At 63.9% G+C, this 113,007-nt stretch carries 114 protein-coding genes and 1 pseudogene (2 of these 115 running past the window's edge); 69 read left to right on the plus strand and 46 right to left on the minus strand.

All coding sequences use genetic code 11. The features are described from left to right. Positions 1-1,589 carry the 5' portion of a phosphoenolpyruvate carboxykinase gene (locus EB230_RS02065; protein ID WP_172371173.1) on the minus strand. 22 nt of this gene lie to the left of the window's left edge, so only the first 1,589 of its 1,611 coding nucleotides appear in the window; the start codon lies at positions 1,587-1,589; its stop codon lies beyond the left edge, outside the window. Positions 1,590-1,932: 343 nt separating this feature from the next. On the opposite strand from EB230_RS02065, the gene EB230_RS02070 reads away from it, so the two are divergent. From EB230_RS02070 to EB230_RS02130, 13 genes are all read left to right on the plus strand, one after another. Then, entirely contained in the window at positions 1,933-2,634 is a 702-nt protein-coding gene (locus tag EB230_RS02070; protein WP_010912942.1) for a response regulator transcription factor, read from the plus strand. An 83-nt stretch (positions 2,635-2,717) separates the two neighbouring features. Beyond that, on the plus strand, positions 2,718-4,502 hold the full coding sequence (locus tag EB230_RS02075) for a sensor histidine kinase (RefSeq protein ID WP_056569049.1): 1,785 nt from the start codon (positions 2,718-2,720) through the stop codon (positions 4,500-4,502). Between the two features lie 50 nt (positions 4,503-4,552). After that, a complete protein-coding gene (locus EB230_RS02080; protein WP_172371175.1) occupies positions 4,553-4,999 on the plus strand; it encodes an HPr kinase/phosphorylase in 447 nt (148 codons plus the stop codon). Between the two features lie 164 nt (positions 5,000-5,163). Further along, positions 5,164-5,565, plus strand: coding sequence for a PTS sugar transporter subunit IIA (locus EB230_RS02085; RefSeq protein WP_010912939.1), 402 nt, complete (start codon positions 5,164-5,166; stop codon positions 5,563-5,565). Further along, positions 5,562-5,858 carry an HPr family phosphocarrier protein gene (locus EB230_RS02090; RefSeq protein WP_056569043.1) on the plus strand — a complete coding sequence of 99 codons (297 nt, stop codon included), beginning with the start codon at positions 5,562-5,564 and terminating at the stop codon, positions 5,856-5,858. Before EB230_RS02085 ends, EB230_RS02090 begins: the two co-directional genes overlap by 4 nt. Before the next feature lie 181 nt (positions 5,859-6,039). Continuing rightward, positions 6,040-7,440, plus strand: coding sequence for an adenosylhomocysteinase (gene ahcY / locus EB230_RS02095; RefSeq protein WP_010912937.1), 1,401 nt, complete (start codon positions 6,040-6,042; stop codon positions 7,438-7,440). Between the two features lie 199 nt (positions 7,441-7,639). Next, the gene (locus EB230_RS02100) at positions 7,640-10,195 is read left to right on the plus strand and encodes a PAS domain-containing sensor histidine kinase (RefSeq protein ID WP_056569040.1); all 2,556 of its coding nucleotides are present in this window, start codon (positions 7,640-7,642) and stop codon (positions 10,193-10,195) included. 8 nt (positions 10,196-10,203) lie between these two features. Beyond that, complete coding sequence (gene tsaE, locus EB230_RS02105; RefSeq protein ID WP_056569036.1) at positions 10,204-11,715, plus strand: tRNA (adenosine(37)-N6)-threonylcarbamoyltransferase complex ATPase subunit type 1 TsaE; 1,512 nt, start codon at positions 10,204-10,206, stop codon at positions 11,713-11,715. Next, positions 11,712-12,437 carry a nucleotidyltransferase family protein gene (locus tag EB230_RS02110; RefSeq protein WP_081294950.1) on the plus strand — a complete coding sequence of 242 codons (726 nt, stop codon included), beginning with the start codon at positions 11,712-11,714 and terminating at the stop codon, positions 12,435-12,437. Before tsaE ends, EB230_RS02110 begins: the two co-directional genes overlap by 4 nt. Next, entirely contained in the window at positions 12,434-15,568 is a 3,135-nt protein-coding gene (addB, locus tag EB230_RS02115; protein ID WP_172371177.1) for a double-strand break repair protein AddB, read from the plus strand. Before EB230_RS02110 ends, addB begins: the two co-directional genes overlap by 4 nt. Continuing rightward, positions 15,565-19,071, plus strand: a complete 3,507-nt coding sequence (gene addA, locus EB230_RS02120) for a double-strand break repair helicase AddA (protein WP_056569029.1) — start codon at positions 15,565-15,567, stop codon at positions 19,069-19,071. Before addB ends, addA begins: the two co-directional genes overlap by 4 nt. A gap of 77 nt (positions 19,072-19,148) precedes the next feature. Beyond that, positions 19,149-19,475: a thioredoxin gene (gene trxA, locus EB230_RS02125; protein WP_056569026.1), complete on the plus strand. Its 327-nt coding sequence runs from the start codon at positions 19,149-19,151 to the stop codon at positions 19,473-19,475. Between the two features lie 137 nt (positions 19,476-19,612). Continuing rightward, complete coding sequence (locus tag EB230_RS02130; RefSeq protein ID WP_056569023.1) at positions 19,613-19,894, plus strand: cupin domain-containing protein; 282 nt, start codon at positions 19,613-19,615, stop codon at positions 19,892-19,894. A 132-nt stretch (positions 19,895-20,026) separates the two neighbouring features. Here the strand turns inward: EB230_RS02130 and EB230_RS02135 are convergent, their stop codons facing one another. From EB230_RS02135 to EB230_RS02155, 5 genes are all read right to left on the minus strand, one after another. Beyond that, positions 20,027-21,352 (minus strand): folylpolyglutamate synthase/dihydrofolate synthase family protein, encoded by a 1,326-nt coding sequence (locus EB230_RS02135; RefSeq protein WP_056570314.1) that lies wholly within the window; start codon positions 21,350-21,352, stop codon positions 20,027-20,029. 183 nt (positions 21,353-21,535) lie between these two features. Then, on the minus strand, positions 21,536-22,462 hold the full coding sequence (accD, locus tag EB230_RS02140; protein WP_056569020.1) for an acetyl-CoA carboxylase, carboxyltransferase subunit beta: 927 nt from the start codon (positions 22,460-22,462) through the stop codon (positions 21,536-21,538). A 96-nt stretch (positions 22,463-22,558) separates the two neighbouring features. Further along, entirely contained in the window at positions 22,559-23,398 is an 840-nt protein-coding gene (gene trpA / locus EB230_RS02145) for a tryptophan synthase subunit alpha (protein WP_056569017.1), read from the minus strand. A gap of 1 nt (position 23,399) precedes the next feature. After that, positions 23,400-24,620, minus strand: a complete 1,221-nt coding sequence (gene trpB, locus EB230_RS02150) for a tryptophan synthase subunit beta (protein WP_056569014.1) — start codon at positions 24,618-24,620, stop codon at positions 23,400-23,402. A gap of 90 nt (positions 24,621-24,710) precedes the next feature. Further along, on the minus strand, positions 24,711-25,370 hold the full coding sequence (locus EB230_RS02155; RefSeq protein ID WP_056569011.1) for a phosphoribosylanthranilate isomerase: 660 nt from the start codon (positions 25,368-25,370) through the stop codon (positions 24,711-24,713). Positions 25,371-25,489: 119 nt separating this feature from the next. Here EB230_RS02155 and EB230_RS02160 point away from each other — a divergent pair, with 119 nt between their 5' ends. Then, complete coding sequence (locus EB230_RS02160) at positions 25,490-25,708, plus strand: hypothetical protein (protein ID WP_056569008.1); 219 nt, start codon at positions 25,490-25,492, stop codon at positions 25,706-25,708. Here EB230_RS02160 and EB230_RS02165 read toward each other — a convergent pair whose 3' ends face one another. The 4 genes from EB230_RS02165 to EB230_RS02180 form a co-directional block, all read right to left on the minus strand. Further along, positions 25,709-26,467 (minus strand): M48 family metallopeptidase, encoded by a 759-nt coding sequence (locus EB230_RS02165; RefSeq protein WP_056569005.1) that lies wholly within the window; start codon positions 26,465-26,467, stop codon positions 25,709-25,711. A gap of 101 nt (positions 26,468-26,568) precedes the next feature. Next, positions 26,569-27,051, minus strand: a complete 483-nt coding sequence (locus tag EB230_RS02170; protein ID WP_172371179.1) for a DUF2852 domain-containing protein — start codon at positions 27,049-27,051, stop codon at positions 26,569-26,571. 117 nt (positions 27,052-27,168) lie between these two features. Then, a complete protein-coding gene (locus EB230_RS02175) occupies positions 27,169-28,311 on the minus strand; it encodes a benzoate/H(+) symporter BenE family transporter (RefSeq protein ID WP_081294951.1) in 1,143 nt (380 codons plus the stop codon). Positions 28,312-28,313: 2 nt separating this feature from the next. Further along, a complete protein-coding gene (locus tag EB230_RS02180; RefSeq protein ID WP_172371181.1) occupies positions 28,314-29,102 on the minus strand; it encodes an alpha/beta hydrolase in 789 nt (262 codons plus the stop codon). 220 nt (positions 29,103-29,322) lie between these two features. Between EB230_RS02180 and infC the strand changes: the two genes are divergently transcribed. The 8 genes from infC (at position 29,323) to EB230_RS02220 (ending at position 36,348) form a co-directional block, all read left to right on the plus strand. Continuing rightward, complete coding sequence (gene infC / locus EB230_RS02185; RefSeq protein WP_010912915.1) at positions 29,323-29,859, plus strand: translation initiation factor IF-3; 537 nt, start codon at positions 29,323-29,325, stop codon at positions 29,857-29,859. Positions 29,860-30,083: 224 nt separating this feature from the next. Continuing rightward, complete coding sequence (locus EB230_RS02190) at positions 30,084-30,710, plus strand: isoprenylcysteine carboxylmethyltransferase family protein (protein ID WP_056568993.1); 627 nt, start codon at positions 30,084-30,086, stop codon at positions 30,708-30,710. A 182-nt stretch (positions 30,711-30,892) separates the two neighbouring features. Further along, on the plus strand, positions 30,893-31,096 hold the full coding sequence (gene rpmI, locus EB230_RS02195; RefSeq protein ID WP_006201248.1) for a 50S ribosomal protein L35: 204 nt from the start codon (positions 30,893-30,895) through the stop codon (positions 31,094-31,096). A 92-nt stretch (positions 31,097-31,188) separates the two neighbouring features. Then, positions 31,189-31,590, plus strand: coding sequence for a 50S ribosomal protein L20 (gene rplT / locus EB230_RS02200; RefSeq protein WP_006201247.1), 402 nt, complete (start codon positions 31,189-31,191; stop codon positions 31,588-31,590). Positions 31,591-31,765: 175 nt separating this feature from the next. Beyond that, positions 31,766-32,818 carry a phenylalanine--tRNA ligase subunit alpha gene (gene pheS, locus EB230_RS02205; RefSeq protein WP_056570312.1) on the plus strand — a complete coding sequence of 351 codons (1,053 nt, stop codon included), beginning with the start codon at positions 31,766-31,768 and terminating at the stop codon, positions 32,816-32,818. Beyond that, complete coding sequence (locus tag EB230_RS02210; RefSeq protein ID WP_172371183.1) at positions 32,815-33,237, plus strand: GFA family protein; 423 nt, start codon at positions 32,815-32,817, stop codon at positions 33,235-33,237. The genes pheS and EB230_RS02210 overlap by 4 nt, the downstream gene beginning before the upstream one ends. Next, positions 33,234-35,642 carry a phenylalanine--tRNA ligase subunit beta gene (gene pheT / locus EB230_RS02215; RefSeq protein WP_172371185.1) on the plus strand — a complete coding sequence of 803 codons (2,409 nt, stop codon included), beginning with the start codon at positions 33,234-33,236 and terminating at the stop codon, positions 35,640-35,642. The genes EB230_RS02210 and pheT overlap by 4 nt, the downstream gene beginning before the upstream one ends. 103 nt (positions 35,643-35,745) lie before the next feature. Further along, the gene (locus EB230_RS02220; protein ID WP_172371187.1) at positions 35,746-36,348 is read left to right on the plus strand and encodes a nucleotidyltransferase family protein; all 603 of its coding nucleotides are present in this window, start codon (positions 35,746-35,748) and stop codon (positions 36,346-36,348) included. Positions 36,349-36,445: 97 nt separating this feature from the next. Here the strand turns inward: EB230_RS02220 and EB230_RS02225 are convergent. After that, positions 36,446-37,441 (minus strand): annotated as a pseudogene (locus tag EB230_RS02225) (aldo/keto reductase). Between the two features lie 97 nt (positions 37,442-37,538). On the opposite strand from EB230_RS02225, the gene EB230_RS02230 reads away from it, so the two are divergent. The 9 genes from EB230_RS02230 (at position 37,539) to dapA (ending at position 44,946) form a co-directional block, all read left to right on the plus strand. Then, a complete protein-coding gene (locus EB230_RS02230) occupies positions 37,539-38,429 on the plus strand; it encodes a LysR family transcriptional regulator (protein WP_172371189.1) in 891 nt (296 codons plus the stop codon). A 266-nt stretch (positions 38,430-38,695) separates the two neighbouring features. After that, the gene (locus EB230_RS02235) at positions 38,696-39,268 is read left to right on the plus strand and encodes a cytochrome b (RefSeq protein WP_056568975.1); all 573 of its coding nucleotides are present in this window, start codon (positions 38,696-38,698) and stop codon (positions 39,266-39,268) included. A gap of 68 nt (positions 39,269-39,336) precedes the next feature. Next, positions 39,337-39,912 (plus strand): YceI family protein, encoded by a 576-nt coding sequence (locus tag EB230_RS02240; protein WP_056568972.1) that lies wholly within the window; start codon positions 39,337-39,339, stop codon positions 39,910-39,912. Between the two features lie 270 nt (positions 39,913-40,182). Continuing rightward, positions 40,183-41,169, plus strand: coding sequence for a Gfo/Idh/MocA family oxidoreductase (locus EB230_RS02245; protein ID WP_056568968.1), 987 nt, complete (start codon positions 40,183-40,185; stop codon positions 41,167-41,169). A 77-nt stretch (positions 41,170-41,246) separates the two neighbouring features. After that, positions 41,247-42,905: an FAD-binding dehydrogenase gene (locus EB230_RS02250; RefSeq protein ID WP_056568965.1), complete on the plus strand. Its 1,659-nt coding sequence runs from the start codon at positions 41,247-41,249 to the stop codon at positions 42,903-42,905. A gap of 202 nt (positions 42,906-43,107) precedes the next feature. After that, the gene (locus EB230_RS02255) at positions 43,108-43,299 is read left to right on the plus strand and encodes a hypothetical protein (RefSeq protein WP_056568963.1); all 192 of its coding nucleotides are present in this window, start codon (positions 43,108-43,110) and stop codon (positions 43,297-43,299) included. Between the two features lie 16 nt (positions 43,300-43,315). Further along, a complete protein-coding gene (locus tag EB230_RS02260) occupies positions 43,316-43,537 on the plus strand; it encodes a hypothetical protein (protein WP_244494015.1) in 222 nt (73 codons plus the stop codon). Positions 43,538-43,574: 37 nt separating this feature from the next. Then, positions 43,575-44,153 (plus strand): hypothetical protein, encoded by a 579-nt coding sequence (locus tag EB230_RS32525; protein ID WP_246738898.1) that lies wholly within the window; start codon positions 43,575-43,577, stop codon positions 44,151-44,153. After that, positions 44,041-44,946 (plus strand): 4-hydroxy-tetrahydrodipicolinate synthase, encoded by a 906-nt coding sequence (gene dapA / locus EB230_RS02265; protein WP_246738973.1) that lies wholly within the window; start codon positions 44,041-44,043, stop codon positions 44,944-44,946. Before EB230_RS32525 ends, dapA begins: the two co-directional genes overlap by 113 nt. Here the strand turns inward: dapA and EB230_RS02270 are convergent. The 8 genes from EB230_RS02270 to EB230_RS02305 form a co-directional block, all read right to left on the minus strand. Beyond that, a complete protein-coding gene (locus EB230_RS02270; RefSeq protein WP_056568953.1) occupies positions 44,905-45,225 on the minus strand; it encodes a hypothetical protein in 321 nt (106 codons plus the stop codon). The two genes, dapA and EB230_RS02270, sit on opposite strands and share 42 nt — an antisense overlap. A 139-nt stretch (positions 45,226-45,364) precedes the next feature. Next, positions 45,365-46,294, minus strand: coding sequence for an alpha/beta hydrolase (locus tag EB230_RS02275; RefSeq protein WP_172371193.1), 930 nt, complete (start codon positions 46,292-46,294; stop codon positions 45,365-45,367). A gap of 108 nt (positions 46,295-46,402) precedes the next feature. Continuing rightward, the gene (locus tag EB230_RS02280) at positions 46,403-47,185 is read right to left on the minus strand and encodes a carnitinyl-CoA dehydratase (protein ID WP_172371195.1); all 783 of its coding nucleotides are present in this window, start codon (positions 47,183-47,185) and stop codon (positions 46,403-46,405) included. Then, entirely contained in the window at positions 47,178-49,256 is a 2,079-nt protein-coding gene (locus tag EB230_RS02285) for an acetate--CoA ligase family protein (protein ID WP_172371197.1), read from the minus strand. The genes EB230_RS02280 and EB230_RS02285 overlap by 8 nt, the downstream gene beginning before the upstream one ends. A gap of 85 nt (positions 49,257-49,341) precedes the next feature. Further along, positions 49,342-50,505, minus strand: a complete 1,164-nt coding sequence (locus EB230_RS02290; RefSeq protein WP_172371199.1) for an acyl-CoA dehydrogenase — start codon at positions 50,503-50,505, stop codon at positions 49,342-49,344. Between the two features lie 4 nt (positions 50,506-50,509). Beyond that, positions 50,510-51,604, minus strand: coding sequence for a carnitine 3-dehydrogenase (locus EB230_RS02295; RefSeq protein WP_056568943.1), 1,095 nt, complete (start codon positions 51,602-51,604; stop codon positions 50,510-50,512). After that, complete coding sequence (locus EB230_RS02300; protein WP_056568940.1) at positions 51,601-52,230, minus strand: HD domain-containing protein; 630 nt, start codon at positions 52,228-52,230, stop codon at positions 51,601-51,603. The genes EB230_RS02295 and EB230_RS02300 overlap by 4 nt, the downstream gene beginning before the upstream one ends. A 17-nt stretch (positions 52,231-52,247) precedes the next feature. Then, the gene (locus tag EB230_RS02305) at positions 52,248-53,165 is read right to left on the minus strand and encodes a 3-keto-5-aminohexanoate cleavage protein (RefSeq protein ID WP_056570308.1); all 918 of its coding nucleotides are present in this window, start codon (positions 53,163-53,165) and stop codon (positions 52,248-52,250) included. 136 nt (positions 53,166-53,301) lie between these two features. Here EB230_RS02305 and EB230_RS02310 point away from each other — a divergent pair, with 136 nt between their 5' ends. Next, positions 53,302-54,282, plus strand: a complete 981-nt coding sequence (locus tag EB230_RS02310; protein ID WP_056570306.1) for a GlxA family transcriptional regulator — start codon at positions 53,302-53,304, stop codon at positions 54,280-54,282. On the opposite strand, the gene EB230_RS02315 is transcribed toward EB230_RS02310, so the two are convergent. The 3 genes from EB230_RS02315 to xylA all read right to left on the minus strand — a co-directional run bounded on the left by EB230_RS02315 (position 54,279) and on the right by xylA (position 56,553). Next, a complete protein-coding gene (locus EB230_RS02315) occupies positions 54,279-54,482 on the minus strand; it encodes a hypothetical protein (protein ID WP_056568937.1) in 204 nt (67 codons plus the stop codon). The genes EB230_RS02310 and EB230_RS02315 overlap by 4 nt on opposite strands. Before the next feature lie 175 nt (positions 54,483-54,657). After that, the gene (locus EB230_RS02320; RefSeq protein WP_056570304.1) at positions 54,658-55,137 is read right to left on the minus strand and encodes a GNAT family N-acetyltransferase; all 480 of its coding nucleotides are present in this window, start codon (positions 55,135-55,137) and stop codon (positions 54,658-54,660) included. Positions 55,138-55,227: 90 nt separating this feature from the next. After that, positions 55,228-56,553: a xylose isomerase gene (gene xylA / locus EB230_RS02325; RefSeq protein WP_056568935.1), complete on the minus strand. Its 1,326-nt coding sequence runs from the start codon at positions 56,551-56,553 to the stop codon at positions 55,228-55,230. Positions 56,554-56,660: 107 nt separating this feature from the next. On the opposite strand from xylA, the gene EB230_RS02330 reads away from it, so the two are divergent. Continuing rightward, positions 56,661-57,023, plus strand: coding sequence for a nuclear transport factor 2 family protein (locus tag EB230_RS02330; protein ID WP_056568930.1), 363 nt, complete (start codon positions 56,661-56,663; stop codon positions 57,021-57,023). 32 nt (positions 57,024-57,055) lie between these two features. Here EB230_RS02330 and xylB read toward each other — a convergent pair whose 3' ends face one another. Beyond that, on the minus strand, positions 57,056-58,510 hold the full coding sequence (gene xylB / locus EB230_RS02335; protein ID WP_065005533.1) for a xylulokinase: 1,455 nt from the start codon (positions 58,508-58,510) through the stop codon (positions 57,056-57,058). Positions 58,511-58,591: 81 nt separating this feature from the next. Continuing rightward, on the minus strand, positions 58,592-59,914 hold the full coding sequence (locus EB230_RS02340) for a tetratricopeptide repeat protein (RefSeq protein WP_056568928.1): 1,323 nt from the start codon (positions 59,912-59,914) through the stop codon (positions 58,592-58,594). A 225-nt stretch (positions 59,915-60,139) separates the two neighbouring features. Between EB230_RS02340 and EB230_RS02345 the strand changes: the two genes are divergently transcribed. Further along, on the plus strand, positions 60,140-62,929 hold the full coding sequence (locus EB230_RS02345) for an autotransporter outer membrane beta-barrel domain-containing protein (RefSeq protein WP_081294953.1): 2,790 nt from the start codon (positions 60,140-60,142) through the stop codon (positions 62,927-62,929). Positions 62,930-62,960: 31 nt separating this feature from the next. On the opposite strand, the gene EB230_RS02350 is transcribed toward EB230_RS02345, so the two are convergent. Further along, positions 62,961-63,584, minus strand: coding sequence for a LysE family translocator (locus EB230_RS02350; protein WP_056568925.1), 624 nt, complete (start codon positions 63,582-63,584; stop codon positions 62,961-62,963). Between the two features lie 157 nt (positions 63,585-63,741). Then, positions 63,742-63,864: a hypothetical protein gene (locus EB230_RS32920; protein WP_080680899.1), complete on the minus strand. Its 123-nt coding sequence runs from the start codon at positions 63,862-63,864 to the stop codon at positions 63,742-63,744. Positions 63,865-64,102: 238 nt separating this feature from the next. On the opposite strand from EB230_RS32920, the gene EB230_RS02355 reads away from it, so the two are divergent. The 4 genes from EB230_RS02355 to EB230_RS02370 all read left to right on the plus strand — a co-directional run bounded on the left by EB230_RS02355 (position 64,103) and on the right by EB230_RS02370 (position 68,743). After that, positions 64,103-64,870: a L,D-transpeptidase gene (locus tag EB230_RS02355; RefSeq protein WP_056568922.1), complete on the plus strand. Its 768-nt coding sequence runs from the start codon at positions 64,103-64,105 to the stop codon at positions 64,868-64,870. Between the two features lie 184 nt (positions 64,871-65,054). Further along, positions 65,055-66,221, plus strand: coding sequence for a diphosphate--fructose-6-phosphate 1-phosphotransferase (locus tag EB230_RS02360; RefSeq protein ID WP_056568919.1), 1,167 nt, complete (start codon positions 65,055-65,057; stop codon positions 66,219-66,221). Positions 66,222-66,238: 17 nt separating this feature from the next. Continuing rightward, positions 66,239-66,958: an MBL fold metallo-hydrolase gene (locus tag EB230_RS02365; RefSeq protein ID WP_056570296.1), complete on the plus strand. Its 720-nt coding sequence runs from the start codon at positions 66,239-66,241 to the stop codon at positions 66,956-66,958. 243 nt (positions 66,959-67,201) lie between these two features. Beyond that, positions 67,202-68,743, plus strand: coding sequence for a DegQ family serine endoprotease (locus EB230_RS02370; RefSeq protein ID WP_056568916.1), 1,542 nt, complete (start codon positions 67,202-67,204; stop codon positions 68,741-68,743). Positions 68,744-68,802: 59 nt separating this feature from the next. Here the strand turns inward: EB230_RS02370 and coaA are convergent, their stop codons facing one another. The 9 genes from coaA to hisB form a co-directional block, all read right to left on the minus strand. After that, positions 68,803-69,762 carry a type I pantothenate kinase gene (coaA, locus tag EB230_RS02375; protein ID WP_056568914.1) on the minus strand — a complete coding sequence of 320 codons (960 nt, stop codon included), beginning with the start codon at positions 69,760-69,762 and terminating at the stop codon, positions 68,803-68,805. Positions 69,763-69,786: 24 nt separating this feature from the next. After that, entirely contained in the window at positions 69,787-70,110 is a 324-nt protein-coding gene (locus EB230_RS02380) for a phosphoribosyl-ATP diphosphatase (protein WP_172347407.1), read from the minus strand. A gap of 31 nt (positions 70,111-70,141) precedes the next feature. After that, positions 70,142-70,936, minus strand: a complete 795-nt coding sequence (hisF, locus tag EB230_RS02385) for an imidazole glycerol phosphate synthase subunit HisF (RefSeq protein WP_056568909.1) — start codon at positions 70,934-70,936, stop codon at positions 70,142-70,144. Continuing rightward, a complete protein-coding gene (locus EB230_RS02390; RefSeq protein ID WP_172371201.1) occupies positions 70,933-71,769 on the minus strand; it encodes an arginase family protein in 837 nt (278 codons plus the stop codon). Before EB230_RS02390 ends, hisF begins: the two co-directional genes overlap by 4 nt. Then, positions 71,766-72,515 (minus strand): 1-(5-phosphoribosyl)-5-[(5-phosphoribosylamino)methylideneamino]imidazole-4-carboxamide isomerase, encoded by a 750-nt coding sequence (hisA, locus tag EB230_RS02395; RefSeq protein WP_172371203.1) that lies wholly within the window; start codon positions 72,513-72,515, stop codon positions 71,766-71,768. Before hisA ends, EB230_RS02390 begins: the two co-directional genes overlap by 4 nt. Positions 72,516-72,518: 3 nt before the next feature. After that, positions 72,519-72,809, minus strand: coding sequence for a DUF1330 domain-containing protein (locus EB230_RS02400; protein ID WP_056568899.1), 291 nt, complete (start codon positions 72,807-72,809; stop codon positions 72,519-72,521). Between the two features lie 87 nt (positions 72,810-72,896). Then, complete coding sequence (hisH, locus tag EB230_RS02405; RefSeq protein ID WP_172371205.1) at positions 72,897-73,547, minus strand: imidazole glycerol phosphate synthase subunit HisH; 651 nt, start codon at positions 73,545-73,547, stop codon at positions 72,897-72,899. Position 73,548: 1 nt separating this feature from the next. Then, positions 73,549-74,025 carry a DUF2628 domain-containing protein gene (locus EB230_RS02410; protein WP_172371207.1) on the minus strand — a complete coding sequence of 159 codons (477 nt, stop codon included), beginning with the start codon at positions 74,023-74,025 and terminating at the stop codon, positions 73,549-73,551. A 5-nt stretch (positions 74,026-74,030) separates the two neighbouring features. Then, positions 74,031-74,630 (minus strand): imidazoleglycerol-phosphate dehydratase HisB, encoded by a 600-nt coding sequence (gene hisB, locus EB230_RS02415; protein ID WP_056568890.1) that lies wholly within the window; start codon positions 74,628-74,630, stop codon positions 74,031-74,033. Between the two features lie 242 nt (positions 74,631-74,872). Between hisB and hslV the strand changes: the two genes are divergently transcribed. The 5 genes from hslV to EB230_RS02440 all read left to right on the plus strand — a co-directional run bounded on the left by hslV (position 74,873) and on the right by EB230_RS02440 (position 79,014). Next, entirely contained in the window at positions 74,873-75,424 is a 552-nt protein-coding gene (gene hslV / locus EB230_RS02420; protein WP_056568887.1) for an ATP-dependent protease subunit HslV, read from the plus strand. Further along, positions 75,414-75,965 (plus strand): GNAT family N-acetyltransferase, encoded by a 552-nt coding sequence (locus tag EB230_RS02425; protein WP_056568884.1) that lies wholly within the window; start codon positions 75,414-75,416, stop codon positions 75,963-75,965. Before hslV ends, EB230_RS02425 begins: the two co-directional genes overlap by 11 nt. 3 nt (positions 75,966-75,968) lie before the next feature. After that, positions 75,969-76,568, plus strand: a complete 600-nt coding sequence (locus EB230_RS02430; RefSeq protein WP_056568881.1) for a DUF2585 domain-containing protein — start codon at positions 75,969-75,971, stop codon at positions 76,566-76,568. Positions 76,569-76,572: 4 nt separating this feature from the next. Next, positions 76,573-77,883 (plus strand): ATP-dependent protease ATPase subunit HslU, encoded by a 1,311-nt coding sequence (hslU, locus tag EB230_RS02435; protein WP_172371209.1) that lies wholly within the window; start codon positions 76,573-76,575, stop codon positions 77,881-77,883. A gap of 171 nt (positions 77,884-78,054) precedes the next feature. Then, the gene (locus tag EB230_RS02440; RefSeq protein ID WP_172371211.1) at positions 78,055-79,014 is read left to right on the plus strand and encodes a DUF1402 family protein; all 960 of its coding nucleotides are present in this window, start codon (positions 78,055-78,057) and stop codon (positions 79,012-79,014) included. Between the two features lie 25 nt (positions 79,015-79,039). On the opposite strand, the gene EB230_RS02445 is transcribed toward EB230_RS02440, so the two are convergent. The 4 genes from EB230_RS02445 to EB230_RS02460 form a co-directional block, all read right to left on the minus strand. Then, positions 79,040-79,243 carry a hypothetical protein gene (locus EB230_RS02445; RefSeq protein ID WP_172371213.1) on the minus strand — a complete coding sequence of 68 codons (204 nt, stop codon included), beginning with the start codon at positions 79,241-79,243 and terminating at the stop codon, positions 79,040-79,042. Between the two features lie 40 nt (positions 79,244-79,283). Further along, on the minus strand, positions 79,284-80,513 hold the full coding sequence (locus tag EB230_RS02450; protein WP_246738899.1) for an FAD-dependent oxidoreductase: 1,230 nt from the start codon (positions 80,511-80,513) through the stop codon (positions 79,284-79,286). Positions 80,514-80,518: 5 nt separating this feature from the next. Then, positions 80,519-80,833 carry a MocE family 2Fe-2S type ferredoxin gene (locus tag EB230_RS02455; RefSeq protein ID WP_056568867.1) on the minus strand — a complete coding sequence of 105 codons (315 nt, stop codon included), beginning with the start codon at positions 80,831-80,833 and terminating at the stop codon, positions 80,519-80,521. Positions 80,834-80,949: 116 nt separating this feature from the next. Further along, a complete protein-coding gene (locus EB230_RS02460; RefSeq protein WP_172371215.1) occupies positions 80,950-82,041 on the minus strand; it encodes a fatty acid desaturase family protein in 1,092 nt (363 codons plus the stop codon). A gap of 167 nt (positions 82,042-82,208) precedes the next feature. Between EB230_RS02460 and EB230_RS02465 the strand changes: the two genes are divergently transcribed. Beyond that, complete coding sequence (locus EB230_RS02465; RefSeq protein ID WP_056568860.1) at positions 82,209-83,240, plus strand: LacI family DNA-binding transcriptional regulator; 1,032 nt, start codon at positions 82,209-82,211, stop codon at positions 83,238-83,240. A gap of 69 nt (positions 83,241-83,309) precedes the next feature. Next, complete coding sequence (locus tag EB230_RS02470) at positions 83,310-84,104, plus strand: hypothetical protein (RefSeq protein WP_056568857.1); 795 nt, start codon at positions 83,310-83,312, stop codon at positions 84,102-84,104. Positions 84,105-84,221: 117 nt separating this feature from the next. On the opposite strand, the gene EB230_RS02475 is transcribed toward EB230_RS02470, so the two are convergent. Next, on the minus strand, positions 84,222-85,016 hold the full coding sequence (locus EB230_RS02475; RefSeq protein WP_056568854.1) for an FkbM family methyltransferase: 795 nt from the start codon (positions 85,014-85,016) through the stop codon (positions 84,222-84,224). Positions 85,017-85,190: 174 nt separating this feature from the next. Between EB230_RS02475 and EB230_RS02480 the strand changes: the two genes are divergently transcribed. The 9 genes from EB230_RS02480 (at position 85,191) to EB230_RS02520 (ending at position 92,759) form a co-directional block, all read left to right on the plus strand. Then, the gene (locus EB230_RS02480) at positions 85,191-85,427 is read left to right on the plus strand and encodes a hypothetical protein (RefSeq protein WP_155772469.1); all 237 of its coding nucleotides are present in this window, start codon (positions 85,191-85,193) and stop codon (positions 85,425-85,427) included. A gap of 190 nt (positions 85,428-85,617) precedes the next feature. Continuing rightward, entirely contained in the window at positions 85,618-86,559 is a 942-nt protein-coding gene (locus EB230_RS02485) for a sugar ABC transporter substrate-binding protein (RefSeq protein ID WP_056568850.1), read from the plus strand. A 109-nt stretch (positions 86,560-86,668) separates the two neighbouring features. Further along, on the plus strand, positions 86,669-87,745 hold the full coding sequence (locus EB230_RS02490; RefSeq protein ID WP_056568846.1) for an ABC transporter permease: 1,077 nt from the start codon (positions 86,669-86,671) through the stop codon (positions 87,743-87,745). A gap of 2 nt (positions 87,746-87,747) precedes the next feature. After that, entirely contained in the window at positions 87,748-88,515 is a 768-nt protein-coding gene (locus EB230_RS02495; RefSeq protein ID WP_027040720.1) for an ATP-binding cassette domain-containing protein, read from the plus strand. A gap of 119 nt (positions 88,516-88,634) precedes the next feature. Then, the gene (gene iolG / locus EB230_RS02500) at positions 88,635-89,630 is read left to right on the plus strand and encodes an inositol 2-dehydrogenase (protein WP_172371217.1); all 996 of its coding nucleotides are present in this window, start codon (positions 88,635-88,637) and stop codon (positions 89,628-89,630) included. 26 nt (positions 89,631-89,656) lie between these two features. After that, on the plus strand, positions 89,657-90,451 hold the full coding sequence (locus EB230_RS02505; protein WP_056568841.1) for an SDR family oxidoreductase: 795 nt from the start codon (positions 89,657-89,659) through the stop codon (positions 90,449-90,451). An 84-nt stretch (positions 90,452-90,535) separates the two neighbouring features. Beyond that, on the plus strand, positions 90,536-90,799 hold the full coding sequence (locus tag EB230_RS02510) for a type II toxin-antitoxin system Phd/YefM family antitoxin (protein ID WP_056570294.1): 264 nt from the start codon (positions 90,536-90,538) through the stop codon (positions 90,797-90,799). Next, positions 90,796-91,218, plus strand: coding sequence for a type II toxin-antitoxin system VapC family toxin (locus tag EB230_RS02515; RefSeq protein WP_172371218.1), 423 nt, complete (start codon positions 90,796-90,798; stop codon positions 91,216-91,218). The genes EB230_RS02510 and EB230_RS02515 overlap by 4 nt, the downstream gene beginning before the upstream one ends. Before the next feature lie 449 nt (positions 91,219-91,667). Next, positions 91,668-92,759 (plus strand): 3-deoxy-7-phosphoheptulonate synthase, encoded by a 1,092-nt coding sequence (locus EB230_RS02520; protein ID WP_172371219.1) that lies wholly within the window; start codon positions 91,668-91,670, stop codon positions 92,757-92,759. Between the two features lie 47 nt (positions 92,760-92,806). Here the strand turns inward: EB230_RS02520 and EB230_RS02525 are convergent, their stop codons facing one another. Next, entirely contained in the window at positions 92,807-93,442 is a 636-nt protein-coding gene (locus tag EB230_RS02525) for a LysE family translocator (protein ID WP_172371220.1), read from the minus strand. Positions 93,443-93,571: 129 nt separating this feature from the next. Between EB230_RS02525 and EB230_RS02530 the strand changes: the two genes are divergently transcribed. After that, complete coding sequence (locus EB230_RS02530; RefSeq protein ID WP_172371221.1) at positions 93,572-94,267, plus strand: YafY family protein; 696 nt, start codon at positions 93,572-93,574, stop codon at positions 94,265-94,267. A gap of 12 nt (positions 94,268-94,279) precedes the next feature. Here the strand turns inward: EB230_RS02530 and EB230_RS02535 are convergent, their stop codons facing one another. Then, positions 94,280-95,389, minus strand: coding sequence for a Gfo/Idh/MocA family oxidoreductase (locus EB230_RS02535; RefSeq protein ID WP_056568828.1), 1,110 nt, complete (start codon positions 95,387-95,389; stop codon positions 94,280-94,282). A 238-nt stretch (positions 95,390-95,627) separates the two neighbouring features. On the opposite strand from EB230_RS02535, the gene EB230_RS02540 reads away from it, so the two are divergent. The 14 genes from EB230_RS02540 to EB230_RS02605 all read left to right on the plus strand — a co-directional run bounded on the left by EB230_RS02540 (position 95,628) and on the right by EB230_RS02605 (position 109,318). Beyond that, on the plus strand, positions 95,628-96,473 hold the full coding sequence (locus EB230_RS02540) for a MurR/RpiR family transcriptional regulator (RefSeq protein WP_056568825.1): 846 nt from the start codon (positions 95,628-95,630) through the stop codon (positions 96,471-96,473). Between the two features lie 225 nt (positions 96,474-96,698). After that, entirely contained in the window at positions 96,699-98,633 is a 1,935-nt protein-coding gene (iolC, locus tag EB230_RS02545) for a 5-dehydro-2-deoxygluconokinase (protein WP_172371222.1), read from the plus strand. 34 nt (positions 98,634-98,667) lie between these two features. Beyond that, the gene (gene iolD / locus EB230_RS02550; RefSeq protein ID WP_056568820.1) at positions 98,668-100,518 is read left to right on the plus strand and encodes a 3D-(3,5/4)-trihydroxycyclohexane-1,2-dione acylhydrolase (decyclizing); all 1,851 of its coding nucleotides are present in this window, start codon (positions 98,668-98,670) and stop codon (positions 100,516-100,518) included. 101 nt (positions 100,519-100,619) lie between these two features. Beyond that, positions 100,620-101,537: a myo-inosose-2 dehydratase gene (gene iolE / locus EB230_RS02555; RefSeq protein ID WP_056568816.1), complete on the plus strand. Its 918-nt coding sequence runs from the start codon at positions 100,620-100,622 to the stop codon at positions 101,535-101,537. A gap of 43 nt (positions 101,538-101,580) precedes the next feature. Then, on the plus strand, positions 101,581-101,790 hold the full coding sequence (locus tag EB230_RS02560; protein ID WP_172371223.1) for a DUF3329 domain-containing protein: 210 nt from the start codon (positions 101,581-101,583) through the stop codon (positions 101,788-101,790). 322 nt (positions 101,791-102,112) lie between these two features. Continuing rightward, positions 102,113-102,925 (plus strand): 5-deoxy-glucuronate isomerase, encoded by an 813-nt coding sequence (gene iolB, locus EB230_RS02565; protein WP_056568809.1) that lies wholly within the window; start codon positions 102,113-102,115, stop codon positions 102,923-102,925. Between the two features lie 153 nt (positions 102,926-103,078). Continuing rightward, positions 103,079-103,786, plus strand: coding sequence for a DUF1045 domain-containing protein (locus EB230_RS02570; protein WP_172371224.1), 708 nt, complete (start codon positions 103,079-103,081; stop codon positions 103,784-103,786). Positions 103,787-103,822: 36 nt separating this feature from the next. After that, positions 103,823-104,962 carry an alpha-D-ribose 1-methylphosphonate 5-triphosphate diphosphatase gene (locus tag EB230_RS02575; protein WP_056568804.1) on the plus strand — a complete coding sequence of 380 codons (1,140 nt, stop codon included), beginning with the start codon at positions 103,823-103,825 and terminating at the stop codon, positions 104,960-104,962. After that, positions 104,959-105,588 (plus strand): phosphonate metabolism protein/1,5-bisphosphokinase (PRPP-forming) PhnN, encoded by a 630-nt coding sequence (gene phnN / locus EB230_RS02580; protein WP_172371225.1) that lies wholly within the window; start codon positions 104,959-104,961, stop codon positions 105,586-105,588. Before EB230_RS02575 ends, phnN begins: the two co-directional genes overlap by 4 nt. Positions 105,589-105,778: 190 nt before the next feature. Further along, positions 105,779-106,534 (plus strand): COG4280 domain-containing protein, encoded by a 756-nt coding sequence (locus tag EB230_RS02585; protein WP_172371227.1) that lies wholly within the window; start codon positions 105,779-105,781, stop codon positions 106,532-106,534. Continuing rightward, positions 106,531-106,746 (plus strand): hypothetical protein, encoded by a 216-nt coding sequence (locus tag EB230_RS02590; protein WP_056568795.1) that lies wholly within the window; start codon positions 106,531-106,533, stop codon positions 106,744-106,746. The genes EB230_RS02585 and EB230_RS02590 overlap by 4 nt, the downstream gene beginning before the upstream one ends. Positions 106,747-107,081: 335 nt before the next feature. Next, positions 107,082-107,891 carry a transporter substrate-binding domain-containing protein gene (locus tag EB230_RS02595; RefSeq protein WP_056568793.1) on the plus strand — a complete coding sequence of 270 codons (810 nt, stop codon included), beginning with the start codon at positions 107,082-107,084 and terminating at the stop codon, positions 107,889-107,891. A 65-nt stretch (positions 107,892-107,956) separates the two neighbouring features. Next, positions 107,957-108,622, plus strand: coding sequence for an amino acid ABC transporter permease (locus tag EB230_RS02600; RefSeq protein ID WP_056568790.1), 666 nt, complete (start codon positions 107,957-107,959; stop codon positions 108,620-108,622). Positions 108,623-108,625: 3 nt separating this feature from the next. Then, positions 108,626-109,318 carry an amino acid ABC transporter permease gene (locus EB230_RS02605; RefSeq protein ID WP_056568786.1) on the plus strand — a complete coding sequence of 231 codons (693 nt, stop codon included), beginning with the start codon at positions 108,626-108,628 and terminating at the stop codon, positions 109,316-109,318. Positions 109,319-109,327: 9 nt separating this feature from the next. Here the strand turns inward: EB230_RS02605 and EB230_RS02610 are convergent, their stop codons facing one another. The 4 genes in view from EB230_RS02610 to EB230_RS02625 are tightly spaced (at most 3 nt apart) and all read right to left on the minus strand, a layout consistent with a single transcriptional unit that may run on beyond the window. Then, complete coding sequence (locus tag EB230_RS02610; protein WP_056568783.1) at positions 109,328-110,209, minus strand: SMP-30/gluconolactonase/LRE family protein; 882 nt, start codon at positions 110,207-110,209, stop codon at positions 109,328-109,330. Between the two features lie 2 nt (positions 110,210-110,211). After that, a complete protein-coding gene (locus EB230_RS02615) occupies positions 110,212-111,180 on the minus strand; it encodes an ABC transporter permease (RefSeq protein ID WP_172371229.1) in 969 nt (322 codons plus the stop codon). Continuing rightward, a complete protein-coding gene (locus EB230_RS02620; RefSeq protein ID WP_172371231.1) occupies positions 111,177-112,205 on the minus strand; it encodes an ABC transporter permease in 1,029 nt (342 codons plus the stop codon). Before EB230_RS02620 ends, EB230_RS02615 begins: the two co-directional genes overlap by 4 nt. Before the next feature lie 3 nt (positions 112,206-112,208). After that, positions 112,209-113,007: the 3' portion of a sugar ABC transporter ATP-binding protein gene (locus EB230_RS02625; protein WP_246738900.1), read on the minus strand. Its footprint extends 704 nt past the window's final position; 799 of the gene's 1,503 nt are visible here — the last part of the coding sequence; the start codon falls outside the window, past its right edge — the gene reads right to left on this strand; the stop codon is at positions 112,209-112,211.

The following is a 113,007-nucleotide window of genomic DNA, read 5'->3' on the forward strand; positions in this document are numbered from 1 at the left end:
CGGGGCGCCGCACCCATGACGGTCGCATCGACATGCGGCTCGAATTTCTCGAAGTTGACCGCGAACATCCCGACCAGTCTTGCCGCCTGCCGGTCATAGGCGGCCTTGTCGGCCCAAGTCGAGCGCGGATCGAGAATTGTGCTGTCAACACCAGGCACGGCCACCGGCACCTCGAAGCCGAAATTGGCGTCGGTGCGGAATGCGCCGGTCTTCAGCGAGCCGTCGAGCGCGGCGGCCAGCAGAGCGCGCGTCGCCTTGATCGGCATGCGCTTGCCGGTGCCATAGGCGCCGCCGGTCCAGCCAGTGTTGACCAGCCAGCAGTCGGCGCCATGGCTGGCGATGAGCGCGCGCAGCAGGTTGCCGTATTCCGACGGATGGCGCGGCATGAACGGCGCGCCGAAACAGGTCGAGAACGTCGCCTCGGGCTCGGTGACGCCCTTTTCGGTTCCGGCCACCTTGGCCGTGTAACCGGAGAGGAAATGATACATCGCCTGCGCCGGGGTCAGCCGCGCGATCGGCGGCATCACGCCGAAGGCATCGGCGGTCAGCATGATGATGTTTCTGGGATGATTGGCGCGCCCGGTCTTCGAAGCGTTGGGGATGAAGTCGAGGGGATAGGCGCAGCGGGTGTTTTCGGTGAGGCGGCCGTCATTGAAGTCGGGCACGCCGTCGGCGTCGAGCACGACATTTTCCAGCACGGTGCCGAAGCGCTGCGTGGTGGCGAAGATCTCCGGTTCGGCTTCCGCCGACAGCTTGATGGTCTTGGCGTAGCAGCCGCCCTCGAAATTGAAGATGCCATGCGGACCCCAGCCATGCTCGTCGTCGCCGATCAGCGTGCGCGACGGATCGGCCGAGAGCGTCGTCTTGCCGGTTCCGGAGAGCCCGAAGAATATGGCGGCGTCGCCGGCCGGCCCCTCATTGGCCGAGCAGTGCATCGGCATCACGCCCTTCTGCGGCAACAGGTAGTTGAGCATGGTGAACACCGACTTCTTCATCTCGCCGGCATAGGAGGTGCCGCCGATCAGCACGATCTTGCGGCTGAGGTCGACGGCGATCACCGTCTCGGTGCGGCTGCCGTGACGGGCGGGATCGGCACGGAAGGACGGCAGGTCGATGATCGTCATCTCAGGCACGAACTGTTCGAGTTCGGCGCTATCCGGACGGATGAGCAGATTGCGGATGAACAGCGAGTGCCAGGCAAATTCGGTGATCACCCTGGTGGGGAGCTTCAGCTCCGCGTCGGCGCCGCCGACCAGGTCCTGCACGTAAAGATCCTTGTCCGCGGCATGCGCCTGGAAATCGGCAAGCAGCGTCTCGAACTGGGCCGGAGAGATCGCCTTGTTGTTGTCCCACCAGACATGCGGCTCGGTGGCGGCGTCGCGGACGACGAATTTGTCCTTGGGCGAACGGCCTGTGTGCTGGCCGGTCTCGGCGACCAGCGCGCCACGCGCGGTCAGCCGGGCCTCGCCGCGCCGGATCGAGTCCTCATAAAGGGCGGCCGCCCCGAAATTGTAGCGCACCACGCCGGTGGTTTTCAGGCCGATACGATCGATCGCGCAAGCAGGATTGCGTTTGCCGACTTCCGACATTGGTGTCCCTTCTTCGATTTACTGCGTCTTTGCCGGCGTATTTCCGGCACGCCCGCTGTACGGGCTGAGATGGTCAGAACCAGAAAAGCCAAATGATATCAAATCATTAATCGATTTAAATATTTTGAAAGTTGTTTAAATCGTTTATATATGCAAAAAGTTTCACGGTTGCCCAAAGGATTGGCCGCGTTCGTTCGTCCAATCCATGTCGAGGTAGGATTGTGGCCTGCGGCACCCCGCGCGTGACAGCGGACAAGGCCTATGCCACATTTTGTACCTAATTTGTCCTGCAAAAGCCCCTTCTCTACGAAAGAAGGGACAGCTCATGAGGGAGCCGCTTGAAATGGCAACAATCGCGCTTGTCGATGACGACCGCAACATTCTGACGTCGGTGTCGATCGCCCTTGAATCCGAGGGATATCGTGTCGAGACCTACACGGATGGTGCGTCCGCGCTGGAAGGCCTGGCGGCGCGTCCGCCGAATCTCGCCATCCTCGACATCAAGATGCCGCGCATGGATGGCATGGAGCTTTTGCGCCGGATGCGCCAGAAGTCCGACCTGCCGGTGATCTTCCTGACCTCCAAGGACGACGAGATCGATGAGTTGTTCGGCCTCAAGATGGGCGCCGACGATTTCATCCGCAAACCGTTCTCGCAGCGCCTGCTTGTCGAGCGGGTGCGCGCCGTGCTGCGCCGTGCCAGCGCCCGCGAGGCCGCGGCAAAGGCGCCCAGCCAGCAGGCCCGCTCGCTCGAACGCGGCCAGCTCGTCATGGACCAGGAACGCCACACCTGCACCTGGAAGGGTGAACCGGTAACGCTTACCGTAACCGAATTCCTGATCCTGCATTCGCTGGCGCAGCGCCCCGGTGTCGTAAAAAGTCGTGATGCGCTGATGGATTCGGCTTATGATGAGCAGGTCTATGTCGATGACCGCACGATCGACAGCCACATCAAGCGGCTGCGCAAGAAGTTCAAGGCTGTCGACGACGACTTCGAAATGATCGAAACCCTTTACGGAGTCGGATACCGGTTCCGCGAAGCCTGAGCTGATGCATGTCGCCCAAAAGTGATCCCGTATGGGAATAGCGACATGCACCGAACCGAAGACTAAGCAGGGCCTGCTATTCGATGGCAGTGGAAGCACAGCGAACAAGACCGGCGGGCGCTGCCAGGCGGCCGTCGCGCATCATGCCGTCCTTCGTGTCGAAGATCACCGTGCCGATGCGCCGCTTCCTCGGCCATCACATCTTTTCCAGCCTGACGCGACGCATTCTGTTTCTCAACCTTGCCGGCCTGGCCGTCCTGGTCACCGGTATCCTCTATCTCAACACCTTCCGCGACGGGCTGATCGATGCCCGCGTCGAAAGTCTGATGACGCAGGGCGAAATCATCGCCGGCGCGATCGCGGCATCGGCGACGGTCGAGACCGATTCGATCAGCATCGACCCGGAAAAGCTGCTTGAGCTGCAGGCCGGCGAAAGCCTGGGGCCGGGCTCCGACCAGCTCGACAATCTGGATTTTCCGATCAATCCCGAACGCGTCGCCCCGGTGCTGCGGCGATTGATCTCGCCGACCCGGACGCGGGCACGCATCTATGATCGCGACGCCAATCTGCTGCTTGATTCGCGCCATCTCTATTCGCGCGGCCAGATCCTGCGCTACGACCTGCCGCCGGTCGACGAGGAAGAGCCCGACCTTGTCGAGCGCATCCAGAAATTCATCTTCGACTTCTTCCGCAACACCGACCTGCCGGTCTATCACGAACAGCCGGGCGGCAATGGCGCGGCCTTCCCGGAGGTGGTCAAGGCGCTGACCGGCAGCCCGTCGACCATCGTGCGCGTCTCGGAACAGGGCGAGCAGATCGTTTCGGTGGCGGTGCCGATCCAGCGCTTCCGCGCCGTTCTCGGCGTGCTGATGCTGTCGACCGAGGGCGGCGACATCGACAAGATCGTCGCCGCCGAGCGCAAGGCGATCCTGCGCGTCTTCGGCATCGCGGCGCTCGTCACCGCTATCCTGTCGATGCTTTTGGCCTCGACAATCGCCAACCCGCTGCGCCGGCTGTCGGCGGCGGCCGTGCGGGTCAGGCGCGGCGTCAAGAGCCGCGAGGAGATCCCGGACTTTTCCGACCGGCAGGACGAGATCGGCAATCTGTCGGTCGCGGTGCGCGACATGACCAACGCGCTCTATGCCCGCATCGAAGCGATCGAAAGCTTCGCCGCCGACGTTTCGCATGAATTGAAGAACCCACTGACGTCACTGCGAAGCGCGGTTGAAACCCTGCCGCTGGCCAAGAACGACAATTCGCGCAGCCGGCTGATGGAGATCATCCAGCATGACGTCCGGCGGCTGGACCGGCTCATCACCGATATTTCCGACGCCTCCCGCCTCGATGCCGAACTCGCGCGCGAAGACGCGGGAACCGTGGACCTGAAGAAATTCGTCACCGATCTGGTGGCCGTGTCGCGCGAGACCACCCGCAACAAGAAAGCGGTCGAGATCGAACTCAAGGTCGCCAAGTTGCCGCAGGGCGTCAAAGGCTATTTCGTCGTCGGCCACGATCTGCGTATCGGCCAGGTCATCACCAATTTGATCGAGAATGCGCGCTCCTTCGTTCCCGAGGACCACGGCCATATCAGCCTTTCGCTGGCGCGCGCCGGAAAGTTCAACATCCTCACCGTCGACGACAACGGCCCCGGCATCCGCGCCGACAACATCGACCGCATCTTCGAGCGTTTCTACACCGACCGGCCGGCCGGCGAGGCGTTCGGCCAGAATTCGGGCCTTGGCCTGTCGATCTCCAGGCAGATCGTCGAGGCCCATGGCGGCACGCTGACCGCCGAGAACATTCCCGGCACCAAGCCCGGCGAGATCAAGGGCGCGCGCTTCGTCGTGACGCTGCCGGCCGAAGCATGATCCCGAGCCGAAGGGCAGCGGGATCATGGCCGTTGCAAAAGACGTGATCCGTGCGGCCTGAAAACATTCACGCGACGGCGGTGCTGATCGGCGAACGTGGCATTCTGGTCAGCGGAGCATCCGGCTCGGGCAAGACGACGCTGGCCCTGGCGCTCATCGGCCATTGTCGTCAGCGCGGATTGTTCTCACGGCTGGTCGGCGACGACCAGCTTTTCATCGAGGCGCATGCGGGGCGGCTGGTATGCCGCGCACCCGCTGCCATCGCCGGCCTCGCCGAAGTCCCGGGACTTGGTCCTCGGCCGCTGCCATTCGAACCCGCCTGCATCGTCGACCTGCATCTACGCCTGCTGCCGGCCGGCGAAATCGCGCGCTTCCAGGAGGACGCCAGCGACGAGATCGCCGGCTGCGTGGTGCCGCGGATCGATCTGGCCGAACGCAACGTCCAGGCTGCCCTGCCCGCCGTGATGGCGCGGCTGTCCATCATGCCTTTTCTATGATCCGCCCGGGATTTTTTGCTGCAATGCGTCAAAATGGCATGGGCAGGCGCAATTTTGGGCTTGTCAACGGGCCGCGCGTCGACAAGATAGCGCTCCCGCCGCCTGGAATGGCTGGCGAGCATAAAATGCGCCTGTGAAGCGGCGATGACGGGAGCCACCAAAGAATGATCGGACTCGTGCTTGTAACGCACGGTCAACTGGCCACCGAGTTCCGACATGCCGTCGAACATGTCGTCGGGCCACAAGACAATTTCGAAACCGTGGCGATCGGTGCCGACGACGATATGGAGCAGCGTCGCCGCGACATCGTCGACGCCGTCGCCCGTGTCGATACCGGAGCCGGCGTCATCGTGCTGACCGACATGTTCGGCGGCACGCCGTCGAACCTTGCCATCTCGGTGATGGAGTCCGGCCGCACCGAGGTGATCGCCGGCATGAACCTGCCGATGCTGATCAAGCTGTCGTCGATCCGCAAGGGCGACAACATGGCGGCCGCGCTCGATGAGGCGCAGGCCGCCGGCCGCAAATACATCAATGTCGCCAGCCAGCTTCTGAGCAGCAAATGAACGCGCTATCCTCGGAAAAAGACCAGATTGTCCGGGAGTTTCCGATCGTCAACCAGCGCGGTCTGCATGCACGCGCCTCGGCGAAATTCGTCCAGCTCGCCAGCGGCTTCAATGCCGCGGTCCATGTCGAGAAGGACGGCGTCAAGGTCGGCGGCACGTCGATCATGGGCCTGATGATGCTGGCCGCCAGCCCGGGATACTCGATCCGCGTCACCGCCAGCGGACCCGAGGCGCTCGAGGTCATGGACGCGCTGGAGCAGCTTGTCGCCTCCCGCTTCGGCGAGGAATGCTGATCCCCTGCATCGCCAGGGCGTGCTTGCGAGACATGCAGGGATAAAGATTTCTTTATATCCCATTGTCGTTTCGACATCGATCTGCTAGTCAGGCCGGCAATTCGCGCCCTTCGACGCGCCGACTGGCGCGGGCGCATCCGCAACCAATTCGCAGCATAACAATTCGCATCGGAGCACTGCCATGACGGGTAGCAAAGATTATGTGGTCGCCGACATCTCGCTTGCCGGCTGGGGCCGCAAGGAACTCGATATCGCCGAGACCGAAATGCCGGGCCTGATGGCCTGCCGCGAGGAGTTCGGCGCCAAGAAGCCGCTGAAGGGCGCGCGCATCACGGGCTCGCTGCACATGACCATCCAGACCGCGGTGCTGATCGAGACGCTGAAGGCGCTCGGCGCCGATATACGCTGGGCGTCCTGCAACATCTTCTCGACCCAGGACCATGCCGCCGCGGCGATCGCCGAAGCCGGCATTCCCGTCTTCGCCGTCAAGGGCGAGAGCCTCGAACAGTACTGGGACTACACCGACCGGATCTTCCAGTGGGCGGACGGCGGCCTTTCCAACATGATCCTCGACGACGGCGGCGACGCCACCATGTACATCCTGATCGGCGCCCGCGCCGAGGCCGGGGAGGACGTGCTGTCCAACCCGCAGAGCGAGGAAGAGGAATATTTCTACGCCCAGGTCAAGAAGCGCCTGAAGGCTTCGCCCGGCTTCTTCACCAAGCAGAAGGCGGCGATCCGCGGCGTCACAGAAGAGACGACCACCGGCGTCAACCGGCTTTACCAGCTGCAGAAGAAGGGCCTGCTGCCCTTCCCGGCCATCAACGTCAACGACTCGGTCACCAAGTCGAAGTTCGACAACAAGTACGGCTGCAAGGAATCGCTGGTCGACGGCATCCGCCGCGGCACCGACACGATGATGGCCGGCAAGGTCGCGGTCGTCTGCGGTTATGGCGACGTCGGCAAGGGCTCGTCCGCCTCGCTCAAGGGTGCCGGCGCCCGCGTCAAGGTCACCGAGGTCGATCCGATCTGCGCCCTGCAGGCGGCGATGGACGGCTTTGAAGTCGTCACGCTGGAAGACGCGGCTCCGACCGCCGACATCGTCATCACCACCACTGGCAACAAGGACGTCGTCACCCTCGACCACATGCGGTCGATGAAGGACATGGTGATCGTCGGCAATATCGGCCACTTCGACAACGAGATCCAGGTCGCGTCGCTGCGCAATCTGAAGTGGACCAACGTCAAGCCGCAGGTCGACATGATCACCTTCCCGGACGGCAAGCGGATGATCCTTCTGTCGGAAGGCCGCCTGCTCAATCTCGGCAATGCCACCGGCCATCCGAGCTTCGTCATGTCGGCCTCCTTCACCAACCAGGTTCTGGCCCAGATCGAGCTGTTCACCAAGGGCGAACAGTACCAGAACCAGGTCTATGTCCTGCCCAAGCATCTCGACGAGAAGGTCGCGCGCCTGCACCTCGACAAGCTCGGCGCCCGCCTGACCGAACTGTCGGGTGAGCAGGCCGCCTATATCGGCGTCACGCCGCAGGGTCCGTTCAAGCCGGAACACTACCGCTATTAACCAAAGCTAAATTTACTACCATATATTGAGGCCGGGCGATTGACTTTTCGCCCGGCTTTATTTTTGCGCGCGATCAGCCTTCACGGCGATTCGGCGAGGGTTTATTGTCAGGTGATTCGCGACGCTTCCGGCCCGAGAGGGGATCAGAGAGGCGCGTTTCAGGGCGGTCTTGCATTCAGGCGGCGGAGAGGACCAAGACATGCCGGGGCAAAACCCGCACGGAGCGGGATCGGCCGTTTCCGGCGGCCATGACGATTCGGGGACCTTAGGCTCGGCCATCCCGGGCCGACGCCTTTCATGGCGTGCCCGCGCGGGACTGTTGCTGGCCGGTTCAGCACTGGCCTGGCCGTTGGCCGGTGCCGTGGCGCATGCCGAGACCGCCGCCGTGGCGACCGCCGGCCTGTCGATCAGCACGGTCGAAGTCATGCAGCTCGCGGTGTTCGTCGGCGTGACGGGCGCGGCGCTGCTGTCGGCCATCGTTCTCATCCGGGAGCGGGCCCGCACCTCGGCGGAGAATGTCGAACTGAGAAGCCGCGTCGCCGACGTCAACGCTGCATTGCGCCGGTCGGAAGCGTTGCTCAATCTGCGCGACCAGCGCGTCGTCGTCTGGGCGTCGGAGAACAAGAAACCCGAACTCGTCGGCACATTGCCGGTCGAAAGCGGCGCCCCGGAAGAGCGGGCGGCTTTCCTCGCCTTCGGCCGCTGGCTGATGCCGCGCTCGGCGGCGGCACTGGAACATGCGATCGCGGGCTTGCGCGAAAAGGCGAGGCCTTTCGACCTGGTCATCGAATCGCAGGCCGGCGCACCGCTCGAAGTGCACGGCCGCAAGAGTGCCGCGCATATATTGGTGCGGTTCGTCTCGCTTTCCGAGACGCAGCGCAGCCAGGCCCGGCTGAAGATCGAGAACCAGCGGCTGGCCGCCGACCATGACACCATGATCGGCCTGCTCGAGGCGCTGAAGATGCCGGCATGGCTGCGTGACGAGCACGGACGCCTGAAATGGGTCAACCGGGCCTATGCCGACGCGGTCGAAGCCGAAAGCGCGGAAGCCGCCGTCCGCGACGCCAAGGAGTTTCTTGGCGGCCAGGCGCGCGAGGCGATTGCCACCCAACACAAATCGCATCCGGTCTTCGAGCAGTCGCTTTCCACCGTGATCGAAGGCGACCGCCGCGTGTTCGCGGTGACCGACGTCGCCGGCGGCGACGGTTCGGCCGGCCTTGCCTGCGACACCAGCGCGATCGAGACCATCCGCGGCGAATATGAGCGGACGGTCCGCAGCCACGCCGACACACTCGACCAGCTCAACACCGCGGTCGCCATCTTCGACACCGACGAGAAGCTGCGCTTCTTCAACCAGGCGTTCCAGAAGCTGTGGGGGCTTGACAGCGGCTTCCTGCACAGCGCTCCAGACAATGCGCTTTTGCTCGACCGGCTGCGCAGCGAAGGCAAGATCGCCGAACAACCCGAATGGCGCCGCTGGAAGGAAGGCCTGCTCGGCGCCTACCGCGCGGTCGAATCGCAGGAGCATTGGTGGCATCTGCCGGACGGCAAGACCATTCGCGTCGTTGCCAACCCGCAGCCCAAGGGCGGCGTCACCTGGGTGTTCGAGAACCTGACCGAGAAGATGGACCTGGAAAGCCGCTACCGGACCGCGGTGCGGGTCCAGGGCGAAACGCTCGACAATCTCGCCGAGGGCGTGGCGGTGTTCGGCCCCGATGGCCGGCTGCGGCTGTCGAACCCGGCCTTTGCCACGCTGTGGGGGCTGAGCGCAGACGCCGCCAAGCCCAACGTGCACGTGTCGACGATCCGTGATCTTTGCGACCGGCAGGCGGTCGACAGTCCCTGGCCTGGCTTCGTCGCCGCCATCACCGGCTTCGACGATGAGCGCCGCGACCGTCATGGCCAGAGCGAGCTCCACAACGGCACCGTGCTGCGTTACGCCGTGATTCCACTGCCCAACGGGCAAGTGATGATGACATTCGTCGACGTCACCGACAGCGTGCGTGTCGAACGCGCGCTGAAGGACAAGAACGAGGCGCTGGAAAAGTCAGATCAGCTCAAGAACGACTTCGTCCAGCACGTGTCCTACGAGCTGCGCTCGCCGCTGACCAACATCATCGGCTTCACCGAACTGCTTTCACTGCCCACGACCGGGCCGCTGAACCAAAAGCAGCGCGAATATGTCGAGCATGTCAGCTCGTCCTCCTCGGTCCTGCTGACCATCGTCAACGACATACTGGACCTCGCGACCGTCGACGCCGGCATCATGCAGCTCGACATTTCAGAGGTTCATGTCGACCGCACGATCGCGGCGGCGGCGGAACTGGTTGCCGACCGGCTGCAGGAGCATTCGATCCGACTCGAGGTCGATGCCACCGCCGCGCCGAAGACGTTCCACGGCGATGAAACCCGCATCCGCCAGATCCTCTACAATCTGCTCAGCAATGCCGCCAATTACGCGCCGGAAGCCAGCAGCATCCGGCTGGCCTGCCGCCAGTTGGCGGACGGGGTGGAATTCTCGGTTCATGACGACGGCCCCGGCATGCCGCCGGATGTGCTGGATTCGGTGTTCCGCCGCTTCGAACCGCGTACCAACGGCGGCCGCAGGCGCGGCGCCGGCCTCGGCCTGTCGATCGTCAAGAGCTTCGTTGAACTGCATGGCGGCGGCGTTCGCATCGAAACCGGCAAGGACAAGGGCACGACCGTCATCTGCACCTTCCCCGACATGCCCGGCATCCGCGCCGCGGCCGAGTAGCGCGCTCGATGACGGGGCTTGTGCTGGAGCGTTTGCTTCCTGACGAGACACAGACCGCGCGGCTGGGCGAGGATCTGGCGCTGGCGCTGCGTGCCGGCGATGTGCTGGCGCTCAAAGGCGATCTTGGCGCCGGCAAGTCGACACTGGCGCGGGCGCTGATCCGGACGCTTGCGGACAATGCCGGGCTCGACGTGCCAAGCCCGACCTTCACTTTGGTGCAGAGCTACGACACGCGCATTCCGGTGCATCATTTCGACCTCTACCGCCTGTCGTCGTCGAGCGAGCTCGACGAACTCGGCTTCGATGAAGCGCTGGCGCAAGGGGCAGCCCTGGTCGAATGGCCCGAACGGGCGGAGGGCTATCTGCCGAAGACAGCCCTGTCGATCGAACTCGTCCAGCATGGCGAAGGGCGGCTGGCGCGGTTGTCCGGGCAAGGGGCGGCCTTCGACCGGGCGGCGCGGTCCCTGGCCATGCGCGATTTTCTCGACGGCGCCGGTTGGGGGACAGCGCGGCGCCGCCATTTCGTCGGCGATGCCTCGGCCCGTTCCTATGAGATCGTGACGCATGCTGGCCAAGAACCGCGCGTGCTGATGAACTCGCCGCGGCTGGTGCTCGGCCCGCCGGTGCGCGACGGCAAGCCCTATGCCGTGATCGCGCACACCGCCCGGTCGGTCTCCGCCTTCGTCGCCATCGACCGCGCCTTGAAGGCCGGCGGCGTCAGCGTTCCGCAAATCCATGCCGAGGACCAGGACCAGGGGTTTCTGCTGCTCGAACATCTCGGTTCGGAAGGGTTTCTCGGCAAGGACGGCGAGCCGGTGGCCGAGCGTTATGCGGCGGCCGCCGAACTGCTGGCCATGATGCATGGCAGGACCTGGCCGCGGCGCCTGCAAGCCGGACCGGGCAGCTTCCACGAGGTGCCCCCTTTCGACCGCGATGCGATGATGATCGAAGCCGATCTTCTGGTCGACTGGTATGTGCCGGCGATATCGGGTGCCCCGGCCAGCGAAGATTTGCGCACGGGCTACGCCAGGCAGTGGAACGCGCTTTTCGATCGGCTCCAGGGAAGCGAATACACGCTGATGCTGCGCGACTTCCATTCGCCCAATATCATCTGGCGCGGCGACCGCTCCGGGCATGACCGGCTGGGCATCGTGGACTTCCAGGACGCGCTTATCGGCCCGTCGGCCTATGACGTCGCCTCGCTCGCCATGGATGCCCGTGTCACCCTGTCGCCCGGAATCGAAAAGCGGACACTGGATGCCTATGCTGCGGCGCGACATGCAGCGGGCGCTTTCAACGAAGCGAGCTTCCTGGAGGCCTATGCAATCATGGCCGCGCAGCGCAATTCGAAGATCCTCGGCATTTTCGTGCGCCTCGAAAAACGCGACGGCAAACCCTATTATCTCAGACACCTGCCGCGCATCCGTGACTATCTGCGCCGGGCGCTGTCTCATCCGGCGCTCGCCAGCTTGAAGGATTTCTACGACACGCACGGGCTGCTTGAGGAACGAACGCTGTGACAAGACCGGATACCGCAATCGTACTCGCCGCCGGGCTTGGCAAGCGCATGCGGCCGATCACCGACGCCATCCCCAAGCCGCTGGTCAGGGTCGCCGGCAAGACCTTGCTCGACTGGGGCCTCGACAGCCTCGCCGCCGCCGGCGTCGCCAAGGCCGTCGTCAACGTCCACTATCTTCCCGAGCAGATCGTTGCCCATGTCGCGGCGCGCCATGAGCCCCGCATCATCATTTCCGACGAGAGCGACCGGCTGCTCGACTCGGCAGGCGGCATCGTCAAGGCGCTGCAGGAACTGGGCGACCAACCCTTCTACATCCTCAACGCCGACACGTTCTGGATCGACCACGGCCCGCTCAATCTCGGCCGCCTCGCCCTTGCATGGGACGGCGCGAAAATGGATATTCTGCTGATGCTGGCGGATCTCCATCAAGCGACCGGACACTGCGGCTCAACCGACTTCCTGGTGGCGCCGGATGGCACCCTGCGGCGTTCAAAAGGGGATCCGGCGGGCCTGATCTATGCCGGCGCGGCGATCGTCCATCCGCGCCTGTTCGCGGCCGCATCCGCCGAACCGCACTCGCTCAACGCCTATTTCGACAAAGCCATCGCCACTGGTCGCCTGTTCGGCATGCCGATGCACGGCCACTGGATCACTGTCGGCACGCCCGATGCCATTCCGCTCGCTGAAGCGGCAGTCGCCGGCGCGCTGACCGAGTCGCAATGAGCGGCCCGGGCCGCGTTTTCTCTATCCCCCCCGGAGCGCCGTTTCTGCCGACGCTAGCCGAGGCGCTGCTTGCCGGTCGACTGGTTCCCGGATTTCGCTTCGACGGCGATCCGCTCGCTCTGGCCGATGTCACCATCTATGTGCCGACGCGTCGTGCCGCGCGCGCCTTGCGCGGTGTCTTCGTCGACAGTCTCGCGGCGCGCGGCGGCGGCGGTTCAGCGATCCTGCCGGTCATCCGCCCGCTCGGCGAGTTCGACGAGGACGAAGCGGCATTCGATGCCGAGCCATCGGCGGCGATCGATCTCGCGCCGCCGATCTCGGCGACCGAACGCCTGTTGCTGCTGACGCCGCTGGTACGCGCCTGGAAACGCCGGCTGCCGGAGCATGTGGCGAAGCTTTTCGCGGAAGAGATCGTCATCCCCGCCTCCACCGCGGACGCGATCTGGCTGGCGCGCGATCTCGCGGCGCTGATGGACGAGATCGAGACGGAAGGTACCGACTGGGCAAAGCTTGAAGGCCTGGTAACCGGCAACCTCGCCGGCTGGTGGCAGGTAACGCTCGAATTCCTCGGCATCGTCACCGATGCCTGGCCGAAATTCCTCAGCGAGAGCGACCGCTCCAACCCGGCCGCGCATCGCAGCGCGCTGATCCGCTCCGAGGCGGCGCGGCTGCGGCGCAATCCGCCGGCCGGACCGGTCATCGCCGCCGGCTCCACCGGCTCGATACCGGCCACGGCGGAGCTGCTTGCCGCGATCGCCCGCCTGCCCGGCGGCGCCATCGTGCTGCCCGGGCTCGACCGTACGCTGGACGAAGCGTCCTTCCAGGCGCTGATCGCTCCCGGAGCGCGGCCCGCGGTGCTTGGCCACCCGCAATATGGCCTCGCCAGGCTGATCGGCAAGATCGGCGTGCCGCGCTCGGATGTCGAGGAAGTCAGCGCGGCCGAACCGCAACTCGCGCTTCGGGCCGCGCTTGTCGGCGAAGCGCTGCGGCCTGCCGAGACCACCGAATTATGGGCCGAAACGCGCAATGGATTTTCGGCTCCCGATATTGCAGGCGCCTTCGCCGGCGTGACCCTGCTTGAAGCAGCCAGCGAACGCGACGAAGCCGTCGCCATCGCTGTCGCCCTGAAGCAGTCGGTGGAGGAGCCGGGCCAAAGAGCTGCCTTGGTCACCGGCGACCGCGCGCTGGCGCGGCGAGTCTCGGTCGAACTCAAGCGCTTCGGCGTTGTCGCCGACGATTCCGGCGGCACGCCGCTCGCCAACACGCCCGCGGCCAGCCTGCTTCGGTTGATGCTCGAAGCGGTGTTCCGGCCTGGCGATCCGATTGGCCTGCTGTCGTTGCTCAAGCATCCTCTGCTCGGCCTCGGTCTCGAACGCGCCGATGTGCGCCATGCGGCGGAACTGGTCGAACTGGTGGCGCTGCGCGGTGGCACCGGCCGCCCCGACATCGCATCGCTGCCGGAACTGTTCGAAACCCGCCTCATTGGGCTCGGTGATGACAGCCGGCCGCCCTTCTGGTTCTCCCGGCTGACCGTGCGCGCCATCGAAGGCGCGCGGAATTTGCTCGAAGGTCTGAAGCAAGCTCTGGCACCACTGATGGCCTTTCGCGGCCAGGCGGATGCAGATCTTGCCGCCTTGGTCAAAGCCAGCGTTGTGGTCCTGGAAAACCTCGGCCGCGCCGCGGATGGCGGCCTAGCCGGCCTCTATGCCGGTGACGCCGGCGAAAAGCTTGCCGAACTGCTGCGCGGGCTGGTCGCAGCTTCGGCCCCGCTGTCGTTCGCGGCGAGCGAATGGCCCGATGTGATGGACGCGCTGATCGCGCCCGAAACGGTCAAGCCGGCGCAAGGCACCGACCGGAACATCGCCATCTGGGGCGCGCTGGAAGCGCGGCTGCAGGACGTCGACACGCTGGTCATTGGCGGGCTCAACGAAGGCGTCTGGCCGCGCAAGCCTGAGAGCGACCGCTTCATGTCGCGGCTGATGAAGACCGGCATCGATCTCGAACCGCCGGAACGGCGCATCGGCCTTGCCGCGCATGATTTCCAGATGGCCATGGGCGCGAAGAAGGTTTTGCTGGCCCGCTCGGCGCGTTCGGGCGACGCACCCGCCGTGCCATCGCGCTGGCTGCAGCGGCTGCTCACATTCATCGGCAACGAGCAGGCGGCAACCCTGCGCGGGCGCGGCGACGAGCTGCTCGCCTGGGCCCGTGCGCTCGATACCGGACCAAAGCAGGATTTCGCGCCCCGCCCGCAGCCAAAGCCGCCCCTATCAGTGCGCCCGACGCATTTCTCGGTCACCGAGATCGAGACCTTGCGCCGGGATCCCTACGCCGTCTACGCAAGACGGATCCTCGGCCTGATGCCCCTCGATCCCGTGATCCGCGACCCCGGCGCGGCCGAGCGCGGCACGCTGTTCCATGCCATCCTGCATCTGTTCTCGTCCGAGGTGGCCGATCCGCGCGCGCCCGAGGCGCTTGCCGGCCTCATTGCCGCCGGCCGCGCCTGCTTTGCCGAGGCTGCCCTTCCAGCCGATGTCGAGGCGGTGTGGTGGCCGCGCTTCGAGAAGCTCGCCGCCAACATCATCGAATGGGAGCGCACACGCGCGGATGCGGTGGTCCAACGGCATGCGGAGGAGAGGGCGGGAAAGACCGTCGTCGGCCAGTCCGGCGTGACGCTGTCCGGCTACGCCGACCGCGTCGACCTGCTGGCCGGCGGAATGGCCGATATTCTGGACTACAAGACAGGCTCCTCGCCCTCCAAGGCGCAGGCGCACACGCTGCTGGCGCCGCAACTGGCGCTGGAGGGCGCTCTGCTGAGGCGCGGCGCCTTCAAGGATCTGGGCGCGCGTGAACCGTCGCAACTGGCCTTCATCAGGCTGAAGCCGAATGGCGAGGTGTTCGAGGAGTCCATCCTCGAACACAACCGCCAGCCTCGAACCGCGGCCGATCTTGCCGAAGAGGCCTGGGCACGGCTGGAAAAGCTGCTGGTCCACTACGCAGATCCGCAAACCGGATATCTGTCGCGCGCGCTGCCGTTTCGCGAAGGCGAGACCGACGGCGACTACGACCACCTTGCCCGCGTGCTCGAATGGTCGGCCGGCGGCGATGCCGGCGACGAGGGAGGGGAGGCATGAAGAAGGCCTATCCCATCCCGAGCGACACCGCGACCAGCCAGGCCCGCGCCGCCGATCCCATGAATTCCGCCTGGGTGTCTGCCAATGCCGGCTCAGGCAAGACCCATGTGCTGGCCCAGCGCGTCATCCGGTTGCTGCTCAACGGCACCGACCCGTCGAAGATCCTGTGCCTGACCTATACGCGCGCCGCCGCCGCCAACATGTCGAACCGGGTCTTTTCCACGCTGTCGGACTGGACCGTGCTCGGTGATGCCGAGCTGGCCGTGAAGATCGAAGCCCTGGAAGGGCGCCGGCCGGATCGCGACACCATGCGCCGGGCGCGGCGCCTGTTCGCCGAGGCACTGGAAACGCCGGGCGGGCTGAAGATCCAGACCATCCACGCTTTCTGCGAGTCCGTCCTCCACCAGTTCCCGCTGGAAGCCAACATTCCCGCCCATTTCGAGATGCTCGACAGCCAGATGGAGGCGTCGCTTTTCGCCGCTGCGCGCCGCGAAATGATTTCAGCCGCCGGCGACGCGGATTTGACCGAGGCCTTCGCCACTGTGCTGGAGCGCGGCGGTGAAGCCGGCCTCGATGCGTTGCTCGGCGAGATCGTGCGCAAGCGCGATGGCTTGCGCGAGTTCCTTGATGCGGTCGGGCGTGACGGTTTCCAACCTTTGTTCGACGAATTCCATTTCCGCCCCGGCCAGACCGCCGAGGGCCTGGCCGCATCGCTGTGGCCATTGCCGGGCTTCGTGCCGGACTATTTCGCCGGCTTTGCCCAGGCCGCCGAATCCACAGACGCCAGGTCGGTGCTGAACAACATCCTGCCCTATGCGCGTCAGGCCTTCGCAGAGAGCGATCCCACTCGCCGCCTGCAATTGCTCGCCAGAGCATTCCTCAAGGCCGATGGCGATCCCTATGATCCGGCAAAGGCCTTCAAGAAGGCTCTGACCGACCGCCTGCCGGATCTGGGCGAACGCTACCTCTCGGCGGCGAACGCCATCATCGAAACCGTCGACCGCCTGGCGCTGTTCCGGATGCTGGAAGGCACTCGTGCGGCGCTGACCATCGCCGACTGGCTGATCGCCCGCTACGAGGTACTGAAGCGCAGTCGCGGCTTTCTCGACTTCAACGATCTGATCACCCGCACGGTCAACCTCCTGGCACGGCCCGATGCCGGCCCATGGGTGCAATACAAGCTCGACCAAGGCATCGATCACATCCTGCTCGATGAAGCGCAGGACACCAGCCCGGATCAATGGGAGGTGGTGAAGCGGCTGGCGGAGGAATTTTTTGCCGGTCTCGGCGCGCGCGACAGGGTCCACCGCACGGTCTTTGCCGTCGGCGACGAAAAGCAGTCGATCTATTCCTTCCAGGGCGCTGCGCCCGACTCCTTCGCCGACAGCCGGCTGTTGTTCGCCGGCAGGGTGCGCGATGCCGAGGCGTCGTTCGCCGACCTCAAGCTGACCTGGTCGTTCCGCTCGACCGACGATGTGCTCGCCGCCGTCGACCGCGTCTTTGCCGATCCTGTCGTGCGGCGCGGCATCAGCCACGATCCCGATCCGCTGAGCCACAAGGCGATCCGCACCGATGCGCCAGGCTATGTCGAGGTCTGGCCGTCGCTCGGCACTGAAGCCGTCGACGAGCCCGACGACTGGACGCAGGCGATCGACCATGCCCATGCACCGGCGGTGCGCGTCGCCGAGAATGTGGCGGCCACCATTGCCGGCTGGATCGGCAAGGGCGAAATCATCGAGGGCCGCGGCAAGCGGCTTCGGCCCGGCGACGTGCTGGTTCTGGTGCGCAAGCGCGACAGCTTCGTCCATGCACTGACCCGCGCCTTGAAACGCCGCGACATTCCAGTTGCCGGCGCCGACCGGCTGAGCCTGCCCGGCCATATCGCGGTCAAGGACCTGATCGCGGTCGGCCATCTGCTGATCCAGCCGCAGGACGATCTGTCGCTCGCCGCCGTGCTGCGCAGCCCGATCTTCGACTTGCCGGAGGAGACGCTGTTCACACTCGCCGCGCAGAGGGCGCCCGGCCTGTCGCTGGCCGCGTCACTGCGCCAGCATGCCGGAGAAAACGAGCGCCTGGCGAAGATTGTCGCGCAACTTGACCTCTGGGCTGACGAGGCCGCCTTCAAGCCGGTGTTCGAATTCTATGCCAGCCTGCTGGCCCGTGACCACGTGCGTAAAAGGATGATCGCGCGGCTCGGACCGGAGGCCGGCGATATTCTCGACGAATTCCTGAGTTTCTGCCTTGCCGAGGAGCGGACCGGCCTGCCCGGGCTGGAGGCCTTCCTGTCGACGCTGGAGAATGCCGGTCCCGAGATCAAGCGCGAGATGGACCAGACCCGTGACGAGGTCCGCGTCATGACCGTGCACGCGGCCAAGGGCTTGGAGGCGCCGGTCGTTTTTCTGGTCGATGGCGGCTCCGCCCCGTTCAGCGACCAGCATCTGCCGCGCCTGATGCCTTTCATGGGCTCGGGCACATACTGGGACGGCAAGGGCTATCTCTGGCGCTCGGCAAGCGATGTCGCCAACGGCTTCTCCAGGGCCGCGGCGGTGCGGGCACGGGAACTCGCCGACGACGAATACCGCCGCTTGCTCTATGTCGGCATGACCCGTGCCGAGGACCGGCTGATCGTCTGCGGTTACCATGGCAAGCGGGCGCCGAATGCCGGCACCTGGCATTCGATCGTGAGCCGCGCCTTGATCGGTGCGCCCGAGAGCGAACAGCGTCCGCATCCCGCCGGGGGCGACCCTGTGCATCGTTTCCGCGTGACCAACCTGCCGCCCGTCGCGGCGGGCGCCAGTGAACAGGCGCGGCAGGCCAGTGCTTTTGACCCGTTGCCGGCGACCCTGTTCCGGCCCTTGCCACCCTTCGAGGACCTGCCGCGGCCGCTGTCGCCATCCGGCGCCTCGGCGCTGATCGACGAAGGCAAGGAAGCGGTGATCGACAGGGCTTCGCCAGTGCTGGACGCCGATGCCGAGCCCGGCTTTGCCGTGCTGCGCGGGCTCGCCTTGCACAAGCTGCTGCAGATGTTGCCCGGCATTTCCGAGGCTGAGCGCCAGGGCGCGGCCGAGCGTTATCTCGCGCGAACAGGTGCCGCATGGCCGCCGTCAGAGCGGGAAAAGGCCCTTGCGTCGGTCATCGCCATCCTCGACGACCCACGCCTCGGCCAATTGTTCGCGCCCTCGTCGCGCGCCGAGGTGGCGATCATGGGCAAGTTGGACGTGAGGGGGAAAAAGCGTTCCATTTCCGGCAAGATCGACCGCTTGGCGGTGACCGCCGACACGGTTTCGATCGTCGACTACAAGACCAACCGGCCGGCGCCTGCCTCGCTGGCTGAAGTCCCGCCGGCCTATCTGCTACAGCTCGCGCTCTATCGTGCCCTGCTGCAGCCGCTTTATCCCGGGCGCGAGGTGAAGGCGGCCCTTTTGTTCACCGAAGCGCCAAGGCTGATCGAACTGCCGGCCCAGGCCATGGATGACGCCCTTGCCCGACTCACGGGAGCGTGACACAAGACCTGCTTGAAGAAGGGCGCGACAACCACCACATTTGGTGGGACAAAAAACTCTCGAAAGGAATTTTCCGCATGGGTGCCACCGTCAAGGTCGACAAGAACAATTTCCAGGCCGACGTGCTCAACGCCAAGGAGCCGGTCGTGGTGGATTTCTGGGCTGAATGGTGCGGCCCGTGCAAGATGATCGCGCCGGCGCTTGAGGACATCGCCCTCGAACTCGGCAGCAAGGTCAAGATCGCCAAGCTCAACATCGACGAGAATCCCGAGCTTGCCGCGCAATTCGGCGTGCGCTCGATCCCGACGCTGATGATCTTCAAGGGCGGCGAAGTCGCCGACATGAAGGTTGGCGCCGCTCCGAAGACCGCGCTGTCGCACTGGATCAACGGCAGCCTCGCCTGATCCAACTGAAATTCCTGACAGCAAAAGCCCGGCCATCGTGCCGGGCTTTTTGTTGGCGTCATCGCTGGGTTGCTCTGGCCCTCACATCAGGTCACGCCATGTCTTCTGTTGGCAGCAACAGAAGCAGGGAGAACGTCATGACCGGATCCGCCAAGGCCACCGTCTTCATCGACAATGAGCGTGTCATCGTCACCGAGTACCGCTTCCAGCCGGGCGACAACACCGGCTGGCATCGACATGGGCACGACTATGTCGTGGTGCCGCTGATGGACGGCAAACTCAAGCTGGAAACCAAGGACGGTGAAACCTTCGCCGAGATGAAGAAAGGCGTGCCTTATTTCCGCAAGGAGGGCGTCGAACACGACGTCATCAGCGCCAATGAGGGCGAATATGCTTTCATCGAGATCGAGCTGAAGTAAGCGGCCGCATTGACTAGAGCATTTCACCGTTTCACGGAAACGGCAAACTGCTCTAACTCATTGTTTTAACGCAACTCCGGACGGAAAACCGTTTCACACTTTTCCTGGAATTGCTCTGGGCGATGGACGGCCTCACGTCGGCGGTGTGCCGTTCTCGGCCAGTACTGCACCAGCCAGATAGAGCGATCCCCCGATCAGGATGCGGGGCGCTGGGCCGTCCCAGGTGTCGCGCAGCAGCATCAGCGCGCTGGCGACGGAACTGACCGGCTCGGCGGAAAGCCCGGCTTCCGTGGCGCGGATCGCCAGCTCGTCGTTGGGCACGCCGGCATCGCTCATGCTCACCGGCACGGTATAGACATGCCGGGCCAAGCCCTTGAAGGCGCGGAAATAGCCGCTCTGGTCCTTGGTGTTGATCATGCCCGAAATGAGGAACAGCGGGCGCGGGTTCTTTTCTTCCTGCTCGGCCAGCGCTTCGGCGACGACCACGCCGGCGCCCGGGTTGTGGCCACCGTCGAGCCAGATGTCGGCACCCTTCGGCGCCAGCTCCGCCAGACGGCCCTGCACCAGCTTCTGCATGCGACCGGGCCAGGCGACATTGGTCATCGCCTTTTCGGCGGCGCGGTGGCTGACCTCGAAGCCCGCCGCCTTGACCGCGGCGATCGCAGCCGCCGCATTGGCGAATTGGTGGCGCCCTGGCAGCCGCGGCATCGGCAGGTCCATCAGGCCATCCTCGTCCTGGTAGACCATGCGGCCGTTCTCCTCGAAGGCCAGGAAGTCCTGGCCATAGACGAAGGTCGGGCACTCCAGCCGCTCGGCGGTCTCGATCAGCACCTGCAGCGCCGTCTCGCTTTCCTGGGCGCCGATCACCACGGGGCAGCCGCGCTTCATGATGCCAGCCTTTTCAGCAGCGATCAGTTCGACCCGGTCGCCAAGATAGGCCTCATGATCCATCGACACAGGCATGATCACCGACACGGCCGGCCTGGCGACGACATTGGTGGCGTCGAAGCGGCCGCCGAGGCCGACCTCGATGATGGCGGCATCGGCCGGATGTTCCGAAAACAGGATGAAGGTGACGGCGGTGAGGATCTCGAAGACGGTGATCTTCTGGCCGTCATTGGCCTTGGCGACGCGGGCAATGGCCTCGGCGAAGGTCTCATCGTCGACGAGTTTGCCACCCCCCTCGGCGGCGAGCCTATAGCGCTCGGCCCAGTTCACCAGATGCGGCGAGGTGTGGACATGCACGAGACGGCCGGCGGCTTCAAGCAGCGCGCGCGAAAAGGCGGCGCAGGAGCCCTTGCCGTTGGTGCCGGCGATGTGGATGACCGGCGGCAGCAAGTCCTGCGGATTGCCAAGCCGCTCCAGGAGCCGCGTGATGCGGTCGAGCGAAAGGTCGAAACCTTTCGGGTGAAGCGCCATCAGGGCTTCGATTTCGCGGTCGGCGGCAAGCGTTGTCATGACAAAATCCCGGCGCATGGCCCGAGCACCAGAATCAACCCGGAATGGCCATGGCAATCAAAAGGCTACAGCGCGCCATGGACATGGCGCAATCGCTGTTCGCGGCGGCCCAAGTCGTGTCTTGTGCACGTCGTCCTCCCAAAACCGAGGCCACTTTTGGACGACATGCACAGTGTCGCGTCCTCAGGCTTGCGGCCGGGCTTCGGTCGCAACCATCGCCGGCGGCAGGATTTCCGGCTCAAGCGGCTTTTGCTCCTCCGGCATCTTGAGCAGCATCTTCAACAGCCGCGCGATGGTCTGGCGCAGTTCGAGCCGCGACACCACCATGTCGACCATGCCGTGCTCCATCAGATATTCGGAGCGCTGGAAGCCATCGGGCAGTTTCTCGCGGATGGTCTGCTCGATGACACGCGGTCCGGCAAAGCCGATCAGCGCGCCCGGCTCGGCGATATGCACGTCGCCCAGCATGGCATAGGAGGCGGTGACGCCGCCTGTGGTCGGGTTGGTCAGCACGACGATGTAGGGCAGGCCGGCTTCCTTAAGCCGGTCGACGCCGACCGTCGTGCGCGGCAGCTGCATGAGGGACAAGATGCCTTCCTGCATGCGCGCGCCGCCGGACGCGGCGAACAGGATCAGCGGCCGCTTGCGCTGCAGGGCGACCTCGAATGCGTGTACGATGGCGTCGCCGGCGGCCATGCCGAGCGAGCCCCCCATGAAGGCGAAATCCTGCACCGTCACCACCACCGGCAGGCCTTCGATGGTGCCCAGCGCGTTGACGATCGCGTCCTCCAGCCCGGTCTTGGCCTTGGCGTCCTTCAACCGGTCGGTGTAACGCTTCTCATCGCGGAACTTCAGCGGATCCTGCACCACCTTCGGGTTTTCGAGCTGTTCGTATTTCCCGTCGTCGAGGAAGTACTTCAGCCGCTCCTTGGCCGAAATCTTCATGTGATGGCCGGAAGACGGGATGACGAACTGGTTGGATTCCAGATCCTTGTGGAACACCATCTCGCCGGTCTCGGGATCCTTGATCCAGAGATTCTCGGGCATGTCGGTGCGCCGGCCGAGCATCGAATTGATCTTCGGGCGAACGTAGTTGGTGATCCAGTTCATCGCTTCGGCTCCTGTCCTGACGAAGAGTTGCTAATGCATGTCGCCCAAAAATGGGAACCGGTTTTGGGCGACATGCACAAACTTGAGGTAGGAGAACTATTCGGCGGCAGCAAGGCGGGCCGAGCGCACGCCTTGCGCAAGGCCGCTGACCAGCGTGGCGACGGCCTCGGCCGGGTCGGCGGTCTTTTCGCCCTTCGGCCCCAGCACATTGGCGACCGCATTGACGATCGCGGTGCCGACGACGACGCCATCGGCATTGGCGCCAATGACACGCGCCTGTTCGGCGGTCTTGACACCGAAGCCGACGCAGACCGGCAGGTTGGTATGGCCCTTGATGCGCTTGACCGCCGCCGCCACCTTGCCGGTGTCGGCAAGTGCGGCACCGGTGATGCCGGTCATTGACACGTAGTAGACGAAGCCAGACGTGTTCTGCAAAACCTTGGGCAGCCGCTTGTCATCCGTGGTCGGCGTCGCCAGCCGGATGAAGTTGATGCCAGCCTTGAGCGCCGGTATGCAGAGTTCCTCGTCCATTTCCGGCGGCAGATCGACGACGATCAGCCCGTCTATGCCGCTGGCCAGCGCATCCCTGAGGAAGCGGTCGACGCCGTAGACGTAGATCGGGTTGTAATAGCCCATCAGCACGATCGGGGTTTCATTGTCGCCGGTGCGGAAATCCGACGCCATCTTCAGTGTCTTCACAAGGGTCTGGCCAGCTTTCAGCGCACGCAGGCCCGCTGCCTGGATCGCCGGTCCATCGGCCATGGGATCGGAAAACGGCATGCCGAGTTCGATAACATCGCTGCCGGCGCCCGGCAGGGCTTTCATGATCGACAGCGAGGTTTCGTAGTCCGGGTCGCCGGCCATGAAATAGGTGACGAGCGCCGGCCTGCCTTCGGCCTTGAGTTTCGCCATGCGGCGATCGATTCGGGTGGTCATTCTAAAGCTCCATCCCCAGAATTTTGCCCACAGTGAAAATGTCCTTGTCGCCGCGGCCGCACAAATTCATGACGATGATCTGGTCCTTGCCCATCTTCGGCGCGCGCTTGATCACCTCGGCCAGCGCATGCGCCGGTTCCAGCGCCGGGATGATGCCCTCCAGCCGGGTCAGCAGCTGGAACGCCTCTAGCGCCTCTGAATCCATGATCGGCACGTATTCGACACGGTTGGATTCCTTCAGCCACGAATGTTCCGGGCCGATGCCCGGATAGTCGAGGCCGGCCGAGATCGAATGGCCTTCCATGATCTGGCCGTCGGAGTTCTGCAGCAGGTAGGTACGGTTGCCGTGCAGAACGCCTGGCGAACCGGCGGTAAGCGAGGCACAGTGCTCTTCGCCATCAAGGCCCTTGCCACCGGCTTCGACGCCGACAATCTTCACATCCGTGTCGTCGAGGAACGGGTGGAACAGGCCGATTGCGTTTGAGCCGCCGCCCACCGCTGCGACAAGCAGGTCCGGCAGCCGGCCTTCCGCCTCCAGCATCTGTTCCCTGGCCTCGCGGCCGATGACCGACTGCAGCTCCCGCACGATTTCGGGATAGGGGTGCGGACCCGCGGCGGTGCCAATCATGTAGTAGGTGTCATCGACATTCGTCACCCAATCGCGAAGCGCCTCGTTCATGGCATCCTTCAATGTGCCGTGACCGGAGGTGACCGGCACAACCTCGGCGCCGAGCAGCTTCATGCGGAAAACGTTGGGCGCCTGACGCTGCACGTCGGTCGCACCCATGTAAACCACGCAAGGCAAGCCGAAGCGCGCGGCAACCGTCGCCGACGCAACGCCGTGCTGGCCAGCGCCTGTCTCGGCGATGATGCGCGTCTTGCCCATGCGCTTGGCCAGCAGAATCTGGCCGAGGCAGTTGTTGATCTTGTGTGAGCCGGTGTGGTTGAGCTCGTCGCGCTTGAAATAGATTTTCGCGCCGCCGAGATGCTGGGTCAGCCTTTCGGCGAAATAGAGCGGACTGGGCCGGCCGGTATAGTGCTTGTTGAGATGCTCGACCTCGGCCTTGAAGGCCGGGTCGGTCTTGGCGAAGGTCCAGTGCTTTTCGAGGTCCAGGATCAGCGGCATCAAGGTTTCGGCGACGAAACGGCCGCCAAACATGCCGAACATGCCTTGCTCGTCAGGTCCGGTGCGAAAGGAATTGGGTGTCGCCGGCTTGTTCATCGCCGATCTCCTAACTGCTATGTTTTGAGCATATCCTCATCGGAAAACCGGATACCACTTTTCCGGGACATGCTCTCATTGGAAACACTTTCAGGCGGCGCGGTCGTCGCGTGCTGCCCGGACGGCCCGGAAAAACTGTTCGATCAGCGCCGGATCCTTGACGCCCGGCGCGCTTTCCACGCCCGACGAAATGTCTATTCCGGGCGGGTTGGCAAGCCGAAGGGCATCGCCGATGTTGGCGGCGTTGAGCCCACCGGAAAGCATGTAATCGACGCCGGCGTCAAGGCCGGCAAGGATGCGCCAGTCGAAGGCCACGCCATTGCCGCCCGGCAGCACGGAGCCCTTTGGCGGCTTGGCGTCGAACAGGAAGCGGTCGGCAACGCCGATGAACGGCTCGATCCGGTCGAGATCGGCGGCCTCGCTGAGCGGCAGCGCCTTCATCACCGGCAGCCCATAGCGGACCTTCAGTTCGGCCACCTGCTCAGGTGTTTCCGACCCGTGCAGCTGCAACATATCGGGCTGCATGGCTGTGACGATCTGGTCCAGGAAGGCGTCACTGGCGTCGACCGTGACGGCAACCGCCAAGGCCTTGCCGCGCGCCGCTTCGCGCAGACGGCAGGCGTGCGCCGGCTCGACATAGCGAGGGCTCTTGGCGAAAAAAATGAAGCCGACATGGGTGGCGCCGCCGGCCAGGGCCGCGGCCATTGCGTGGTCGGTCTTCAAGCCGCAGATTTTTATATCGAGCGCCATGGCGCGGGAATTGGCACGAAATCGCGACAGAGTCGAGAAAAAGCATGCTGTTTGCCGGCAGCGCCAAAGGCGCTACCTATTGATGGACGGATAGACAGCATGCCGGGTGGGAGAAGATCATGGCTGACACAACCATTACCGAACTGAAGCAGAAGATCGCGCAGGCACACCAGGTCATCGCGCATCTGATGGACAAGGCCGCCTTCAACGGCGCCGAAGCGCATCGGGCGCTGGACTATTTCGGTGGCGATACGTTTGACCGGAATTTCCTGCCTTGGCCGCATCACGGCGATGAGGGGCTGCGGCCGGATGAACTCAATGCCGCCAACGACGATTGACTACTCGAACACAATCGCCTGCAGCGCGCCGCCATTGCGCTTCAGCCAGTCCTTGCAGCGGTCGGTGTCGGGGCAGAGTTTTTCGCACAGTTTCCAGAATTTCGGGCCGTGGTTCATCTCCTTGAGATGTGCCACCTCATGCGCCACGAGGTAGTTTATCACGGGCTGCGGCGCCATCATGATGCGCCAGGAGAAGGAGAGATTGCCCTCCGAGGTGCAGGAGCCCCAGCGGCTGGACGTGTCCTTGTAACGGATCGCCTTGGCGCGCTTGCCGAGCGCCTCGGTGTGCCTGACCACCAGCTTCTCGATCTCCTTCTTGGCCTCGCGCTTGAGAAAATCGGCGATGCGGCGCGGCAGATGTATCCGGTCGCCATGCACGATCAGCAGCGGCCCGCGCTCGTCGCGCGATACCGTGACGGTACCGCGCTTTGACGGCTCATGGACGATACGGTGCGGCACGCCCCGGATCGGGATCCTGATGCCCGGCCGCACCTGTGGCCGCGTCGGCACTTTGGCGAGCCGCTGCTCCAGCCAGTCCTGGTGGCGCTCGAGGAACCTGTCCACCTCGCCGCGGCGCAGGCCCGGCGGCACGGTGATGCGCAGGCCCTGGCCGCCGGAATCGATGCGCAGCGTCAGCCGCCGCGCTCTGGCGCTCTCGACGATCTTGAGCGGCAGCGTGCGGCCGGCGACGCAATATTCGCGCTCCACGACTGGCGTGGCCTTGGGCTTCGTCAGATTGCGGAAGAATCCGATGGTCATGGCGGGACGATACGCGATTCGAGAAAAACGACTAGAACAAAAAAGAAACGGCGCCGCTCGCGCGACGCCGTTTTTTTCACGATCAGGCTTGTCGCAAAGCCTCAGTCGTCAAGCAGGTTCGAGCCCTTGCCGCGCTTGGTCGAGGTCGTGCCGGTGCTCGGATCGGTCTTCGCCGGAGCGGTCGACTTGTTGCGCTTCGCCATGAAGCGGTCGAACTCGTCCTGATCCTTGGCGCGACGCAATTCGCGGGCATAGTCGTCGAACTCGGTCAGCATGTCGTCGAGCTTGCGACGTTCCTCGGCGAGACGCTCAAGCTCCTTTTCGCGCCAGTCGTCGAAAGCGACGTTGCCGGTGCGGGCGGAGCCGTTGCCCCAGCGCGCGGCCTTGTCGGAACCACGGCGGCAGCCGGCGAAGATGCCGTCGGTCGCGCGGTTGACGTCACGCTTGAAGCCGTCGAGCCGGTCGCCCCAGATGATGTAGGCGAGCATGGCGAAGCCGAGCGGCCAGAACACCATGAAGCCGATCACCATCAACGCGATGGTTGCCGGCGTCCAGGCCGGGCGGATCAATGCAGATGTGTTCATTTTCTCCCATTCCTTCGGTTGGAGACAGCCAGAACCGGCTGCGTGGAATCGAAATGGGAAGGCAAAAACGGCGATTCAAGACAAGGTCCGCCAAAACCGGACAAGCTTCTGAAATGATTATCGCTTTTTGAGCATGTCGAGGAAAAGTACGCCCAAGCCGGCAATCAGCCCCCAGAACGCGGCGCCGACGCCGAACAGTGTCAGTCCCGAGGCGGTGACGACAAACGTGACGGTGGCGGCCATCCGGTGGGCCTCGTCCTTGAGCGCGATCGCCAGCGCGTTGGCGAGCGAGGCCATCAACGCAAGCCCGGCCACCAGCACGATCAGGCTCTGCGGCAGGACGGCGAAGATCGCCACCAGCGAGGCACCGAAGATCGCGAAGACGAGATAGGCGAGCGCATAGAACGGCCCGGTCTTCCAGCGCTCGGCGGGGTCGGGATGAACGTCCGGCCCGGTGCAGATTGCCGCCGAGATTGCCGCCAGATTGGTGGTCGAGCCGCCGAACGGCGCCGACAGCAGAGAAAACAGGCCGGTGACGCCGATCAGCGGGCCGGGCTCCGGGTGGTAGCCGGCGGCGCGCAACACGGCGAGGCCAGACAGGTTCTGCGACGCCATGGTGACGAGATAGAGCGGTAGCGCCAGGCCAATCATCGCCTTGGCGGTGAAGTCAGGTGCAATCAGCGCCAGTGTCGACAGCTCGGGTGTCGGCAGGCCGCCGACACGGCCGGAGAGAAACGCGGCGAGACCGCCGCCGATCAGCACCGCCAGTACCGACAGCGCCGGATTGAACAGCCGGATGATGAAGAACGCCGCGATCAGGGGCAGGATCAGCCAGGGGTCGACGGGAACGGTCTTGACCGCATTGATGGCGAAGGTGACGACGATGCCCGCCAGCATGCCTGAGGCGACCGAGGGCGGTATCCTGGAGATCAATTGCGTCAACGGCCGAAACAGGCCAGTGGCGATCAACAGGATGGCGGTGACGACGAAGGCGGCGACGGCCTCGCCGATCGAAAAGCCGGTCGAGGCAGCCATCAGCGCCAGGCCCGGCGTCGACCAGGCGGTGATGACAGGCATCTTCGTGCGCCAGGACAGCCACAGGCTTTCGACCGCCATGGCCAGGCAAATCGTCGTCACCCAACTCGCCGTCTGGATTTGCGTCGCACCGACCGCGTGGGCGGCGGCAATGACGATGGCCAGCGTGCCGCCGAAGCCGACGATGGCCGCGACAAAGGCCGAGATCGGGATGGAAAGGCGCATTCTCACTTGCCCCGCCCGGCCATGTCACCGACCGCCCGCACCAGCATGTCGAGATCCTGCGGCCGCGACAGGCGATGATCGCCGTCGGGAATGAGCGACAGCGTGACATCGTCGGCCGGCAGCAGGCTGACCAGCTTCAGCGCATGGCTCGACGGCACGTCCGCATCGGCCAGGCCCTGCAGGATGTGAACCGGGCAATGGGTGTCGATCGGACCGGTCATCACCCGGTTGGCGCGCCCATCCTCGATCAATGCGCGCGTGTAGATATAGGGCTCCGTGGAATAGTCGGAGGGCTCGGCGAAGAAACCCTTTTCGGCGAGGTCGTGCTTCTGCGCGGGGGTCAGCACCGGTTCGACCAGCTCGGCGGTAAAATCCGGCGCCGGCGCCAGCAGCACCAGGCCGACGACGTTTGCGTCACCCGCCTTGCGCAATTCCTGCACCATGCGCAGCGCGATCCAGGCGCCCATGGACGAGCCGACCAGGATCTGGCTGCCGCTGGCGAAATGCCGGAACACGGCGAGGCTTTGCGAAAGCCATTTCGAAATCGTGCCGTCGGCAAAGGCGCCGTCGGATTCACCGTGGCCTGAATAGTCATGGCGCAGGAAGGCGCGGCCTTCCCTTGCCGCCCAGTCCGACAGCGTCTGCGCCTTGGTGCCCAGCATGTCCGACTTGTAGCCGCCCAGCCAGACAATGCCGGGCGTCGAACCCGCCATATGGCGCACCGCGATGCGCGATCCCCCAACATCCGGAAAGATAGGGACATCGAGAAAGGTCGGAGGCGTGACGGTCATGGCTTTTCCTCGGGCCCCTCTTTTGGCACGGCGTTCTTGTGGCACGGCCACGGGCGTGGCGAAAAGTGCTCGCACCGTTTCTTTGTTTGGTGCAGGCCAGCGATCAGGGTGATTTTCTGTCAATGCTGTGCTATTGACTCCGCCCGCGCGCTCACCACATTGGCGCGTCCACGCATCAGACTGACAAATCCTGAACGAAACGGCCAAGGAGACCACGACCATTCGCAGACCTTTCAAAGCAGCGGCGCCGACCAAGGATGGGCCGCGCTCCAACCGTGACATCCGGGTTCCCCGGGTCCAGCTTATCGACGCCGAAGGCCAGAACCGCGGCGATGTCTCCATAAACGACGCATTGCTGCTCGCCGAAGAGGCTGGGCTCGATCTCGTCGAGATATCGCCCAATGCGGTGCCGCCCGTCGTAAAAATTCTCGATCTCGGCAAGTTGAAATACGCCAACCAGAAGAAGGCGGCCGAGGCGCGCAAGAACCAGAAGGTCATCGAGATCAAGGAGATCAAGATGCGCCCCAACATCGACAGCCATGACTACGAGACCAAGATGAAGGCGGTTCGCCGCTTCTTCGAGGAAGGCGACAAGGTCAAGCTGACGCTGCGCTTCCGTGGCCGCGAAATGGCGCATATGGAGCTCGGCATGCAGCTCCTGAACAAGGTTCGCGAGGAAGTGGCTACCATCGCCAAGGTCGAGGCGGAGCCGAAACTCGAAGGCCGCCAGATGATGATGGTGCTGGCGCCGCGCTAGGCGGATATTTCGCGGAACCCGCCTGGATCACGATAAGGTTAGGCGCCGTCATCACGCTCTAAATCCGCCTGAATTGTGCTACAGGGCGTCCCGACGATCGGCGGGACGCCTGTTTCTTGGCGAAAGCCGCGATCGCCGGCTTTGTTTTTATGCATGTCGTCCTCCCAAAACCGGGGCCATTTTTGGACGACATGCCATAGGCTCCTCGACGATCGGATATCCCCTTGGACAATGAAGTGAAATACGGGCTGGGCAACTACCAGCAGATGCGCCGGCTGGTACTTGCCGTGCTTGTGGTGGTGCTGTTTCTGGCGCTGCTGTTCGGCCAGTCGACCTTCCCGCCCGACACGCCGGTGCATGAAACGATCGAGATGTTCGGCGTGCTCTTGATTTTCCTCGGCATCGTCGGGCGCCTTTGGGCGACGCTGTATATAGGCGGGCGCAAGTCGTCCGAAGTCGTGACGGGCGGGCCTTATTCGATCACCCGCAATCCGCTCTACGTATTCTCGACCGTGGCCGCGGCTGGTGTCGGCGCCCAGATCGGCTCGTTCTCCGGCATTATCCTCTTTGCGCTGCTCTGCGCCGGGGCCTTCCACATCGTCATCCTGCGCGAGGAGAAGTTCCTCAAGGAAGCGCTTGGCGCGCCGTATGCGGCCTATCTGGCGCGGGTACCGCGCTTCTTCCCGAAGCTTTCCCTATACCAGGAGGGCGATACGGGCAGCTTCAAGCCGCGCCTGCTGTTGACCACGCTGCTCGACGGCCTGGTGTTCCTGATCGCGCTGCCGGCCTTCGAACTGATCGATGGCGCCCAGCAGTCGGGCATGCTGCCGGTGTGGTTCACGCTCCCCTGACAAAAGACAGAGCGTCGCACGGCGTCGGGTGTTGCGTACAAGTCGTGTTTGACGTATAGGACCGCCGTTCAAGAAAACCGCCCGGCAGGGCATGCCGTGGCGGTTTCATTTGCTTTTCGGGCTTTGGTCGGCCCGGAGCGAACAAGAAGCGCGATAGTGCGCCAACAATACGGAGTAGCAAAATGCCCAAGATGAAGACCAAGTCGGCCGCCAAGAAGCGGTTCAAGATCACAGGTACGGGTAAAGTCCTGTCGGCTGCGGCCGGCAAGCGTCACGGCATGATCAAGCGTTCCAACAAGTTCATTCGAAATGCCCGCGGCACGATGGTTCTGGCTGAACCGGATGGCAAGAAGGTCATCAAGAATTTTCTGCCGAACGGCCTCTAAGGCATTCGGTCCGGACACGCAGTAGTTTTACGCAATTCCGAACGGAAAACCGCAAGACACTTTCCTGGAATTGCTTTTAAGGAGATCATGACATGGCACGCGTAAAAAGAGGCGTCACCTCGCACGCCAAGCACAAGAAGGTCCTGAAAGCCGCGAAAGGCTTCTACGGCCGCCGCAAGAACACCATCCGCATCGCCAAGCAGGCGGTGGAAAAGTCGCTGCAGTACGCCTACCGCGACCGCAAGAACCGCAAGCGCTCGTTCCGCGCGCTGTGGATCCAGCGCATCAACGCCGCGACCCACGAGCATGGCCTGACCTATGGCCGCTTCATCGACGGCCTCAACAAGGCCGGCATCGAGATCGATCGCAAGATCCTGTCCGACATGGCCATCCATGAGCCGCAGGCTTTCGCCGCGCTCGTAGCCAAGGCCAAGGTCGCGCTCGAATATCTGAAGAACACCACGCCGAACGCTTTTGAAAGCGCTGTCGCCTAAGACCAGCGCTTCCCAAGCATTCGCAATTCTGATTTTGGGGAACCCGCGCTGGCACGGCTGGCGCGGGTTCTTTGTTTCTGCCTGAACTTTCAACTTAAAAGTGACGACTTCCAACGTAGCGAGTTTGACCGTGAACGACGCAACCAGTGGCCTGGATACGCTCGAAAATTCCCTGATGGCCGATATCGCATCGGCCGCCGACGAGCCGGCCATCGAGGCCGTGCGCATCGCTGCCTTCGGCAAGAAGGGCACCGTGTCCGAGATGCTGAAGACGCTTGGCGCGATGACCGCCGAGGAGCGCCAGATCAAGGGCCCTGTCATCAACGGCCTCAAGAACCGGGTCACCGAGGCGCTGACGGCCCGCAAGGCCGAATTGAAGGACGTGGCGATCGCCGCCCGGCTGGCCGCCGAAAAGGTCGATGTGACGCTGCCGGTGCGGCAGTCGCCGGCCGAGCGCGGCCGTATCCATCCGATCAGCCAGGTGATCGACGAGATCGCCGCGATCTTCGGCGATCTCGGCTTCGCGATCGCCGAAGGTCCCGATATCGAGACCGACTATTACAATTTCACCGCGCTGAATTTCCCGGAAGGCCATCCGGCGCGCGAGATGCACGACACCTTCTTCTTCCAGCCGGACGAGAGGGGCGAGCGCAAACTTTTGCGCACCCACACCTCGCCGGTGCAGATCCGCACCATGGAGAAGCAGAAGCCGCCGATCCGCATCGTCATTCCGGGCAAGACCTATCGCCAGGATTCCGACGCCACCCACTCGCCGATGTTCCACCAGGTCGAGGGGCTGGTGATCGACAAGACGGCCAACGTCGCCAACATGAAGTGGGTTCTCGAAGAGTTCTGCAAGGCGTTCTTCGAGGTGCCTTCGGTCAAGATGCGCTTCCGCCCGTCCTTCTTCCCGTTCACCGAGCCCAGCCTCGAGGTCGACATCCAGTGCGACCGGTCGCGGCCCGGCGAAGTGCGCTTCGGCGAAGGCTCCGACTGGATGGAGATCCTCGGCTGCGGCATGGTGCACCCCAATGTGCTGCGCGCCGGCGGGCTCGATCCCGACGAGTATCAGGGCTTTGCCTGGGGCATGGGCATCGACCGCATCGCCATGCTGAAATACGGCATGCCGGACCTGCGCGCCTTCTTCGACGCGGACGTGCGCTGGCTGTCGCATTACGGCTTCCGGCCGCTCGACATGCCGACGCTGTTCGGCGGCTTGAGCGCATGACAGCGCTCCACATCGGCGGCTGCCGCTGCGGCGCCGTGCGGTTCGAGGCTTCGGTCGAGCCGCACCACGTCAGCTATTGCCATTGCGGCGATTGCCGGCGGGCCAGCGGCGCGCCGGTATCGGCCTTTGTCGGCTTCCTGGTCGACCAGGTGGCGTTTACCGGCAAGGCGCTGAAGATGTACGAGAACGGCCCGGTGACGCGCTCCTTCTGCGGCGTCTGCGGCTCGCCCATCGCCTATGTCGACGAGCGGCTGGAAGACGACATCTACTTCATGCTTGGCGCCATGGACATGCCGGCCGATTTCAGGCCGACGCTGCATGCCTATGTCAGCGAGCAGCTTCCCTTCCTGCATATGTCCGACGACTTGCCCAGACATCTGAAAACAAGCGTCAAAAGACCAGACGGAACAGTCCCATGAAATTCACCCTCTCCTGGCTCAAGGATCATCTCGAGACCGATGCCTCGCTCAACGAGATCGTCGAGCGGCTGACCTCGATCGGCCTCGAAGTCGAGCATGTCGACGACAAGTCGAGCCTGAAACCCTTCGTCATCGCCAAGGTGCTGACGGCGGTGCAGCACCCCGATGCCGACCGGCTGCGCGTGCTGACCGTCGATACGGGCGACGGCAAGGCACCTGTCCAGGTGGTGTGCGGCGCGCCCAATGCCCGCGCGGGCCTGATCGGCGCCTTCGCGGCGCCCGGCACCTATGTGCCCGGCATCGATGTGACGCTGACGGTCGGCAAGATCCGTGGCGTCGAAAGCCATGGCATGATGTGTTCCGAGCGCGAGCTGGAACTGTCCGACGAGCACAACGGCATCATCGACCTGCCCGAAGATGCGCCTGTCGGCACCAGCTTTGCGTCCTATGCGCATCTCGACGATCCGGTGATCGAGATCAATCTGACGCCGAACCGGCCCGATGCCACCAGCGTCCATGGCATCGCCAGGGACCTGGCGGCGAGCGGGCTCGGCACACTGAAAAGCGCTGCGGTCGAAGCGATCCCCGGCAAGGGCGAGACGCCGGTCAAGGTGGTGATCGAGGCGCCGGAGCTTTGCCCGGGCTTCGCCTTGCGCCTCGTGCGCGGTGTCAAGAATGGCCCGTCACCGAAATGGCTGCAGCAAAGGCTGATCGCCATCGGTCTCAGGCCGATCAGCGCGCTGGTCGACATCACCAATTACGTCACCTTCGATCGCGGCCGGCCGCTGCATGTGTTCGATGCCAGGAAGGTCGCCGGCAACCTCGTCGTGCGCCGCGCGCGCGACGGCGAGAAGGTGATGGCGCTCGATGGCCGCGAATACACGCTGACATCAGAAATGTGCGTCATCGCTGACGACAACGGCGTCGAATCGATCGCCGGCGTGATGGGCGGCGAACATTCCGGCTGCGACGAGAGCACGACCGACGTGCTCATCGAATCGGCGCTCTGGGATCCGATCACCACCGCGCGCACCGGCCGCACGCTCGGCATCATCACCGATGCCCGCTATCGTTTCGAGCGCGGTGTCGACCCGGAATTCATGGTGCCCGGCGTGGAGCTGGCGACCAGGCTGGTGCTCGATTTCTGCGGCGGAGAGCCGGCCGAGACGGAGGTCGTCGGCTATGCCGGCCACAAGCCCAAGATCGTCTGCTTCCCGTTGTCGGAAGTGACGCGGTTGACCGGTATCGAAGTGCCCAAGGCGGAAAGCCTCGACATCCTGTCGCGCCTCGGCTTCAAGCCGCAGGGCTCGGGCGATGTCGTCGATGTGGCGGTGCCGTCCTGGCGCCCCGATGTCGATGGCAAGGCGGACCTGGTCGAAGAGGTGATGCGCATCCACGGCGTCGACAACATCGCGCCGCAGCCGCTCGGCGCGCATGACGCGGTCAATTCGAAGATCCTGACCACCCTGCAAGTCCGCACCCGCACCGCCAAGCGGGCGCTTGCCGTGCGCGGCATGATGGAAGCCGTCACCTGGTCGTTCATCCCGGCCAAGCATGCCGAGTTGTTCGGCGGCGGCCAGACGGCGCTGAAACTCGCCAACCCGATCGCCGCCGACATGTCCGACATGCGGCCGTCGCTGCTGCCGGGGCTGATCGCAGCCGCGCAGCGCAATGCCGACAAGGGTATTGGCGACGTGGCGCTGTTCGAGGTGTCGGGCACCTATGAGGGCGACGGCGCCGACCAGCAGCGGCGCGTGGCCGCCGGCGTGCGCCGCGGCACCGCCAAGCTCGACGGCTCAGGCCGCAACTGGGCCGGCAATTCAGGCCCGGTCGGCGTGTTCGACGCCAAGGCGGATGCGATCGCGGCACTGGAAGCCTGCGGCGCGCCGGTCGAGCGGCTGCAGATCGAGGCGGGCGGACCGTCATGGTACCATCCCGGCCGCTCCGGCACGATCAAGCTCGGGCCAAAGACCGTGCTCGGCACGTTCGGCGAGTTCCATCCCAAGACGATGGAAGGGCTCGACGTTTCCGGGCCGCTATGCGGCTTCGAAGTGTTCGTCGATGCCGTGCCGGAGCCAAAGGCCAAGCCAACGAAAACCAAGCCGAAGCTGGAACTCTCCGCGTTCCAGGCGGTGAAGCGCGACTTCGCCTTTGTCGTCGACAAAGCGATCGAGGCCGGTACTCTGGTGCGCGCAGCGCTTGCCGCCGACAAGAAGCTGATCACTGGCGTTTCGGTCTTCGACATCTTCGAAGGCGCGTCGCTCGGCGAGGGCAAGAAGTCCATCGCCATCGAGGTGGCGATCCAGCCGGTCGAGAAGACGCTGACCGACGAGGATTTCGAGGCGCTGGCCAAGCGCATCGTCGAGAATGTCGGCAAGCAGACGGGTGGCGTGCTGCGCGGGTAGAACTCTCTGTCTTGACGCAATTCCGGACGGAAAACCGTCTTGCACTTTTCCTGGAATTGCTCCGAAACTTGCGGGCAGATGGCGAATCGTCCTCCAAAGGGCGATGGACCATCTGCGCTATTCCGGGCTGCCGTTCGAAGCACAACGCGAGGCGTTTCTCGAAATCGTGTCGGGGGACCCGCTGGTCGGCGACGCGCTGGCGCGGGCTCGCGCGCTGGCTCTGCCGGACTGGCTGATCGTCTCCGGCGCGCTCTACAATAGCGTCTGGAACCATCTGACGGGCAAGCCGTCGGGCTACGGCATCAGGGATATCGACCTCTTTTATTTCGACGACAGCGACCTGTCCTATGAGGCCGAGGATGCTGTCATCCGCCGAGCGGCGCGGCATTTCGAGGGGCTGGCGTTGCCGGTCGAAGTGCGCAACCAGGCGCGGGTGCATCTGTGGTATCCGCAGAAATTCGGCCAGCCCTGCCCGCGCTATACGAGCGCAAGCGAACCCATCAGCCATTTTGCCTCGAGGACGCATGCGGTCGGCGTGCGCTACGATGCCGGCGGGCAGCTTGAGCTGGTGGCGCCGTTCGGGCTCGACGATGTCTTTTCGTTCCGTATCACGCCGAACCGGGTGATGGACAATCAGCGGACGCATGAGGCGAAGGGGGCGCGGGCGAGGGAATGCTGGCCGGAGATTGGTGTGGTGGCTTGGTAGGAGTTGCCGGAATGTCGGCGCGAGGCGCCCCCCTCTGCCCTGCAGGACAGAGGGGGCGCTGTCCCGCCAGCATCTCAAAACAAGCTGATGCTGAAGGTCACCCATTCACCAGCGCCAACAACTCCTCCGTATAGCGCTTGCCCATCACCTTATCCGGCGACAGCGCGTCACCAATCGCCGCCACCTCAGCCGCACTCAGTTCGATGTTCGCCGCCGCCGTGTTCTGCTCGAGATGGCGGATCTTTCGCGCGCCGGGGATCGGGACGATGAAATCGCCTTGGTGCAGCACCCAGGCGAGCGCCAGCTACGCCGGGGTGACGCCCTTTTCAGTCGCCATCCCTTCCAGCGTGGCGACAACCTTGGCGTTGGCTTCCATGGCCTCGGCCTGGAAGCGCGGCAAGATGCGGCGCCAGTCGCCATCGTCAAGCGTTTCGGGCTTGGCGATGGTGCCGGTCAAAAGGCCACGGCCGAGCGGGCTGTAGGGGACGAAGCCGATGCCGAGTTCGCGGCAGACGGCGAACACCTCCTGTTCCGGGTCGCGGCTCCACAGCGAATATTCGCTCTGCACGGCCGCGATCGGATGAACGGCATGCGCCCGGCGGATGGTCGCGGCACTTGCCTCCGACAGGCCGAGCGCGCGCACCTTGCCCTCGCGCACCAGCTCGGCCATGGCGCCGACCGTGTCCTCGATCGGCACGTTGGGGTCGACACGGTGCTGGTAGTAGAGGTCGATGACATCGGTGCCGAGCCGCTTTAGCGAGGCCTCGGCGACCGCCTTGACGTGCTCGGGACGGCTGTCGACGCCGGCCATGCGGTCGGTGCCGGTGCCTTCCTCCAGGATCTTGAAGCCGAATTTGGTGGCGATGGTCACCTTCTCGCGCACCGACTTCAGCGCCTTGCCGAGCAGGATCTCATTCTCGTAGGGGCCATAGACTTCGGCAGTGTCGAAGAAGTTGACGCCGATCTCGACGGCGCGCCGCAAGGTGGCGATCGCCTCGGCCTCCGGCTGACCGCCATAACCAAAACTCATGCCCATGCAGCCGAGACCGACGGGGAAGACTTCGAGTTCAGTTCCCAATTTGCGGGTTTGCATCACGAGATCTCCTTGTTGTGATGCCGCCGATGTAGCGTCTTGCGCCATGCTCGATAATCGGTTCATCTATGCACGGGTCGTTCTAAGAAATAGATCAATGAACCGAGCGCATCTTTCACAGCTGGCGGTGCTGGCAACCGTCGCCCAATGCGGCAGTTTTCGCGGCGCGGCCAGGGAATTGGCTATCGCGCCGTCGGCGGTCAGCCATGCGGTGTCCAGCCTGGAAGCGCGACTTGGCGTGCGGCTGCTGGCGCGCAGCACGCGCAGCGTGGCGCCGACCGAAGAGGGGGCGCAATTGCTGGAGCGTTTGCGCCCGGCCCTTTCCGAGATCGACCTGGCGCTGGAGACGGCGGTCGAGGCGCGCGACCGGCCGGCCGGGAATCTGAGGCTCAGCGTGCCGCGCACGGCAGCGCATCTGGTGCTGACGCCCAAGCTGGGCGCCTTTGCATCGGCCTATCCCGACATCGTGCTGGAGATCGTCATCGAGGATCGCTTCACCGATGTTGTCGAAGGTGGCTTCGACGCCGGTGTGCGGCTCGGCGAGAGCCTGCAGCGCGACATGATCGCGGTGCGCATCGGGCCGCACATGCGCGGCGCGGTGGTCGGCGCGCCATCCTATTTCGCGGCCATGCCGAGACCGCATCACCCGCACGACCTTGCCGACCATCGCTGCATCCGCTTCCGCTTCTCCAGCGGCATCCTCTACCGCTGGGAATTCGAAAAGGGCGGCGAGGGAATCGAGATTGCCGCGCAAGGGCCGCTGATCCTCGACGAGGACCATCTGATCGCGCAAGCCGCAGTCGACGGCGCCGGCCTCGCCTTCGTCTTCGAGGACTATGTTCGCGCCCCGCTCGCCGATGGCAGGCTGATCCGCGTACTGGACGACTGGTGTCCACCTTTCGACGGGTTCTTCGTCTATTATCCCAGCCGCCGGCAGACGCGCCCGGCGCTGCGGGCTTTCGTTGATTTCTTCAAGGTGAGTGGGTAGAACGACGGTGCAGAGCAATCGCTGCAATCGGGTGCATTCCTTATCAAGGCTAGTGCTGCCCCTCACCTGCCCGTCGGCATCCTCTCTCCGTAAACGGGGCGAGGGACGCTCTCATCGATGATTTCGCCAATCACCAAGGTTGGGGAAAGAGCACTGCGGGCGCCACTGCCCCCTTTCGCCCCGTTTACAGGGAGAAATGCCCGGCGGGCAATGAGGGGCAGCGCTGCCGTCGGGAAGAAAGCGTAGTTCGACGGCGTTCGCCTTCCATGCAAACCTCCATCACCAACACGCCAACCCGCTACGGCTGGGCGACGATCCTTCTTCACTGGCTGATCGGGATCATCTTCATCGGCCAGTTCGTGCTCGGTTTCATCATGGTGCGGCTGACCAGCCAACGCACCGCCTTCGAGCTGATCCAGTTGCACAAGTCCCTCGGCTTTCTGCTGCTTGGCCTCATCATACTGCGCATCGCCTGGCGGCTCGGCAACGCGGCGCCACCCTTGCCGCCATCGGTTGGCGCGCTGGAGCGGCGTACGGCCCCGCTCGCGCATCTGGCGCTCTATGCCTTCCAGCTCGCCTTGCCCTTGTCAGGCTGGGCGCTGGTTTCGGTGTCGACACTGGAAATTCCTACCATGCCGTTCAACCTGTTCGTAATGCCCAACCTGCCTTTGGCGGAATCCGATAGCGCGGAAAGCTTCTGGGCGGCGGCGCACTGGTATCTCGCCTATGCCGGCATCGCGCTTGTCGCGCTGCATGCCGCCGCCGCCTTGCGCCACCACTTCCTGCTGCGCGACAGCGTGCTCACGCGCATGATCACGCCTTCGTCAGGCAGGGAATAGAGCGGGCGGTTCGCTCGTTTGTGGGGTGAGGACGCTAAACGCGTTGCCTCCAGGAAAGGATCGATCCCATGCATGCGCGCATCCTTGGATTCGCGGCTCTTGCCGCATGCCTGGCCGTGCCCGCCACTGCTGCGGTGGCGCTGAGTGACGCCGCCGGCAGCTACACGATCAGCCCGGCAGGCTCCAGCATCCGTTTCACCATAGGCAAGGCCGGCGGCGGCGGCTTCGATGGCGCCTTCGCCCGCTTCAAAGGCACGATCCGCATCGACAACGGAGATATCGGCCATTCGAAAGTCGATCTGACCATCTATCCGGAAAGCGTCGGTACCGGCCAGAGCCGTATCGATGCCTTCCTGCGCTCCGACGCGGTGTTCGACGCGGCCAACAGCCCGGAGATCCAGTTCCGCTCGACCAGCGTGACCCGTACCGGTGATACATCAGCCCTGGTCACCGGCAGGCTGACGGCACGCGGCAAGACGTTTCCGGAAAAATTCACTGCCGAACTCGCTGGGTTGAAGGCTGGCACGATAAAATTCCATGTCACCGGCAAGGTGCTGAGGTCACGCTACGGTATGGATGTCGGTACGCCGCTCTATTCCAACATCGTCGATTTCAACATGACGCTGACGGGGAAGCGGAGCTGAGTCTCCACTTCGCGCATCCCTGGAGGTTCGTCATCCAGGGCGAAGCAGGGGCGAAGCTCCGTCGCGGAGACTCTGGAATCCATGCCGTGGCGAGCAAGCGTTGCAACGCTCCAGAATTCTGCACCATTGCATCCTTCGGCCGAGGTCACGGCATGGATCCTCGGGTCAAGTCCGAGGATGACGAAGGCGCTTTGTGATCCGCGTCCGCGATTGGCTTTTCTCCGAAATTGGGGCACACCTCCATCGATATAGTCGAGATGGAGAAGCGTCATGTTCCGATGGGGTGTGTTGTCGACGGCCAAGATCGGCCGCGAGCAGTTGTTGCCGGCAATCGTCGAGGCGGAGAACGGCGTGCTTTCGGCGATTGCCAGCCGCGACCTGTCGAAGGCCAAGGCCCTGGCCGAGCGTTTCGGCGCCCGCCATGCCTTCGGCTCCTATGAGGAACTGCTCGCCTCCAAGGATGTTGACGGCGTCTACATTCCGCTGCCGACATCGCAGCATGTCGAATGGACGGCCAAGGCGATCGAGGCGGGAAAACATGTGCTGGTCGAAAAGCCGCTGGCGCTCGACGCCAAGGACATCCTCCCACTGATCAAGCTGCGCGACCAAAAGAAGGTGCTGGTCTGCGAGGCCTTCATGGTCATCTATCACCCGCAATGGATCAAGGTGCGCGACCTTATCGCCAGCGGCGCCATCGGCCGGCTGCGCCATGTGCAGGGCGCGTTCTCCTACTACAATGTCGACCCCCACAACATGCGCAACCAGCTTGATCTCGGCGGCGGCGCGCTGCCCGATATCGGCGTTTACCCGACAGTGTCGACGCGGTTTTCGACCGGCAAGGAGCCTAGCCGTGTCCAGGCGACGATCGAGCGCGACAAGACATTCGGCACCGACATCTATTCCTCGATCCGCGCAGATTTCGGCGATTTCGAGCTGTCCTTCTATTTGTCGACGCAGATGGCGGCGCGCCAGGTAATGGTGTTCCACGGCGAGAAGGGTTTCATCGAGGTCTTTTCCCCGTTCAATGCCGGGCTCTATGACCATCACCGCGTCGAATTGCACAACCAGAACCACACCGAAGCGCAAGTGTTCCGCTTCCCCGGCACGCAGCAGTACCGGCTGGAGGTCGAAACATTCGCGCGGGCGGCGCAGGGCGGCAAGGAACGTGTTTTCACGCTGGAGGAGTCCGTGCTCAACCAGAAGGTCATCGATGCCATCTTCCGCGCCGGCGGCAAGGACGGCTGGGAGGCCGTCTAGCTCTTGCTTGACGCAATTCCGGACGGAAAACCCCTTGCGCCTGGAATTGCGTTGACCGGCTAATTCCTGGAGGAGAGATGGCTGACGACGCGGACGTGATCATTGTCGGCGCCGGCCTTGCCGGGCTGGTTGCCGCCGCCGAGCTTGCCGAGGCCGGCAAGAAGATCATCATCGTCGACCAGGAGCCGGAGCAGTCGCTCGGCGGCCAGGCGTTCTGGTCGTTCGGTGGCCTTTTCCTCGTCGATTCACCCGAGCAACGGCGCATGCGCATCCGCGATTCGCATGATCTGGCGCTCGAGGACTGGATGGGCACCGCCGCCTTCGACCGGCCGGAGGATGTCTGGCCGCGCAAATGGGCGGAGGCCTATGTCGGTTTCGCCGCCGGCGAGAAACGTTCCTGGCTGATCGAGCGCGGCCTGAAGTTCTTTCCTGTCGTCGGCTGGGCCGAGCGCGGCGGCGGCAACGCGATCGGCCACGGCAATTCGGTGCCGCGCTTCCACATCACCTGGGGCACCGGTCCCGGCGTGCTCGAACCTTTTGTACTGCGCGTGCGCGAGGCGCAAAAGCGTGGATTGGTCAGCTTCAGGTTCCGCCACCGCGTCAATGAACTTACACGGACGGGCGGCGTCGTGACCGGTGTGCGCGGCGACATCCTTGAGCCGAGCACGGTCGAACGCGGCCACAAGAGCTCGCGCCAGGTATCAGGCGAATTCGAGCTGCATGCGCAAGCGGTGATCGTCGCCTCCGGCGGCATCGGCGGCAACCATCAGCTGGTGCGCGAAAACTGGCCCAAGCGGTTGGGTGCCGCGCCGAAGCGCATGATCGCTGGCGTGCCCGACCATGTCGACGGCCGCATGCTGGCGATCACCGAAGCTGCCGGCGGTTCGATCATCAACCGCGACCGTATGTGGCACTATGTCGAAGGCATCAGGAACTGGGCGCCGATCTGGACCGAGCATGCGATCCGCATCCTGCCCGGTCCGTCCTCGCTATGGCTCGATGCCAGGGGAAAACGCCTGCCGGTGCCGCTCTATCCCGGTTTCGACACGCTGGGCACGCTCAGCCATATCATGAGCACCGGCTTCGACTATTCCTGGTTCATCCTGACCAGGAAAATCATCCAGAAGGAGTTCGCGCTGTCGGGCTCCGAGCAGAACCCGGACCTGACCGGCAAGAGCTGGCGCCAGGTGCTCGGCCGCGCGACATCGGGAATACCGGGTCCGGTGAAAGCCTTCATGGAGAAGGGCGAAGACTTCATCGTCGAAGCCGACCTTTCGAAACTGGTCGCGCGCATGAACGCGCTGGCCGGCGGCGAGCCGCTGCTCCAGCTTGCCCAGGTCGAGCGCGAGATCCGCGCCCGCGACCGGCAACTCGACAATTCGTTCTCCAAGGACATGCAGATTACCGCATTGCGCGGCGCCCGCGCCTATCTCGGCGACAAGCTCATCCGCACGGCCAAGCCGCACAAGATGCTCGACCCGGCGAACGGCCCGCTGATCGCGGTGCGGCTCAACATCCTGACCCGCAAGACGCTGGGCGGCCTGCAGACCGATCTTGACAGCCGCGTGCTGGGCGCCGATGGCCAACCGGTCGCCGGTCTCTATGCCGTTGGCGAGGCCGCCGGCTTCGGCGGCGGCGGCGTGCATGGCTATGCCGCGCTTGAAGGCACATTCCTCGGCGGCTGCATCTTCTCCGGCCGCAGCGCCGGCCGGGCGGCGGCCGCCTCGCTGGCGTGAACGGCGCCAACGTGGCCTTTTTTTCCAGCTTGGGCTTCTTATACGCCCGAGTGATAAACATATGACTTTTTTATATTTTTCAGATTTCGTCCGCCTCGAATACAAATGCCGATGCTTTTATCTTTCCGAGTGCAGCCGGTGCTGAGCCGCTGCAGGCGGCCGTCACCTTGTGGCGGCGGTACCAGAAAGAAGGAAGTCTTCGATGTTCCTCTCAGACGGGCTCTATCTGCCCACTCATCGTCCGCTGCCGGCGTCGCAGGTCGAACAGATCAGGCGTGTGGCGAACACCAATCGCCGGCCGGTCAGCCTGATCGCGCCGTTCACACCGACATGGTGGCTCCTGGTCGTCGGCGCCTTGCTGGCCGCCGCCGCGATCGCTGCCCAGCTTTCCTGAAAGGCAGGAGATGACCATGCAAAGCTCCCCTATTCCCCCCGACGGAAACGCCCTTCACCGCTTCATCGTCGGGCGCGATGGCGAAGGCCACTGGATCGCGCGTGACGAAGAAGGCCAGACCGGCGGCGTTTTTGCCGACAAGAATTCCGCTGTCCGTTTCGCCACCATGGAAAGCGGCCATCGGGCCGGCGCGATACGCTTCGCACCGGCGAGTGTGCGGCTTTCCCTGTTCAACTGAGCCGCGCCCGTTCCGAGCTGATCGGAACGATCTGGCCATGGACAATTCCAACACCATTGCTGGCCCCAACAGCGCCGATCTCGCCGGATTGCTCGATCGCCTGCCGCATGTCGGCCGGCTGCTCGAACACCAGCTTTGGGAGGCGGCACGCGCCTTGTCGCTCGACAGATCGTCCCGGCAAGGCCGGCGATTCGCCGGTCTGATGGAGGCCGGCGCCATCCTAGACGCCGTCCTCCTGCTGGTCGCGTCGTCGAAGCCGGAGCGTTCGGTATCGGCCATCAGCAAGATCGGCGAGCGCTGGTTTTGCTCCATTGAAATCACATCCGCAGGGCCACCGACCAAGGCCGGCAGGGCAGAAGCGGACCACACCGATCTGGCTGCCGCGCTGCTGTCGGCCCTGCTTTCCTCGCACCTCGAAAAGACGGTGTATCCAAAAATTCATCCAGGAGAATCCCATGACACCCGAACAAGCCCGAATGCGCCTGACCGGAGCGATGACCGCGCTGGTAACGCCGTTCACCGACGGCGAGGTCGATCTGAAGCAACTGACCGCGCTGTTGCGCTGGCAGATCGAACAAGGGATCAACGGGCTGGTCCCATGCGGCACCACAGGTGAGGCCCCCACCCTGTCGTGGGAGGAGCGCCTCGACATCATTGCGCTGTGCGTGAAGATCGCCGCCGGCAGAGTGCCTGTTATCGCCGGAACCGGCACGAACAGCACCGAGACGACAATCGCCTTTTCGACAGCCGCCGAGGCCTTTGGCGCCGATGCCGCTCTCATCGTGACGCCCTACTACAACAGGCCGAGCCAGGAAGGGATCTTTCGCCATTTCGAGGCGGTCGCTGCCAAGGTCAGGATACCGATCATCATCTACAATGTGCCGGCGCGAACCGGCTTAGACCTGTCCGAGGAGACGCTCGGACGCTTGGCGCAGATCCCAACCATCATCGGCATCAAGGACGCAACCGGGGATGTGAGCCGGCTATCCATGCTTCCGGCTGTGCTCAGGCGCCGCTTCATCTGCCTCTCCGGCCACGACGCGACGTCGTTCGGCTTCAACACGATGGGCGGCCGTGGAACGATCTCGGTGATCTCCAATATCGCGCCGCGACTGTGCGTCGAGATGCATGATGCGTGCAGGCAGGGTGACCATCACACCGCGCGCGCCATCCATCATCGCCTGCGGCCGCTGATCGCGGCATTGGAGCTTGAGAGCAATCCGGTGCCGGTCAAATACGCAATGAGCCTGGCGCTGGGCATGAGCGCCGATGTGCGTTTGCCGCTGACTCCGGTTCGTCCTGAAACCGAGACCGCGATACGCGAGGCCATGCTGGGCCTGAACGGGAGCATCGCCGGCGCCGTGCAATCAAGACCGGTGCCGGCCTCGCCCGTGCCGTGGCGGCCTTGACGAAGGCGCCTTGCTGTCAACGGCATAGACCAGCCCCGGCTGGACGATCCATTCCCCGGTGCGGAGCGCCTCGACATCGAAGCGCCCGCTGCGGTCGCGAGGTGCAACGCCGACAAAACGGTATTGCAGTCCACTCGCATCGACGACGATATCGGCGATCGGATGATCTGCGAGCCGCCCGATGATCTTCCCCTTTTCCCTGAGATTTGCCAGGACGAAATACTCCGTCGGCACCCTTTGGCTGGCCCCGGAGGTCAGCCAGGCTGAATGTGATTTCATGGTCGTCTGAAGCCAGTTTGTTGATCGGGCCTCAGTCAGGCAGCGGCCCGGAACTACATAATCGCTGGCCGCATAGGAATTCGAGAGGAGGTTTTGGCCTGAATTATATACGCCGCATATGTCCTGGCAGTCCGTGAGGTCAGGCGCCCCGTCCGAGCGCAGCGACCGCGTCGACGATCCGCGTGAAACTTTCGCGAGCGCGACCGACCGTGTGCCGGGCCCTGAGGTAGCCATGCACCAGACCCGGCTCCTCGAACCAGGTGGCCCGCCCGCCCGCCGCGATGATCCGGTCGCGATAGGTCTCGCCGTCGGACGACAGCGGATCGCACTCGGCGGTGATCAGTACCGTCGGCGGCAGGTTGGCGAAGTCGGTGTCGGCCAGCGGCGAGAGTGTTATGTCGCCGGCCCGGTCCGCGCCACCGGTGCGGATATGCTTGTAGAATTCGAGATCGCGCATGGTCAGCATCGGCGCTTCGGCATGCGTGACATAGGAACCCTTCGAGCGGTCGCCGCCAAGGCCGGGATAGATCAGCACCTGGCCCACCGGCCGTTTCGCGCGGCCGCGTGTGGCGTGCGCAACGGCGGCGCAGAGATTGCCGCCGGCACTGTCGCCACAGAGCAGGATGGGCCTGTCGCGGGTGGATGCAACCCACGCGAAGGCGCTCATCGCGTCGTCGAAGGCGGCCGGATGCAGATGCTCCGGCGCAAGCCGGTAATCGACCGAGACAACCTCATGGCCGGTGCGGGCGCAGAGCTCGGCGCAGACATCGTCATGGCTGTCCAGCCCGCCAAGAATGAAGCCGCCGCCATGGATGTAGAGCACTGTCGCCGTCGGTTGCGGAGCGCTTCGGTAGATGCGGATCGGGATTTCGTGCGTGGTCGTTGCAATGGTTGAGGTTTCGACCGCCACGCCCTCGGGATAGCCGGCAAAGAATTCGCGGCACATGCGGTCATAGATCTCGCGCTGCTGCGCGATTGTGTAGTCGATCGTATCGGGCGGATAGTAGGAATTGGTCCGCTCTATGAAGGCCGAGGTCTCGGCGTCAATGAGTTTCGTGTAGTCGGTCATGGAACTCCTTCCCCCCCCTTGATGGAGGAGGTCACCGCGGTGGGGGTGACGGCGCTTCACCCACCCCGGACCTTCGATCCGACCCTCCCATAACGGGGGTAAGGTGGCTCACTTCCCCTTCCACACCGGATCACGCTTTTCGGCGAAGGCGCGGAAACCTTCCATATTGTCTTCGGAGCCGTAGAGCGCATCAACCGTCGCCAACTGGCGGCGCGTCACCTTGTTCATGGCGTCCTGGAAGGTCAGCGCTTCGGCCACGCGTGCCGTCTCCTTGATCGCCGCAAACACCAGCGGCGGACCGCTGGCCAGCAGGCGGGCGATCTCCCAGACGCGATCCTCGAGCTTTTCCCTGGGTAGCACCTCGTTGACCAGACCCCAGCGGTGCGCCTCGGCGACATCCATCCAGCGTCCGGTAAGCAGGAGATCCATGGCGACATGGTAGGGGATGCGCTTGGGCAGCTTGATCGTCGCCGCATCGGCCAGCGTGCCGGCGCGAATCTCCGGCAGCGCGAAGGAAGAGTGATCGGAGGCGTAGATGAGGTCGCAGGACAGCGCCAGTTCGAAGCCACCGCCGACCGCCATGCCGTTGACGCAAGCGATGACCGGCTTGTTCAAGTCGCGCAATTCCTGCAGCCCGGCAAAGCCGCCGACACCGTAGTCGCCGTCGACCGCGTCGCCGCCGGCGGCCGCCTTCAGGTCCCAGCCGGCACAGAAGAACTTGTCGCCCGCGGTCTTGACAATGGCGACGCGCAGTTCCGGATCGTCGCGGAACGCCTTGAAGGTTTCGCCCATCAACCGCGACGTCTTCAGGTCGATGGCGTTGGCCTTGGGCCGGTCGAGCGTGACCTCGAGGATCGAGCCTTCGCGGCGGGTCGAAATGACGTCAGACATTCTTGTTCTCTCCCAGCACCAGCAGCGCGTCGGCGATCCAGGCACCCTTGCCTTCGACGCAGACGATCAGCGGGTTGATGTCGAGTTCCTCGATCTCGCCGGCATTCTTCTGCACGAAGCCGGCAATGCCCGCGATGGCGTCGATGGCCGCCGCGACGTCGGCCTTCGGCCGGCCGCGATAGCCCTCGAGCAGCGGGAACAGCTTCAGGCCGCGCAGTGCCGCCTCGATGTCGTCGCGGGTCGCCGGGAGCATCAAGGTGACGCTGTCACGCAGCAATTCGACCAGGACGCCGCCGGTGCCGAGCGTCATGACCGCGCCGAACATCGGATCACGGGTGAAGCCGACAATCAGTTCGGCGACGCCGTCGCGCACCATGCGTTCGACATAGAGGCCGGTGCCGAGCGGCAGCAGATCATGTGCCGCCGTGCTGACGGATTCCGCGTCCTTGAGGTTGAGCCTGACGGCGCCGACCTCGGATTTGTGAGTGACGCCCAGCGCCTTCAGGGCGACGGGAAAGCCGAGCGCCATCGAGGAGATCACCGCTTCGACCGCATTGCCGGCACGCTCGCCCTTCGGCACGGGAAGCCCGGCCTTGATCAGCCGCGCCTTGGCTTCGGCCTCGTCAGGCGTGACATGCTCGCCGCCGGCGGCACCGGCGGCGGAGGTGTCGACCGGCTGCGCCTGCGGTTCAGCCCATGCCCAGCCGATGAAGGCCGCCGCGCCGGCGGCATCCATCGCCTCGGAAATGCCGAACAACGGCACCATGCCGCGCGCCATCAGTTCGGCGGTGTATTCCTCGGGCAGGTTCTCCGGTAGCGAGGAGACGATGGCGCCATGCGCCTTGTTGGTCTTCAGCGCCGATTCGAAGGCGCGCAGCGTCGCCCACCAGTCAGTGACCGAGCAGCGGTCCGGGCGCGGAAAGTCGAGCACCAGCATGTTGAGGTCGAAACCGCCCGACACCATGGCGGTGAAGGTGGCGGTCATCGCCGGCTCGTTGTTCCAGATGAAGGTGTGATAATCCAATGGGTTGGCGACCGCGACCAGTGGCCCGAGCGTCGATTTGACATGAGCGCGGTGCTGTTCCGTCAGGACCGGGAAGTTGACCCAGCGCCCTTCGGCGCTGTCTGCCATGACGGAGGCTTCGCCGCCCGAACAGCTCATCGACGACAGGCGATAGCCGGGCAGCGGACCGGTGATGTGCAGCAGCTTCAGCGCCTCGATAAAGGCCGGGATGGAATCGACGCGGGCAATGCCAAGCCGCCTCAGAAAGGCGCCCGAGGCCGCGTCCGAGCCGGCGAGCGAGGCTGTGTGCGAGACGGTCGCCTGCCGTGCCTGCTCGGAACGCCCGACCTTCATGGCAATGATCGGCTTCTTCAGTTCGCGCGCGCGTGCCGCCAACCGTTCGAAGCCGGCTACGGAGTCAAAAGCCTCGATGTGCAGGCCGAGCGAGGTCACCCGTTCATCCTCGATCAGGCCGAGCGCCATCTCGGACAGGCCGGTCTGCGCCTGGTTGCCGGCGGTCATCAGGAAGGCGATCGGCAGGCCACGCTTCTGCATCGTCATGTTGATGGCGATGTTGGAGGACTGGGTGATGATGGCGACGCCCTTGCCGCCTTCCTCCAGCCTGATGCCGCCATGCTGGTCGGGCCACAGAAGCGCGCCGTCCGCATAGTTGATCAGGCCATAGCAGTTCGGGCCGATGATCGGCATCTGGCCGGCGGCCGCGACCAGTTCGGCCTGCAACCGTTCGCCATCGTCGTCATAGGCCTCGGTTTCGAGGAAACCGGCGGCAAAGCAGACGGCGCCACCGGCGCCGCGCTCGGCCAGCGCCTTGACGACCTCGATGGTCAGATGGCGGTTGACGCCGACAAAGGCGGCATCCGGCGCGCCTGGAAGATCGGCAACCGAGCGATAGGCCTTGCGGCCGGCAACCTCGTCCTTGGTCGGATGCACAGGCCAGATTTCGCCGGCAAAGCCCATCTTGATCGATTGCGCGACGACGGCGGCGGCCTGCACGCCGCCGAAGACGGCGATGGATTTCGGGCGCAGGAGACGTTCGAGTTTATGCATGGTCATCTTTTCGTTTGAGCGCGATCCCAGGACAGACGATCTCGTTTGCCCGACAAAACCGAATCCCGGCTTGGGCGATCATGCTCTAAGCTCCGAACGGGCGCAGCAGCGCCCGCGAAATAATATGTCGCTGAATCTCCGACGTGCCTTCCCAGATGCGCTCGACGCGGGCGTCGCGCCAGATGCGCTCCAGCGGCAGGTCGTCCATCAGCCCCATGCCGCCATGGATCTGGATCGCTTCGTCGGCGACGTAGGCCAGCATTTCGGTGGCCTTCAGCTTGGCCATGGCCATGTCCTGGTCGGTGACCGTGCCCTGATCGTATTTCCAGCCGGCTTCGAACACCATCAGGTCGGCCGCTTTCAGTTCCGTGGCCATGTCGGCAAGCTTGAACGAGACACCCTGGAACTTGCCGATCTGCTGGCCGAACTGCTGGCGCTGCGCGGAATACTCGATGGCGTGGCCGAGCGCCCGCTCGGCCCGGCCGAGACAGGTGGCGCCGACCTGCAGGCGGGTGGCGCCGAGCCAGGAATTGGCGACGTCGAAGCCCTTGTGCACTTCGCCGAGCACCTGGCTTGCCGGCAGCCGGCAATCGTCGAATTCGAGGATGGCGTTGGTGTAGCCACGATGCGAGACATTGCGGTAGCCGTCGCGTACCGCGAATCCCTTGGTGCCCTTGTCGACGAAGAAGGCGGTGATCTTCTTGCGTTTTCCCCGGGCGGTTTCTTCCTCTCCCGAGGCCATGAAGCAAATCGCGAAATCCGCGAGGTCGGCGTGGGAGATAAAGTGCTTGGTGCCGTTCAGCACCCAGTCGTCGCCATCCTGCACCGCGGTCGCCTTCATGCCGCGCAGGTCCGAGCCGGCGCCCGGCTCGGTCATCGCCAGGCAATCCCACTTCTCGCCGCGAATGCACGGGAACAGGTATTTTTCGCGCTGCTCCGGCGTGCCGGCCAACAGGATGTTGGAGGGACGCGCGACACAGGTCCAATGCAGCGCGTAATTGGCGCGGCCGAGTTCCTTTTCGTAGAGCAGCCAGGTCACCGTATCGAGGCCGGCACCGCCAACGTCCGCCGGCATGTTGGCGGCATAGAGACCGGCTTCGATCGCCTTGGCCTTGAGCTCCTCGATCAGGTCGCGGCGCAGCACGCCTGTGCGCTCGACCTCGCGTTCATGCGGGTAAAGCTCGTTCTCGACGAAGGCGCGCGTCGTCTCGACAATGAGCTTCTGTTCCTCCGACAGCCCGAAATCCATGGTCTCAGCCTTTCTTCTTTTTCTTCGGCTTTTCCGCCTTCTTCACCGGCTTGGAGGCCTTGGCCTTTTCGGCAGCCTTTGAGGCCGCCGGCTTCTTCGCCGCCAGCTTGGCCAACTGCCTGGTGTAGTCCTTGTGCAAGGCGCCCGCACCCCAGCCCTTGCCCTTGTTCTGCTTCGACAGCGCATCCATGATCGCGACCAGATTGTCGTCGCGGATCTTTTCCAGTTCGCGGATCGACAGGCCGTGCGCCTGGTCGTCCGACTGGGTGGCGATCAGGTCGACCAGCTCGTCGTTGAATTCGGGCACGTCCATGAGCTTGGTCCACGGCCATTTCAGGCATGGGCCGAACTGGGCCATGAAGTGGCGCATGCCGGCCTCGCCGCCGGCGACGCGATAGACCTGGAACATGCCCATCTGCGCCCAGCGCAGGCCGAAGCCGTAGCGCATGATGTCGTCGAGTTCCTCGACCGTGCAGATGCCGTCCTTGATCAGCCACAGCGCTTCGCGCCAGGCCGCTTCGAGCAGGCGATCGCCGACGAAGGCTTCGATCTCCTTGCGGATGACGACCGGCTTCATGCCGATCGAGGCATAGATCTCCTTGGCGACCTCGATGGCCTCGGGGAAGGTCTGATCGCCGCCGACGATTTCGACCAGCGGCAGGAGGTAGACCGGGTTGAACGGATGGCCGACGACCAGCCGCTCCGGGTGCTTCTTCATCGCCACCTGCATATCGGTCGGTTTGATGCCGGAGGTCGACGAGCCGACAATGGCGTTTGCCGGCGCATGGGCGTCGATCTCGGCCAGCACCTTGTGCTTGAGGTCGAGCCGTTCCGGCACGCTTTCCTGGATGAAGTCGGCGTCGGCAACGGCCTCCGCGATCGTCTTGGCGAAGGTCAGCTTGCCTTCCTTCGGCAGGCCGCCGGGCACCATCTGTTTGTAGGCGCGGCGCGCGCCCTTCATCACTTCCGAGACCTTGCGCGAGGCTTCCGGGTCCGGATCGAAGATCGACACGTCGATGCCGTTCAAGAGCAGCCGCGCCACCCAGCCGGCGCCGATGACACCGCCGCCAATGGCGGCCGCCTTGTTGATGATGCTCATGCGGAAGCTCCGGTTCTTGTCCTGGCTGTTTCGGGATCGATGAGAGGCACGCGCTCGCCGGCGCGGATCACCGCGGGGTCGTAGGCCTTGCGGGCGAAGACCTCGAGCACGAAGGGCCGGAAGAAGTCGATCGGCAGCGTCTCGTAATCGGGGTCAAAGCTCGACTGGTCCCAGCGTTCGCAAAACTGGTCGCAGTCGTCGAAATAGGCATGGCCGGCAAAGCGGTCGCGCGCATGGCGATTGCCGCCGAGATGGTGGGCGTAATAGAGCCGCTGGAAGTCACCGTGCTTTTCCACCACCCAGGTGCATTGCTCGCGCACGAAGGGTTTCAGGATCGAAGCGGCGTATTCGTCGTGATTGTAGGGCGCGTAGATGTCGCCGATGTCGTGCAGCAGCGCGCAGGCGATCCAGTCGGTGTCGGCGCCGTCGCGCCAGGCGCGCGTCGCCGCCTGCAGCGAATGGCCGAGCCGGGTGATCTTGTAGCCCGACAGGCCTTCGTCGAGTTGCACCAAAGCGTCGAGCAGACGATCGCCGGTCTTGGCGGCGTAGTCGATTTCATGGGCGGTCAGGAACTCGTAATCGTCCCTGTCACCATCCTTCATCGCGGTGAATTTGACGGTTGTCATTCTCGATGCCCTCCAAACTATGCCGCGATCGGCGCCCGCTTGGTCAGGTTGAGCTTCTTGCGCACTTCCTCTGGCCCCAGGATCCGAGCGCCGAGATTGGTGACGATGCTGGCGGCGCGCTCGACCAGCTGCGCATTGGTCGCCAGCACGCCCTTGTCCAGCCAGAGGTTGTCTTCCAGCCCGACGCGGACATTGCCGCCGGCGAGCACCGCGGCCGCGGCATAGGCCATCTGGTTGCGGCCGATGGAAAAAGCCGACCAGTTCCAGGTCGACGGCACGTTGTTGACCATGGCCATGAAGGTGTTGAGATCGTCAGGCGCGCCCCACGGCACGCCCATGCAGAGCTGCACCAGCGCGTCGGGGTTGAGCACCTTTTCCTCGACCAGCTGCTTGGCGAACCATAGATGGCCGGTGTCGAAGGCCTCGATCTCGGGCTTGACGCCGAGCGCCGTCATCATGCCGCCCATGGCACGCAGCATGCCGGGCGTGTTGGTCATGACATAGTCGGCTTCGGCGAAATTCATGGTGCCGCAGTCGAGCGTGCAGATTTCCGGCAGGCACTGGCGCACATGTTCCATGCGGTTGGTGGCGCCGCCCATGTCGGTGCCCTTCTCGTTAAGCGGCAGCGGCGCTTCCGGCGAGCCGAACACCATGTCGCCGCCCATGCCGGCGGTGAGGTTCAGGATGACGTCGACATCCGCCGCGCGGATGCGCTCGGTCACCTCGCGGTAGAGATGCACGTCGCGGCGCGGCTTGCCGGTCTCTGGGTCGCGGACATGGCAATGGACGATCGCGGCACCGGCCTTGGCCGCGTCAATGGCCGAATCGGCGATCTGCTTGGGCGAACGCGGCACATGCGGGCTACGATCCTGCGAGCCGCCGGATCCGGTCACGGCACAGGTAATGAAGACCTCACGGTTCATCGCAAGCGGCATGGAATTCTCCTCCCAATCGAAACAGCCATGCATGTCGCCCAAAAGTGGGAACCGGTTTTGGGGCAACGACATGCACAGGAACCCGCATAACATTGCGCGACTTGCAGGGGACTGCTTTGCGCTTTACGAAGGCTGCGTGACAAAAAACGAAAAACCGACAATCTTTCGCGCCGAACAGTCGCCGCTCAAGGTGACGCTGCTGGTGTTTTCCGGCGCATCCATCATGTGCGTGGCGTGCACCGTCGACCCGCTGCGTGCCGCCAACCGTATTGCCGGCGAAACCCTGTTCGACTTCAAACTGGTTTCGGTGACCGGGGAAGCGCCGGTCACCACATGCGGCCTGCCCGTGGCGGTCAGCGGCCGGTTCGATGCGACGGAGCCAACCGATGTCCTGGTCGTGGTCGCGGGCTTCGGCACACAGAACTATGCCACGTCGGCCTTGCTCGCCGGCCTGCGCCGCGCGGCGCGGGCGGCTCGCGCCTGCGGCGGCGTCGAGGCGGGCACATGGCTGGTGGCGCGCGCCGGCCTGCTGGAGGGGCGCAGCGCCACGACGCATTGGGAGGACATGGAGGATTTTTCGTCGGCCTTTCCCGGGGTCGACGTGCGCCCCGACCGGTACATCATCGATGGGCCGGTATTCACCACCGGCGGCGCCTCGCCGACGCTGGACCTGATGCTGCACCTGATCCGCACCCGGCTCGGCATGGCCGTGGCGCTCGATGTGGCAAGCGCGTTCATCTACGACCAGGCACGGGTAGCGACCGACGCGCAGCCGCTGGTCTCGCTTGGCCGGCTCGACGGCTACGATCCACGCCTGGCGCAGGCGATCCGGCTGATGGAAGCGCATGTCGACCAGCCGCTGACCATAGAAGCCATAGCAAAGCGCGCCGGCGTGACGGCCCGGACCCTGGAAAGTATTTTTCGCAAGTCGATCGGCGAGACGCCTGGCGCCTATTATCTGAGGCTTCGCCTGGGCGCGGCGCGCCGGCTGGTGGTCGACACCAGGGTGGCGATGGCGGATATTGCCGGGCGGACGGGATTCTCATCCGCCGCGGCGTTTTCCAGAGCGTTTTCAAGAGCATTTGGCGAAGCCCCGGTCAGGCTTCGTCGGGGTTAAGCGGCGTTCCGGCGATCGGTGCCAGCGTCGATCTGCGAGCGCATCTGCCTCGCAAGACGGATTTCGAAACGGCTGCTGACGGCGCGATCCCATTCGTTTTTCACGTCGTCGGTCGGCCGCGGCAGCGCCATCAGCCGGTCAATGATCGATCCGGTCTCACCGGATGAGAGCAGGGCGTCGATTTCGCGTTCGTGCTGCATATCGGTTCGCCTCCTTCCTTTTCACCCGCCACAGGTCCCTTTTATACGAGATACGTGACGGCAGTTTGAAGGCAAGAGCGAGGTCATTGAGGGGCACCCAGGGGCAAAACCTTGTCGCCGAATGAGCGCTTTGGCGCAAAGCCGTTACGCACGCCAAAATCCGGATCAGGGGACGTCAGCCCAGCCGCTTCTCGAACAGAACGGTTGTGAAACCGCTGTCCCATTCGTCATCCGGATAGCGATCTTTTTCGACGTAGCCGAGCGCCTTGTAGACGCTCTGGGCGCGCTCGTTGAACGTATCGGTCTCGAGCCGAGCCTGGCGGAATCCGTCAGCGCGGATAGCCTGTTCGGCGTGCGCCAGCAGACTGCCGCCTACGCCCTGGCCCTGACGGCTGGCCCTGACATGCAAAGCCTCGATGAAATCGCCGCGCCAGTGGATCAGGCCGGCAATCTCGCCGCCGATCTCGGCAATGGTGAATTCCGGCCAGCTCTCCTGGACATAGCGCCCGCCAAGATCGGTCTCGACATAGCGCCGCGCCGATGCCTGGGTAATGTGCGGCAGCCAGGTGCCCTCGAACGTCTCCCGCAGCACCTTTTTGAGAGCCACGAGATCGCTCAGCCGCGCCTTGCGCACCGTGATCTGTCCGTTTGCCATTTTCATCTCCCTTCGGGAGAGCGAACTAGCAAAAGGCGATCACGGCGGCTTTCAGCCACATCGGGCAGATGTCTGTCCAGAAGTCAGGCGTCAGACGTAACGGTTGACGATGTTCTCCAGCAGTTCCTGGCGGCCGGAGCGCGGCTGCGGCTCGATCTTCTTCTTCACCACGCGCTCGGCGATCTCCTCCAGCGTGCGCTTGCCCGCCAGCATCGCCTTGGCCTCGGCGCTGTTCCAGCCGGCGTAGCGCTCGGCCAACGGCGCGGACAACGCCTTGTCCTCGATCATGCGGGCGGCTGCCTTGAGTCCGCGCGCGCAGGAATCCATACCGCCGATGTGGCCGATCAGCAGATCCTGCGGGTCGAGCGACTGGCGGCGCAGCTTGGCGTCGAAATTGGTGCCGCCGGTCTTGAAGCCGCCGGCCTGCAGGACCTGGTAATAGGCCAGCGCCATCTCCGGCACGTTGTTGGGGAACTGATCGGTGTCCCAACCCGACTGGTAGTCGTTGCGGTTCATATCGATGGAGCCGAAGACACCGAGCGCGTTGGCCAGCGCCAGCTCGTGCTCGAACGAATGGCCGGCCAGGATGGCATGGCCCTGCTCGATGTTGAGCTTGACCTCCTTCTCCAGGCCGAAGCGCTTGAGGAAGCCGTAGACGGTGGCGACGTCGTAATCGTATTGGTGCTTGGTCGGCTCCTGCGGTTTCGGCTCGATCAGGATGGTGCCCTTGAAGCCGATCTTGTGCTTGTAGTCGACGACGAGGCTGAGGAAGCGGCCGGCCTGTTCCTGCTCGCGGGCGAGGTCGGTGTTGAGCAGCGTCTCGTAGCCCTCGCGGCCGCCCCACAGCACATAGTTCTCGCCCTTCAACCGCTTGGTGACGTCGATGCAGCTCTTCACCGTCGCCGCCGCATAGGCGAACACGTCCGGATCGGGATTGGTGGCGGCACCCGACATGAAGCGGCGGTTGGAGAACAGGTTCGCCGTGCCCCACAGGAGCTTGACACCGGTCTGCTTCATCTTGGTGGCGAAATAGTCGGCGATCTCGTCGAGGCGGGCGGCACTCTCGGAAAAATCCTTGCCCTCGGGCCGGACATCGGCGTCATGGAAGCAGAAATAGGGCGCGCCGAGCAGAGAGAACATCTCGAAGGCGACATCGGCCTTGAGTTTCGCCAGTTCCATCGTGTCGACGCCGCCGGCCTTGGGGAACCAGGGACGGTCGAAGGTCTGGCCACCGAACGGATCGCCGCCCGGCCAGGCGAAGGAATGCCAGTAGGCGACAGCGAAACGAAGATGGTCTTCCAGCCGCTTGCCGGCGACGACCTCGTCGGGGTTATAGAAGCGATAGGCCAGCGGATTGGTCGAATCCGGCCCCTCATATTTGATCTTCTGGATGTCGCCGAAAAATCCGCTGCTCATGATTTCTGTCCTCTCTCGAATAGTTCGCCCTGATTACCTCAGGCGTAATTGGTTTCGGTCCTGCACCGGTCGAAAAGGCTGATGTCAACAAACAAAGGAGACAGACCATGACCGACCTCAACGCAATCGCCGAGGGCTACATCACCGCCTGGAACGAAAGCGATGCCAGCCGCCGCGCCGAATTGCTCAAGGCGACCTTCACCGAAGACGTCAGCTATCGCGATCCGCTCATGCAGGGCGACGGCCATGACGGCGTCGCGGCGCTGATCGACGGCGTGCATCAGCGCTTTGCCGGCTTCCGGTTCTCGCTGAAGGGCGCGCCGGACGGGTTTGCCGACAAGATCCGCTTCTCCTGGAATCTCGGCCCGGAAGGCACACCTTCCATGATCGAAGGCACCGACATCGGTGTCATCGAGAACGGCCGCCTGAAGAGCGTCACCGGCTTCCTCGACAAGGTGCCGGCGCAGTGAGTTGCCGAGCTGTGGCGTGGGCGAGAAACCGCTCACGCCGTGGCGCCCCTGATTGCCGGATACAGCGCCCGGTAACGGTGATACGCATCGGCATAGGCACCGCCGAGCCTGGCATCCGGTTCGATCGTGGCATCTGTCCTGGGCGCGGAGCAGACGGCCAGCGGATCGGCACCGGTCGCCGCGATCAGGCCAAGCCTGGCGGCGCCAAAGGCGGCGCCGAAATCGCCGTCGGCTGGAATATCCACCGGCACCTGCAGCGCGGTGGCGATCGATTTCAGCCAGTAGCGCGAGCGCGAGCCGCCACCGATCGCCGTCACCCGCGTCAGTGTGGTGCCGGCTTTCTTCAGGGCTTCGAGGCTGTCGCGAAAGGCGAAGGCGACGCCTTCCAGAACCGCCTGCGTCAGCACCGCGCGGCTCGATTCATGCGCCAGGCCGGTGAAGGAACCGCGAATGGCGGAATCATTGTGCGGCGTACGCTCGCCGGAGAGATAGGGCAGGAAGGACACGCCGCTCGGCGCCATCAGCGCGTCACCCAGTTCAGCGGTCAGTTCGCCCGCGCCTTTGCCCGTGATCTCCGACAGCCAATTGAGCGAATCGGTCGCCGACAGGATGACGCCCATCTGATGCCAGGTGTTGGGCAGCGCATGGCAGAAGGTGTGGACCGCGCTTGCCGGGTTGGGCAGATAGGACGCGTTGGCGGCAAACAGCACGCCCGACGTGCCGAGCGAGACAAAGGCATGGCCGGCGCCGACCGTGCCCATGCCGCAGGCGGAAGCCGCATTGTCGCCGGCGCCGCCGGCAACCGGGATGCCGGCCTCGACGCCCCATTTCGACGCCAATTCGGCACGCAACCCGCCGGCCTTCTGTGTGCCCTCGACCAGGGACGGCATCTGCTTCTCGTCAAGCGCGGTGGCGGCGAGCAGTTCGGCCGACCAGCGGCGCTTGCCGACATCGAGCCAGGACGTGCCGGCCGAATCCGACATCTCCGAAATGTGTTCGCCGGCGAGCCAGAGCCGCAGGAAATCCTTCGGCAGCAGCACCTTGGCAACCTTGGCGAAGACGGCGGGCTCGTTGTTCTTCACCCAGGCAAGCTTGGGTGCGGTGAAGCCAGGGAAAACGATGTTGCCGGTCAGCGCGCGGAAGCGCGGGTCGGCGTCGAGTGCCGACGCCTCGACATGGCTGCGCGTATCGTTCCACAGGATGCAGGGACGCAGCACGTGATCGGCCGCGTCGAGCAAGGTGGCGCCGTGCATCTGGCCCGACAGGCCGATGCCTTTGACCGCCGCGAACTGCTTGGGATGGGAAGCCTTCAGTTCACCGATCGCGTCTTCGCAGGCGCGTATCCAGTGCGACGGATCCTGTTCGGACCAGCCGGGATGCGGCCGCGAAACGTCAAGCGAGCCGTGGCCGGAGCCGACGACATTCTGTCCGGCATCCATCAGCAGCGCCTTGACGCCCGACGTGCCCAGGTCGAGGCCGAGATACATGTTTTCCTCCCATGCCATTATTTTTTTCGGATCTCGAAAAAATCTGGCCGAGCCAGTTTTTAAGGCAAGATCCGCTCCGGGTCAATTCTCTGACAAATCGGCGGCGCGTCGTGAAAACAGTAGCGACAGCGGGCTGTCCGGTCGCGCCATCGCCCGCTCGGCCGCGAGCGCCCTGGCGAGCACGCGGTCCCCGCCTCGCAGCGCGGCTTCGATCAGCGTCAGGTCGATGACGTCGCGCTGCGCATGGCTTCCACCGAAACGGTGGGCGATCGCGCGGATCGGCCGGATCAGGCGTATGGCCTCGGCGTAGTTGCCCTCGCCGAACGCCTTGATCGCCAGCGTCAGGGGATAGCCGACATCGCGGGTGAAGGCGGCGTTGTCGTCGCTGCCACGCATGGCCTCGCGCTGTGCCTCGAGCAAGGTCCGGGCCTGTGCATCGAGCCCGGCGCCCACAAACGCCATCATCGCATGGGCATCGTTGAAGGCATAGTCGCCGGCGCCGGCCCCCGGCCAATTGGCGGCCAGCGCTGCCCAGCGGTCGCCGATATCGACGCCGCCGAGATAGAGCCGCCACAGCAGCGCCGACGCATCGACCATATTGAGCGCCATTGTTGATGGTGTGCCGTAGATCGGCCCGTCGTAGAGCGCCAGCACCTGGTCGGTCTCGCCGAGATCGTAGTGAAACAGCGCCAGATGCCACCAATTGTGCACCTGCAGGAAGCTATCCTTCGTCCAGGCTTCGGGGTTGGCGCGCATCCAGGCAATGCCGTCTCTTTGCCGGCTTTGCATTTCCATCACATGGGCGACGGCGTGTTGCGCCCAGCCGTCGCGCGGTTCGATCTCGACCGCCATGCGACCGAGTTTTTCAGCCTTGGTATAGTCACCCATCTCCTCCAGCCCGAAGGCCTGCATGCCAAGCATGGCATGGTAACCGGGCATGCCGCTCTGCCAGGACGGCAAGGCGCGCGCGATGCGGTCGCGCAGCATGCGGGCATTGCCGGTGAAAAAGTCGATCTGGTGCCCGACCTGCAGCGCCACGGCGTCGAGTGGGGTCTCGATGGTGATGTCCTCAAGGATCCTGGCGGCATCATGCCAGCGCCCGTTGGCGAGGTGGCCGAGGGCTGAGACATGGGCCTTTTCGCGCGTTGTCGCGGCAAGCGGCAGCGCCGCCTCGTGGCAGGCCCTGGCCACGGCCGTCGCCTCACGCTCGGTGGCAAGCCCGAAGAGATAGCCCTTGAAGACATGCGCCATGACAAAACCTGGGTCCTGCGCGATGGCGCGATCGACGGAAGCCACGGGATCGCCGATGAAGCACTGCAATTGGCTCACCGCTTGGCTGTAGGGCACGAATCCCGCTTGCGTCGCACCCGAAAGTGCCAGGTCGAATGCATCCTTGATCGCCATGCAACCCCCCTTGACCGGCGCGTTGCGGGCACGATGCCCCTCGGTCCAACGCGATCTTAAAGCATCGGCCGCGGACGCGCCAACCATGCACCGCGCACACTGATCTCAGTAGATTTCGCAATTCATCAACCATGGCGAGCAGATTAGGCTTTGTAAAATCGAACGGATTGTGGCTTCATTGCGGCGCGGCGAAGGGCTTGTAATCGCGATCTGAGAGGGGACGCGATGCGGCATTTTGAAATACAGCTTCCGAATGGTCGTTCGGAGCACGTTGATGGGGTGATTTCTTTGTCGCGGCAAAGGCCGCAGCAAATTCGACCATGGTTTATTAGCTTGCTTGCAACTACAGCGTTTGTGTTGCTGCCCGGTTCCGCGGCTTTCGCGGCCTGCGTGCTGGTTCCATCGGCGGGAAATACCACCTTCACCTGCGATAGCGGCGATTCAGGCGGCAGCCTCACCGACACCAGCGGCGACAATACGCTCACCTTTCCCGCCGGCGGCACCGGCCAGGTGAGTGGCAACGTCACTTTCGGTCCCGGCATGGACCGCATCAACATGCAGTCCGGCATCATTACCGGCACGGTCGACCAGGGCGACGGCACGGATTTCCTCACCATCGGCGGCGGCACTGTCACAGGCAACGTCCAGCAGGGCGCCGGCATCGACGACTTCAACATGAGCGGTGGCCAGATCGGGTCGCTCAACCAGGGCGACGGGCTCGACACCTTCACCATGACGGGAGGGCGCATCGTCGATTTCTTCGACGATGGCGACCGTGCCGTGATGACCGGCGGCCGCATCGGCCGCGTCAACATGAAGCTCGACAAGAACTATTTCAACATGTCCGGAGGCACCATCGACCGCAACCTCGTCACCGGCTTCGACCAGGACACCATCATCCTCTCGGGAGGCACGATCGGCGGCAACATCAGCGTCAGCGGCGGCAATGACAGCGTGACAATCACCGGCGGCACCGTCGGTGGCGACGTGCTGATGAGCTTCGGCTCCGACAATTTCGTCTGGAATGGCGGCGGCATCATCTATGGCGCGGTCGATCTCGGCGCCGACAACGATACCGCCAAGCTCAGCAACCTTACCAACGCCAATCTCGGCGGCACGGATGCCATAAATGGCGGCCTTGGCACCGACACGCTGACCTTCGACAACGTCAAACTGGAGGGGATCGCCCGGGTCCAGAACTGGGAGAGCATCGACGCCAGCAACGACACGCAATTGATGCTCGACGGCAATCTTGTGCTCGGCGACAGCGGCACCGGTACAGGCTCGCTCAGCGTCGATGCTGCGAGCACGCTCTATGGCGGCGGCTTCAACTCGACGATCCAAGCCTTCACGGCGGGCCAGTTGGCTGAGGTCACCAATGCCGGGCGCATCGACCTGACCAACGGCACCACCGGAGCGACCGACCGGCTGACGATTTCGGGCAATTATGTCGGCGCCGGCGGCGTGCTGCTTGTCCAGACCGAACTCGGCGACGACTCTTCCGCGTCCGACAGGCTGGTCCTGTCAGGCGGGACAGCTTCCGGCTCGACCGGCATTTCCGTGGTCAATGTCGGCGGCGCGGGTGCCGCGACCACGCAGGACGGCATCATGCTCGTCCAGGCCATCAACGGCGCCACCTCGGGCGCCTCGACCTTCGCACTTGACGGGCCGGTCGCCGCCGGCGCCTTCGAATACTATCTTTTCAAGGGTGGCGTCAGCGCCGGCAGCGACGAGAACTGGTATCTGCGCTCGACACTGATAACACCGACGTCGCCGGCCGCGGCGCCACCGACGCTCGAGCCCTCGCCACCGGTGGAACCGGTGCCCCCGGCGGCCGAGCCGCCGCCTCCGCCGCCCTCCGAACTGCCGCCGACGCCACCGCCGAGCGAGGGCGACATCAACAATCCGCCGGTCGACCCGACGCCGCCGGTGCAAACCAGCGACCCGCAACCCGAACCACCACCGCCGCCACCACCGGCGCCTCCGGCGGATCCGCCACCGCCGCCACCGGTGGTGCCGACTGCCGTGCCCGACCTGCCGGTGCCGGCGGTCGGTCAGGAAATCGTGCTCTACCGCATCGAGGTGCCGGTCTATTCGGCCTTGCCGCCCGTGGCCGAGCACCTGGCGATGACGACGCTCGGCACTTTCCATGAACGGCGCGGCGAGCAAAGCCTGTTGTCGGACACGGAGTTGTCGCCGGTCTGGGGCCGCATCCATGGCCAGGACGCCAAGATGGGCTGGTCGGGAACAGTGTCGCCATCCTTCGATGGCACCCTGTTCGGCCTGCAGGCGGGCTTCGACGTGTTCGGCCGCGACACCGCCTCGGGCGGAATCGATCGCGCCGGCCTGTTCGTCGCCTATGCCAGCATGAAGGGTGATGTGCGCGGCCAGGCGCTGGGATGGAACGACCTGTCCGTCGGCAGCCTCGACGTCACCGGCACCAGTGTCGGCGGCTACTGGACCCGCATCGGCCAGGGCGGCTGGTATCTGGACGGCGTCCTGATGGCCACCTTCTTCGGGGGCAACGCGACGTCGTCGCGCGACATTGGCATCGATATCGGTGGGACAGGCGTCACAGCTTCACTTGAAGGCGGCTATCCCATTGCGCTGGCGCAGGGCTGGACGCTCGAGCCGCAAGCGCAACTGGTCTGGCAGCATCTGTCGCTGGACGATACCAACGACCGCTTCTCGTCGGTTTCCTTCGGCACCGACGAGAGCGTCAGCGGCCGGCTGGGCGCGCGGCTGCAGGGCGAGACCACGATCAACGGCATGGCGCTGCAGCCTTATCTCAAGGCCAACATCTGGCACGATTTCGGCGGCACCGACCGTGTCAGCTTCGACACCACCGACATCACGACCGAGGGCAGGTCGACCTCGCTCGAGTTCGGCGGCGGCGTCGTTGCCAAGGTGACGGACAAGGTCAGCATCTTCGCCACCGGCGACTACACGACCAATCTCGGCGGCGCCAAGCGCCGCATCCTCGATGGCAATCTGGGAATCAGCGTCAAATGGTGAGACCCTCCGGGCCTCACCATGCGTCAGGAGATCAATTGCCCGAACGCATCGCCACCGTGGCGATGCCGGCACCAACCAGCAATGTGCCGCCGGTGCGGTTGAAGACGCGGATCGCCTTGGGATTGCGCACGACGTTTCGCGCGCGTGCCGCGATCAGCGCATAGCCAAACGCATTGGCAAAGGCGAGCGCCAGGAAGGTGGTCTCGAAGACCAGCATCTGCGTCCAGAAGTCGGCATGCCGATCGAGGAACTGCGGCAGGAAAGCAACGAAGAAGGTGATGCTTTTCGGGTTGAGCGCGGTGACCAGCCAGGCGTGCGCCATCATTTTTGCCGACGATACGGCATCGGTCCGGGGTTCGGCCTTCAGCGCTCCGCCAGCGCGGAACAGTTTCACGCCGAGATAGACCAGATAGAAGGCACCGATCAGCTTCAGGATGGTGAAGACACCAGCCGATGCGGCGAGCAGCGCGCCGATGCCCAGCATCGACAAGGTCATGGCGGTGAAGTCGCCGAGCGCCACGCCGACGGCCATCGGCAGAGCGGTGCGCCAGCCCTGGCCCAGCGCATAAGACACGACCAGCAGAATGGTCGGTCCCGGAATGATGAGAAGGATCGTCGACGCGGCGGCGAAAGCGGCCCAGTTTTCGAAGGACATGTCTGTCTCCCTTGGGTTAAGGAAAAGGATAAATCCTCAGCCCCGGGAGAATGTAAAGGGGCATGATCCTTGTTTCTTGCGCAATTGCGGACGCAAGACCAAAACGCATTCTTCCTGAAATTGCCGCGCCATCAATTGCGCGAACGGCAGGTTGGCGTCAGTTCGCGCCGCCCAGCGTGCTCACGATATCGGCCAGGCTGACATTGGCGCCGAGGACCAGTGCGGCCGCGACAATGGCAGCGGCAAAAAGCTTGATGTCGGTCTTTAACGTCTTGCACATGGAGGCCCCTCGCTGATCGCTTGCTGCGTAGGAGCCTCCGACGCCGGGATTATGACATGAACCGGGTCTTTTTGTGCAGGAGCTCTCGGTTGGCGGTGACCCGGGAGGGCCGAACCGCGCCAGGCGACGCGCAAATGCAGGCGATGCAAGGCATTCACGCTTTATCAACCATGAATGATGAAAATGCCTGCCATCCGGCCGGACCGTGCTTCCCGCCGACAGCGTAAGGTTTGGGTATATGCGTGAGTTGCCGCAAGGTCTGACGCCGCCACGAAACGGCGACGCAATCGAAACCGATCATCATCTTTCCCGCCGCGCCGTCCTTTCGGGGGCAGGCGCGCTGGCGCTGCTCAGCGCCGCCGGTTGCTCGACTTCCGGCGGCGGCATGCCGGCGCTTGAACTCGACAATACGGTCACCGGTTCCGTACCGCCGATGCGGCCGGCGATCAGCGTCGACAAGAACATCACCAGCCCCGACCTGATGTATGCCGCGTTGACGGACAACGGTTTCAACGTGCCCGAGGTGCCGTATCTGAAGGTCAAGCCGGAATTCCGCCGTCAGATCGTCGTGGACACGACCGGCGAAGCGCCCGGCACCATCGTCGTCCATCTCAAGGAGCGCATGCTCTATCTCGTCCAGCCGGATGGCGACGCGATCCGCTATGGGGTCGGCATCGGCAAGGACGGCTTCCGCTGGTCCGGCCGCGCCAACATCCAGTATGGCCGAGAATGGCCGACCTGGACACCGCCACCCGAAATGATCCAGCGTAAGCCCGAACTGGTGAAGTGGCAGGGCGGCCAACCCGGCGGCCTCACCAACCCGCTTGGGGCGCGCGCGCTCTACATCTACCAGGACGGCAAGGATACTGGCTACCGCATCCACGGCTCGCCCGAATGGTGGAGCATCGGCCAGGCGATGTCGTCGGGCTGCGTGCGCCTGATCAACCAGGACATCATCGACCTCTACAGCCGCGTTTCGAAGAAAAACCCGGTCGTCGTCATGTGATCTTTCGAGCGGCCAACGCGGCCGCTTTATCGTCTCGTTCGAGCATGATCCCTGGCCAAACGGAAACCGTTTGTCCGAGAAACCGGTTTCCATTTTTCGGGATCGTGCCCGCGACTCCCCGTTGCGCGATGCCGCGAGACAGGCGAAGGTGCCTTGAAACCCATCGCCTCGGGAGACGTCAGGAATGGCCGGAACTTTTGTTATCGCGCAAGGCGGCGGCCCGACCGCCGTCATCAACCAGACGGTTGTCGGCGCCACGCTGGAGATCCGCAAGCGGCATCCCGGCGCCAGGGTGCTGGGCTCCCTCCATGGCGTGCGCGGCATTCGTGACGGCAATTATGTCGACCTTTCGGCCATCCCCGAGGATAGGCTGCGGCTGATTGCCGGGACACCGAGCGCGGCGCTTGGCTCGACGCGCGACAAACCGGACGCGGCCTACTGCGATGTCATCCTCAAGGGCTTGCAGAAGGCCGGGGCCGACGCCTTCATCTATATAGGCGGCAACGACACGTCGGGCACACAGCAGATCCTGACCGACGCCGCCGGCGGTTCCATTGCTTTCGTCCATGCACCCAAGACCATCGACAATGATCTCGAGGAGAACGACCATACACCGGGCTTCATTTCGGCGGCGGAGTTCGTCGCCGGCGCCTTTCTGTCCGTCGACCTCGATTTTCGCGCCTTGCCCGGCATCTATGTCGGCATCGTCATGGGCCGGCACGCCGGCTTCCTGACTGCCGCCGCCGCGGCCTGGCAGCTCGATCCCAACAGCGGCCCACATCTCGTCTACGTGCCCGAGCGGCCGTTCTCCGCGGCCGGTTTCATCGACGACGTGCGTGCCATGCTCGACCGCCACAAGCGCTGCATCGTCGCGGTGTCGGAAGGGGTCAGCACCGCCGACGGCAAGGCACTGGTCGAGAGCCTGGTGCCGCCGGAGAAACTGGAACGCGACCAGCACGGCAACGTCAAATTGTCGGGCAGCGACCTGCCGGCCGCGCTGGAACGGGCATTGGCCGACGGGCTTCCGGGCAAGCGGGCCCGCGTCGACGCACTCGGCTACATGCCGCGCGGCTATGTCGGCGCCATCAGCGCCGTCGACGCGCAGGAGGCATTCGATGCCGGCGCCTTCGCGGTCTCTGTCGCCGAACAGGGCGGCGGCTCGGTGGCGCTGCAATATGATGGCACAAAGACCGTGCTGAAGAAGGTGCCGCTGAAGAATGTCGCCGGCAAGACCCGCCACATGCCTGACAATTTCATGAAGCCCGACGTCAGCCAGCTGTCCGACGCCGGCATGGCCTATCTCAAGCGGCTGGTGCCGGAAAAGTACAAGGTCGGGAAGCCGTTCGTCTAATGTCAGGCTCACACCTGATGCCGGGCTGGTTCACCAAGAGCATCGTCGACGACAGGACGACGATGCTGACCGAGCCGTTCGTGCATGGCTATGTGCGCGCCAACATCTGGCATTTGCGCGGTCGCGACGCCGATCTTTTGGTCGATACCGGCATGGGCATCCGTCCGCTGGCGCCGGAGATCGAAACGCGGCCGGGCAAGCCGCTGCTGGTCGTCGCCACGCACATCCATCTCGACCATGTCGGCTCGCTGCACGAGTTTCCATGGCGGGCTGGACCCAAGATGAGTGCCGCGCAGTTCGAGAGCATGGATGAGGCGGCGACCTACGCCTACATGTTCCACGATCTCGAAGGTGCCGTTTCGAAACTGCCGGAGCCGGGCTGGAAGTCGGCGGATTACAAGATCCCATCGGCGCCGCTGACGCGGACCCTTGACGAGGGCGACGTGATCGATCTCGGCGACCGGCAATTCCGAGTCCTGCATCTGCCCGGGCATTCGCCGGATTCGATCGCGCTGTTCGACGAGGCCGACGGCCTGTTTTTCAGCGGCGACGCCATCTACGACGACACGCTGATCGACAGCCTGCCGGATTCCGACCGGGCCGCCTATGTCAGCACCATGCAGCGGCTGCTCGACCTGCCGATCCGCATCGGCCATGGCGGCCACGGACCGAGCTTCGAGCGCAAGCGTATGCGTGAAATTGCAACGGCTTACATCAAAAAGACCGGCGATATTTGAACCTCGCCAAGCCCGCACACTGCAAGGGGCGGTCAGGCGCCTATCAGGCCGCAAAGAATTAAATCTTTGTAATATAACCGAAAAAACCTAATTCGCCCGCATCCGCGTCCTAGATTCCGGTTTCATCGACCTGAACGGCCGCCGCATGAAGCGAGACAGGCGGCCGCGACGGCCGGTACGCCGAATGGGCCGCTCCCATACAGGCCACGGCGCCAAACCCAATGTCTCGCACGGACAACGACCATGTCATCTCACAACATTCTTCGCAGACATCGCGTCGCCGCATTGCTGGGCGCCGCCCTCATCATCAGCCCCTTCGTCGTTTCATTTGCTCAAAGTGCCGGCAACACAGCCGTGAGCAACGTTGTCGCGACGACCCAGACCCCTGTCGCCGGTATCACCGCGCCAAATGGCTCCTTTGCGCCGATCGTGGCGGCCGACAAGCCGGCGGTGGTGACGGTCACCACCGTCATGAAGGCGCAGCCGGCAAGCGCCGATGACGGGATGCCTCTCGGCAACTCGCCGTTCGACCAATATTTCCGCCAGTTCTTCGGCGACCAGGGCATGCCCGCTCCGCGGACACCGCCGCAACAGGCGCAGCGCGCCGAAGCGCTCGGCTCCGGCTTCATCGTCAGTGCCGACGGCACGATCGTCACCAACAACCACGTCGTCGACGGCGCCTCCTCGATCAAGGTGACGCTCGACGACGGCACCGAACTTCCCGCCAAGCTCATCGGCCGCGACGCCAAGAACGATCTCGCCGTGCTCAAGATCAAGGCCGACAAGTCCTTGCCGACGGTCAAGTGGGGCGATTCCGACCGCCTGATGACCGGCGACCAGGTGCTGGCGATCGGCAATCCGTTCGGCATCGGCACCACGGTGACGGCCGGCATCGTTTCGGCGCGCGGCCGCGACCTGCACAGCGGACCGTTCGACGATTTCATCCAGATCGACGCGCCGATCAACCATGGCAATTCCGGCGGCCCGCTGGTGGACGTGAACGGCAATGTTGTCGGCATCAACACGGCGATCTATTCGCCCAATGGCGGCAGTGTCGGCGTCGGCTTCGCCATCCCGTCGGACCAGGCGCAGAAGGTCGTGGCCAAGCTGATGAAGGACGGCTCGATCCAGTATGGCTATCTCGGTGTCGAGATCCAACCGGTGACGCCTGACGTGGCAAGCGCCATCGGGCTCGATCATCCCGGCGGCGCGCTGGTTTCGAAAGTCAATGACAGCTCGCCCGCCGCCAGCGCCGGCGTCGAGGCCGGCGACGTCATCACCGGCTTCGCCGGACAGGACGTCAAGGACCCCAAGGATCTGTCACGCGCCGTCGCCGATGTCGCCCCTGGCGCGAAGGAATCGCTCGATGTCTGGCGCAAGGGCAAGGCCATGCAGATTTCCGTCAATGTCGGGCAAAACAGCGACGACGTGAAGACGGCGTCGACTGACGACTCCGGCATGCCGAGCGCTGAACAAGGCTCACGCGCGCCGGCGATCGGCCTAGGCCTGATGGATATCACGCCCGACATTCGCCAGGAAATGAACCTCGCCGACAACGAGCATGGCGCGGTAGTTGCGCGCGTCAGTCCCGACAAGGCGGCGGCCGCGGCCGGCATCCAGCCGGGCGATATCATCGTCGCCGTCAACCAGGCGCCGGTGAAGAGCGCCAGGCAGGTCACGCAGGCGATCGCCCAGGCCAGCAAGTCGGGCCGCAAGTCGGTGCTGCTGCTGGTCGAACGCGACGGCGGCCAGATCTATGTCGCCGTGCCATTCGCGAATGGCTGAGGCGCGGAGCCGGGTTTGACCCGAGGGCGGGCTTGTCGCGACGAGCCCGCCCTCGCCATCTAGAGTTTGCGCAGGGCCACTTCCTCGACCAGATGGTCGGCGCCCTTGCGCAGGATGAGGTCGGCGCGGGCGCGCGTCGGCAGGATGTTTTCGCGCAAATTCTTCAGATTGATGTTGGTCCACAGGCCTTCGGCGATGGCGCGCGCCGAATCCTCCGAGAGCTGCGAATAGCGGTGGAAGAAGGAATCCGGATTGCGGAATGCGGTCTCGCGCAGACGCATGAAACGGGAAATGTACCACTGGTGGATCAGTTTCTCGTCGGCATCGATATAGATGGCGAAGTCGAAAAAGTCCGACAGGAAAGGCACGATCTTGCCGTCCTGCGGCAGCTTGCCCGGCTGCAGCACGTTGATGCCTTCGAAGATCAATATGTCCGGCCGGTCGATGGTGACGAATTCGCCGGGAATGACGTCGTAGGTGAGATGCGAATAGACCGGCGCGCGCACATTGGGCAGCGCCGACTTGATGCCGGAGAGGAAACGCAGCAGCGCTCCGACATCGTAGCTGTCGGGAAAGCCCTTGCGTTCCATCAGGTTTTCGCGGCGCAGGACCTCGTTGGGCAGCAGGAAGCCGTCGGTGGTGATGAGATCGACCTTGGGGCTCGACGGCCAGCGCGCCAGCAATTCCTTCAGCACGCGGGCCGTGGTCGATTTGCCGACCGCGACCGAGCCGGCAATGCCGATGATGAACGGCGTCTTGACGATATCGACGGCGTTGAAGAAGGCCTGGCGCTGCCTGAACAGCAATTGGCTGGCCTCGACATGGGCGGACAAGAGCCGCGACAGCGACAGATAGATACGCTTGACCTCTTCGAGGTCGACCGGGTCGTTGAGCGAACGCAGCCGGCGGAATTCGTCCTCGCTCAGTGTCAGCGGCGTGTCGGCTCGGAATTGCGACCATTGCTCGGCGGAGAAGAAACGAAAGGGGGAATATTTCTCGGTTGGCGCGAGCTGATCCATCGAGATACCTGCCCTCCCTCGTGCTCAGCCCTTGGGCCGCGACGCCTTCTCGGCGATGCCCGAACGCGCCGTGCGGCTTTCGAGCTCCTGGAGCACGTCGCGCAACGGGACACCCGAAATGCCGAGAACGACGAGCCAATGATATATAAGATCGGCACTTTCGGAAACGAGGCCCTGCCTGTCGCCCTTGACGGCGGCAATCACGGTCTCGACCGCCTCTTCGCCAAGCTTCTGCGCCGCCTTGTCGATGCCACGCGAAAACAGCTTGGCCGTCCACGAGTCCGCATCGCCGGAATGGGCGCGCTCATGGACGATTTTTTCCAGATCGGACAGCGAAAATTCAGCCATGGCGCCGGGAGCCTTTCTTAGCCGGAAGCCTCTAGGGCCGATCGACCGAGGAGTCCAGCCGCATCGGCAGCCCGGCCTCGGCCATATGCGCCTTGGCCTGCGCTATCGTGTAGGTGCCGAAATGGAAGATCGAGGCCGCCAGAACCGCGCCGGCATGGCCATCGCGAATGCCTTCGACCAGATGGTCCAGCGTGCCGACGCCGCCCGAGGCGATGACTGGCGCGCGCACCGCATCAGCAATCGCACGCGTCAGCGCGATGTCGTAGCCGGCCTTGGTGCCGTCGCGGTCCATCGAGGTCAACAGGATCTCGCCTGCGCCGCGATCGACCATTTTCCGGGCGAATTCGACCGCGTCGATGCCGGTCTTCTCGCGTCCGCCATGGGTGAAGATCTCCCAGCGGTCGGCCTCGCCGGCGCCGGAGACCTTCTTGGCGTCGATGGCGACGACGATGCATTGGTTGCCGAACTTGTCGGCCGCTTCGGCGACGAAATCCGGGTTCTTCACCGCAGCCGTGTTGATCGACACCTTGTCGGCGCCGGCCAAAAGCAGCTTCCTGATGTCGGCGACCTGGCGCACGCCGCCGCCGACGGTCAGCGGCATGAAACACTGTTCGGCGGTGCGGGCGATGACATCGAAGATCGTTTCCCGGTTGTCGGACGAAGCGGTGATGTCGAGAAAACACAGCTCGTCGGCGCCGGCGGCGTCATAGGCCTTGGCTGCCTCGACCGGGTCACCGGCGTCGATGAGATCGACGAAATTGACGCCCTTGACGACACGGCCGTCCTTGACGTCGAGGCACGGGATGACACGGGCTTTCAGCATCAGCGGCCCTCTATCGTGGCGATGAGGTCGTTGAACAACTGGCCGACCAGCGGTGGCACGTCGGCCTGGGCATCGAAGGCCGGATCGTAGGCGGAAACGGTGATGCCGACGACCGGTACGGCAAGCGCCATGGCGCAGGCGGCGTCGCGCAACTGTTGGGGGCTCGGCCCGCCAGATGTGACGTAACGGTTGGCCTGCAGCTCCTTCGGGTCATGCACGTCGAGATCGAGATGCATGTGCACGCTTTTGGCGCCGGCGGCTTTCAGTCTTTCGGTCGCTTGCGCCACGCCGGGGCATTCAGTGCGGATCACCGGCAGGGTCTTGAGGAGTTGTTGCTCGGCCGGATCGAGATCGCGGGCGTTGACGAGTACGCAGCGCGACGGATCGATCGGCTGGAAGCCGGGAATGGCTGATGCCATCGGGCGCCAGCACAGGCCAAGCACGGTCGCCAGCGCCATGCCGTCGAGGAAGCCGTATACGGAGGTCTCGGGCGTGTTGAGGTCGCCATGCTGGTCGGCCCAGATGATCGCATCGGCGCCTTCGCCGGCGACCGCGCCGGCACTGGTCAGGCAGTTTCCGGCCAGCACGATAGGAAACCGCCCCCTGTCGATGGCAATGCGGACCTCGCCCGAGACGGCGTTGCAGACAGCGAAACCGGTGGCGATCTCGCGTTCCTGGTCGTCGCCGACCCTGCCGATATCCTCGACCGCGACGTCGTGGCCGGCGATGGTCAGGGCGTCGACGAGACCGCCCGCAATCAGCGCGTCCGGCCCCTGGCCCATGCCGCCATGGTAGTGGCCGCTGTCATAGGAGGCGAGGATGATGGTGATCTTCACGATTTCGCCTCCGCCACCGGCCGCCCCCGCAGGATCGCCAGCGCCTCTGCCGGATCGATGCGGCCGTCATAGAGCGCGCGGCCCGAGATGGCGCCTTCGAGCTTTTGTGCGTCCGGCATGGTCATGCGCACGATGTCGGCGATCGAGGCCAGCCCCCCCGAAGCGATGACCGGGATCGATACGGCGTCGGCGAGGTCGATGGTGGCATCCCAGTTGATGCCGGTGAGCACGCCGTCGCGATCGATGTCGGTGTAGATGATGGCGGCGACGCCGGCGCCCTCGAACTTCTTCGCCAGTTCGATGACGCCAAGGCTCGACGCTTCGGCCCAGCCTTCGACCGCCACCTTGCCGCCCTTGGCGTCGATGCCGACCGCCACCTTGCCAGGGAAGGCCTTGCAGGCCTGCCGGACCAGACCGGGATCGCGCACCGCCACCGTGCCGAGAATGACGCGGGCGAGACCACGATCGAGCCAGTCCTCGATCTGCGCAATCGTGCGGATGCCGCCGCCGAGCTGCACCGGGTTCCTGGTCGCCTTGAGGATGGCGCCGACCGCCGCGCTGTTGACGCTCTGGCCCCTGAAGGCGCCGTTGAGGTCGACGACATGCAGCCATTCGAAGCCCTGGTCCTCGAAGGCTTTTGCCTGCGCGGCGGGATCATCGTTGTAGATGGTCGCGGTCGCCATGTCGCCGTGCTTCAGGCGCACGCATTGGCCGTCCTTGAGGTCGATGGCAGGAAACAGGATCACGATTCAGGCGCCTTCAACGATGACGAAATGGCCCGTCGATCCGGCAAGCCTGAATTTCGAGGCATGCTGATATTCCGGCGAATGATAGCATTCCACTGCCTTGTCGTAGGATTCGAACTCGATCACGACATGGCGATTGCCTGTCGGCTGTTCCGGGTTCTCGTGGCGGCCCGCCCGCACGATGAACTTGGCGCCGTACTTGGCAAAGGCAACGGCATTCGCCTGGATATAGTGCTTGTAGATTTCGGGATCGCGAACATCGATCATCGCCATCCAATAGCCCTTCTTGCTCATGATTTATCCCCTAGCTTGAGCATGATCCCTGGACAAACGGGGACCGTTTGTCCGAGAAAACCGGCGTCCACTTTTCGGGACCATGCTCTAGGGCCTCCACTTCAGGAAATTGGTGATCAGCGCCAGCCCCAGCGCCTGGCTCTTCTCCGGATGGAACTGCGTGCCGACGAGATTGTCGCGGGCAACGGTGGCCGTCACCGGGCCGCCATAATCGGCGACCGCCAGAACCTCGTCCGGCTTGCGAGCGTCGAGATGATAGGAGTGGACGAAGTAGGCGTGCAGCCCCGCGGCTCCGGTTGGAATGCCGGCAAACAGCGGATGCTGGCGCCGAAGCTCGATCGTGTTCCAGCCGATCTGCGGGATCTTCAGCCCGGGATCCGCCGGCGTGATCTCCTTGACGTCGCCCGATATCCAGCCAAAGCCTTTGGTGACGGTCTTTTCCAGGCCGCGCTCGGACATCAGCTGCATGCCGACGCAGATGCCGAGGAAAGGCCGGCCCTTGGCAATGGCAACGTCCTCGACCGCCTCCCACATGCCCTCGACGGCACGCAAGCCTGCCGCGCAGTCGGCATAGGCGCCGACGCCGGGCAGGACGATGCGGTCGGCAGTGCGCACCCGGTCGGCATCGGCCGTCAACTCGATCTTAGCCGATATTCCGGCTTCGCGCGCGGCGCGCTCGAAGGCCTTGGTGGCCGAGCGCAGATTGCCCGAGCCGTAATCGATGATTGCCACCCGCATGTCAGGGCCGTCCCGGGATGTGGGTCAGGCCCAGCGCCATGCCGGGCTGCGCCGGCCGCGCCAGGGCGGCATCCGGAACGATGCGTGGCGCCGGAACGGTTTCCTCCGCGTGCCCTTCGGCCTCAAGCGCATAACGGATGTCGGCATCGTCGAGCCGGCCGGCGTGAACCACGCCCCATTCATGCCAGCCGCGCCGGCGAAGGGCCGCTACGCGCAACCCCTGGCCTTCCAGGCCAACGTAGAGCGAGACAAGCAGGGACAGCAGGGAGCTGGCGAAACCGAGGCCAAGCTTCTGACCAGCCATCGAAAGCAGGCCCATGACGACGAAGGCCAGCCCGGCTTCGATCCACAGCCGATGCCAGGCGAGCCATAGCGGCGGCACCAGCAGGCCGAGCCAGGTGAAGCCATCGCGGACAAAGGCCGCTGTGTCGGCCTTATCGCCGCGGCCGGGCGGTTCCATCACGACATAGGCGGCCATGAGCGCTATCCCTTCAAAGATCCCTTGGTGGAGGGAACCGCGTCCGGCTGGCGCGGGTCGGGCTCAAGTGCTGCACGCAGCGCGCGTGCCACCGCCTTGAAGCAGGTCTCGGCGATATGGTGGTTGTTGGCGCCATAGTGGTTGGTGACATGCAGCGTGATGCCGGCATTCTGCGCCAGCGCCTGGAAGAATTCCCGCACCAGTTCGGTGTCGAAGGTGCCGATCTTGGGCGACGAGAAGGACACGTTCCAGACCAGGAACGGCCGGCCCGACACGTCGATCGCCGCACGCGTCAGCGTCTCGTCCATGGCAAGGTCGATCGAGGCATAGCGCATGATGCCGCGCCGTTCGCCCAGCGCCTTGGTCAGCGCCTGGCCGAGCGCGATGCCGGTGTCCTCGACCGTGTGATGGTCGTCTATATGCAGGTCGCCCTTCGCCCTGACCGTCATGTCGATCAGGGAATGGCGCGAGAGCTGGTCCAGCATGTGGTCGAAGAAGCCGACGCCCGTGGCGATATCGGATTTGCCCGAGCCGTCGACATGGACCGACACCGAGATATCGGTTTCCCTGGTTTTGCGGCTGGCTTCGGCGGAACGGGGCGCCATCACTCTATCCTTGTCCCAGCGGTTCACGTGGTAAACCGGTTCACAGGCTCCAAGCGCTCGCGGGCTTGAAAACGAATGCCTTCTATCAGCATGATCCGGCGATTGCCAGTTGCCTCGGACAAAGCTATCGGGCCTTGCCGGAGAGGCGATTTGCAATCATTGGTCCGGTGCATACATATGGCCGATAAATCACTCGTACCGCGCCAATCGCCTTTTGGGATCGCGCGAATCGGAGCCAGGAAATGTCTGATAATCTGACCATGCACGCCACGACCATCGTGACGGTGCGCAAGGGCAACAAGGTGGTGATTGCTGGCGACGGCCAGGTCAGCCTTGGCCAGACCATCATGAAGGGCAATGCCCGTAAAGTGCGCCGCATCGGCAAGGGCGGCAATGTGATTGCCGGCTTCGCGGGCGCCACCGCCGACGCCTTCACGCTGCTCGAGCGGCTGGAAGCCAAGCTCGAGCAGTATCCCGACCAGCTGACGCGCGCCTGCGTCGAACTTGCCAAGGACTGGCGCACCGACCGCTATCTGCGCCGGCTCGAGGCGATGATGCTGGTGGCCGACAAGTCGGTCTCGCTGGCGCTGACCGGCACCGGCGACGTGCTCGAACCCGAATTTGGCGTCATGGCCATCGGGTCGGGCGGCAATTACGCACTGGCCGCGGCGCGCGCCTTGATGGACACCGACAAGGACGCCGAGGAAATCGCCCGCAAGGCAATGCAGATCGCTTCCGACATCTGCGTCTACACCAACAACAATTTCGTCGTCGAAACGCTCGATGCCGGTTGAGCAGCTCTACGATTTTCGGCCGGTGACCACGAAAGACCTGCCGATGATCGCCGGCTGGCTGGCCGAGCCCGAGGTCGCTCGGTGGTGGAACGATCCGGAGACGGAAATCGCCGAGATCCGCGATCATATCGACTCGATTTCGGTCGAGCCGCTGATCGTCGAACTCGATGGCAAACCGATCGCCTATCTGCAGAGCTACGATCCACATATGGAAGACGACCATCCCTATGCCGACCAGCCGTTCGGCACGCTCGGCATCGACCTGTCGATCGGCCGGCCTGAACTGATCGGCATCGGCCATGGCTCGGCGATCGTGCGCCAATTCGTCGAGGACCTGTTCAGGGAAGGCGTGCCGCGCGTCATCATCGATCCGGACCCGGCCAATATCAGGGCCATCCGCGCCTATGAAAAAGCCGGATTCCGGGCCATTGATCGCAGGCAATCGGTCTATGGCAACGTGGTGCTGATGGCTATCGATGCTGAAGAGGGCGACGCTGAAGAGGGCGATGCCGAAGAAGGCGACGGGAAAGAGGGGCTATAGGGCATGAACGCATCCGGCGAGGAGAAGAACCTCTCGGCCTACGAAAACAGCTGGCGGATGGGGTTGCTGATCGTTGCCGGGCTTGTCATCGTCCAAGCCGGCACGCTCTATCTGATGGGCCGGACGCCGATCTGCACATGCGGCTACGTCAAGCTCTGGCATGGCGTGGTGAACAGTTCCGAGAATTCCCAGCACATTTCGGACTGGTACACCTTCTCGCACATCATCCACGGCTTCCTGTTCTACGCGCTGGCACGGTTCCTGTTCCCACGCTCGCCGATCGGCCTGAGGCTGGCGTTCGCCGTTCTCATCGAAGGCGGCTGGGAATTGCTCGAGAACAGCCCGTTCATCATCGACCGCTACCGCGCCGGCACCATCTCGCTCGACTATTACGGCGACAGCATCATCAATTCGGTGTCCGACACACTGGCCATGGTGCTGGGATTTGTGATGGCGCGAAGGCTACCTATATGGGTGATCGTCAGCCTCGCCATCCTTTTTGAACTGGGTACCGGCTACCTCATCCGGGACAATCTGACACTCAACGTGATCATGCTGCTGCATCCGTTCGAGGCCATCAAGCAGTGGCAAAGTGGAATTTAGTGATATGAGCACATTTTCTCCCCGCGAAATCGTTTCGGAACTCGACCGCTTCATCATCGGCCAGAAGGACGCCAAGCGCGCCGTGGCCATCGCCTTGCGCAACCGCTGGCGCCGCCAGCAGCTGGAAGGCCAGATGCGCGAAGAGGTGATGCCGAAGAACATCCTGATGATCGGACCGACCGGCGTCGGCAAGACCGAAATCTCGCGCCGCCTGGCGCGCCTGGCCGGTGCGCCTTTCGTCAAGGTCGAGGCAACCAAGTTCACCGAAGTCGGCTATGTCGGCCGTGACGTCGAGCAGATCATCCGCGATCTCGTCGAGATCTCCATCGGCCTGGTGCGCGAGAAGATGCGCGAGGACGTCAAGGCGCGCGCCCACATCAATGCCGAGGAACGCGTTCTGGAAGCGCTGGTCGGCAAGACGGCGAGCCCGGCGACGCGCGACAGCTTCCGCAAGAAGCTGCGTGACGGCGAACTCGACGACAAGGAGATCGAGATCGAAGTGGCCGATACCGGCAATGGCGGCATGCCCGGTTTCGAGATCCCCGGCATGCCGGGCGCCAATATCGGCGTGCTCAACATCAACGACATGCTGTCCAAGGCGATGGGCGGCAAGAAGACCAAGCTGCGCAAGACCACGGTGAAGGAATCCTACGATCTGCTGGTCAGTGACGAGTCCGACAAGCTGCTCGACCAAGACGAGGTGGTGCGCCGGGCGCTCGATGCCGCGGAAAATGACGGGATCGTCTTCCTCGACGAGATCGACAAGATCGCGGCCAGATCGGACATTTCGGGCGGGCCTTCGCGCGAAGGCGTGCAGCGCGACCTGCTGCCGCTGGTCGAAGGCACCACGGTGGCGACCAAATACGGGCCGCTGAAGACGGACCACATCCTGTTCATCGCTTCAGGCGCCTTCCACGTCTCGAAGCCGTCAGACCTGTTGCCGGAATTGCAGGGCCGCCTGCCGATCCGCGTCGAGCTGCGCGCGCTGGAGAAGGAGGATTTCGTCCGCATCCTGACCGAGACGGAAGCGAGCCTGATCAAGCAGTATATCGCGCTGATGAAGACGGAGGGCGTCGACCTGACCTTCACCGACGACGCCATCGATTCACTCGCCGGCATCGCCGTCGATCTCAACGCCAGCGTCGAGAATATCGGCGCCAGGCGGCTGCAGACGGTGATGGAACGGGTGCTGGACGAGATCTCCTACGACGCGCCCGACCGCAACGGCACGAGCGTCACCATCGACGCCGCCTATGTGGAAAAGCATGTCGGCGATCTGTCCAGAAACACAGATTTGTCGCGATTCATCCTGTAACGACAGCTCTGGAGGTTCCGGCGCCGGATCAGGCAACACCGTTCCGGCGGATATCATGTGTGGCCAGATGGTACCATCTGGCCACCTTTCGTCTTGTCGGCGAAAAGCGCGCTCTCGACTCAACCCGGAGCATTACCCTAGTTTGCGCGGCATACCTGAAGGCGGCGGCGCATGAAAAAATTCATTCTGGTCATTCTCGGCTTGACGCTGGCGGCGACGCTTTTCGTCGCTGATGCGGCGACATTGGTGCCGCCGGGAAACCGCAATGCCGAGCAGCCCGACATTCCCGGCGCATCGAGCCGGCGCACCCAGGCGACCAACACCACCTTCCAGGCGAAATACCGCAAGGTCTACGCCCTGCTGCAGAATGACGCCGATCTGCGCGCCAAGATCAAGAAGGCCGCTTCCGCCTACGGCATTGATCCCTTGCACATCGTCGGCGCCATCGTCGGCGAGCACACCTACAATGTCGACGCCTATGACCGGCTGCAGACCTACTACGTCAAGGCGATCTCCTATCTCTCCAGCAAACTGTCCTTCGCCTATGACGGCGAGGACGTCACCGATTTCGTGCAGCGGCCGGAGTTCAAGAAATGCGCCGCAATGTCGGACAGCTACGACCTTTGGGAATGCCGCGAACAAGTCTGGAACTATTCGTTTCGCGGCAAAACGGTCGGCGGGACAAGCTTTCCCGATGACCGCTTCGGCGCCACCTTCTTCCAGCCCTACTATGCCGGCCAGACCTTCGGCCTTGGCCAGCTCAACCCCTTGACGGCGCTGCAGATGAGCGATCTCGTGCACAAGGTCTCCGGCCTGCCGAGGCTCGATGTCGGCGACCCCAATTCGGTCTACAAGACCATCATGGATCCCGACCTGACGCTGCCCTACGTCGCCGCGACGATCAGAAAATCGATTGATGCCTACAAGAGCATCGCCGGCTTCGACATTTCGGGAAATCCGGGGCTGACCGCCACGCTCTACAATGTCGGCAATCCGGAGCAGCGTGCCTATGCGCTGAAAGCGGAGAACGACAAGCGTCGCGCCGCCGGTGAACAGGTGAAGCTGCCGGAAGAGAATTATTACGGCTGGCTGGTCAACGACAAGCTGCCGGAACTCAAGGCGCTTTTCTAGATCGCTTCAGGGAACCCGCAGAACCCTACGTCTGCCTGTCGCCGTCTTCGATTTTGGCAAGTGCATTCAGCTGCGCTTCGCTGATCTCCGCGCCGCTCTTGTCCAGAATGATGATACCCACGGCCTTGCCGCGCCGCAGTGCTTCGAGACGCGCGACAGCCTCTTTCGCGGCGGCGAAATCATCCCTGATCTGCGCGACCGAAATGCCGTAGAGGATCGAATAAGACATGAGCCGGAAACCTGGAGCAACCCGCGCAGGCTAGCACGGCTCAAGCCGCCAGCAACGACTTCAGCTTTACGGCCTGCGATCCCAGCGCCTCCGGCGCCGGCCTGGCCTGCTTGCCGATCAGCATTTCGGCCAGCCGGATGTCGCGGGCGACCGCGTTGCCGGGACCGATGCCGCTGGCCGCCACCAGCCTGCCGTCCTCGGCCAGGTGGAAGAGGATGAAGGCGCCGTCGCCGAGATCGCGCCGCACGGTGCCCAGGCCTTCGTCGGCAAGGCCGGATATCTGCAGGGTGAGCCCATACTGATCCGACCAGAACCACGGCACCGCCACATGCGCCTCGCCGGCACCAAGCATGTTCCTGGCGGCAAGCGCGCCCTGTTCCTGCGCATTGCGCCAGGCCTCCAGCCGCACGCGGCGGCCGCCATAGACGGCAAGCGGGAACGAACAGCAGTCGCCGGCGGCAAAGATATCGGGATCGCTGCTGCGCAGCTCGGCATCGACCGCGATGCCGTTTTCAATGGCCAGCCCGGCCTCGGCCGCGAGCCCGGTCGCCGGCACGGCGCCGATGCCGATGATGGCGAGATCGGCTGTGATCTCGCGTCCGCCGGCAAGCGCGATACGCACTTGTTCCCCGTCGTCGGCAATGGACGCAATGCCTTCACCGCACAGGATATCGACGCCTTCGGCGACATGCGCCGCATGGATAATTTCGGCGATCTCGGCCGGGACGCCGCGCATCAGGATGCGCGGCTGGGCCTCGATGACAGTGACCGCAGCGGCGAGCTTGCGGGCCGCGGCGGCGAGTTCGAGGCCGATGAAGCCGCCGCCGATGACGGCGATGCGGTTGTCCGCGCGGAGGTGGGCGCGAATGGCCAGCGCATCGGCGAATGTCCTGAGATAAACGCAGCGCTTGCCGAGGCCAGGCATCTGCAGTCTGCGCGGGGTCGAGCCGGTGGCCAGCAGCAACTTGTCGTAGGGCAGGACCGAACCGTCCGACAGACGCACCGTATGGGCGGCGCGATCGATCGCCACGGCCCTGACGGAACGGATATGCCGGATCGATTTCTCGGCCAGGATCGCGTCGCTGGCGATCGCCTTGATTTCCGGCACGTCGCTGGCCATCGCGTCCTTGGACAAAGGCGGACGTTCGTAGGGCAGATGCGGCTCGTCGCCGACCAGCGTCACCGGCCCGCCATAGCCAAGATCGCGCAGCGCAAGAGCCGCCCGCCCGCCGCATTCGCCGGCCCCGATGATGACCATTGCGCGCGCCATCTCCGTCACCCGATCTGCACGAGGACTTTGCCGCCCTCGACCTTGACCGGATAGGTCCTGAGGCTGACGCAGACCGGCGCGCCCCTGGCCGCGCCGGTCTTGTAGTTGAAGCGGCCATTGTGTTTGGGGCATTCGATGATGTCGTCCATCACCAGGCCGTCGGCAAGATGCACCTTCTCATGCGTGCAGAGCCCGTCCGTGGCGAAGTATTCGTCGTCGGGACTGCGATAGATGGCGAAGGTGCGCCCGCCATGATCGAAGCGCATTACGTCCTCTTCATCGATGTCATCGGCAGCACACGCCTCGACCCAGTCGCTCATTCAGTCCTCCGCAAAAGCAATTCCAGGAAAGGTGCGCAACGGTTTCCCGGGAAAGCGCTTGGCGCTTTCCCCCAGGGAATTGCGTTGAAACAAAGAGTGCAGATCGGATGCCACGATCATTCCGCCGCGGCGGCGACGGCATCGCCATGGAATTCCTCGCGGTACGGCCTGGCGGTCGGCGGCAGTTCGCGCTTAAGGAAGTAATCCTCGTTGCGCAGCTGGCGCAGGAAGACCGGGATCATCTCGCGGTAGCCGGCCAGGATGGATGGCGTCGGCGCCGGCAGATCATGCTTGATCAGCGCATGCAGCTTGGGTAGCGCGTGGTACGGCACCATCGGGAACATGTGATGCTCCACATGATAGTTCATGTTCCAGTAGATGAAGCGGCTGATCGGGTTCATGTAGACGGTACGGCTGTTGAGCCGGTGGTCGATGACATTGTCGGCGAGGCCGCCATGCTGCAGCAGGCCGACCATGACGTGGTGCCAGGCGCCATAGAGCCTGGGCAGGCCGACCAGCATCAAGGGCAGGAACGATCCGGTGTAGAGCGCCAGCGCCATGGTCGCGGCATAGATCGCGGTCCAGATGCGGGCAACACGGATCGCCTTGCCCTGCTCCTGCTCGGGAATGAAGGTTTTTTCCGCCGCGCTGATGTTGCCAGCGGCGTTGCGCAGCATGTCCGACATCGCATGCCAGGCATCGAGCACGCCGACAAAGCCAAGGACGGCGCGCACCAGGTCGGGCGGCCGCATGACAGAGATTTCCGGGTCGCGGCCGACGATGACGGTGTCTGTGTGGTGGCGCGTGTGGCTCCAGCGCCAGGTCACCGGGTTGCGCATGATCATGAAGCAGGCGATCTGATAGATCGCATCATTCATCCACTGCGTCCGGAAGGCCGTGCCGTGGCCGCATTCATGCCAGCGTGAATCGGTGGACGAGCCGTAGAGAACGCCATAGACGAAGAAGAACGGTACGCACCACCAGGTGCCCCAGAACCAGGCGCCGCCGGCGCCGCTGACGATGAGGGCGGCCAGCCAGATCGCGGTGTCGCGGATCGCCGGCCCGTCGGAGCGCTGCATCAGCTCCTTCATCTGCTTGCGGGACACGTCGGTGTGATACCACTCGGCGGCCGACAGGCCGTTCTCCACGGCGAGCTTGGCGTCGCGGCCGATCAGGCTGTAGTCACGCCGGGACGGCGCTGTCGTCATGGTTGCCTCCCTCGGCAGGGCATCCGCCCAGGCGAATGCCGCTTGCCCATTGGCTTCGAGCCTAAAAATACCGCCGAGCCATGATAGACTCAATATCGCAAAGATAGTTTCTATCATTTCCTATCAGAATGATGTATCCATGTGTTGGGACTCGAACGAGGGCGATCATGGCGAAACGGCCGACCATCACCGATCTGGCGCGCATTTCCGGCGTCAGCGTTGCCACGGTGGACCGGGTGCTCAACAACCGCCTGCCGGTGCGCGAGGAAACCGCCCGCCGCGTCTACGAGACGGCGACCGAGATCGGCTATCACGCCGCCGGCCTGATCAAGCAGCGGATGCGCCATGAGCTGCCGGAGTACCGGCTCGGCTTCCTGCTGTTGCGAGGCAATGACGTGTTCTATTCGGAGTTCGCGCGGCAGCTCGAGCTCGCGGTGTCGCAATCACAGCGCTTCCGCGGCGTCGCGATCATCGATTTCGCCAGTTCGCTGACGCCGGACGAAATCGTCGAACGCACGCGCAAGCTGGCGGCCAAATGCAGGGCCGTCGCGCTGGTCGGGCCGGATCACCCGACGCTGACGGTCGTCGTCGAGGAGATGAAGGCCCAGGGGTTGCCGGTGTTTTCGTTGCTGTCCGATTTCGCGGCCGGCATTCGCGAGGGTTATGTCGGCCTCGACAACCGCAAGGTCGGCCGCACCGCGGCCTGGATGATCTCGAAAGCGGCGAAACGGCCGGGCAAGGTCGCGCTGTTCGTCGGCAGCCACCGCTTCCACGGGCATGAGCTGCGCGAGATCGGCTTCCGCTCCTTCTTCCGCGAACAGGCGCCGGACTTCACCTTGCTTGAAACGCTGGTCAATCTCGAGGCCAACCAGATCACGCAGGATACGCTGCTCGATGTTCTCGCCCGCCATCCCGATCTGGTCGGCTGCTATGTCGCCGGCGGCGGCATGGAAGGCGCGGTCGCGGCACTGAGGCAAGCCAGGCCGGCGGAGATGCCGGCGGTGATCTGCAACGAGATCACCGCGGTCTCACGTTCGGCCCTGGCCGACGGCATCCTGACGATGGTGATCTCGACACCGCTGGCCGCACTTTGCCGCGAGCTCATGGACCTGATGGCGCATGCCATCGAGACCGGCGCCGCGAACGCACCGGGGCAGACCTTCCTGCCGTTCGAAATCTACCTGCCCGAGAATATCTAGCGATGCATCGCGCTTCCAGGCATGGCCGGCCGAGTTGACGCAGAATCCGGTCGCCAATATAGACCGCTAATGGGTGAGGACAGGTTTGGGTACATCGCCTTTGGCAAGGATGCTCTCTATGCTCGTGGAGCGCTTTTCAGCGCCCTTCGGCTGTTGCACTACACGCCAGGAGCCAGAATTTCAGTCCTGACGGACCGGCCAGGCGTTTTCGACGGCTATCCGATCGAAGCGATCGAGCTTACCGCCAAGGAAATGACCGAGATGTCTTTCGGCGATCGGTACCTGTTTGGCATCAAGGCCGCCGGCATCATTGAGCTGTTGCGGCGTTGCGATCGCCTGTTTTTCATGGATACCGACATCTACCCCGTCGGCAATGTATCGAGATGCTTCGGAAAAATCTCCGCCTCGCACTCGATCATGAGAAAATGCGAAGGGACACCAAAGGCCGCCGCCTACCGGGCAATCGCGGATAAGGGATTCTTGCTTGGCGACCAGCGGCTGTCGGGACGTGAGCCGATGTGGAATAGCGGCGTCGTGGGTGTCCACAATTCCAATCTCCCGGCGTTGGCTGACGCTTACCAGGCCATCGAGCAAATGATCGGCGTGGTCAGAGCGCACACGGCCGAACAGTTCTGCATTGGTGTGGCGTTATCGCAGCACGGCCGCTCCATAAGCGGACATTGGCTGCCCCTGCGGAACTATAACACCAGGGGCCGAAAGCTATTTGCCAGGCAGCGCATCGAAGCCTTTTTCGAGCGCGCCAATCAGCTGACCTTAAGTCAACAGATCGAGTCTGCGGCGAAATACCGGATATCGCGGGCTCCGCTCGACTTGTTGATGCAGCGGGACATCTGGCACTTCTAGGCCGCGCCCATCACAGGCATCGCGATACCGCGGACGGCGGCAGCACCCCAAGGGAAGAGGCCGCCGCGGCCCTCGGCAAAGCACCCACCGCCTAACTGGTTGGATGGCGATCGTTCGCTATGGCAGAAAGAGAATATCGTTGGTCCCGCCGGGCAAGTTGCGAATGTCCACATCCCTTTCGGACTTTCCGCTGAAGACGACACAACGTCCATAATATTGGGCCAAATCCGCCGCCATTTCACTTGCTTCCGACGGCTCATACCGAGATGGCACATATTCCATCAGGATTGGAACTCGGCGTTCCAGCAAGTCCCTCATGGATCTCAGGGCCGCAGGCTCGGCGCCCTCAATGTCCATCCAGACGAGGCCAATATCGTCAGGATTGACGTCGACCTCACGCAGGATTTCATCCACGCGCCGAAGAGGCACTTGGACAGATCGAGCACCCTCCCCAGGCCTGATAACACCGCCTGCCCCACAATTTTTTTCGTCAAAGTAAAAGTCGACGACGCCATTGTGGTCACCCACCGCGCACTCAATAACGGTTGTTCCATCCATCAGCCCATTGAGAGACAGATTTTGCTTCAATAGCTGAATATTGTCGGGCGCAGGCTCGATGCAAACCAGTCGGTCGAACCGGCCGCTACGTGTCAAGTAGACGCTATGTGTACCGATATTGGCGCCAACCTCTAAAAGTGTTCTCCCGCCGGTCTGCCCAATGATCTCCAGCACTCTGTCCGCTAGATCGCGTTGGTAATGGCCGTCCTTGAACAAGCTTCTCCCTATGTACTCATGTGGCGAGAAGGTAAGGCGATGATCCGCGAACTGTCTGGTGACGAGGACAATATCTTCGTTAATGGTCAGCAGGCTGAAGTAGCGGAACCGGTCGAAGGTTCGAAGTCCGGCAAACATCCTATCGCGTGAACGCTGAAGCACTCTGTCAATTGGCCGAAATAATCTCATATGCAGATCCCCAAAATATTTCGAGGGACCTGATTTGTTGCAAATTCCACATATTGATGCGCATATTTTAAAATCCCCCCAATATTTTTTACCTCCAAGCGTGAGTTCTTACAAGATTGGAAAATGACAATATTTCCTGATCCCCTCGCTTCTACCAACCACGGCATGGCTCCGGTGGAGACGACGACAGAGGCTGGCGATCTGGCCATCACCGATATCCCCGGACTTGCCTCGGCTTTGGATCAGCCTCGCACAGAGCACGCGCGCCCCAACCCGCATCGACGCCGCTTTTCCGCATCGGCCAAAATCGAGCGTCCGGTTTTGGAATCGCCCTTGACGCCTCGTGGCAAAATGGAATAAATATTTCACCAACTGTACATTTTGGTTCTTTCGTTCCGGAACGTCTGTTTCAAACGGCGAGTTTGGCGTTCCAGCCGATGCAGGGCCCTGCAGCGCGGAACGAAACGATATCAGGGAGAGATTCCCCGGGGAGATCGGGGATTCCGGAGAAATCGGTGCAACCGGACACCAAAAGTGGAGGAGAGATACAATGAAGAAACTGCTTTTGGGCGTCGCCTTCGCGGCGCTGATGAGTTCATCGGCCATGGCCGCCAAGATCGGCGTATCGATGGCCAAGTTCGACGACAACTTCCTCACCGTGCTGCGCAACGGCATGATTGCGCAGGCAAAGGGCATGAGCGGCGTCGAGCTGCAGGTCGAGGACGCGCAGAACGACGTCGCCAAGCAACTCGATCAGATCAAGAACTTCGCCGCTTCGGGCGTTGACGCCATCATCGTCAACCCTGTCGACACCTCGGCGACGCAGGCGATGTCGGACGCCGCGGCAGCCGCCAAGATCCCACTGGTCTACGTCAACCGCGAGCCTGTCAATGTGAACTCGCTGCCGGACAACCAGGCCTTCGTCGCCTCGAACGAAGCCGATTCCGGCACGCTCGAGACCAAGGAAGTCTGCCGCCTGTTCAAGGAAGCCGGCAAGAAGGAGGCCAATGTCTATGTGATCATGGGCGAGCTTTCCAACCAGGCCGCCGTGCAGCGCACCAAGGACATCGAAGAGGTGATCGCCACGCCGGACTGCAGCTTCATCAAGATCATCGACAAGCAGACCTCGAACTGGAACCGCGACGAGGCGCAGAACCTGATGACCAACTGGCTGTCGACCGGCAAGAAGTTCGATGGCGTCATCGCCAACAATGACGAAAGCGCCATCGGCGCGATCCAGGCGATGAAGGCCGCCAACATCGACATGAAGTCGGTTGTCGTCGGCGGCGTCGACGCCACCCAGGACGCTCTGGCGGCGATGCAGGCGGGCGACCTTGATGCAACCGTGTTCCAGGACGCGGCCGGCCAGGGTGCCGGCGCGTTGGATGCGGCGCTCAAGCTGTCCAAGGGTGAGAAGGTCGAGCACAAGGTCTACGTGCCGTTCCAGCTCGTCACCCCGGCCAACATCGACAAGTTCCTGAAGAAGAACTGAGCCGCGGACATATGGAGCGGCGCTTTCGCGCCAAGGAAGGCGCCGCTCCTCTTTCCCTCAGCGCCTGAAGGCGATCGAGGAACGACCGCGGCTGACGGAGGATAGAAGATTGTCACAGACATCCCATGGCGTTGGAGGGCTCACCTACGATGCGAAGAAGCGCGCATGGCCGGCCGAACTCAATGTCTTCCTGGCGCTTGTCATCCTCGTCGTCGCCTTCGAAGTGATCGGGCGGGTCTTTCTCGGCGACAGTTTCCTGTTCAACACGCGCAGCGACGTCGGCGGGATCTTCAACGAGGCGCGCCTGCAGATCATCATCCTGCAGGTGTCGATCGTCGGCATCATCGCCATCGGCGTGACGCAGGTGATCATCACCGGAGGTATCGACCTGTCCTCGGGTTCGATTGTCGGCGCCACCGCCATGATCGCCATGAGTTTCGCCCAGGTGGCAACCGTCAACGGCAACCCAAATCCCAAGGCGATGTTCCTGGCACAAGGCTGGACCGACCTGCCTGTGATCGTGCCACTGCTGGTCGCGATCGGCTGCGGCTTGCTGGCCGGCCTCGTCAATGGCTCATTGATCGCCTACACGCGCATTCCGCCCTTCATCGCCACGCTCGGCATGATGGTCACCGCGCGCGGCATCGCCAAATGGTGGTCCAAGGGCCAGCCGATCTCTTTTCCCACCGACAGTTTCGCGGCGATCGGCAAGGGCTTGATGCCGGTCATCATCTTCCTGTCGCTGGCGGTGCTGTTCCAGCTGGTTATGACCTACACAAGGTACGGCAAGCACTGTTATGCGATCGGCTCCAACGAGGACGCCGCGCGCATGTCCGGCATCAAGATCGCCAATCACAAGATCCTGGTCTACGCCATCGCCGGCATACTCGCCGCGCTCGCCGCCGTGGTGCTGAGCTCCAAGAACTTGACCGCGCAGTCCGGCATGGGCGTGATGTACGAACTCGACGCCATCGCCATGGCGGTCATCGGCGGCGTCTCGCTGTCGGGCGGCCGCGGCTCGATCATCGGCACGGTGATCGGTTCGCTGATCTTCGGCGTCATCATCTCCGGCTTCACCTTCCTGCGCCTCGACGCCTACTACCAGGAGATGGTCAAGGGCGTGATCATCGTCGGCGCGGTCGTTCTCGACCAGTGGCGCCAACGCCTGCGGGCATTGAGGGCTTGACCATGTCAGACATCGTCCTGAAGACCGAAAACCTCACCAAGCGCTATGGCGGTGTGCATGCGCTGGAAGGCGCCAACTTCGAGCTGCGCAAGGGCGAGCATGTCGCCATCATGGGTGACAATGGCGCCGGCAAGTCGACCTTCGTGCGCCAGATCACCGCCGTGGAGCAGCGCACCAGCGGCCAGATCTGGTTCGACGGCAAGGAAGTGAATTTTGCCGGGCCGATCGAGGCCCGCACGGCGGGCATCGAGACGGTGTTCCAGAACCTGGCATTGGCCGATGATCTCGACGTGCCGTCGAACCTGTTCCTCGGCCGCGAAAAGGTGCTGTTCAATCTCGGGCCATTCTCGATCCTCGACCGCAAATACATGCGCAAGGCAACCGAAGCGGCACTGATCCGCACGGCGGTGAAGATCCCCAATCTCTCCAACACCATCCGCCACATGTCGGGCGGCCAGCGTCAGTGCGTGGCAATCGCCAGGACGGCGACCTTCGCCTCCAAGCTGATCATCATGGACGAGCCGACGGCGGCCCTTGGCGTGCAGGAGACGGCGCAGGTCGAAAACATCATCCGTACGCTGAAAGACAATGGCGAGCCGCTGATCCTGATCAGCCACAATATGCGCCAGGTGTTCGACCTGTGCGACCGCATCGTCGTCTTTCGGCGCGGCCGCATCGTCGCCAATCTGCGCAAGGAGAACACCGACGGCCAGGACATCGTCTCCTACATCACCGGCGCCAAGACCGGAGAGGCGGAACTCGCGGCCTAGGCGGAGTGGTTGCCCGGTTCCGGGACGATCCGCCGCGCCAGGAAAATACCCAGCCACCTTTCCCTGACAGAAAGGTCAGGACACAACTCTCTCGAACCCATCCCTCAGAGGAAATATCCATGACTGTTCGTTTCGCCCTCCTCGGCGCCGGCCGCATCGGCAAGGTCCATGCCCGCGCCGTCGGCTCCAACCCCGATGCAAAACTGGTGGCGGTGGCCGATGCTTTCGACAAGGCGGCTAAGGAGCTGGCGAGCGCCTATGGCGCCGAGGTGCGCACCATCGACGCCATCGAGACATCCAAAGACATCGACGCCGTCGTCATCTGCACGCCGACCGACACCCATGCCGATCTGATCGAGCGTTTCGCCAAGGCCGGCAAGGCGATCTTCTGCGAGAAGCCGATCGACCTTAACGTCAAGCGGGTGGAGAATTGCCTGGCCGTGGTCGAGAAGGCCAAGGCGACGCTGATGGTGGGTTTCAACAGGCGCTTCGACCCGCATTTCGCCGCCGTGCGCAAGGCCATCGACGACGGCGCCATCGGCACGGTCGAGATGGTCACCATCACGTCGCGCGATCCCGGCCCGCCGCCAGTCGACTACATCAAGCGCTCGGGCGGCATTTTCCGCGACATGACCATTCATGATTTCGACATGGCGCGCTTCCTGCTCGGCGAAGAACCTGTCGCCGTGAGCGCGCACGCCTCGGTGCTCGTCGACAAGAAAATCGGCGAAGCCGGCGATTTTGATAGCGTCAGCGTCATCCTGGAGACGGCTTCGGGCAAGCAGGCAATCATTTCGAACTCGCGCCGCGCCACCTATGGCTACGACCAGCGCATCGAGGTGCATGGTTCGAAAGGCATGATCGCGGCCGAGAACCAGCGGCCGGTGTCGATCGAGCTGGCCAACGAGAAGGGTTATACGCGCCCGCCTTTGCACGACTTCTTCATGACCCGCTATCTCGACGCCTATGCCAATGAGATTGCCGCCTTCATCACGGCCGCGACAAAGGGCAAGAAGGCGACGCCAAGTGGCGCCGACGGCCTCGTGGCGCTGAAGCTGGCCGATGCGGCGCTGAAATCGGCGACATCAGGCAAGACCGTCCGTCTCGACAAGTAAGAATTCCAAGACACAGGAGCAGAGCGATGAGCGTATCCGCCGATCGTAATTCACAGACACGCGCCATCGTCACCGGCGGCGCGCAAGGCATCGGCTTCGCCGTCGCCGAGGCACTCGCCGACGAGGGCTGCCGGGCGCTGGCGCTTATCGGCCGCTCGCAGGAGAAGGGCGACAAGGCCGTCGCCACCCTCAAGAAGTCGGGCGTCGACGCCATCTTCATCAGCGCCGACGTTTCCAAGGTGGCCGACTGCAAGCGCGCGGTGGCAACCGCGCTCTCGCATTTCGGCACCATCAACGCGCTGGTCAATGCCGCCGCGACGTCGGCGCGCGGCTCGCTGGTCGAGACATCGGAAGAGCTTTTCGATCAGATCTTCGACACCAATGTGCGCGGCCCGTTCTTCCTGATGCAGGGCGTGGTGGCGCATCTCCTGGAGAAGAAGGCTTCCGGCTCGATCGTCAATGTTCTGTCGATGTCGGCACATACCGGCCAGTCCTTCCTGACGCCCTATTCGACCAGCAAGGGCGCGCTGATGACGCTGACCAAGAACGTCGCCAACGCCTATCGCTTCAACCGCATCCGCTGCAACGCGGTGCTGCCGGGCTGGATGGATACCGAGGGCGAGGACCTCGTGCAGAAGAAATGGCATGACGCCCCGGACGACTGGCTGGCGAAAGCCGAAGCCGCACAGCCGATGGGCCAGCTGGTCAAGCCGGACCAACTCGCCCGGCTGATCAGCTACATGGTCAGCCCGCAATCGGGGGTCATGACCGGATCGCTGGTCGACTACGACCAGAGCGTTGCGGGGTCGTCACCGGAGTAGGTTCAACCAGTAGCCTCGCGCCTGTTGCTGCAGCATCGCCATTCCCATATAGTCAAGATAGTCAGACTAGTCATGGAGATTGAGATGCTGCCTGTGGCCAAAGATACGAGCTGGACGGTCGCTGGGGCAAAGGCTCGGCTCTCGGAGGTTATCGAGCGCGCGCAGTCTTCTCCGCAGACGATCACCAAAAACGGCAAACCAAGCGTGGTTGTCGTCTCGGCCGAGGAATGGCAGCGAAAGACCGCGCGCAAGGGTACGCTTGCGCAGTTCCTGCTGGAGTCACCGCTGCGCGGCGCCGATCTCGACCTCGAGCGCCAGCGTGACGAACCGCGTGACCTGCCGCTGTGAGGCTGCTGCTCGATACGAATGTCCTGTCCGAGGTGACAAGGCCGGGGCCAGACGCGCGCGTTCTGGACTGGCTGGACGGGCTTGATGAGGATCGCTCATTCATCAGTGTCGTGTCGATCGCCGAGATCCGGGGTGGCGTCGCCCTCATGGACGAGGGCCGGAAACGCAAGGCACTGGCCGAATGGCTCGCCCGAGACCTGCCGCAGCGTTTCGAGCAAAGGATTTTGCCTGTGGACGAGCCGGTTGCCCTGGCCTGGGGCGACCTTATAGGCCTTGCGAAGCGTCGCGGTCGCGGCCTGTCGTCAATGGACGGGCTGATCGCAGCCACGGCGATTGCGCAGCGGCTAACCTTGGTAACGCGCAATACCAGGGATTTCGAAGGCTTTGGGATAGAACTCCTCGATCCCTGGACGGCATGAAGTTTGGCGGGAACGTCCATCACTTCGTCATCCACGGGCGGAGCAAGGAGCGCAGCGACGCGGCGCGGACCCTGGACTCCATGCCGGGGCTCGAAAGCGTTGCCGCGGTGCAGAATTCTGCTTCGCTGCACCCTTCGACCGAGGTCGCGGAATGGATCCCAGGGTCTCCGCGACGGAGCTTGGCTCCTGCTTCGCCCAGGGATGACAAAATCGCGAGGGTTCGGCCTCCCCGGAATTGACTGCCATCAAAGACGTGACAAGCGCCTCGGCTTCGATTATATGAGCGGCATGATCCACCTGTCCGCCACCTATTGGTACTTTAGCAGCTCGCTGGCGGCGGGAGGATTGCGCTCGATCTGAAGATTGCAGCAACAACATCCGAACAGCCGCCAGACCTGGCGGCTTTTTTGTTTCAGCCGGCAGGTCTCCTAAACCAGGAGCAGAAAGCCGTGTTGACCACCACAGACGACCTTCGGGTCAAGGAAATCCGAGAACTGAGCACGCCGGACCAGGTGATGCGGGAAATCCCGCGCACGCTGACGGCGACGCGCACCGTCAGCGCGTCACGCAATGCCATCCACGCCATTCTGAACGGGTCCGACGACCGGTTGCTCGTCGTCGTCGGGCCCTGTTCGATCCACGATCCGGTCGCGGCCGTTGATTATGCCAGCCGTCTGGCGGCGCTGCGCGAAACCCTGTCCGACCGGCTCGAGATCGTCATGCGGGTCTACTTCGAGAAGCCGCGCACCACGGTCGGCTGGAAAGGGCTGATCAACGATCCCGACCTTGACGGCAGCTTCAACATCGACAAGGGGCTGCGGATGGCGCGCAATGTGCTGTCGGCCGTCAACAATCTCGGCCTGCCGGCGGCGACCGAATTCCTCGACATGACCACCCCGCAATACATTGCCGACCTCGTCGCCTGGGGCGCGATCGGCGCGCGCACGACCGAGAGCCAGATCCACCGTGAACTGGCATCGGGCCTGTCCTGCCCGGTCGGCTTCAAGAACGGCACCGACGGCAATCTCAGGATCGCCGGCGAGGCGGTGAAATCCGCTGCCCAGCCGCACCATTTCATGGCGGTGACCAAGGGCGGACGCAGCGGCATCGCGACCACCACCGGCAATGAGGACTGCCATGTCATCCTGCGCGGCGGCGTCCTGCCCAATTATGACGCGGCGAGCGTCGAGGCGGCCTCGGTCGAACTCGCCCGCATCGGCGTCGCGCCAAGGCTGATGATCGATGTCAGCCACGCCAACTCGAGCAAGAAGCCGGAGAACCAGCCAAAGGTGGCGGCCGACGTGGCAGGCCAGGTCGCGGCGGGCGACGAGCGCATCATCGGCTTGATGATCGAGAGCAATCTCGTCGCCGGACGACAGGACGTCGTGCCTGGCAAGCCGCTGGTCTACGGCCAGAGCATCACCGATGGCTGTATCGACTGGGCGACCACCGAGACCGTATTGCACGGCCTTGCCGGTGCCGTCGAATGGCGCCGGTCAGCGCGCCGCGCCATGCTGGAGAGCCGGCAGGGAGCCGCCTGATCTGGCCGGAGACAAGGCAGGGCGGCGGTTCCCGTTTCAGCCGGGGATCATGCCGCCCTCAGCCCCTCCCATGCCGTAAACACCGCAACCGCAAAGAGCAGCAGCCCGGCCGCCCGGCCCGCAAGAGTGGTCGCCCGCGGATTGGCGATCAGAAGGTTGCGGCTGCGGCCAGCCGTGATCGCGAGCCCACCATAGATCGCGGCCTGGGTCAGGACCGTCATCAGGCCCATGATTGTCGCTTGCATCCAGATCGGGCCGTAATCCGGTCTCAGAAACTGCGGATAGACGGCAAGCACGAACAAGTATGCCTTCGGATTGATCAGGCAGGTCACCAGTCCCTGCCGAAACGCCTTCCATGCCGAGCGGCTGCCGGCAGGCCCGTCCTGACCGACGGTGATGGAGCTGCGCATCAACGAGATGCCGATGAAGGCCATGTAGGCGGCGCCGGCGATCAGCAGCGGCTTGAACAGGATCGGCACGAAATGCATCAGAAGCCCGACGCCGATGGCGCCGTTCAGCGTGTGCACCATGCCGCCGACCATGATGCCGCCGGTCGCGGCCAAGCCCCTGTCGCGGCCGCCGGTCAGCGCATTGGCCAGCACGAACAGCATATCCATGCCCGGAACGATGATGATGCCGAGCAGGAGGATAAAGAAAAGCCAGAGATTTTCCCCGTAGCCCATGTCAGTTGCCTGCCGCCCCGATCCGCCATGTCGCTGCGGAACCTGTTGATTTTCAAGTCGATAGGCAGTCCTATAGGTCTACCCAACTGACAATGGTGTGTCAGTTGGGATCGAAGCCGGGTGAGGAAAATGCGCAAGGCGTCACGCCTGTTCGAGATCATCCAGATCCTGCGTCTGGCGCGGCAGCCGGTGACGGCGGCCATGATTGCCGAGCGGCTGGAAGTGACGATCCGTTCGATCTATCGCGACATCGCCGCGCTGCAGGCGATGCGCGTGCCGATCGAGGGCGGGCGCGGCATCGGCTATATACTGCGCCCCGGCTTCGACCTGCCGCCGCTGATGTTTTCGATCGAGGAGATGGAGGCGATCGTGCTGTCGTTGGCGCTGCTGGAGCGCACGGGGGACGATGAGCTCAAACAGGCCGCCAAGCGGGTCAGCGCCAAGATCGCCGGCGCGGTGCCACCGCCCTTGCGCCAGACGCTCGACGCCAATGCGCTGCATGCGTGGGGGTTCGCCGCACCTTCGGCCGGCGCGATCGACCTGGCGCTGGTGCGCCGCGCCATCCGCGACGAGGAAAAGCTGGACCTCTCCTACCGCGACGAAATGGGCCGCGCCTCCGAGCGGCTCATCCGTCCGATCGCGCTTATCTATTACGCCGAGACCGCCAACATCGTCGCCTGGTGCGAGCTGCGCCAGGCGATCCGCAATTTCCGCAGCGACCGGATCGAGGATTGCCAGCCGACCGGGCTGCGCTTCAAGGGCGAAGGCGACCGCTTGCGGCAGATCTGGGTCGACGGCTGGGAAACCCCGGCGGTCGGCGGCTGAGGCGCGCTTGTATTATCGCACGTCCACCCAGCGTTTTTCCTGGAACGAGCGCGCCATGGCGTGCACGGTGCGTTCGATCTCCAGACCTTCGGCGAATTCGATGAGCCGCGCCGGTTTGCCGGCGAGCCGCGTCAGCAATTCGTGACACTCGATGATCTTGAGGTCGTTGAAGCCGAGATTGTGGCCGGGCGCCGGCAGGAAGGCGTCGTAGGGTCTGTGATGCGGCGCCATCAGGATGGTGCGGTAGCCCTGTTCGGTCGGACGATCCGCGGTGACATAGAGCTGGATCTCGTTCATCCGCTCCTGGTCGAACAGGATCGACCCTTTCGAACCGAAAATCTGGATGGCGATGCGGCCCTTGCGGCCCCAGGCCGAGCGGTTGACCTGAAGCGTGCCGGCGATGCCGTTTTCCAGATGCATCAGCACACTGGCGATATCATAGGTCTCCACCGCGCGGCGTCCGCCGGCCGCGAGCTTCCGGTCGGCATAGGGCTTGGCCATGTCGCAGATGACGCTGGCGACGCGGCCGAACAGCGCCGAGACCAGCGACAGCGGATGCACGGCGAAATCGTCGAGCGCGCCATAGCCGGAAGACGCCTCGTGCTTCCAGAAGAACAGGGCCTCGGGATCGGCCATGAAATCCTCGTCCATCTCGATGCGCAGATGGTTGACCTCGCCGATGATCCTCTCCTCGAGCAGCGCGCCGATGTGGCGGATGGCCGGGCTCTGGATGTAATTGTAGCCAAGCGCCGCGATCTTGCCTGATATCTTCGCCGCGGTCGTCATCGCCTCTGCCTCGGCAAAACTTGGCGCCATCGGCTTTTCGCACCACAAATGCTTGCCGGCCTCGAGAACAGCGATGGCCATTTCCGGATGGAACTGGTTGGGCGTGGTCAGCGAGACAATGTCGACCTCCGGGTCGTTGACGACGGCGCGCCAGTCGCCGGAGGCCTTGGCGAAGCCGAATTCGCCGGCTTTGCGTCGGGCCAACTCGTCATTGACCTCGCCGAGATGGACGAGCCTGGGCTTGGCGACATCCGGAAAGACGGCGCCGACGGCACTCCACGCGATGGCATGGCATTTGCCCATGAAGCCCGTGCCGATAAGACCGACGCCAACCATGTTCCGTTTCTCCGCTGCCTCAAGTACCGCGTGGATGAATTAATCCATTTTTTCTTGGAATGGAATGTCTGCCTCATTTTTTATGGCGTTCTTGCGCAGGCTCGCTATGATGGGGCAGAGAGGACGCTTCCAATGCATGCCGCCCAAAAGTGCGCAGCGGTTTTGGACAACGACATGCATGGAAGCAAACGGTCTGAAGCGCCCTGACGCGCCTTGGACAAGCTTGGACGGGCCGACGATGGACGAACGGGTACCTCGCGACTTCGAGACGCTGCGCGCCACGATCCTCGATCGTCGCGAAACCCTGCCGAAACGCATCGCGCAGATCGCCGCCTATGCGCTCGACAATCCCGACGATATCGCCTTCGGCACCGCCGCCAGCATCGCCGCCTCGGCCGGCGTGCAGCCCTCGACCCTGATCCGGTTCGCGCAGCAGCTTGGCTTCGACGGCTTCACCAGCCTGCAGCAGGTGTTCCGCGAGCGGCTGCGCGAGCGCAACTCGTCCTACGACGAACGGTTGCAGGCCTTGCGCGCCAAGGCCGAGGGCGGCGCCGGCCATCGCGCCATCTTCGATGGATTCGTCGCCGCCGCCAGCACCTCGCTCAACGACATTTCGCGTACGCTGGACGACGCGCATCTGGAAGACGCGATTTCGCTGCTGGCAAAAGCGCAGACCATCTACGTGCTGGCCAAGCGCCGCTCCTACCCGGTGGCGACCTATATCGCCTATGCGCTGGGCAAGCTGAAGATCCGCAACCAGCTGATCGAATCGGCCGCCGGCCTGAACGCCGAGATGGTCGGCTTCGCCACGCCGGCGGACGCCGTCATCGCCATCTCCTTCTCCCCCTATGCGCCGGCCACCATCGAGGAAGCACGCACCATCTCCGAACAGGGCGTGCCGATCGTCGCCATCACCGACAGCTCATTCTCGCCGCTTGCCCAGTTCGCCAGGGTCTGGTTCGAGGTTGCCGAGGCGGACTTCGCCGGCTTCCGTTCATTGTCGGCGACGATGGCGCTGGCCATGGCGCTGACTGTCGGCGTTGGGGAGAAACGGCGCGACGCAAGCCGCAAGCGCAAGGCCTGAGCCTGTCTTCGGCGGGCGCGGGCCAGGCTCAAAATCAGGCGCTGCCTCCTGCTTCCCACGCTCCAACCGCGGGATCATGATTCCGTACTTTTCGATGCGGGAATGGTCATTCCATATTGACTATGGATTGGAATTATTATTTCATATTCCCGGCACCACGCTGCCGCTCGCGCGTGTTACCCAAACAAATGTTGTTCCTGACAACAAGACCGACGGGAGGTTCCAATGAGCGAAGCCGTGGATTTGAAACAGGCGCCGCTCGACGTCATCACCATCGGTCGCGCTTCCGTCGACCTCTATGGCCAGCAGATCGGCTCGCGGCTGGAGGACATCACCTCTTTCGCCAAGTCGGTCGGCGGCTGTCCGGCCAACATCTCGGTCGGCACGGCCAGGCTCGGCCTGCGCTCGGCGCTGCTGACGCGCGTCGGCGACGAGCAGATGGGCCGCTTCATCCGCGAACAGCTCAAGCGCGAAGGCGTCAACACCGACGGCCTGAAGACGGACAAGGAGCGCCTGACGGCTCTGGTGCTGCTCTCGGTCGAGAGCGAAGGCGTCTCGCCGATGATCTTTTATCGCAGCGACTGCGCCGACATGGCGCTGGCGCCGGAGGATATCGACGAGGCGTTTGTCGCTTCGGCGCGTTCGATCGTCGTCACCGGCACGCATTTTTCCCGCCCCAACAGCGACGCCGCCCAGCGCAAGGCGATCCGCATCATGAAGGCCAGGGGCGGCAAGGTTGTCTTCGATATCGACTATCGGCCCAATTTGTGGGGCCTCGCCGGCCATGCCGAGGGCTTTGAGCGCTATGTCAAGTCGGACCGCGTCTCGGCCCAGCTGAAAACGGTGCTGCCCGATTGCGATCTCATCGTCGGCACCGAGGAAGAGATCATGATCGCCTCGGGCGCAGACGACTGCCTGAGCGCGCTGAAGACGATCCGCGCACTGTCCTCGGCCACCATCGTATTGAAGCGTGGCGCCATGGGCTGCATCGTCTATGACGGACCGATCAGCGACGATCTGGAAGACGGCATCGTCGGCAAGGGCTTCCCGATCGAGATCTACAATGTGCTGGGTGCAGGCGACGCTTTCATGTCCGGCTTCCTGCGCGGCTGGCTGGGTGGGGAAGACCATGCGACGGCGGCGACCTGGGCCAATGCCTGCGGCGCGTTTGCCGTGTCGCGGCTGCTGTGCGCGCCGGAATATCCGACCTTCGAGGAACTGCAGTTCTTCCTCAAGAACGGCAGCAAGCACCGGGCCTTGCGCAAGGACGAGGCGATCAACCACATCCATTGGGCAACGACCCGCCGGCGCGACATCCCCTCGCTGATGGCGCTCGCCTGCGACCATCGTGTGCAGCTCGAGGACGTGGCGGTCAAGGCCGGCGCCGATCCGGCGCGCATCCGCGATTTCAAGGTTCTGGCGGTCAAGGCGGCGGCCAAGGTCGCGGCCGGCCGCGACGGCTACGGCATGCTGATCGACGAGAAGCATGGCCGCGAGGCGATGTTTGAATTCGCCAGGCACCCCTTCGCCTGGCTTGGACGGCCTGTCGAACTGCCGGGTTCGCGGCCACTGCGCTTCGAATTCTCGCAGGACATCGGCTCGCAACTGGTGGAATGGCCGGTCGATCACTGCATCAAATGCCTGTGCTTTTATCATCCCGACGATCCGGCGGCGCTCAAGGAAGAACAGCAGCAGAAGCTGCGCGCGCTGTTCGAGGCGGCACGGAAAGTCGGCCGGGAACTGCTCATCGAGATCATCGCCGGCAAGCACGGCAAGCTCGACGACACCACCATTCCGCGCGCGCTGGAGGAGCTTTATGCGCTTGGCATCAAGCCCGACTGGTGGAAGCTGGAGCCGCAGGCATCGAGCGGCGCCTGGGCCAGGATCGAAACGGTGATCCTGAAGCATGATCCGTGGTGCCGCGGCATCGTCCTGCTTGGCCTGGAAGCCCCGCAGGACGAGCTGGAGGCGGCTTTCGCCGCCACCGCCAAGGCGCCCATCGTCAAGGGCTTTGCCGTCGGCCGCACCATCTTCGTCCACGCGGCCGAGGAGTGGCTGGCCGGCAGGATGTCGGATGACGAGGCTGTCGCCGACATGGCGTCGCGCTTCGAACAGCTGACCGAGGCGTGGCTTGCCGCGCGCGGACGCAAGGCGGCATAAGAAGGCGCGGCACAAGGACTGCGGAGGAAACACAATGAGCAAGACAATCCGCCTGACGATGGCGCAGGCGCTGACCCGCTTCCTGTCCCGCCAGATGACGGAGATCGACGGCAAAAAAGTGCCGATCTTCGGCGGCGTCTGGGCGATCTTCGGCCACGGGAATGTCGCCGGCATCGGCGAGGCGCTCTACCAGGTGCGCAACGAATTGCCGACCTTTCGCGCCCACAACGAACAGGCGATGGCGCATGCGGCGATCGCCTACGCCAAGGCCAATTTCCGCCGCCGCTTCATGGCCGCGACCTCGTCGATCGGCCCCGGCGCGCTCAACATGGTCACGGCCGCGGCGCTTGCCCATGTAAACCGGTTGCCCGTCCTGTTTTTGCCCGGCGACGTCTTTGCCAATCGCATCCCCGACCCGGTGCTGCAGCAGGCCGAGGATTTTTCCGATGGTACGGCAACGGTCAATGACTGTTTCCGCCCGGTGTCGCGCTATTTCGACCGCATCACCCGGCCTGAGCAGATCATCCCGGCACTCAGCCGTGCCATGCAGGTGCTGACCGATCCGGCCGATTGCGGACCGGTGACGCTGTCGCTTTGCCAGGATGTACAGGCCGAGGCCTATGAGTATCCCGAGAGCTTCTTTGCCGAGCGGGTCTGGCACCCGCGCCGGCCGCGCCCGGATCGCCACGAGCTTGCCGCCGCTGTCGCAGCACTCAAGGGCGCGAAGAAGCCGCTGGTGATCGCCGGCGGCGGCGTGCTGTATTCGCAGGCCTCGAAAGAACTGGCGACATTCGCCGAGGGCGCCGGCATTCCGGTCTGTGAGACGCAAGGCGGCAAGTCCTCGCTGCCGGACGATCATCCGCTCAACATGGCGGCGGTCGGCGTCACCGGCACTTCGGCGGCCAACCGGCTCGCGGAAGAGGCAGATGTGGTGATCGCCATCGGCACGCGCCTGCAGGATTTCACCACCGGCTCGTGGGCGCTGTTCAAGAATTCCGGCAAGACCATCATCGGGCTGAACGTCCAGCCTTTCGATGCCGGCAAGCACCGGGCGCTGCCGCTGGTCGCCGACGCGGCCGAGGGGCTTGCTGAACTCGGTGCCGCGCTGAAGGGGTGGAAGGCGCCTGCCGCCTGGACCGACAATGCTGCCACCGGCAAGAAGGAATGGCAGGCCGAAGCGGCCAAGGTGACGGCGTCGACCAATGCCGCTTTCCCGTCCGACGCACAGGTGATCGGCGCCGTGCAGCGGGCCATGGGCTCAGGCGTCACCTTGCTGCATGCCGCCGGCGGTCTGCCGGGCGAGTTGCACAAGCTTTGGCAGGCCGGCGCGCCGGGCTCCTACCACGCCGAATACGGCTTCTCGACCATGGGTTACGAGATTGCCGGCGGGCTCGGCACCAAGATGGCCAAGCCCGGCGAAGAGGTCGTCGTCATGATCGGCGACGGCTCCTACCTGATGCTGAATTCCGAGATCGCCACCTCGGTGATGCTTGGTTTGAAGCTGACCATCGTGCTGCTCGACAACCGTGGCTATGGCTGCATCAACCGGCTGCAGATGGCGACAGGCGGCGCCAACTTCAACAATCTCCTGAAGGACGCGCGCCACGAGATCCTGCCCGACATCGACTTCGCCGCGCATGCGGCGAGCATGGGCGCGATATCAGAGAAAGTACCCTCGATCGCCGGGCTCGAAAATGCGCTGCAGAAGGCCAAGAAGAACGACCGCACCACCGTTGTGGTCATCGACACCGATCCGCTGGTCTCCACCGATGCCGGCGGCCATTGGTGGGATGTGGCGGTGCCGGAAGTCTCGGCGCGGTCGCAGGTCAACGCGGCGCGCAAGGCCTATGACGAGAAGCGCCAGATGCAGAGCGTCGGCGATTGATGCTAACTCCCTTCTCCCTATACGGGGAGAAGGTGCCGGCAGGCGGACGAGGGGCGGCGCCAGCGGCCAAACAATGAACTGTTCCAATCTGGAGTGACGACTTGAAAGCCAAACTGGGCATGTCCCCCATCGCGTGGTGGAACGACGATCTTGCGGAACTGAGCGATGACGTGTCGCTGGAGGAGTGCCTGCGCCAGTCGCGTTCGGCCGGCTTCACCGGCATGGAAATGGGCCGGCGTTTTCCCAACGACCCCGCCGTCATGCTGCCGATCCTGAAGGCAGCCGACGTGACGCTGTGCGGCGGCTGGTTTTCCGGAACGCTGGTCGATGAGGAGATGGGCAAGAACAAGGACCGCATCCAGCCGATGATCGACCTGTTCAAGGCGGTCAATGCGCCTTGCATCGTCTATGGCGAGGTCGGCCGCTCGATCCAGGGCGACCGCTCGAAGCCGCTGGCCACCAAGCCGAAACTCACCGGTGACGAAATGAAGGTCTATGGCAGGCGCCTGACCGAGTTCGGCGAATGGTGCGCCGAGCAAGGCATGCCGCTTTCCTATCACCACCACATGGCGGCGGTGGTCGAGACCGAGCCGGAACTCGATGCCTTCATGCGCCATTCCGGCGAAGGCATCCCGCTGCTGCTCGATGCCGGACATCTGGCCTTTGCCGGCGGCGACGTGCTGCGCGCCATCGACAACCACCATAAGCGCATCAGCCATGTCCATGTGAAGGATGTGCGCATGGACGTGATCGACAAGCTCGACCGCACGAAACAGTCCTTCCTCGACGCAGTGGCTCTCGGCGCCTTCACCGTGCCGGGCGACGGCTCGCTCGATTTCGGCGCCATCGTGCAGCGCTTCGCCGACCATGGCTATGAGGGCTGGTTCGTGGTCGAGGCCGAGCAGGACCCGAAAAAGAACCCGCCGCTCAAGATGGCGCAGGTCGGCCACAAGGAGTTGATGCGGGTGATGACGGCCGCCGGCTACACGGTGGAGACCCAGGGTTTTCCGAATGCCTGACGCGATGGGTTCACGACGAGGCAGGTTGCTGTAGATTGGCCCGATGAAAGATTCCGAACACCCGCTCTTCCGGCCCCTGTGGCGGCGTGTCGCCGTCGTCGCGGTCTGCGTCATCTGGTCGATCATCGAGTTCGCCACCGGCACGCCGTTCTGGGGCGTCATCGCGCTCGGCTTCGCCGGCTATGGCGTCTGGCAGTTTTTTTATCTGTACAAGCCGATCGAAGATAAGCCTCCGGTCAAGCCGACGGAGTAGAACGGTCCATGGCGCGGGCGTTTTGCGTATCGGATTCTGTGTGCATGACATCGCGTACGTTGGCGATTGGCTGGAACGCTCCTCACTTCGTCATCCTAGGGCGTGGCAAGGAGCGTAGCGACGCAGCGCAGACCCTAGGATCCATGCCATGACGTTGAATGTGGTGTGACGGTGCAGAATTCCGTTCCGTCGCGCTTTTGGGCCGAGGTAACGGCATGGATCCTAGGGTCTTCGCGACGGAGCTTCGCTCCTGCTGCGCCCTAGGATGACGAAGTTGAGAGGCTTCGGCCAATCTCGAAGATTTGCGATAGGAGAGACAAAAATGTCGAAGCTGCTCGTGAAGGCCGACAAGGGCCATGGCCGCGTCGCTCATGTAACGCCGAAAAGCGCTGGCTGGACCTATGTCGGTTTCGACCTGCACCGGCTGCGGCCCGGCGAAAACGCGTCGGGAAAAACTGAAGACCGTGAAGTCTGCCTGGTGTTCATCACCGGCAAGGGCAAGGCGAAAGCCGGCGGCAAGGATCTTGGCCTGCTCGGGGGACGCATGTCGCCCTTCGAAGGCAAGCCGTGGTCGGTCTATATTCCCGAGGGATCGGACTGGTCGGTAACGGCCGATACCGAGCTGGAACTCGCGGTGTGCTCGGCGCCCGGTCTTGGCGGCGGCCTGCCGGTTCGGGTGATCGGACCCGACGATCTCGGCCAGGAAGTGCGCGGCAAGGGCACCAACACGCGCTACGTCACCAACATCCTGCCGGAAGGCAAGCCGGCGGACTCGCTGCTGGTGGTCGAGGTCATCACGCCCGGCGGCCACACGTCGAGCTACCCGCCACACAAGCATGACCAGGACAATCTGCCTGATGAATCCTATCTCGAGGAAACCTACTATCACCGTCTCAACCCGCCGCAGGGTTTTGCCTTCCAGCGCGTCTACACCGACGCCGACAAGAACGGCCATCGCGCGCTGGACGAAGCCATGGCGATCGAGGATGGCGACGTCGTGCTGGTGCCCAAGGGTTATCATCCCTGCGCCGCCTGCCATGGCTACGATCTGTACTATCTCAACGTCATGGCCGGACCGAAGCGGACGTGGAAATTCCACAATGCCCCCGAGCACGAATGGTTGATGAAGGCCTGATCGTTCCGGTCGCGCCGGCTGAAGTTGTTGGTCCAGTTTGAAAAAATCGTCGGCTAAGGACCGCCTGGCGCGATTTGCCTTCGAAAACCCTTCAAAGCTTCGTCAATCCGTCATGGAAATCACCTATGGCAACGGATCTGACGAGGACTTCCCATGCGTTATGCCATCTATTTCACCCCCCGGCAGGACGAACCGCTGGCGCGGATCGCCGCCAATTGGCTGGGCCGCGACCCGTTCGGCGCGGCGACAAGGCCGGTCGAGGCCGTGGCCGATCTGGCGGCGGCGGAAGTTGCCTTCCACACAGCTTCGGCCCGCCGCTATGGCTTCCACGCGACGCTGAAAGCCCCCTTCCGCCTAGCCGCCAACGAGACGGAAACGTCGCTGCGCGCGGGGCTCGACCATTTTGCCGAGGCGACGCCTGTCGTGACGATACCGCGTCTCGTCGTCAGCCAGATCGACAGCTTCTTCGCGCTGGTGCCTGAAGGACCGTTGCCTTCGCTCAACCGTTTCGCCGACGAGGTCGTGCGCGACTTCGACCGCTTTCGCGCGCCACTGACAGAGGCCGAAATCGAGCGGCGCAGCCCCGATTCGCTGAAGCCGGCCGAGTTCCGCAATCTCTGCCAGTGGGGCTACCCCTATGTCTTCGAGACCTTTCGCTTCCATATGACGCTGTCGGGTCGGGTCGGGCCACAGGAAAGCCCCCGTCTTCGCCTGGCAATCGACAGCCTGTTCGCCGAAGTGCTGCAACAACCTGTGCTGGTGGACGCGCTGACGCTGTTTGTCGAAACCGAACCCGGGGCGCCTTTCATGGTGCTTTCCCAGCACGCGCTGGGACGCCGACCGGCCAGAAAAATCGCCTGAACAAGCCCTGCCCCAGATGATCAAGGACTGCCCGAAATGACCGCCGAGACCGTTCTTTCCAACGCCCGTATCGTGCTAGCCGACGAGATCGTCGAGGGGTCGCTGGTGCTGCGCGACGGCTTCATCGCCGGCATCGATGCCGGCGCTGCCCGCACCGGCGACGACATGGGCGGCGACTATGTCATTCCGGGGCTGGTCGAACTGCACACCGACCATCTCGAGGGCCATTACGCACCACGGCCGAAGGTACGCTGGAACCCGATCGCGGCGGTGCTTGCCCATGACGCGCAGGTGGCGACGGCCGGCATCACCACCGTGCTCGACGCCTTGCGCGTCGGCATGGACGAGGACGCCGATCTTACCTTGGCCGATATCCGCAAGCTCGCCGATGCAATCGAGGACAGCGTCGCGCGGGATCGTCTGCGCGCCGATCATTTCCTGCATCTGCGCTGCGAGGTTTCGGCGCCCGACTGCCTGCAGGCCTTCGCCAATTTCGATAAGGACGACCGGGTCAAGTTGGCGTCGCTGATGGACCATGCGCCCGGCCAGCGTCAGTTCGTCAATCTCGAAACCTATGCCTACTACTACCAGCGCAAGCTGAAGCTGACCGACCGCGACTTCAAATTGTTCTGCGAGAAGCGGATGGCGGAATCGGCGCGCTATTCGGCGCCGAACCGCGCGGTGATCGCCGCTGCCTGCCAGGAGCGCGGCATCGTGCTCGCCAGCCATGACGACGCCACGTCGAGCCATGTCGACGAGGCGATCGAGCAAGGTGTGCGCGTTGCCGAGTTCCCGACCACCGAGGAAGCGGCGCGCGCCTCGAAGGCCGCGGGCCTGGGCGTGCTGATGGGCGCGCCCAACGTCATGCGCGGCGCTTCGCATTCGGGCAATGTCTCGGCGCGCACGCTGGCCAGCGACGGCCTGCTCGACATCCTGTCATCCGACTATATTCCGTTCAGCCTGATCCAGTCGGCCTTCTTCCTCGGCGACATGGTCGAAGGCATTTCGCTGCCGCAGGCGGTCGCCATGGTTTCGAAGAACCCGGCGGAAGCCGTTGGCCTCACCGACCGCGGCGTCATCGAACAGGGCCGCCGCGCCGACCTGGTGCGCGTGCGTGTCGATGACCATGTTCCGGTCGTGCGCACCGTCTGGCGGCAGGGACGCCGGGTCGCATGATGGTGTCGGCCTTGATCGAACGTGAATTGTCCGCCGAGACGTTTCCGATCCGCCACGGCGTCTTTGTCGCCGTCGTGGGGCCAAGCGGCGCCGGCAAGGACACGGTGATCGGCTACGCCCGCACGCTCTTTGCCGACGAGAGCCGGCTGGAGTTCGTCCGCCGCGTCATCACCAGGCCGAGCGATGTCGCGAGCGAGGATCACGACACGCTGGCCGACGCGGCCTTTGTCGAGGCCGAGGCCGACGGCGCCTTCGCCATCTCGTGGGAAGCGCATGGCTTGCGCTATGGCCTGCCTGCCGATGTCGACTGGTCGGTCGCCAATGGTCATGTCGCGGTCGCCAATGTGTCGCGCGCGATCATCCCCACCTTGCGCGAGCGCTATGCCAATCTGGCCATTGTCGAGATCACCGCCTCGCCTGATGTGCTGGCCGAGCGGCTGGCGATGCGCGGCCGCGAGTCGCGTGGCGAAGTGCTGGCGCGGCTGGCGCGCAGCGCCAACGTCACCCTGTCCGGACCCGGCGTCACCTCGATCGACAACAGTGGCCAACGCGAGGTTGCCGGCGAACGTTTCGCCGAGCTGCTGCGCAAGGCGATGGCCTTCTCCGACATGTCGGGTATGATCTGATCCAACCGCGCATCCCGCAGCCGCGGTGTGCGGCCTCGATTGTCCTGAAGCGCCGCCCATTGGCGTTCACTTGCTTTCCCGCGGCTCCCGGAGCGCTATGTGGTGCGGACCATATATGTGATTCCGGGCCTCCCTTCCCGGGATTCCGCCCGGAAGCTTCGGGCCGGACGAGACAGGACAGGAAGCCTTGATGCAGACGCTGACACCCATGCTCTCGACGGTCACGGCGGCATTTCTCGCCTCCTTCGTCGAGGTCGTCGAAGCCTTTACCATCGTGCTTGCGGTCGGCGTGACGCGCGGCTGGCGCCCGGCATTGACCGGTGCCGCCCTGGCGCTGGCGGTGCTGGCGGCCCTGGTGCTGGCGTTCGGACCGCTGCTGGCGCTGGTGCCGATCACCACACTGCAGTTCGTCGTCGGCGTCCTGCTCATCCTGTTCGGTATGCGCTGGCTAAGAAAGGCCATCCTGCGCAGCGTCGGCGTCATCGCCCTGCATGACGAGGCGGCGGCCTTCTCCAAGGAGACGGCCGCTCTGCACCAGCAGGCCAACGACCGCCGTGCCGACTACCTCGCCGGACTGGCCTCGTTCAAGGCGGTGCTGCTGGAGGGCGTCGAGGTGGTGTTCATCGTCATTGCCGTCGGCGCGGCGCACGGGCAGACGCTGTATGCCAGCCTGGGCGCGCTGGCGGCATTCATCCTTGTCATGCTAATCGGTCTGGCGGTCCACAAGCCGCTGGCGCGTGTGCCGGAGAATGCGTTGAAATTCGTGGTCGGGCTGATGCTGACCAGCTTCGGTATCTTCTGGACCGGCGAGGGCATCGGCGCCGACTGGCCGGGCGCCGATCTCGCCCTGCTCGCCATCTTCGCCATCGTCGCGCTGGCGTCCTTTGCCATGGTGCGCTGGCTGCGCATGACCTATCCCGCGGCCGCTGGAGGGCTCGCCCGATGAATGCCATTCGTCTTGTCGCCAGTGAATTCTTCGGCATGTTCGTCGATGACGGCAATCTGGCGCTGCTGGCGCTGGTGCTGGTGGCCGCCGTCGTGGCGGCGGTGAAGCTGCTGGCATTGCCGCCGCTCATCGGCGGCGCGCTGCTGCTGGTCGGCTGCCTTGCCATTCTGTTGCAAAGCGTTCGCCGCGCGGCACGCCAGACCGGTCGATAGCGGCAACGACCATGCGGCTCGATGCCTTGCAGGCATCAGCCGCGCTCATGATTCAGATGATCGTTAGCCATGCCGAAGAGGCGCGCCGCGAGAGGCCCGTTTCTGCCAGCACTTGCGGTTATCAAGGCGATAGAAAAGAGCTGCCTGAACACTCATGGACAGGCGGGTAATATTATAATAGCATACCATTATAACTCGCAGAGGAAACGCTGCGTCCCCGGTTTGCAAGGGATGTCGGCGAGCGAGATCGATCTGTTTCAAATCCTCGGGCGGCGAGTGCGCCCCGCCCGAACGATATCGACGCAAGGCGCCAGAAAAATGCATGGGAGGAAAACATGCGGACTTTCCTGAGAGGGGCCGGTGCCTTGCTGGCCGGCATCGTGCTGGCGATTGCGGCGCTGTTGCCATCGATCGCTTCGGCGCAGTCGGTCGAGGATATTATCGCGCGCGGCAAACTGGTCGTCGCCATCGACACCACGACGCCGCCCTACGGCTTTCTCGACGCCAATCTGAAGCCAACCGGCTTCGACGTCGAGGTCGCCAACAAGATGGGCGAGGCGCTCGGCGTGCCGGTCGAATTCGTCACCGTCACTTCGCCCGGCCGCATCCCGGCCTTGCTGACCAAGCAGGTCGACGCGGTGATCTCGATCTTCTCGATCACCCCGGCGCGCGCCATCCAGATCGACTATTCGATCCCCTATGCCGGCCAGTCGGCGGTGGTGATCGCTCCGAAAAGCACCAGTATCAAGGGTGTCGCCGACCTGGTCGGCAAGAAGGTCGGCCTGACGCGCGGCACCGGCGAGGACGGGTTGCTGACCAAGGCCGCCGAAGCCAATCCCGGCATCGAGATCCTGCGATTCGACGACTATTCCTCGCTGCTGCAAGCGATGGTGTCGGGCCAGATCGATGCCATGGGCGGTGGCGACTATGGCGAGATCTATCTGAAGAAGGCGCAGAATGGTGACGCCTTCGAGCAGAAATACGTGCTGAAGACCTTCTACTTCGGCATCGGCGTCGCCAAGGGCAACGACAATCTGCGGCAGTGGATCAACACCTGGCTGTTCACCATGAAGACCGACGGCACGCTGGATGCGCTGTCGATGAAGTACCGCAACCAACCACTGCCGGTACTGCCGGTTTTCTGATTTACACATCCGCAGTCGGGCGGGGCCAAGCCAGCCCCGCTTCCTCGACCTCGTGACGGGATGCCATGCAAACCGCCCTGCAATTCGGCCCGATCCTCATCCATCTCGACTTGTTGCTGCGCGGCCTGGAAAAAACCATCCAGCTGGCGGCACTGTCGATCCTGTTCGGCACCGCCATCGGCGTGCTCGGTGCCGTCGGCCGCAGCTTCGGGCCGCGTTTGGTGTCGTGGGTCATCGCTGCCTATGTCGAACTGATCCGCAACACACCGCTTCTGATCCAGCTCTATTTCGTCTTCTTCTCGCTGCCACTGTTCGGCTTCAAGCTGTCGAGCAACACGGCCGCCGTCGTCGCGCTGTCGATCCATCTCGGCGCCTACGCCACCGAGATACTGCGCGCCGGCATCGAAGCCATCCCGGAAGGGCAGATCGAGGCGGCCAAGTCGCTCGGCCTCAGCCGCTACCGCATCATCCGCCATGTCGTGCTGGTGCCGGCGGCGCGAGCGGTCTACCCGTCGCTTTCGGCGCAGTTCATCCTGCAGATCATGGGGACGTCGATCGTCGGCGCGATCGCGGCGGAGGAACTGACGGCGGTCGCCAACAACCTTGTCATGCAGACCTTCAGGAGCTTCGAGGTCTACATCATCATCGCCATCATCTATTTCGTGCTGGTGCAGGTCGCCAGCCTGCTCTTCGCCGGCATCGGCAAGCTCGTGTTCCGCTGGAAGGTCTGAACCATGAGCCTGCGCGATTTCGGCCCCAACGAACTGATGTTCCTGCTCTTGGCGACACGCTGGACAATCCTTCTGGCGCTGATCGCCTTTGCCGGCGGCGGCCTGATCGGTCTCGTGGTCGCCGCGATCCGGGTGGCGCCGGCGCGGCCGCTGCGCTGGCTGGCCGCCGGCTACATCCAGTTCTTCATGGGCACGCCGATCCTGATCCAGCTGTTCATGGCCTATTACGGGTCATCCTTCCTCGGCTACAGGCCAGATCCGTGGGCGGCTGCCGCGGTGACGTTCTCGCTCAACGGCGGCGCCTTCTTCGGCGAGATCTTCCGCGGCGCCATCGAGGCTATACCCAAGGGACAATGGGAGGCCGCGACGGCACTCGGCTTCCGTTTTGTCAGGACGCTGCGGCTGGTGGTCATTCCCCAGGCAATACGGCTGATGCTGCCGCCGACGGTCGGCTTCATGGTGCAGATCGTCAAGACCACGTCGATCGCCTCGCTGATCGGGCTGACCGAGCTCGCCCGCGCCGCCACGCAGGTCAACACCGTGACTTTCCAGCCGGTATTGGTGTTCGGCACGGTATCGATCATCTACTTCGCGCTGTGCTGGCCACTATCGCTGTACGCCAGCTATCTCGAGCGTCGTTTCGCTACCGGAATGACACGGAAGGCCGAGACACCGCTGGTGATGTCGGCGGCTTGAACGTGGACGTCAGCCCTTGAAGGCCGGCAGTGTCAGGCCCTTGACGCCGACGTCGAGCGCGAACAATCCGCCCGGGTTCTTCTGGCCGATGAAGTGGCTGTCGGGACGCTTCAGCACGGCCGAGGTGACATAGAGGATGTCGAGGTCCTTGCCGCCGAACTCGCAGCAGGTCGGCAGGTCGGTCGGCAGCAGCACCGTCTGCATCAGCCGACCGTCGGGGTCGTAGCGGCAGATCTTGCTGGTCACCGGAATGGTCACCCAGTAGCAGCCGTCGGCGTCGACCGTGGCGCCGTCGGCGACGCCGCCGGTCACCGTCATGTCTATGAAGGTGCGGCGGTTCTCGATATCGCCGGTGGCGGGATCGAAATCATAGGCCCATACCGCGCCGGCATGGCTGTCGGAGAAATACATGGTCTTCGAATCCGGGCTCCAGGCAAGCCCGTTGGAGCAGCCGATGCCATCGATCATCTTGTGCACGGAGAGGTCTGGATCGAGCCGGTAGAGTGCACCGATGAATTCGATCGGCTGGCCCGGCACCTCGAACATCGAGCCCGACCAGAAGCGGCCCTGGCGGTCCGGCTTGCCGTCATTGAAGCGGGTCTTCGGCATATGGGATTCCGGATCGACGATCGCCTCGAACCTGCCGGTCACAGGGTCGAAGAAATGAAAACCGTCGGTCATGGTCAGCACGAGGCCGCCCTTTTCGCGCAGGCCGAGGCAGCCGAGATATTCCGGTGTCTCGAAGGTCTCGTCCTTGCCGGTCGACGGATCGTAGCGATGGATCAGCTTCTTCCAGATGTCGATCCACCACAGCACGCCGGCCTGGGGGTCCCAGAGCGTCCCTTCGCCGAGCTCGGCCCTGGCGTCGACGACACAAGAAATTTCGACCATGGTCAGCCCTCTTTTCTGCGCAGCCTGCCGCCAAGCCCGGCGAAGGTTTCGCTGCCGATCGACACGGTAAGCAGGATCACCGCGCCGTAGACGACAAGCAGCGCGCCGCTCGACAGGTTCAGCGCCGGCAGCAGCCCGGTGAGGATGGTGAGCACCATGGCGCCGGCGACAGTGCCGAGATAGTGGCCGCTGCCCCCGAGGATCGAGGCGCCGCCGATGGCGACCGCGGCTATGGAGGTGAACAGATAGGCGTCACCCATGCCGAGATAGGCCTGGCCGGAATAACCGGTCAAAAGCATGCCGGCGAAGGCGGCGGTGAGGCCTGATATGACATAGGTGAGGATGGTGGTGCGCGCCGTCGGCACGCCGGAGAATTCCGCGACCGTGGCGCTGGTGCCCAAGGCATAGAGATGACGGCCGAACGCCGCCTTGGAGAGCAGCAGCGTTGCAACCAGCGTCAATGCCAGCCAGATCAATGCAATGACCGGAAAGCCGCCGATGCGGCCGACCGAGAGGAACTGGATCAGGGATGGTGCCGAGGGCGTCGGCGAGCCGCCGGTCAACACCAGGATCAGGCCTTGCAGGATGACGTTGGTGGCCAGCGTCATGATGATCGGCGGCACGCCGAACTGGGCGACGCCGAGGCCGTTTATCAAGCCGATGAACGCGCCGCCGCCAAGCAGTAGCGGCATCACCCAGACCAGCGGCAGGTCCTGGCCGCCGCATAGCAGCGCCATGATGATGGCGGCCGAGTTGAGCACCCAGGGTACCGACAGGTCGATGCCGCCGCCGATGATGACGAAGGTCTGGCCGAGCGCGACGATGCCGACGAAGGCGGCAAGCACGACAGTCGAGCGCATGTTGGAGATCGACAGGAAGCCCGGCGAAAACAGCGCCGTGACCAGGAGCAGCACGACCATGCCGGCATAGGCGAGCACGATGAGGCGGTTACGGGCAAGGAAGGCGCTCATTGGACGCGGCTCCTCGCGGCTTTTTCGGCGACGGAACTGGCGAGCACCGAGAGCAGCAGGATGACGCCCGACGCGACCGGCTGCCAGTAGCTCGACACATGCAGGACGAAGACCAGATTGCCGATCAGGGTCAGCACGAAGGCGCCGATCAGCGTGCCGGCAAGATGGCCACGACCGCCAAACAGGCTGACACCGCCGATGACGGCCGCCGCCACCGAGGGCAGGATATAGTCCTTGCCGATGGTCGGCGAGCCGGCGCCGGTCTGCGTCACCAGGAACAGCGCCGCGCCGGCCGCGAACAGGCCCGACAGCCCATAGGTGACGAGGTTGACCCTTGTGATCGAGACGCCGGACAAGAAGGCCGATTTCTCGTTGGAGCCGGTCGCCTGGATGGCGATGCCGACGCGCGTGGAGCGAAACCACCACCAGAACACGAGCAGCGCCAGCAGCATCCAGACAGGGCTGGTCAGGCCGATGAGCTGTGCGGACGCGAAGCCGACCCACCACGAGGGAATGCTGCCGCCATCGGTCGGCAGGATGATCATGGCAATGCCGTTGAGGATCGACCAGGTGGCAAGCGTCACCAGGAAGGGCTGCAGCCTGAGCAGCGAGATCAGCAGGCCGTTGAGCGCGCCGATGACGAAGCCGAGCGCCAGGATGATCAGTGTCCAAAGTGCCGTGGTCGACGGATCGTCGGTGAAGCGCGTTGCCGCGATCACCGTGCCAAGGCTGATCATGCCGCCGATCGACAGATCGATGCCACCACGCACCAGCACGATGGTCTGGCCGGTGGCCGCCAGCATCAGCGTCATTGCCGCCGCCGTGTCGAGGTTGAGCTCATCGAGCGAAAAGACACCGGACTGGAGGCTGCCGTAGATACCGATGATCAAGGCCAGCATCAGGCAGGCGACAAGGAAAGGCGCGCGGTCGAGCAGCCGGCCGCGCCAGTCGATGCATGGCTTGGCAGGTTTGATTTCGGCTGGCCTTTGCGCCATCTCCATGGGCTGCTCCGCGGACATCACCATGCCTCAGGCCGCCCTGGTTTCAAGCATGGCGGCGCGCAAAATCTGCTCCTCCGAGATCTGGTCCTCCTCCAGCGTCGCGGCGATGCGGCCGTTGCGCATGACCAGCACGCGGTCGGCGACATGGACGAGCTCCGGCATGTCGCTGGAATGGAACAGGATCGCGTAGCCCTTGGCCGCGAGGTCGCGCATCAGCTGGAAAATCTCGCCCTTGGTGCCGACATCGACGCCGCGCGTCGGATCGTAGAGCAGCAGCACGCGCGCCTGCGTGAGCAGCATCTTGCCGAAGATCACCTTCTGCTGGTTGCCGCCGGACAAGGTGCCGGCGAGCTGCTCCGGCGTGCCGGCCTTGATGCGCAGGAAATCGACCATTTCCTTGACCAGGGCGGCTTCCTTTTGCCGGCTGAGCAAGCCGTTCTCGGTAAAGCGCTTGATCACCGATAGTGTCAAATTTTCGCGCACGCTCTTGGTCAGGAGCAGGCCCTGCCCGCGCCGATCCTCCGGCACCAGCGCGATGCCGTCCTTGCCGGTCAGCGCCTGGCGAGGATTGCCGATCGAGGCGGGCTTGCCCCAAAGCTCCACCGCGCCGCTCGCTCTTGTGGCTCCGAACAGTGCCTGGAACAGCTCGCGCTGGCCGTGGCCCTGCAAGCCACCGACACCGAGAACTTCGCCCTCACGCAATGCGAAATCGACTCCGGAAAGCCGCCCGCCGATGGAGAAATTCCCGACCTTCAGCGCAATACGGTCGGTGGCGGTGGCAATGCGCTCGGGATAGAGCCGGTCGAGATGCCGGCCGATCATCTGG

This window comes from Mesorhizobium sp. NZP2234 (genome assembly GCF_013170765.1).
GTDB lineage: Bacteria > Pseudomonadota > Alphaproteobacteria > Rhizobiales > Rhizobiaceae > Mesorhizobium > Mesorhizobium loti_D.

Excerpts from the sequence above, each read along its gene's own strand:
- EB230_RS02280 (WP_172371195.1), bottom strand. The coding sequence starts at position 47,185 with ATGTCTGACGTCATTTCGACCCGCCGCGAAGGCTCGATCCTCGAGGTC.
- EB230_RS02450 (WP_246738899.1), bottom strand. The coding sequence starts at position 80,513 with ATGGCGCGCGCAATGGTCATCATCGGGGCCGGCGAATGCGGCGGGCGG.
- iolD (WP_056568820.1), top strand. The coding sequence starts at position 98,668 with ATGAGCAAGACAATCCGCCTGACGATGGCGCAGGCGCTGACCCGCTTC.
- EB230_RS02410 (WP_172371207.1), bottom strand. The coding sequence starts at position 74,025 with ATGGCCGCCTATGTCGTGATGGAACCGCCCGGCCGCGGCGATAAGGCC.
- EB230_RS02480 (WP_155772469.1), top strand. The coding sequence starts at position 85,191 with ATGACAATATTTCCTGATCCCCTCGCTTCTACCAACCACGGCATGGCT.
- EB230_RS02290 (WP_172371199.1), bottom strand. The coding sequence starts at position 50,505 with ATGGATTTCGGGCTGTCGGAGGAACAGAAGCTCATTGTCGAGACGACG.
- EB230_RS02400 (WP_056568899.1), bottom strand. The coding sequence starts at position 72,809 with ATGAGCAAGAAGGGCTATTGGATGGCGATGATCGATGTTCGCGATCCC.
- EB230_RS02465 (WP_056568860.1), top strand. The coding sequence starts at position 82,209 with ATGGCGAAACGGCCGACCATCACCGATCTGGCGCGCATTTCCGGCGTC.
- EB230_RS02070 (WP_010912942.1), top strand. The coding sequence starts at position 1,933 with ATGGCAACAATCGCGCTTGTCGATGACGACCGCAACATTCTGACGTCG.
- EB230_RS02165 (WP_056569005.1), bottom strand. The coding sequence starts at position 26,467 with ATGACCATCGGATTCTTCCGCAATCTGACGAAGCCCAAGGCCACGCCA.
- EB230_RS02295 (WP_056568943.1), bottom strand. The coding sequence starts at position 51,604 with ATGAGCATCATCAACAAGGCGGCCGCCATTGGCGGCGGTGTCATCGGC.
- EB230_RS02370 (WP_056568916.1), top strand. The coding sequence starts at position 67,202 with ATGTCATCTCACAACATTCTTCGCAGACATCGCGTCGCCGCATTGCTG.
- EB230_RS02135 (WP_056570314.1), bottom strand. The coding sequence starts at position 21,352 with ATGACAACGCTTGCCGCCGACCGCGAAATCGAAGCCCTGATGGCGCTT.
- EB230_RS02250 (WP_056568965.1), top strand. The coding sequence starts at position 41,247 with ATGGCTGACGACGCGGACGTGATCATTGTCGGCGCCGGCCTTGCCGGG.
- EB230_RS02495 (WP_027040720.1), top strand. The coding sequence starts at position 87,748 with ATGTCAGACATCGTCCTGAAGACCGAAAACCTCACCAAGCGCTATGGC.
- xylA (WP_056568935.1), bottom strand. The coding sequence starts at position 56,553 with ATGAGCAGCGGATTTTTCGGCGACATCCAGAAGATCAAATATGAGGGG.
- EB230_RS02210 (WP_172371183.1), top strand. The coding sequence starts at position 32,815 with ATGACAGCGCTCCACATCGGCGGCTGCCGCTGCGGCGCCGTGCGGTTC.
- EB230_RS02155 (WP_056569011.1), bottom strand. The coding sequence starts at position 25,370 with ATGGCGCTCGATATAAAAATCTGCGGCTTGAAGACCGACCACGCAATG.
- coaA (WP_056568914.1), bottom strand. The coding sequence starts at position 69,762 with ATGGATCAGCTCGCGCCAACCGAGAAATATTCCCCCTTTCGTTTCTTC.
- EB230_RS02525 (WP_172371220.1), bottom strand. The coding sequence starts at position 93,442 with ATGGGCTACGGGGAAAATCTCTGGCTTTTCTTTATCCTCCTGCTCGGC.
- EB230_RS02175 (WP_081294951.1), bottom strand. The coding sequence starts at position 28,311 with ATGCGCCTTTCCATCCCGATCTCGGCCTTTGTCGCGGCCATCGTCGGC.
- EB230_RS02540 (WP_056568825.1), top strand. The coding sequence starts at position 95,628 with ATGGACGAACGGGTACCTCGCGACTTCGAGACGCTGCGCGCCACGATC.
- EB230_RS02595 (WP_056568793.1), top strand. The coding sequence starts at position 107,082 with ATGCGGACTTTCCTGAGAGGGGCCGGTGCCTTGCTGGCCGGCATCGTG.
- EB230_RS02090 (WP_056569043.1), top strand. The coding sequence starts at position 5,562 with ATGAACGCGCTATCCTCGGAAAAAGACCAGATTGTCCGGGAGTTTCCG.
- EB230_RS02485 (WP_056568850.1), top strand. The coding sequence starts at position 85,618 with ATGAAGAAACTGCTTTTGGGCGTCGCCTTCGCGGCGCTGATGAGTTCA.
- trpB (WP_056569014.1), bottom strand. The coding sequence starts at position 24,620 with ATGAACAAGCCGGCGACACCCAATTCCTTTCGCACCGGACCTGACGAG.
- EB230_RS02275 (WP_172371193.1), bottom strand. The coding sequence starts at position 46,294 with ATGACCGACTACACGAAACTCATTGACGCCGAGACCTCGGCCTTCATA.
- EB230_RS02245 (WP_056568968.1), top strand. The coding sequence starts at position 40,183 with ATGTTCCGATGGGGTGTGTTGTCGACGGCCAAGATCGGCCGCGAGCAG.
- EB230_RS02610 (WP_056568783.1), bottom strand. The coding sequence starts at position 110,209 with ATGGTCGAAATTTCTTGTGTCGTCGACGCCAGGGCCGAGCTCGGCGAA.
- EB230_RS32525 (WP_246738898.1), top strand. The coding sequence starts at position 43,575 with ATGGACAATTCCAACACCATTGCTGGCCCCAACAGCGCCGATCTCGCC.
- EB230_RS02330 (WP_056568930.1), top strand. The coding sequence starts at position 56,661 with ATGACCGACCTCAACGCAATCGCCGAGGGCTACATCACCGCCTGGAAC.
- EB230_RS02240 (WP_056568972.1), top strand. The coding sequence starts at position 39,337 with ATGCATGCGCGCATCCTTGGATTCGCGGCTCTTGCCGCATGCCTGGCC.
- EB230_RS02470 (WP_056568857.1), top strand. The coding sequence starts at position 83,310 with ATGGGTGAGGACAGGTTTGGGTACATCGCCTTTGGCAAGGATGCTCTC.
- EB230_RS02315 (WP_056568937.1), bottom strand. The coding sequence starts at position 54,482 with ATGCAGCACGAACGCGAAATCGACGCCCTGCTCTCATCCGGTGAGACC.
- trpA (WP_056569017.1), bottom strand. The coding sequence starts at position 23,398 with ATGACCACCCGAATCGATCGCCGCATGGCGAAACTCAAGGCCGAAGGC.
- rplT (WP_006201247.1), top strand. The coding sequence starts at position 31,189 with ATGGCACGCGTAAAAAGAGGCGTCACCTCGCACGCCAAGCACAAGAAG.
- EB230_RS02615 (WP_172371229.1), bottom strand. The coding sequence starts at position 111,180 with ATGAGCGCCTTCCTTGCCCGTAACCGCCTCATCGTGCTCGCCTATGCC.
- hslU (WP_172371209.1), top strand. The coding sequence starts at position 76,573 with ATGAGCACATTTTCTCCCCGCGAAATCGTTTCGGAACTCGACCGCTTC.
- EB230_RS02230 (WP_172371189.1), top strand. The coding sequence starts at position 37,539 with ATGAACCGAGCGCATCTTTCACAGCTGGCGGTGCTGGCAACCGTCGCC.
- xylB (WP_065005533.1), bottom strand. The coding sequence starts at position 58,510 with ATGTATCTCGGCCTCGACCTGGGCACGTCGGGCGTCAAGGCGCTGCTG.
- EB230_RS02530 (WP_172371221.1), top strand. The coding sequence starts at position 93,572 with ATGCGCAAGGCGTCACGCCTGTTCGAGATCATCCAGATCCTGCGTCTG.
- EB230_RS02360 (WP_056568919.1), top strand. The coding sequence starts at position 65,055 with ATGGCCGGAACTTTTGTTATCGCGCAAGGCGGCGGCCCGACCGCCGTC.
- pheS (WP_056570312.1), top strand. The coding sequence starts at position 31,766 with ATGGCCGATATCGCATCGGCCGCCGACGAGCCGGCCATCGAGGCCGTG.
- EB230_RS02270 (WP_056568953.1), bottom strand. The coding sequence starts at position 45,225 with ATGAAATCACATTCAGCCTGGCTGACCTCCGGGGCCAGCCAAAGGGTG.
- EB230_RS02455 (WP_056568867.1), bottom strand. The coding sequence starts at position 80,833 with ATGAGCGACTGGGTCGAGGCGTGTGCTGCCGATGACATCGATGAAGAG.
- EB230_RS02130 (WP_056569023.1), top strand. The coding sequence starts at position 19,613 with ATGACCGGATCCGCCAAGGCCACCGTCTTCATCGACAATGAGCGTGTC.
- EB230_RS02345 (WP_081294953.1), top strand. The coding sequence starts at position 60,140 with ATGCGGCATTTTGAAATACAGCTTCCGAATGGTCGTTCGGAGCACGTT.
- EB230_RS02605 (WP_056568786.1), top strand. The coding sequence starts at position 108,626 with ATGAGCCTGCGCGATTTCGGCCCCAACGAACTGATGTTCCTGCTCTTG.
- EB230_RS02220 (WP_172371187.1), top strand. The coding sequence starts at position 35,746 with ATGGACCATCTGCGCTATTCCGGGCTGCCGTTCGAAGCACAACGCGAG.
- EB230_RS02440 (WP_172371211.1), top strand. The coding sequence starts at position 78,055 with ATGAAAAAATTCATTCTGGTCATTCTCGGCTTGACGCTGGCGGCGACG.
- trxA (WP_056569026.1), top strand. The coding sequence starts at position 19,149 with ATGGGTGCCACCGTCAAGGTCGACAAGAACAATTTCCAGGCCGACGTG.
- EB230_RS02560 (WP_172371223.1), top strand. The coding sequence starts at position 101,581 with ATGAAAGATTCCGAACACCCGCTCTTCCGGCCCCTGTGGCGGCGTGTC.
- EB230_RS02590 (WP_056568795.1), top strand. The coding sequence starts at position 106,531 with ATGAATGCCATTCGTCTTGTCGCCAGTGAATTCTTCGGCATGTTCGTC.
- hisB (WP_056568890.1), bottom strand. The coding sequence starts at position 74,630 with ATGGCGCCCCGTTCCGCCGAAGCCAGCCGCAAAACCAGGGAAACCGAT.
- EB230_RS32920 (WP_080680899.1), bottom strand. The coding sequence starts at position 63,864 with ATGTGCAAGACGTTAAAGACCGACATCAAGCTTTTTGCCGCTGCCATT.
- tsaE (WP_056569036.1), top strand. The coding sequence starts at position 10,204 with ATGACGGGGCTTGTGCTGGAGCGTTTGCTTCCTGACGAGACACAGACC.
- EB230_RS02575 (WP_056568804.1), top strand. The coding sequence starts at position 103,823 with ATGACCGCCGAGACCGTTCTTTCCAACGCCCGTATCGTGCTAGCCGAC.
- EB230_RS02075 (WP_056569049.1), top strand. The coding sequence starts at position 2,718 with ATGGCAGTGGAAGCACAGCGAACAAGACCGGCGGGCGCTGCCAGGCGG.
- EB230_RS02505 (WP_056568841.1), top strand. The coding sequence starts at position 89,657 with ATGAGCGTATCCGCCGATCGTAATTCACAGACACGCGCCATCGTCACC.
- EB230_RS02570 (WP_172371224.1), top strand. The coding sequence starts at position 103,079 with ATGCGTTATGCCATCTATTTCACCCCCCGGCAGGACGAACCGCTGGCG.
- iolB (WP_056568809.1), top strand. The coding sequence starts at position 102,113 with ATGTCGAAGCTGCTCGTGAAGGCCGACAAGGGCCATGGCCGCGTCGCT.
- EB230_RS02320 (WP_056570304.1), bottom strand. The coding sequence starts at position 55,137 with ATGGCAAACGGACAGATCACGGTGCGCAAGGCGCGGCTGAGCGATCTC.
- ahcY (WP_010912937.1), top strand. The coding sequence starts at position 6,040 with ATGACGGGTAGCAAAGATTATGTGGTCGCCGACATCTCGCTTGCCGGC.
- iolC (WP_172371222.1), top strand. The coding sequence starts at position 96,699 with ATGAGCGAAGCCGTGGATTTGAAACAGGCGCCGCTCGACGTCATCACC.
- addA (WP_056569029.1), top strand. The coding sequence starts at position 15,565 with ATGAAGAAGGCCTATCCCATCCCGAGCGACACCGCGACCAGCCAGGCC.
- EB230_RS02430 (WP_056568881.1), top strand. The coding sequence starts at position 75,969 with ATGAACGCATCCGGCGAGGAGAAGAACCTCTCGGCCTACGAAAACAGC.
- EB230_RS02600 (WP_056568790.1), top strand. The coding sequence starts at position 107,957 with ATGCAAACCGCCCTGCAATTCGGCCCGATCCTCATCCATCTCGACTTG.
- EB230_RS02100 (WP_056569040.1), top strand. The coding sequence starts at position 7,640 with ATGCCGGGGCAAAACCCGCACGGAGCGGGATCGGCCGTTTCCGGCGGC.
- EB230_RS02460 (WP_172371215.1), bottom strand. The coding sequence starts at position 82,041 with ATGACGACAGCGCCGTCCCGGCGTGACTACAGCCTGATCGGCCGCGAC.
- EB230_RS02365 (WP_056570296.1), top strand. The coding sequence starts at position 66,239 with ATGCCGGGCTGGTTCACCAAGAGCATCGTCGACGACAGGACGACGATG.
- EB230_RS02620 (WP_172371231.1), bottom strand. The coding sequence starts at position 112,205 with ATGGTGATGTCCGCGGAGCAGCCCATGGAGATGGCGCAAAGGCCAGCC.
- EB230_RS02510 (WP_056570294.1), top strand. The coding sequence starts at position 90,536 with ATGCTGCCTGTGGCCAAAGATACGAGCTGGACGGTCGCTGGGGCAAAG.
- EB230_RS02355 (WP_056568922.1), top strand. The coding sequence starts at position 64,103 with ATGCGTGAGTTGCCGCAAGGTCTGACGCCGCCACGAAACGGCGACGCA.
- EB230_RS02085 (WP_010912939.1), top strand. The coding sequence starts at position 5,164 with ATGATCGGACTCGTGCTTGTAACGCACGGTCAACTGGCCACCGAGTTC.
- EB230_RS02425 (WP_056568884.1), top strand. The coding sequence starts at position 75,414 with ATGCCGGTTGAGCAGCTCTACGATTTTCGGCCGGTGACCACGAAAGAC.
- EB230_RS02285 (WP_172371197.1), bottom strand. The coding sequence starts at position 49,256 with ATGCATAAACTCGAACGTCTCCTGCGCCCGAAATCCATCGCCGTCTTC.
- phnN (WP_172371225.1), top strand. The coding sequence starts at position 104,959 with ATGATGGTGTCGGCCTTGATCGAACGTGAATTGTCCGCCGAGACGTTT.
- hslV (WP_056568887.1), top strand. The coding sequence starts at position 74,873 with ATGTCTGATAATCTGACCATGCACGCCACGACCATCGTGACGGTGCGC.
- EB230_RS02475 (WP_056568854.1), bottom strand. The coding sequence starts at position 85,016 with ATGTTTGCCGGACTTCGAACCTTCGACCGGTTCCGCTACTTCAGCCTG.
- EB230_RS02255 (WP_056568963.1), top strand. The coding sequence starts at position 43,108 with ATGTTCCTCTCAGACGGGCTCTATCTGCCCACTCATCGTCCGCTGCCG.
- EB230_RS02180 (WP_172371181.1), bottom strand. The coding sequence starts at position 29,102 with ATGACCGTCACGCCTCCGACCTTTCTCGATGTCCCTATCTTTCCGGAT.
- EB230_RS02170 (WP_172371179.1), bottom strand. The coding sequence starts at position 27,051 with ATGAACACATCTGCATTGATCCGCCCGGCCTGGACGCCGGCAACCATC.
- EB230_RS02445 (WP_172371213.1), bottom strand. The coding sequence starts at position 79,243 with ATGTCTTATTCGATCCTCTACGGCATTTCGGTCGCGCAGATCAGGGAT.
- EB230_RS02340 (WP_056568928.1), bottom strand. The coding sequence starts at position 59,914 with ATGGCGATCAAGGATGCATTCGACCTGGCACTTTCGGGTGCGACGCAA.
- EB230_RS02350 (WP_056568925.1), bottom strand. The coding sequence starts at position 63,584 with ATGTCCTTCGAAAACTGGGCCGCTTTCGCCGCCGCGTCGACGATCCTT.
- rpmI (WP_006201248.1), top strand. The coding sequence starts at position 30,893 with ATGCCCAAGATGAAGACCAAGTCGGCCGCCAAGAAGCGGTTCAAGATC.
- EB230_RS02380 (WP_172347407.1), bottom strand. The coding sequence starts at position 70,110 with ATGGCTGAATTTTCGCTGTCCGATCTGGAAAAAATCGTCCATGAGCGC.
- EB230_RS02260 (WP_244494015.1), top strand. The coding sequence starts at position 43,316 with ATGCAAAGCTCCCCTATTCCCCCCGACGGAAACGCCCTTCACCGCTTC.
- EB230_RS02305 (WP_056570308.1), bottom strand. The coding sequence starts at position 53,165 with ATGCCGCTTGCGATGAACCGTGAGGTCTTCATTACCTGTGCCGTGACC.
- EB230_RS02235 (WP_056568975.1), top strand. The coding sequence starts at position 38,696 with ATGCAAACCTCCATCACCAACACGCCAACCCGCTACGGCTGGGCGACG.
- pheT (WP_172371185.1), top strand. The coding sequence starts at position 33,234 with ATGAAATTCACCCTCTCCTGGCTCAAGGATCATCTCGAGACCGATGCC.
- addB (WP_172371177.1), top strand. The coding sequence starts at position 12,434 with ATGAGCGGCCCGGGCCGCGTTTTCTCTATCCCCCCCGGAGCGCCGTTT.
- EB230_RS02535 (WP_056568828.1), bottom strand. The coding sequence starts at position 95,389 with ATGGTTGGCGTCGGTCTTATCGGCACGGGCTTCATGGGCAAATGCCAT.
- iolG (WP_172371217.1), top strand. The coding sequence starts at position 88,635 with ATGACTGTTCGTTTCGCCCTCCTCGGCGCCGGCCGCATCGGCAAGGTC.
- accD (WP_056569020.1), bottom strand. The coding sequence starts at position 22,462 with ATGAACTGGATCACCAACTACGTTCGCCCGAAGATCAATTCGATGCTC.
- hisH (WP_172371205.1), bottom strand. The coding sequence starts at position 73,547 with ATGCGGGTGGCAATCATCGATTACGGCTCGGGCAATCTGCGCTCGGCC.
- EB230_RS02160 (WP_056569008.1), top strand. The coding sequence starts at position 25,490 with ATGGCTGACACAACCATTACCGAACTGAAGCAGAAGATCGCGCAGGCA.
- EB230_RS02300 (WP_056568940.1), bottom strand. The coding sequence starts at position 52,230 with ATGACAACCGTCAAATTCACCGCGATGAAGGATGGTGACAGGGACGAT.
- EB230_RS02585 (WP_172371227.1), top strand. The coding sequence starts at position 105,779 with ATGCAGACGCTGACACCCATGCTCTCGACGGTCACGGCGGCATTTCTC.